This is a genomic window from Halorubrum aethiopicum (genome assembly GCF_001542905.1).
Lineage (GTDB): Archaea > Halobacteriota > Halobacteria > Halobacteriales > Haloferacaceae > Halorubrum > Halorubrum aethiopicum.
The window spans coordinates 2,302,542-2,413,899 of the sequence record NZ_LOAJ01000001.1 but is presented as its reverse complement, the minus strand read 5'-3'; the positions used below and the strand labels follow the sequence as shown (position 1 = coordinate 2,413,899).

112 protein-coding genes, 2 tRNA genes and 2 pseudogenes (2 of these 116 only partly in view) are annotated in these 111,358 nt (G+C 69.8%); 55 read left to right on the top strand and 61 right to left on the bottom strand.

The annotated features are described in order from the left end of the window. The 6 genes from AXA68_RS11510 to gcvH all read right to left on the bottom strand — a co-directional run. Positions 1–899: the 5' portion of a M42 family metallopeptidase gene (locus AXA68_RS11510; RefSeq protein ID WP_066416839.1), read on the bottom strand. Its footprint begins 181 nt before the window's first position; 899 of the gene's 1,080 nt are visible here — the first part of the coding sequence; the start codon lies at positions 897–899; the stop codon falls past the left edge of the window. Positions 900–1,001: 102 nt separating this feature from the next. Next, positions 1,002–1,511: a metallophosphoesterase gene (locus AXA68_RS11505; protein WP_066416837.1), complete on the bottom strand. Its 510-nt coding sequence runs from the start codon at positions 1,509–1,511 to the stop codon at positions 1,002–1,004. Between the two features lie 192 nt (positions 1,512–1,703). Next, complete coding sequence (locus tag AXA68_RS11500) at positions 1,704–2,153, bottom strand: hypothetical protein (protein WP_066416835.1); 450 nt, start codon at positions 2,151–2,153, stop codon at positions 1,704–1,706. A gap of 120 nt (positions 2,154–2,273) precedes the next feature. Further along, positions 2,274–3,704: an aminomethyl-transferring glycine dehydrogenase subunit GcvPB gene (gene gcvPB / locus AXA68_RS11495; RefSeq protein ID WP_066416832.1), complete on the bottom strand. Its 1,431-nt coding sequence runs from the start codon at positions 3,702–3,704 to the stop codon at positions 2,274–2,276. A 1-nt stretch (position 3,705) separates the two neighbouring features. Next, complete coding sequence (gcvPA, locus tag AXA68_RS11490; RefSeq protein WP_066416829.1) at positions 3,706–5,025, bottom strand: aminomethyl-transferring glycine dehydrogenase subunit GcvPA; 1,320 nt, start codon at positions 5,023–5,025, stop codon at positions 3,706–3,708. A 178-nt stretch (positions 5,026–5,203) separates the two neighbouring features. Continuing rightward, positions 5,204–5,587 (bottom strand): glycine cleavage system protein GcvH, encoded by a 384-nt coding sequence (gcvH, locus tag AXA68_RS11485; protein ID WP_066416826.1) that lies wholly within the window; start codon positions 5,585–5,587, stop codon positions 5,204–5,206. A 174-nt stretch (positions 5,588–5,761) separates the two neighbouring features. Here gcvH and tmk point away from each other — a divergent pair, with 174 nt between their 5' ends. Then, the gene (gene tmk / locus AXA68_RS11480) at positions 5,762–6,361 is read left to right on the top strand and encodes a dTMP kinase (RefSeq protein ID WP_066416824.1); all 600 of its coding nucleotides are present in this window, start codon (positions 5,762–5,764) and stop codon (positions 6,359–6,361) included. A 56-nt stretch (positions 6,362–6,417) separates the two neighbouring features. On the opposite strand, the gene AXA68_RS11475 is transcribed toward tmk, so the two are convergent. Further along, the gene (locus tag AXA68_RS11475; RefSeq protein WP_066416820.1) at positions 6,418–6,738 is read right to left on the bottom strand and encodes a hypothetical protein; all 321 of its coding nucleotides are present in this window, start codon (positions 6,736–6,738) and stop codon (positions 6,418–6,420) included. A gap of 94 nt (positions 6,739–6,832) precedes the next feature. Beyond that, positions 6,833–7,366, bottom strand: a complete 534-nt coding sequence (locus tag AXA68_RS11470; RefSeq protein WP_066416818.1) for a DUF5813 family protein — start codon at positions 7,364–7,366, stop codon at positions 6,833–6,835. A gap of 157 nt (positions 7,367–7,523) precedes the next feature. Here AXA68_RS11470 and AXA68_RS11465 point away from each other — a divergent pair, with 157 nt between their 5' ends. Then, a complete protein-coding gene (locus AXA68_RS11465) occupies positions 7,524–8,849 on the top strand; it encodes a carboxylate--amine ligase (protein WP_066416816.1) in 1,326 nt (441 codons plus the stop codon). A gap of 31 nt (positions 8,850–8,880) precedes the next feature. On the opposite strand, the gene AXA68_RS11460 is transcribed toward AXA68_RS11465, so the two are convergent. Together AXA68_RS11460 and AXA68_RS11455 are read right to left on the bottom strand one after the other, a co-directional pair. Further along, entirely contained in the window at positions 8,881–9,870 is a 990-nt protein-coding gene (locus tag AXA68_RS11460; protein ID WP_066416813.1) for an LLM class flavin-dependent oxidoreductase, read from the bottom strand. 2 nt (positions 9,871–9,872) lie between these two features. Further along, positions 9,873–11,006: an acyl-CoA dehydrogenase family protein gene (locus tag AXA68_RS11455; protein ID WP_066416810.1), complete on the bottom strand. Its 1,134-nt coding sequence runs from the start codon at positions 11,004–11,006 to the stop codon at positions 9,873–9,875. A gap of 196 nt (positions 11,007–11,202) precedes the next feature. Here AXA68_RS11455 and AXA68_RS11450 point away from each other — a divergent pair, with 196 nt between their 5' ends. From AXA68_RS11450 to AXA68_RS11430, 5 genes are all read left to right on the top strand, one after another. Then, the gene (locus AXA68_RS11450; RefSeq protein ID WP_066416809.1) at positions 11,203–12,732 is read left to right on the top strand and encodes a class I adenylate-forming enzyme family protein; all 1,530 of its coding nucleotides are present in this window, start codon (positions 11,203–11,205) and stop codon (positions 12,730–12,732) included. Between the two features lie 141 nt (positions 12,733–12,873). Further along, positions 12,874–13,134: a type II toxin-antitoxin system HicB family antitoxin gene (locus AXA68_RS11445; RefSeq protein ID WP_066416808.1), complete on the top strand. Its 261-nt coding sequence runs from the start codon at positions 12,874–12,876 to the stop codon at positions 13,132–13,134. Beyond that, positions 13,135–13,386 (top strand): type II toxin-antitoxin system HicA family toxin, encoded by a 252-nt coding sequence (locus AXA68_RS11440; protein WP_066416807.1) that lies wholly within the window; start codon positions 13,135–13,137, stop codon positions 13,384–13,386. Between the two features lie 64 nt (positions 13,387–13,450). Further along, entirely contained in the window at positions 13,451–13,708 is a 258-nt protein-coding gene (locus AXA68_RS11435) for a type II toxin-antitoxin system HicB family antitoxin (RefSeq protein WP_066416806.1), read from the top strand. Positions 13,709–13,714: 6 nt separating this feature from the next. Then, the gene (locus tag AXA68_RS11430; RefSeq protein WP_066416801.1) at positions 13,715–13,966 is read left to right on the top strand and encodes a type II toxin-antitoxin system HicA family toxin; all 252 of its coding nucleotides are present in this window, start codon (positions 13,715–13,717) and stop codon (positions 13,964–13,966) included. A 235-nt stretch (positions 13,967–14,201) separates the two neighbouring features. Here the strand turns inward: AXA68_RS11430 and AXA68_RS11425 are convergent, their stop codons facing one another. From AXA68_RS11425 to AXA68_RS11405, 6 genes are all read right to left on the bottom strand, one after another. Beyond that, on the bottom strand, positions 14,202–14,636 hold the full coding sequence (locus AXA68_RS11425) for a PIN domain-containing protein (RefSeq protein WP_066416800.1): 435 nt from the start codon (positions 14,634–14,636) through the stop codon (positions 14,202–14,204). Further along, positions 14,637–14,888: an AbrB/MazE/SpoVT family DNA-binding domain-containing protein gene (locus AXA68_RS11420; RefSeq protein ID WP_066416798.1), complete on the bottom strand. Its 252-nt coding sequence runs from the start codon at positions 14,886–14,888 to the stop codon at positions 14,637–14,639. It abuts the gene before it with no gap. A 113-nt stretch (positions 14,889–15,001) separates the two neighbouring features. Next, complete coding sequence (locus AXA68_RS16515) at positions 15,002–15,142, bottom strand: hypothetical protein (protein WP_232745110.1); 141 nt, start codon at positions 15,140–15,142, stop codon at positions 15,002–15,004. A 40-nt stretch (positions 15,143–15,182) separates the two neighbouring features. Further along, entirely contained in the window at positions 15,183–15,887 is a 705-nt protein-coding gene (locus tag AXA68_RS11415; RefSeq protein WP_080505300.1) for a class I SAM-dependent methyltransferase, read from the bottom strand. Then, complete coding sequence (locus tag AXA68_RS11410) at positions 15,848–16,600, bottom strand: hypothetical protein (protein ID WP_066416796.1); 753 nt, start codon at positions 16,598–16,600, stop codon at positions 15,848–15,850. The genes AXA68_RS11415 and AXA68_RS11410 overlap by 40 nt, the downstream gene beginning before the upstream one ends. A 56-nt stretch (positions 16,601–16,656) precedes the next feature. After that, positions 16,657–17,433, bottom strand: coding sequence for a hypothetical protein (locus AXA68_RS11405; RefSeq protein ID WP_066416794.1), 777 nt, complete (start codon positions 17,431–17,433; stop codon positions 16,657–16,659). Positions 17,434–17,605: 172 nt separating this feature from the next. Between AXA68_RS11405 and AXA68_RS11400 the strand changes: the two genes are divergently transcribed. Next, positions 17,606–18,073, top strand: a complete 468-nt coding sequence (locus AXA68_RS11400) for a type IV pilin (protein ID WP_080505241.1) — start codon at positions 17,606–17,608, stop codon at positions 18,071–18,073. A 15-nt stretch (positions 18,074–18,088) separates the two neighbouring features. Here the strand turns inward: AXA68_RS11400 and AXA68_RS11395 are convergent, their stop codons facing one another. The 4 genes from AXA68_RS11395 to AXA68_RS11385 form a co-directional block, all read right to left on the bottom strand. Next, positions 18,089–18,349, bottom strand: a complete 261-nt coding sequence (locus tag AXA68_RS11395; protein ID WP_066416791.1) for a DUF7386 family protein — start codon at positions 18,347–18,349, stop codon at positions 18,089–18,091. 494 nt (positions 18,350–18,843) lie between these two features. Beyond that, entirely contained in the window at positions 18,844–19,086 is a 243-nt protein-coding gene (locus AXA68_RS17635) for a DUF7563 family protein (protein ID WP_449272151.1), read from the bottom strand. 172 nt (positions 19,087–19,258) lie between these two features. Beyond that, a tRNA-Ile gene (locus tag AXA68_RS11390) sits at positions 19,259–19,332 on the bottom strand. A gap of 116 nt (positions 19,333–19,448) precedes the next feature. Further along, the gene (locus tag AXA68_RS11385; RefSeq protein WP_066416789.1) at positions 19,449–20,105 is read right to left on the bottom strand and encodes an FxsA family protein; all 657 of its coding nucleotides are present in this window, start codon (positions 20,103–20,105) and stop codon (positions 19,449–19,451) included. A 126-nt stretch (positions 20,106–20,231) separates the two neighbouring features. Here AXA68_RS11385 and AXA68_RS11380 point away from each other — a divergent pair, with 126 nt between their 5' ends. Both AXA68_RS11380 and AXA68_RS11375 read left to right on the top strand, forming a co-directional pair. After that, complete coding sequence (locus AXA68_RS11380; RefSeq protein ID WP_066416786.1) at positions 20,232–20,939, top strand: DUF1405 domain-containing protein; 708 nt, start codon at positions 20,232–20,234, stop codon at positions 20,937–20,939. Positions 20,940–21,006: 67 nt separating this feature from the next. Next, positions 21,007–22,053, top strand: a complete 1,047-nt coding sequence (locus tag AXA68_RS11375; RefSeq protein WP_066416784.1) for an enolase — start codon at positions 21,007–21,009, stop codon at positions 22,051–22,053. A gap of 381 nt (positions 22,054–22,434) precedes the next feature. Here the strand turns inward: AXA68_RS11375 and engB are convergent, their stop codons facing one another. Continuing rightward, a complete protein-coding gene (engB, locus tag AXA68_RS11370; RefSeq protein ID WP_066416781.1) occupies positions 22,435–23,055 on the bottom strand; it encodes a GTP-binding protein EngB in 621 nt (206 codons plus the stop codon). Between the two features lie 50 nt (positions 23,056–23,105). After that, the gene (locus AXA68_RS11365; RefSeq protein WP_066416778.1) at positions 23,106–23,825 is read right to left on the bottom strand and encodes a DUF4013 domain-containing protein; all 720 of its coding nucleotides are present in this window, start codon (positions 23,823–23,825) and stop codon (positions 23,106–23,108) included. Between the two features lie 294 nt (positions 23,826–24,119). Between AXA68_RS11365 and AXA68_RS11360 the strand changes: the two genes are divergently transcribed. The 3 genes from AXA68_RS11360 to AXA68_RS11350 all read left to right on the top strand — a co-directional run bounded on the left by AXA68_RS11360 (position 24,120) and on the right by AXA68_RS11350 (position 26,675). Next, positions 24,120–24,935: a halocyanin domain-containing protein gene (locus AXA68_RS11360; RefSeq protein ID WP_232745109.1), complete on the top strand. Its 816-nt coding sequence runs from the start codon at positions 24,120–24,122 to the stop codon at positions 24,933–24,935. Between the two features lie 79 nt (positions 24,936–25,014). Continuing rightward, entirely contained in the window at positions 25,015–25,767 is a 753-nt protein-coding gene (locus tag AXA68_RS11355) for a 5-formyltetrahydrofolate cyclo-ligase (protein WP_066418569.1), read from the top strand. 110 nt (positions 25,768–25,877) lie between these two features. Further along, positions 25,878–26,675 (top strand): ZIP family metal transporter, encoded by a 798-nt coding sequence (locus AXA68_RS11350; RefSeq protein WP_066416776.1) that lies wholly within the window; start codon positions 25,878–25,880, stop codon positions 26,673–26,675. On the opposite strand, the gene AXA68_RS11345 is transcribed toward AXA68_RS11350, so the two are convergent. Next, a complete protein-coding gene (locus tag AXA68_RS11345) occupies positions 26,672–28,138 on the bottom strand; it encodes a cytochrome P450 (protein WP_066416774.1) in 1,467 nt (488 codons plus the stop codon). The genes AXA68_RS11350 and AXA68_RS11345 overlap by 4 nt on opposite strands. Before the next feature lie 135 nt (positions 28,139–28,273). Here AXA68_RS11345 and AXA68_RS11340 point away from each other — a divergent pair, with 135 nt between their 5' ends. After that, positions 28,274–29,002 (top strand): helix-turn-helix domain-containing protein, encoded by a 729-nt coding sequence (locus AXA68_RS11340; protein WP_066416771.1) that lies wholly within the window; start codon positions 28,274–28,276, stop codon positions 29,000–29,002. Positions 29,003–29,521: 519 nt separating this feature from the next. Here AXA68_RS11340 and gatE read toward each other — a convergent pair. Further along, on the bottom strand, positions 29,522–31,390 hold the full coding sequence (gatE, locus tag AXA68_RS11335) for a Glu-tRNA(Gln) amidotransferase subunit GatE (RefSeq protein ID WP_066416768.1): 1,869 nt from the start codon (positions 31,388–31,390) through the stop codon (positions 29,522–29,524). Between the two features lie 580 nt (positions 31,391–31,970). Next, a tRNA-Leu gene (locus AXA68_RS11330) sits at positions 31,971–32,055 on the bottom strand. Between the two features lie 165 nt (positions 32,056–32,220). Here AXA68_RS11330 and AXA68_RS11325 point away from each other — a divergent pair. Then, positions 32,221–32,781, top strand: a complete 561-nt coding sequence (locus AXA68_RS11325; RefSeq protein WP_066416765.1) for a DUF420 domain-containing protein — start codon at positions 32,221–32,223, stop codon at positions 32,779–32,781. Here the strand turns inward: AXA68_RS11325 and AXA68_RS11320 are convergent. The 4 genes from AXA68_RS11320 to rqcH all read right to left on the bottom strand — a co-directional run bounded on the left by AXA68_RS11320 (position 32,769) and on the right by rqcH (position 38,007). After that, entirely contained in the window at positions 32,769–33,563 is a 795-nt protein-coding gene (locus AXA68_RS11320; RefSeq protein ID WP_449272150.1) for a halocyanin domain-containing protein, read from the bottom strand. The genes AXA68_RS11325 and AXA68_RS11320 overlap by 13 nt on opposite strands. A 169-nt stretch (positions 33,564–33,732) precedes the next feature. Further along, the gene (gene purF / locus AXA68_RS11315; RefSeq protein ID WP_066416763.1) at positions 33,733–35,229 is read right to left on the bottom strand and encodes an amidophosphoribosyltransferase; all 1,497 of its coding nucleotides are present in this window, start codon (positions 35,227–35,229) and stop codon (positions 33,733–33,735) included. Positions 35,230–35,369: 140 nt separating this feature from the next. Further along, on the bottom strand, positions 35,370–35,753 hold the full coding sequence (locus AXA68_RS11310) for a DUF5820 family protein (RefSeq protein ID WP_066416758.1): 384 nt from the start codon (positions 35,751–35,753) through the stop codon (positions 35,370–35,372). Between the two features lie 64 nt (positions 35,754–35,817). After that, complete coding sequence (gene rqcH, locus AXA68_RS11305) at positions 35,818–38,007, bottom strand: ribosome rescue protein RqcH (protein WP_066416755.1); 2,190 nt, start codon at positions 38,005–38,007, stop codon at positions 35,818–35,820. Positions 38,008–38,134: 127 nt separating this feature from the next. Between rqcH and AXA68_RS11300 the strand changes: the two genes are divergently transcribed. Then, on the top strand, positions 38,135–38,497 hold the full coding sequence (locus AXA68_RS11300) for a hypothetical protein (RefSeq protein ID WP_066416753.1): 363 nt from the start codon (positions 38,135–38,137) through the stop codon (positions 38,495–38,497). A gap of 45 nt (positions 38,498–38,542) precedes the next feature. Here AXA68_RS11300 and AXA68_RS11295 read toward each other — a convergent pair whose 3' ends face one another. Next, the gene (locus AXA68_RS11295; protein WP_066416750.1) at positions 38,543–40,279 is read right to left on the bottom strand and encodes a tRNA uridine(34) 5-carboxymethylaminomethyl modification radical SAM/GNAT enzyme Elp3; all 1,737 of its coding nucleotides are present in this window, start codon (positions 40,277–40,279) and stop codon (positions 38,543–38,545) included. A 68-nt stretch (positions 40,280–40,347) separates the two neighbouring features. Then, entirely contained in the window at positions 40,348–41,538 is a 1,191-nt protein-coding gene (gene gcvT, locus AXA68_RS11290; protein ID WP_066416748.1) for a glycine cleavage system aminomethyltransferase GcvT, read from the bottom strand. A 152-nt stretch (positions 41,539–41,690) separates the two neighbouring features. Between gcvT and AXA68_RS11285 the strand changes: the two genes are divergently transcribed. Continuing rightward, positions 41,691–42,383: a S26 family signal peptidase gene (locus tag AXA68_RS11285; RefSeq protein WP_066416745.1), complete on the top strand. Its 693-nt coding sequence runs from the start codon at positions 41,691–41,693 to the stop codon at positions 42,381–42,383. 73 nt (positions 42,384–42,456) lie between these two features. Here the strand turns inward: AXA68_RS11285 and AXA68_RS11280 are convergent, their stop codons facing one another. From AXA68_RS11280 to AXA68_RS11270, 3 genes are all read right to left on the bottom strand, one after another. Further along, positions 42,457–43,032: an NYN domain-containing protein gene (locus AXA68_RS11280; protein WP_066416743.1), complete on the bottom strand. Its 576-nt coding sequence runs from the start codon at positions 43,030–43,032 to the stop codon at positions 42,457–42,459. A 96-nt stretch (positions 43,033–43,128) separates the two neighbouring features. Next, positions 43,129–43,755, bottom strand: coding sequence for a ferritin family protein (locus tag AXA68_RS11275; protein ID WP_066416741.1), 627 nt, complete (start codon positions 43,753–43,755; stop codon positions 43,129–43,131). A gap of 241 nt (positions 43,756–43,996) precedes the next feature. Further along, positions 43,997–44,866 (bottom strand): sulfurtransferase, encoded by an 870-nt coding sequence (locus AXA68_RS11270; RefSeq protein WP_066416740.1) that lies wholly within the window; start codon positions 44,864–44,866, stop codon positions 43,997–43,999. A 236-nt stretch (positions 44,867–45,102) separates the two neighbouring features. Between AXA68_RS11270 and AXA68_RS11265 the strand changes: the two genes are divergently transcribed. Both AXA68_RS11265 and AXA68_RS11260 read left to right on the top strand, forming a co-directional pair. Continuing rightward, complete coding sequence (locus AXA68_RS11265; RefSeq protein ID WP_066416739.1) at positions 45,103–45,924, top strand: sulfurtransferase; 822 nt, start codon at positions 45,103–45,105, stop codon at positions 45,922–45,924. A gap of 123 nt (positions 45,925–46,047) precedes the next feature. After that, positions 46,048–46,500 (top strand): hypothetical protein, encoded by a 453-nt coding sequence (locus tag AXA68_RS11260; protein WP_066416737.1) that lies wholly within the window; start codon positions 46,048–46,050, stop codon positions 46,498–46,500. Positions 46,501–46,567: 67 nt separating this feature from the next. Here AXA68_RS11260 and AXA68_RS11255 read toward each other — a convergent pair whose 3' ends face one another. Both AXA68_RS11255 and AXA68_RS17355 read right to left on the bottom strand, forming a co-directional pair. Further along, the gene (locus AXA68_RS11255) at positions 46,568–46,852 is read right to left on the bottom strand and encodes a hypothetical protein (protein WP_066416735.1); all 285 of its coding nucleotides are present in this window, start codon (positions 46,850–46,852) and stop codon (positions 46,568–46,570) included. Positions 46,853–46,934: 82 nt separating this feature from the next. Further along, the gene (locus AXA68_RS17355; RefSeq protein WP_080505240.1) at positions 46,935–47,147 is read right to left on the bottom strand and encodes a hypothetical protein; all 213 of its coding nucleotides are present in this window, start codon (positions 47,145–47,147) and stop codon (positions 46,935–46,937) included. Between the two features lie 221 nt (positions 47,148–47,368). Here AXA68_RS17355 and ilvD point away from each other — a divergent pair, with 221 nt between their 5' ends. After that, positions 47,369–49,162 (top strand): dihydroxy-acid dehydratase, encoded by a 1,794-nt coding sequence (gene ilvD, locus AXA68_RS11250; RefSeq protein ID WP_066416733.1) that lies wholly within the window; start codon positions 47,369–47,371, stop codon positions 49,160–49,162. Positions 49,163–49,233: 71 nt separating this feature from the next. On the opposite strand, the gene AXA68_RS11245 is transcribed toward ilvD, so the two are convergent. Both AXA68_RS11245 and AXA68_RS11240 read right to left on the bottom strand, forming a co-directional pair. Further along, positions 49,234–49,491: a hypothetical protein gene (locus tag AXA68_RS11245; RefSeq protein WP_066416732.1), complete on the bottom strand. Its 258-nt coding sequence runs from the start codon at positions 49,489–49,491 to the stop codon at positions 49,234–49,236. A gap of 165 nt (positions 49,492–49,656) precedes the next feature. Beyond that, positions 49,657–50,088, bottom strand: coding sequence for a winged helix-turn-helix transcriptional regulator (locus AXA68_RS11240; RefSeq protein ID WP_066416730.1), 432 nt, complete (start codon positions 50,086–50,088; stop codon positions 49,657–49,659). A 69-nt stretch (positions 50,089–50,157) separates the two neighbouring features. Between AXA68_RS11240 and AXA68_RS11235 the strand changes: the two genes are divergently transcribed. Both AXA68_RS11235 and AXA68_RS11230 read left to right on the top strand, forming a co-directional pair. Next, on the top strand, positions 50,158–50,607 hold the full coding sequence (locus AXA68_RS11235; protein WP_066416726.1) for a DoxX family membrane protein: 450 nt from the start codon (positions 50,158–50,160) through the stop codon (positions 50,605–50,607). Positions 50,608–50,703: 96 nt separating this feature from the next. Further along, positions 50,704–51,186: a VOC family protein gene (locus tag AXA68_RS11230; RefSeq protein ID WP_066416723.1), complete on the top strand. Its 483-nt coding sequence runs from the start codon at positions 50,704–50,706 to the stop codon at positions 51,184–51,186. Between the two features lie 203 nt (positions 51,187–51,389). On the opposite strand, the gene AXA68_RS11225 is transcribed toward AXA68_RS11230, so the two are convergent. Continuing rightward, a complete protein-coding gene (locus tag AXA68_RS11225) occupies positions 51,390–52,313 on the bottom strand; it encodes a hypothetical protein (protein WP_232745108.1) in 924 nt (307 codons plus the stop codon). Between the two features lie 89 nt (positions 52,314–52,402). Here AXA68_RS11225 and AXA68_RS11220 point away from each other — a divergent pair, with 89 nt between their 5' ends. From AXA68_RS11220 to AXA68_RS11205, 4 genes are all read left to right on the top strand, one after another. Further along, positions 52,403–53,467, top strand: a complete 1,065-nt coding sequence (locus AXA68_RS11220) for a succinylglutamate desuccinylase/aspartoacylase family protein (RefSeq protein ID WP_066416720.1) — start codon at positions 52,403–52,405, stop codon at positions 53,465–53,467. A 90-nt stretch (positions 53,468–53,557) separates the two neighbouring features. Then, positions 53,558–54,610, top strand: a complete 1,053-nt coding sequence (locus AXA68_RS11215) for an ABC transporter ATP-binding protein (RefSeq protein WP_066416718.1) — start codon at positions 53,558–53,560, stop codon at positions 54,608–54,610. After that, complete coding sequence (locus AXA68_RS11210) at positions 54,607–56,652, top strand: ABC transporter permease subunit (protein WP_066416715.1); 2,046 nt, start codon at positions 54,607–54,609, stop codon at positions 56,650–56,652. Before AXA68_RS11215 ends, AXA68_RS11210 begins: the two co-directional genes overlap by 4 nt. Further along, positions 56,645–57,691: an ABC transporter permease gene (locus AXA68_RS11205; protein WP_066416712.1), complete on the top strand. Its 1,047-nt coding sequence runs from the start codon at positions 56,645–56,647 to the stop codon at positions 57,689–57,691. Before AXA68_RS11210 ends, AXA68_RS11205 begins: the two co-directional genes overlap by 8 nt. 369 nt (positions 57,692–58,060) lie before the next feature. Here AXA68_RS11205 and AXA68_RS11200 read toward each other — a convergent pair whose 3' ends face one another. The 3 genes from AXA68_RS11200 to AXA68_RS11190 form a co-directional block, all read right to left on the bottom strand. Beyond that, positions 58,061–58,405: a hypothetical protein gene (locus AXA68_RS11200; protein ID WP_198530083.1), complete on the bottom strand. Its 345-nt coding sequence runs from the start codon at positions 58,403–58,405 to the stop codon at positions 58,061–58,063. Between the two features lie 89 nt (positions 58,406–58,494). Then, positions 58,495–59,013, bottom strand: coding sequence for a DUF7342 family protein (locus AXA68_RS11195; protein ID WP_066416706.1), 519 nt, complete (start codon positions 59,011–59,013; stop codon positions 58,495–58,497). A gap of 97 nt (positions 59,014–59,110) precedes the next feature. Continuing rightward, a complete protein-coding gene (locus AXA68_RS11190) occupies positions 59,111–59,905 on the bottom strand; it encodes a DUF2797 domain-containing protein (protein WP_080505239.1) in 795 nt (264 codons plus the stop codon). Between the two features lie 116 nt (positions 59,906–60,021). Between AXA68_RS11190 and AXA68_RS11185 the strand changes: the two genes are divergently transcribed. Both AXA68_RS11185 and AXA68_RS17595 read left to right on the top strand, forming a co-directional pair. After that, on the top strand, positions 60,022–60,381 hold the full coding sequence (locus AXA68_RS11185) for a MarR family transcriptional regulator (RefSeq protein ID WP_066416703.1): 360 nt from the start codon (positions 60,022–60,024) through the stop codon (positions 60,379–60,381). Between the two features lie 41 nt (positions 60,382–60,422). Further along, positions 60,423–60,719, top strand: a complete 297-nt coding sequence (locus AXA68_RS17595; RefSeq protein WP_394326472.1) for a hypothetical protein — start codon at positions 60,423–60,425, stop codon at positions 60,717–60,719. 72 nt (positions 60,720–60,791) lie between these two features. On the opposite strand, the gene menD is transcribed toward AXA68_RS17595, so the two are convergent. Next, positions 60,792–62,636, bottom strand: coding sequence for a 2-succinyl-5-enolpyruvyl-6-hydroxy-3-cyclohexene-1-carboxylic-acid synthase (gene menD / locus AXA68_RS11175; protein ID WP_066416700.1), 1,845 nt, complete (start codon positions 62,634–62,636; stop codon positions 60,792–60,794). 137 nt (positions 62,637–62,773) lie between these two features. On the opposite strand from menD, the gene AXA68_RS11170 reads away from it, so the two are divergent. Continuing rightward, complete coding sequence (locus AXA68_RS11170; protein ID WP_066416698.1) at positions 62,774–63,460, top strand: nucleotide exchange factor GrpE; 687 nt, start codon at positions 62,774–62,776, stop codon at positions 63,458–63,460. 12 nt (positions 63,461–63,472) lie between these two features. On the opposite strand, the gene surE is transcribed toward AXA68_RS11170, so the two are convergent. Further along, complete coding sequence (surE, locus tag AXA68_RS11165; protein WP_066416696.1) at positions 63,473–64,270, bottom strand: 5'/3'-nucleotidase SurE; 798 nt, start codon at positions 64,268–64,270, stop codon at positions 63,473–63,475. Positions 64,271–64,394: 124 nt separating this feature from the next. Between surE and AXA68_RS11160 the strand changes: the two genes are divergently transcribed. After that, positions 64,395–64,739 carry a DUF5798 family protein gene (locus tag AXA68_RS11160; RefSeq protein WP_066416693.1) on the top strand — a complete coding sequence of 115 codons (345 nt, stop codon included), beginning with the start codon at positions 64,395–64,397 and terminating at the stop codon, positions 64,737–64,739. Here AXA68_RS11160 and AXA68_RS11155 read toward each other — a convergent pair. Together AXA68_RS11155 and purD are read right to left on the bottom strand one after the other, a co-directional pair. Then, entirely contained in the window at positions 64,736–65,284 is a 549-nt protein-coding gene (locus AXA68_RS11155) for an acyltransferase (protein WP_066418561.1), read from the bottom strand. The genes AXA68_RS11160 and AXA68_RS11155 overlap by 4 nt on opposite strands. 319 nt (positions 65,285–65,603) lie before the next feature. Continuing rightward, positions 65,604–66,887, bottom strand: a complete 1,284-nt coding sequence (gene purD, locus AXA68_RS11150; protein ID WP_066416691.1) for a phosphoribosylamine--glycine ligase — start codon at positions 66,885–66,887, stop codon at positions 65,604–65,606. A gap of 154 nt (positions 66,888–67,041) precedes the next feature. Between purD and AXA68_RS11145 the strand changes: the two genes are divergently transcribed. Together AXA68_RS11145 and AXA68_RS11140 are read left to right on the top strand one after the other, a co-directional pair. Then, positions 67,042–69,237 (top strand): thioredoxin domain-containing protein, encoded by a 2,196-nt coding sequence (locus AXA68_RS11145; RefSeq protein WP_066416689.1) that lies wholly within the window; start codon positions 67,042–67,044, stop codon positions 69,235–69,237. An 84-nt stretch (positions 69,238–69,321) separates the two neighbouring features. After that, positions 69,322–70,404, top strand: a complete 1,083-nt coding sequence (locus AXA68_RS11140) for a geranylgeranyl reductase family protein (RefSeq protein WP_066416679.1) — start codon at positions 69,322–69,324, stop codon at positions 70,402–70,404. A 27-nt stretch (positions 70,405–70,431) separates the two neighbouring features. On the opposite strand, the gene AXA68_RS11135 is transcribed toward AXA68_RS11140, so the two are convergent. Next, entirely contained in the window at positions 70,432–70,887 is a 456-nt protein-coding gene (locus AXA68_RS11135; protein WP_066416672.1) for a TRAM domain-containing protein, read from the bottom strand. Between the two features lie 186 nt (positions 70,888–71,073). Between AXA68_RS11135 and AXA68_RS11130 the strand changes: the two genes are divergently transcribed. Further along, positions 71,074–72,312 (top strand): mandelate racemase/muconate lactonizing enzyme family protein, encoded by a 1,239-nt coding sequence (locus tag AXA68_RS11130; protein WP_066416670.1) that lies wholly within the window; start codon positions 71,074–71,076, stop codon positions 72,310–72,312. Between the two features lie 177 nt (positions 72,313–72,489). On the opposite strand, the gene AXA68_RS11125 is transcribed toward AXA68_RS11130, so the two are convergent. Beyond that, complete coding sequence (locus tag AXA68_RS11125; protein ID WP_066416668.1) at positions 72,490–73,263, bottom strand: PHP domain-containing protein; 774 nt, start codon at positions 73,261–73,263, stop codon at positions 72,490–72,492. 129 nt (positions 73,264–73,392) lie between these two features. On the opposite strand from AXA68_RS11125, the gene AXA68_RS11120 reads away from it, so the two are divergent. Then, positions 73,393–74,385, top strand: a complete 993-nt coding sequence (locus AXA68_RS11120; protein WP_066416665.1) for an acetamidase/formamidase family protein — start codon at positions 73,393–73,395, stop codon at positions 74,383–74,385. A 61-nt stretch (positions 74,386–74,446) separates the two neighbouring features. On the opposite strand, the gene AXA68_RS11115 is transcribed toward AXA68_RS11120, so the two are convergent. The 3 genes from AXA68_RS11115 to AXA68_RS11105 form a co-directional block, all read right to left on the bottom strand. Further along, complete coding sequence (locus AXA68_RS11115) at positions 74,447–75,619, bottom strand: MFS transporter (protein WP_066418559.1); 1,173 nt, start codon at positions 75,617–75,619, stop codon at positions 74,447–74,449. A 136-nt stretch (positions 75,620–75,755) separates the two neighbouring features. Next, positions 75,756–76,427: a hypothetical protein gene (locus AXA68_RS11110; RefSeq protein WP_066416658.1), complete on the bottom strand. Its 672-nt coding sequence runs from the start codon at positions 76,425–76,427 to the stop codon at positions 75,756–75,758. After that, positions 76,417–77,598: a DUF3179 domain-containing protein gene (locus AXA68_RS11105; protein WP_066416656.1), complete on the bottom strand. Its 1,182-nt coding sequence runs from the start codon at positions 77,596–77,598 to the stop codon at positions 76,417–76,419. The genes AXA68_RS11110 and AXA68_RS11105 overlap by 11 nt, the downstream gene beginning before the upstream one ends. 107 nt (positions 77,599–77,705) lie before the next feature. Here AXA68_RS11105 and AXA68_RS11100 point away from each other — a divergent pair, with 107 nt between their 5' ends. Next, a complete protein-coding gene (locus tag AXA68_RS11100) occupies positions 77,706–78,416 on the top strand; it encodes a hypothetical protein (RefSeq protein ID WP_232745105.1) in 711 nt (236 codons plus the stop codon). A 15-nt stretch (positions 78,417–78,431) separates the two neighbouring features. On the opposite strand, the gene AXA68_RS11095 is transcribed toward AXA68_RS11100, so the two are convergent. Together AXA68_RS11095 and AXA68_RS11090 are read right to left on the bottom strand one after the other, a co-directional pair. After that, on the bottom strand, positions 78,432–79,346 hold the full coding sequence (locus tag AXA68_RS11095) for a PLP-dependent cysteine synthase family protein (protein WP_066416654.1): 915 nt from the start codon (positions 79,344–79,346) through the stop codon (positions 78,432–78,434). Between the two features lie 95 nt (positions 79,347–79,441). Further along, positions 79,442–81,729 (bottom strand): annotated as a pseudogene (locus AXA68_RS11090) (nitric-oxide reductase large subunit). Between the two features lie 152 nt (positions 81,730–81,881). Between AXA68_RS11090 and AXA68_RS17140 the strand changes: the two are divergent. Next, positions 81,882–82,265: a TlpA family protein disulfide reductase gene (locus AXA68_RS17140; RefSeq protein WP_066416652.1), complete on the top strand. Its 384-nt coding sequence runs from the start codon at positions 81,882–81,884 to the stop codon at positions 82,263–82,265. Between the two features lie 522 nt (positions 82,266–82,787). Here AXA68_RS17140 and AXA68_RS11080 read toward each other — a convergent pair. After that, positions 82,788–82,991, bottom strand: a complete 204-nt coding sequence (locus AXA68_RS11080) for a methytransferase partner Trm112 (RefSeq protein WP_066416643.1) — start codon at positions 82,989–82,991, stop codon at positions 82,788–82,790. A gap of 180 nt (positions 82,992–83,171) precedes the next feature. Here AXA68_RS11080 and AXA68_RS11075 point away from each other — a divergent pair, with 180 nt between their 5' ends. Beyond that, positions 83,172–83,450, top strand: coding sequence for a ribonuclease P protein component 4 (locus AXA68_RS11075; RefSeq protein ID WP_066418556.1), 279 nt, complete (start codon positions 83,172–83,174; stop codon positions 83,448–83,450). A gap of 7 nt (positions 83,451–83,457) precedes the next feature. On the opposite strand, the gene AXA68_RS11070 is transcribed toward AXA68_RS11075, so the two are convergent. The 3 genes from AXA68_RS11070 to AXA68_RS11060 form a co-directional block, all read right to left on the bottom strand. After that, entirely contained in the window at positions 83,458–84,141 is a 684-nt protein-coding gene (locus AXA68_RS11070) for an HAD-IIB family hydrolase (RefSeq protein ID WP_066416639.1), read from the bottom strand. Positions 84,142–84,215: 74 nt separating this feature from the next. After that, positions 84,216–85,385: a Cdc6/Cdc18 family protein gene (locus tag AXA68_RS11065; protein WP_066416636.1), complete on the bottom strand. Its 1,170-nt coding sequence runs from the start codon at positions 85,383–85,385 to the stop codon at positions 84,216–84,218. A gap of 73 nt (positions 85,386–85,458) precedes the next feature. Further along, a complete protein-coding gene (locus tag AXA68_RS11060; RefSeq protein ID WP_066416632.1) occupies positions 85,459–85,659 on the bottom strand; it encodes a hypothetical protein in 201 nt (66 codons plus the stop codon). Between the two features lie 163 nt (positions 85,660–85,822). Here AXA68_RS11060 and AXA68_RS11055 point away from each other — a divergent pair, with 163 nt between their 5' ends. Next, entirely contained in the window at positions 85,823–86,224 is a 402-nt protein-coding gene (locus AXA68_RS11055; RefSeq protein WP_066416630.1) for a hypothetical protein, read from the top strand. A 16-nt stretch (positions 86,225–86,240) separates the two neighbouring features. Here AXA68_RS11055 and AXA68_RS11050 read toward each other — a convergent pair whose 3' ends face one another. Together AXA68_RS11050 and glpK are read right to left on the bottom strand one after the other, a co-directional pair. Then, positions 86,241–87,326: a hypothetical protein gene (locus AXA68_RS11050; protein ID WP_198530052.1), complete on the bottom strand. Its 1,086-nt coding sequence runs from the start codon at positions 87,324–87,326 to the stop codon at positions 86,241–86,243. 1 nt (position 87,327) lies between these two features. Further along, positions 87,328–88,869, bottom strand: coding sequence for a glycerol kinase GlpK (glpK, locus tag AXA68_RS11045; RefSeq protein ID WP_066416627.1), 1,542 nt, complete (start codon positions 88,867–88,869; stop codon positions 87,328–87,330). 384 nt (positions 88,870–89,253) lie between these two features. Here glpK and glpA point away from each other — a divergent pair, with 384 nt between their 5' ends. The 6 genes from glpA to AXA68_RS17135 all read left to right on the top strand — a co-directional run bounded on the left by glpA (position 89,254) and on the right by AXA68_RS17135 (position 96,774). Further along, complete coding sequence (gene glpA / locus AXA68_RS11040) at positions 89,254–91,002, top strand: anaerobic glycerol-3-phosphate dehydrogenase subunit GlpA (RefSeq protein WP_066416624.1); 1,749 nt, start codon at positions 89,254–89,256, stop codon at positions 91,000–91,002. After that, on the top strand, positions 90,989–92,398 hold the full coding sequence (gene glpB / locus AXA68_RS11035) for a glycerol-3-phosphate dehydrogenase subunit GlpB (protein WP_066416621.1): 1,410 nt from the start codon (positions 90,989–90,991) through the stop codon (positions 92,396–92,398). The genes glpA and glpB overlap by 14 nt, the downstream gene beginning before the upstream one ends. Next, a complete protein-coding gene (locus AXA68_RS11030) occupies positions 92,395–93,969 on the top strand; it encodes an anaerobic glycerol-3-phosphate dehydrogenase subunit C (protein WP_066416612.1) in 1,575 nt (524 codons plus the stop codon). The genes glpB and AXA68_RS11030 overlap by 4 nt, the downstream gene beginning before the upstream one ends. Before the next feature lie 78 nt (positions 93,970–94,047). Continuing rightward, complete coding sequence (locus AXA68_RS11025) at positions 94,048–94,986, top strand: hypothetical protein (protein ID WP_066416604.1); 939 nt, start codon at positions 94,048–94,050, stop codon at positions 94,984–94,986. A gap of 88 nt (positions 94,987–95,074) precedes the next feature. Then, entirely contained in the window at positions 95,075–96,523 is a 1,449-nt protein-coding gene (locus tag AXA68_RS11020; RefSeq protein WP_066416600.1) for a CRTAC1 family protein, read from the top strand. 77 nt (positions 96,524–96,600) lie between these two features. After that, complete coding sequence (locus AXA68_RS17135; RefSeq protein WP_198530051.1) at positions 96,601–96,774, top strand: DUF7576 family protein; 174 nt, start codon at positions 96,601–96,603, stop codon at positions 96,772–96,774. 69 nt (positions 96,775–96,843) lie between these two features. Here AXA68_RS17135 and AXA68_RS11015 read toward each other — a convergent pair whose 3' ends face one another. Together AXA68_RS11015 and AXA68_RS11010 are read right to left on the bottom strand one after the other, a co-directional pair. Further along, positions 96,844–99,507, bottom strand: coding sequence for a hypothetical protein (locus tag AXA68_RS11015; protein ID WP_066416598.1), 2,664 nt, complete (start codon positions 99,505–99,507; stop codon positions 96,844–96,846). A 3-nt stretch (positions 99,508–99,510) separates the two neighbouring features. After that, on the bottom strand, positions 99,511–100,398 hold the full coding sequence (locus AXA68_RS11010; protein WP_232745104.1) for a helix-hairpin-helix domain-containing protein: 888 nt from the start codon (positions 100,396–100,398) through the stop codon (positions 99,511–99,513). Positions 100,399–100,595: 197 nt separating this feature from the next. Here AXA68_RS11010 and AXA68_RS11005 point away from each other — a divergent pair, with 197 nt between their 5' ends. From AXA68_RS11005 to AXA68_RS10955, 11 genes and pseudogenes are all read left to right on the top strand, one after another. Beyond that, on the top strand, positions 100,596–101,321 hold the full coding sequence (locus AXA68_RS11005; RefSeq protein ID WP_066416588.1) for a ribosome assembly factor SBDS: 726 nt from the start codon (positions 100,596–100,598) through the stop codon (positions 101,319–101,321). A 103-nt stretch (positions 101,322–101,424) separates the two neighbouring features. Further along, positions 101,425–101,910, top strand: coding sequence for a YbaK/EbsC family protein (locus AXA68_RS11000; RefSeq protein ID WP_066416585.1), 486 nt, complete (start codon positions 101,425–101,427; stop codon positions 101,908–101,910). A gap of 102 nt (positions 101,911–102,012) precedes the next feature. Continuing rightward, positions 102,013–102,990, top strand: coding sequence for an alpha/beta hydrolase (locus AXA68_RS10995; protein ID WP_066416583.1), 978 nt, complete (start codon positions 102,013–102,015; stop codon positions 102,988–102,990). 112 nt (positions 102,991–103,102) lie between these two features. Continuing rightward, positions 103,103–104,178, top strand: a pseudogene (locus tag AXA68_RS17535) (metal ABC transporter solute-binding protein, Zn/Mn family). An 89-nt stretch (positions 104,179–104,267) separates the two neighbouring features. Continuing rightward, positions 104,268–105,011 carry a metal ABC transporter ATP-binding protein gene (locus AXA68_RS10985; protein WP_066416579.1) on the top strand — a complete coding sequence of 248 codons (744 nt, stop codon included), beginning with the start codon at positions 104,268–104,270 and terminating at the stop codon, positions 105,009–105,011. Then, positions 105,008–106,084, top strand: coding sequence for a metal ABC transporter permease (locus tag AXA68_RS10980; RefSeq protein WP_066416577.1), 1,077 nt, complete (start codon positions 105,008–105,010; stop codon positions 106,082–106,084). Before AXA68_RS10985 ends, AXA68_RS10980 begins: the two co-directional genes overlap by 4 nt. A 107-nt stretch (positions 106,085–106,191) precedes the next feature. Next, positions 106,192–106,476: a DUF7545 family protein gene (locus AXA68_RS10975; protein WP_066416573.1), complete on the top strand. Its 285-nt coding sequence runs from the start codon at positions 106,192–106,194 to the stop codon at positions 106,474–106,476. Positions 106,477–106,855: 379 nt separating this feature from the next. After that, the gene (locus AXA68_RS10970; RefSeq protein ID WP_066416570.1) at positions 106,856–108,280 is read left to right on the top strand and encodes an extracellular solute-binding protein; all 1,425 of its coding nucleotides are present in this window, start codon (positions 106,856–106,858) and stop codon (positions 108,278–108,280) included. Positions 108,281–108,434: 154 nt separating this feature from the next. Further along, the gene (locus AXA68_RS10965) at positions 108,435–109,439 is read left to right on the top strand and encodes a carbohydrate ABC transporter permease (protein WP_066418547.1); all 1,005 of its coding nucleotides are present in this window, start codon (positions 108,435–108,437) and stop codon (positions 109,437–109,439) included. 1 nt (position 109,440) lies between these two features. Continuing rightward, positions 109,441–110,424 (top strand): carbohydrate ABC transporter permease, encoded by a 984-nt coding sequence (locus AXA68_RS10960; protein ID WP_066416560.1) that lies wholly within the window; start codon positions 109,441–109,443, stop codon positions 110,422–110,424. Between the two features lie 2 nt (positions 110,425–110,426). Continuing rightward, positions 110,427–111,358: the 5' portion of an ABC transporter ATP-binding protein gene (locus tag AXA68_RS10955; RefSeq protein WP_066416557.1), read on the top strand. 259 nt of this gene lie beyond the right edge of the window; only the first 932 of its 1,191 coding nucleotides appear in the window; it begins with the start codon at positions 110,427–110,429; the stop codon falls past the right edge of the window.

Genomic DNA, 111,358 nt, shown 5'->3' with positions numbered 1-111,358 from the left:
TCGGTCGTTCCCCGCAGCATCACCGCCTCCTGAACCGACACGTCGACCGCCCTCGCGGATCCCGTGAGCCAGGAGCGCGTCCGCCGGTCAACGAGGAGGCCGCCGAACAGGTACTCGGAGGTACCGTCGCCGAACTCGACGACCGGGCCGCCGTCGACCTCGACGGCCGGCCGTCCGTCGACGCCCGAAGGGTAGTCGTTCGCGGGAAATATCTCGAGCGCGACGGCCACGTCCGGATCCACCGAATGTCCGGCGGCCCGCGCCCCGCGCAGCCCGACCTCCTCCTGAGTCGTGGCCACGTAGTGGACCGTCGCGTCGGCGTCCTCCTCGCGGGCGACCGCGAGCAGGACCGCGAGCGGCACGCGGTCGTCGAGCGCCCGTCCCGCGATCCGGTCGTTCGCCAGTCGCGTCACCGTCCGGTCCCACGTCGCGTGATCCCCCGGCTCCACGTCGAGGGCCGCGACCTCCGACCGGCTCGTCGCCCCCACGTCGATGACGAGGTCCTCGGCCAGCGACTCCCGCTCCTCGTCGGTCATCCGGTGGCGGGACTTCGGACCGATCACACCGGGGACCGCCTCCGGACCGATCCGGACCTCCTGGCCCGGGAGGTTCCCCTTGTAGTGGCCACCGAGCATCACGAACTCCAGGAACCCGTCGTCGGTGACCTCCTCGACGAGCAGCGCGAGCTCGTCGGTGTGGGCCGCGAACATCAGCTCAGGGGCGTCGGGGTCCCCCTCGCTCGTCGCGATGAGGTTCCCCATCGGGTCGTAGAAGACGGCGTCCACGTGCGGTTCGACGAGCTCCTCGAAGACCGCCGCGACCGGATACTCGTCGCCCGGCGGGCCGCGCGCGGCGACCAGTCGTTCGACGTCCTCGAACTCGACCGTCGGTTCGGACATGTCGCGACGCTCCCGGCGGAGCGGCATAACGCCTCGGGAAGGGGTCACGCGGTGCCGGCTCCCGACCGTCGCTCGGCTCCCCGCGGCTCCCGTTCCGGCGTCTCACCGATCCAGGCGGTGGTGCGTCACGGCCGCGACGCCCGACTCCGTCGTGTCGAGCGTCGCGACGCGGAAGTCGTCGTCCGCGCCCGCGACCGGGATCGGGAGGCCGCCGGGGTTCACCCGCACGGTGCCGTCCCGCTCCTCGACCTCGTGTGCGTGCGTGTGGCCGTGGAGGACGTAGTCGTAGTCGCCGCAGTCGACGAGCGCGTCGACGACGACCTCGCTCGTCCCGTGCGTGACGGCCACGTCGACGCCGTCGAACGAGAGCGTCCCGGCCTCGCCGTGGTAGGTCCCGAACGCGTTCACCGTGGACTCCACCGCCCACTCGCCGTCGTTGTTGCCGCGGACGGCGTGGAAGTCGAACCCGGCGTCGAAGGGGGTCACGGAGAAGGGGGCGACGAAGTCGCCGCAGTGGACGACCGCGTCGACGCCCGCCGATTCGAACAGATCGATCGCCGCCTCCACGGCGGCGAGGTCGTCGTGGGTGTCGGAGACGATGCCGACGAGCATGCCCGCCGGTACGCACGTGACATCCAAAAGCCACGGGGGTGGCGCGTCGAAAGCCGGCGGGATCGCGCGCGGTCGCCCCCGATTCCCGCCGATCACGCCCACTCCCCGACGATCACGCCACCTCTCCACCGATCACGCCCACTCCCCGACGATCACACCCGCTATCTGCTGATCACGCCCGCTACCTGTCGATCACGCGTCGACGGTCTCCACCGGGTCGTCGCCGCGCTCGTCGCCCGTCGCGTCGCCCCCGCGTCGCCGGCGACGCCGCCGGAACTCGCGGAGGGCCGCGAGGACGTACGCCGCCCCGACGGCTCTGAGAAGCGGCGTCGAGCGGTCCGCCCACCGGACCTCGTCCGGCTCCTCGTACAGGAGTCGGGCGGCGAAGGCCCGGTACGCCCTCGGGACCGCGAACACGACGAGGCCGAAGACGCCGGTGACGTTCGCGAGCCACGCGTAGGCGCGGCCGCCGAGCAGGCCGGCGGCGACCGCGAGGACGCCCTCGGCGCGGACCGCGGAGCCGACCCACGGCTTCGTCTCCGCGTCGGTCCCCTCGAGCGCGACCGCCTCGAAGGCGTCGACCGCTCGGTCCGGAAACAGCGCGGCGAGGGCTCCGGCGAGCCCGAGGATAGCTCGTATCATGCGCGTTCGTACGGCCCGTCGGGAGAAAGGGTCGTCGACGGTTCTCACGCTCCGAGAGCGGTCGGGACCGGTCGGGAGCAGTCTGACGGCTCGCCGGGGGCGGACGGTCCGCCCTCTCGACTACTCCCCGTCGAGCGCCTGCCAGGAGAGCCGCGGGTTCCGGGCGGCCCCGACCTGGTCGATCCGGGCGGCCGCAGTCCGGTTCGGCGCGGTCTCGAGCGCCTCGTCGGCGTCGGCGTACGCGAGGTCGAACGCCTCCGCGAGGTCATCGAGCGAGGAGCGGTTCTCGATCTCCGTCGGCTCCGTCAACATCGCCTCGGGCACCATCTCGGGCCACTTCGTCGTCGGCGGGTGGACGCCGAAGTCCAGCATGCGTTTGGCCACGTCGGCGGCGCCGCGGTCGCCCGCGGTCGCCGCGAACTCGTGGTGGAAGGGGCCGTAGGGGACCTCGAGGTCGATCCGCTCGGCGAGGTAGTTCGCGTTGAGCACGGCCTTCGCCGCGGCGTCGGAGAGCCCCTCGTCGCCGAGGCGGGCGATGTACGCGTACGCCTTGATCAACACGAGCCAGTTGCCCTCGAAGCCGTGGACCTTTCCGATCGACTCGGCGGGCTCGAACCGCTCGTACCCCCTCTCGCCGTTCGTCTCGCGGACCCGCGGGCTCGGGAGGAAGTCGGCCAGCTCCGCCGTGACCCCGACGGGGCCCGCGCCGGGGCCGCCGCCGCCGTGGGGCGTCGCGAACGTCTTGTGGACGTTGTAGTGCATCACGTCGAACCCCATGTCGCCGGGGCGGCCGCGGCCGAGCAGCGCGTTGAGGTTCGCGCCGTCGTAGTAGAGCAGGCCGCCCGCGTCGTGGACGATCTCGGCTATCTCCGTGATGTCGCGCTCGAAGAGTCCCACCGTGTTCGGGTTCGTCAACATCAGGGCGGCGGTGTCGTCGCCGACGGCGGCCTCGAGCGCCTCCAGGTCGACGCGCCCGTCCTCGCCGGAGGGCAACTCGACCACGTCGTAGCCGGCGGTCGCGGCGGTCGCGAAGTTGGTCCCGTGGGCGGACGCCGGGATCACCACCTCCGAGCGGTCGTTGCCGTGGTGCTCGTGGTACGCCTTCGCGATCAGGATCCCCGTGAGTTCGCCGGCAGCGCCCGCGGGCGGCTGGAGGGTGACGGCGTCCATCCCGCCGATGTCCGCGAGGAACCTCTGGAGCCGGTACTGTAACTCGAGGTTCCCCTGAACCGACCGGTCCGGGCGGTCGGGGTGGACCGCGGCGTTCGGGTCCGCGGCCACGTCCTCCGTGAACTTCGGGTTGTACTTCATCGTACAGCTCCCGAGCGGGTACGGGCCGGAGTCGATCGCCCAGTTCATCTGCGAGAGCCGGGTGTAGTGGCGGGCGATCTCCGGCTCCGAGGGCGCGGGAAGCGTGAGCTCCTCGCGGGTCAGATCGTCGGGGAGCGGCGACTCCTCGCGCACGTCGACCGTCTCCTCGCCCTTCTCGGAGAGCAGCGGCTCGTGAACCGCCTCCTCCTCGCGCGTGTAGTCGGCCTGGTCGTGGATCATCTCAGATCACCTCCTCGAACGCCGCGACGAGGCCGTCGGACTTCCCGGCGGTGAGGTCGGTCACGCACACCTGGAGCAGATGCTCGCCGACGACGTGGACGAGGAATCCCTCGTCGGCGAGGTCCTCGGCCACGGGAGCCGCCGGCTGGTCGGTCCGTACCGCGAACTCCCGGACGTGGTGGCGGTCGTGGACCGGCGCGGCCGCCCCGGAGACCTCGTCGATGCGATCGGCGAGGTCGGCGGCCTCGCGCACGCAGTCGTTCGCGAGGTCGACGAGGCCGTCCGGCCCGAGCCACGCGGCGTGGATCGCCGCGCGCAGCGCGACCCACGCCTGGTTCGTACAGATGTTCGATGTCGCCCGCTCCTTGCGGATGTGCTGTTCGCGCGTCTGGAGCGTGAGCGTGAACGCCCGGTCGCCGGCGGCGTCCTCGCTCGCGCCCACGAGCCGGCCGGGGACTTGCCGGAGGTGCTCCTCGCGGCAGGCGAAGATCCCCAGTCCCATCCCGTAGGCGGTCGGGAGCCCGAGCGCACCGGCCTCGCCGACGACGACGTCGGCGCCGACGCTCGCGGGCTCCTCGAGCACCGACAGCGCGACGACGTCCGACCCCAGCGTGAACAGCGCGTCGCCGTCGTCGGCGATCTCGCCGATCGCGGCGAGGTTCTCCTCGATACAGCCGCGGAGCGTGGGGTTCTCCGCGTACACCATGACGACGTCGTCGCCGACGCGGTCGGCGAGGGCGTCGAGGTCGGCGATCCCGTCGTCCATCGGGTACGACTCGACGGTCAGGTCCGCGCCGGCACAGTAGTTGTCGAGGACCGCCCGCTTCCCCTCCCGGAGGTGGCCGGGGACGAGGACCACGTCGCCGGACGTCGAGCGCGTGCGGTCCGCGAGCGTCGCGGCCTCCGCCAGCGCGGTGGCGGCGTCGTACATCGAGCAGTTCGCGACCGGGAGGCCGGTGAGCTCCACGAGCATCGACTGGTACTCGAAGAGCGCCTGGAGGAACCCCTGGGAGATCTCCGGCTGGTACTGCGTGTAGCTCGTGAGGAACTCCGCGCGGTCCGAGAGGTGGTCGACGACGCTCGGCACGTAGTGGGCGTAGTGGCCGCGGCCGAGGAACTCCGTCGCGTCGGCGTTCCGGCCGAAGATGCGGGCGCACTCGTCGCGGATCCCGCGTTCGGTCCGGGCGTCGATCCCGAACTCGCCGTCGAAGGCGACCGCCTCGGGAATGTCGAAGAGCGCCTCCTCGTCGTCGACGCCGACCGCCTCCAGCATCGCCGCGGTCTCGGCGTCGGTGTGGGGCGCGTACGGGCTCCCGCTCATCTGCGCCCCGCGTCGGTTCCGGTCGCGGCGGCCGCGGCGTTCGTGGCGGACGATCCGGTTCGTCGGTTCGGTCCGGATCGTCGGTTCGGTTCGGTCGGTCCGATCCGTCGGGTCGGTCTCGATGGGGTCTGGTGGCTCGGCATGTGGTGTCGGTTCGATGTGTCGGGACGCTCCACGTTCAGGCGATCTGCGCGTCGTACTCGTCGGCGTCGAGCAGGTCGTCGCCTCCGACGCCGTCGCTCGGGGCGACCTCGATCAGCCAGCCGTCGCCGTAGGGGTCCTCGTTGACGAGTTCGGGGCGGTCGAAGAGCTCCTCGTTGACCGCGAGGACCTCCCCGGAAACGGGTGAGTACACGTCCGAGACCGCCTTGATGGACTCGACCACGCCGAACGCCTCGCCCGCCACGACCTCGTCGCCGGCGTCGGGAAGCTCGACGAAGACCACGTCGCCGAGCTCGTCCTGTGCGAAGTCGGAGATCCCGACCCGGACTGTCTCGTCGTCGACGGTGGTCCACTCGTGCGATTCCAGGTATCGTAACTCGTCGGGAACTTCGAAGCTCATTGTGGGATCGATCGCGGCACACGCCGACCGGCGGTTCGGTCCGAGCGCCCCCGCGACACGCGTGCGTATGCCTACCGAGGACGGGGAAATAAAAGGTGTGTTCCCGGCGGTCGCTCCCGGCCCCTACCGACCGGATCCCGACGGTTTATTCTCCCGGCGGGTCGGAGCGCGAGCATGCTGATCACGCTGGAGGGGCTGGACGGGAGCGGGAAGACGACCGTGTGGGAGGCGTTACGGGACGTCCACCCGGACGCCGTCTTCACCCGCGAGCCGACCGACAGCTGGTACGGCGACGCGGTGTACCGCTCGATGGGCGACGCGGACGCCGACCCGCTCGCGGAGCTCTTCTTGTACACCGCCGACCACGCCGACCACCTCTCGGGGACGATCCGGCCCGCGCTCGCCGAGGGGAACCTCGTCGTCTCGGACCGGTACTCCGACTCCCGGTTCGCCTACCAGGGCGCGACGCTCGCTCGGAGCGACGTCGACATCGCCCGGCCGATGGAGTACGTCCGGGGGATCCACGCCGCCTTCTCGCGCCCGCCGGACGCGACGATCTACCTCGATCTGGACGCGTCGACCGCGGCCGAGCGCGCCGGCCGCACGGACAAGTTCGAGGAGGACGGCTACCTCGCCGCGGTCCGGGAGAACTACGAGCGGCTGATCGACGCCGAGCCCGGCCGGTTCGTCCGCGTCGACGCCACGCGGGCCCCCGAGGACGTGATCGCCCGCGTCGAGGACGTCGTCGCCGACCTCCTCGCGGACGCGGAGTAGGGCGAGAGCCGCGGGAGGTCCAGCCGCGGCTCCTGAACGTCGCGGTTCCTGCCCTCTCACCGCGTGTCCGGAAGCTCGTACTCCTCCGGCGGCGGCACGTAGAGGTAGTCGATCGCGACGCCGAGCACGATCGGGAGTCCGACGAGCGCCGAGACGACGATCGTCGGGCTCACGAGGTCGACGCCCGCGCCGACCCCGATGCCGGTGAAAAAGAGCGTCGAGATCAACAGGAGCATCGGCGTCAACACGACCGTGTACAGCACCCACCCCCACGACGTGGACAGTCGAAGCCTGAAAAAGCGTGTCGTCACGCCGGCGACCAGCGTGTGGAGGGCGACGAGCGCGACCAGGCTCGCGAACCCGAAGAGCGCGATCATACCCCCGCTACGGGCCCCCCGCTTTTGCCCCTATCGCCCCGCCCGGTCCGAGGACGGCGTCGCGGGATCGCTCCGGTCGATCGCCGGTCACGGGTCAGAGCCCCGCGGAGCCGCCGCCCTGTCGTCTGGCCGAGGAGATGAGCCCCTCGACGGGCTCCGTGTACTCGTAGCCGGGGATCACGCCCTGGACGTAGGTCCCCTCGACGAAGTCGACCAGCGCGCCCGCGTCGTCGACGCCGCGCCGCTCGTTGACGTCGGTAAGCGAGAACGACACGGCGACCGTCTCTCCGTCGCGGTCGACTCGCGGCTCGAAGGAGTGGTCCCCGCGGGTGACGCCGCCCACGTCGACGACGCGGCGCTCGAACGTCTCACACCAGCCCGTCTCGACGACGTCGGCCACGTCGTCGACGGTCACCGCCGACAGCGTCGGGACGCGGACGGTGACCGAAAAGCGGATCCGGCCGTCGTCCTCGGGGGTCGGCTCGGCCTCGATCGCGGCGTCGAAGGCGGTCGTCGTCGCGGTCCAGACGCCCTCCCCGGCGGGTTCGAACGAGCCGTGGTCGCGGAAGGCCCGCCGGACGCGTCCCGGCACCTCGTCGACGTCGTCCTCGCGTTCGCTCTCGCTCATACCTCGAGAAGGGCCCGCGTCCTCAAAAGGACCGCGTCGGCGGCGGGACCGGTCGTCGTCGAGGGCGTCGCCGGGGCGACGACTGCCGGCCGTCACCGATGGGGGCACGTCGGACCGGTACTGGTGTACCTTTGTACCCGGACGCGCGAGAACCCCCATGGCAGACCGCTTCCGCTCGACCGAGGGGTTGATCGACGCGCTCGCGGACGCGTCGTTCGACCGGCCGCCCGCGCTCGTCAGCAACGCCCACGTCACCGGCCTCGGCGTCGCCCGCGCGCTCGACGCCCACGGCGTGCCCGTGATCGCGCTCGACCGCGCGGCCGGCGACGGGACGGAGCCCGTCACCCACGACGGGCTCGCGCCGCCCTCGGACGCCGTCGACTTCGCGGGCGCGGTCACCTATCCGCTCGAGGACCTCGACGGCTTCCGCGAGGACGTGGAGGCGATCGTCGACGCCGCCGGGACCGAGGCGGTCGCGTTCGGCTGTATGGACGAGTGGGCGCTCGCGTACGCGGAGGCCGACCCCGACGGGGTCCGGCTCCCCTACTCGGGGATCGACACGATCGACGACGTGTTGAACAAGTCGCGGCTGTACGCGACCTGCGAGGAGCTGGGAATCCCCTACCCGGAGACCCATCGTCTCGGCGGCGGATCCGACGGAACGGGGGAAGACGCCGACGATACCGGGGAGATCGACGAGGACGCCCTCGACGCGGCAGCCGACGCGCTCGGCTTCCCGCTCGTGGTGAAGCCCGCCCGAAAACGCGAGTTCGAGGAGGCGTTCGGCACGAACGTGCTGACCGTCGCCGACCGCGAGGAGTTCGAGGAGGTCGTCGCGAGCGCGGCCGCCGAGGGCGTCGAGGTGATGGCCCAGAAGCGCGTCGATGTCGCGACCGGGAGGGACCACTCGCTGGCGTCATACGTCCCGCCCTCGGGCGTCGACGACGCGCTCGCGGTCGTGGGCAACGCCGCGGTCCGGTACCCGCTCCAGTTCGGGACCTCCTGTCTCGTCGAGACGGCGGACGAGCCCGAGATCGAGGAGCGCGCGCTCGCCGTGCTCGACGACGCCGGCTACCACGGGATCAGCGAGGCGGAGTTCGTCTACGACGACGAGCGCGAGGAGTTCCTGCTGCTCGACGTCAACACCCGCCCGTGGAAGTGGATCTCGCTGCCGGTCGCCGCGGGCGCGAACCTCCCAATGGCGGCGTACGCCTCCGTCACCGACGCGGAGTACGAGCCGGAGGTCGCGGAATCGAGCGAGCCGACGCGGTGGGTGTACCTCCGCGACTACCTCTCGCTTCTCGCCGGCGACGACGCCTTCTGGGACCAGCTGTCGGGCGACGACTGGCGGCGGCTCGTCGCCGGCTCCTTCGAGCGCGAGGGCGACCTGACCACCGGCGTCTACCGCCCGTCCGATCCGGCCCCGGCCGCGAAGCTGTTCGAGACGGAGTTCGTCGACCGCGAGTACTACTGCTCCTGTTGAGGGGTACGCCCGCGGCGTCGGCCGGTCCGGCTCACTCCGTGAGCGATCCGAGGTGGTCGACCGTCTCGCGCATGAGGTCCGCGTCCGCACGCCGCGGGAAGTACAGCGAGAGCCCGTCGACGCCGAGGTCCTCGTAGGCCGCCAGACGCTCGGCCGCCCGTTCGGGCGTGCCGGCGACGGCCGCCGCGTCGACGACCGCGTCGGGGACTCGCTCGGTCGCGGCCTCCGAGCCCTCGTCTCGCCAGGCGTCTCGGATCGCGTCGGCCTCGTCCCCGTACCCCGCTTCCGAGAGCATCCGGTGGTAGAACGACCCCATCGTGCCGACGTAGAACGCGATGTGGTGTCGGACCATGTCGCGAGCGGTTTGTCCGTCCTCCGCCACCGCCGCGACGGTGTTCGGGACGACGGCCAGCTCGTCCGGATCGCGTCCCCGTCCCTCGGCGCTGTCGCGGAACTCCTCGTGGAGCTCCTCGAACCGCCCCTCGGGCATGAACACGGGCATCCACCCGTCGGCCTCGGCGCCGGCCATCCGGACGTTCGTCTCCCCGAGCGCGCCGACGTAGACGGGAACGTCGCCCGGCGGGTCCACCCTGAGCCGGAAGCCCGAGAGGTCGAAGTCCGTTCCGTCGTGGTCCACGACCTCGCCGGAGAGGACCCGTTTTACGATCCGAACGGTCTCCGCCGTCCGGCCGACGGGACGGTCGAACTCGACGCCGTGCCAGTTCTCGATGACGGCGGGACCGCTGACGCCGATCCCGAGGCGGAACCGGCCGTCCGTGGCACGAGCGGCCGTCGCGGCGGCCTGCCCCAGCAACGCGGGTGATCGCGAGTAGACCGGGACGATGCCCGTTCCGAGCGTGACGGTCTCGGTTACCCGTGCGAGCTCCCCGAGCAACGTGAACGCCTCCCAGCCCCAGGTCTCGCCGAGCAGGACGCTCTCGAGTTCGGCTCGTTCGGCGCGACGGGCGAGATCGAGCGTCAGGTCGTGATCGATGTCGCTGACGTTGATTCCGACGTTCATCGTCACAGGGCCTCCTCCGCGATCACTTCTCGCAGTATCTCGTTGGTCCCCTCGTATATCTGTGGGATCTTCGAGAAGCGGAAGAACGTCTCGACGCGGTACTCGTCGAAGACGCCGTACCCGCCGTGTAGCTGGACGGCCTCGCTCGCGACGTCCTCCAGAAGCGTGGTCGCCAGCAGCTTCGCCTTCGCCGACCGGGCGGAGTCGACCTCCCCTTCGCGCTCGAGGTCACGCCCGACCTCGTAGACGAGCGCCCGACCGGCGTCGAGTCGGGTCTCCAGGTCCGCCACCCGGTGGCGAACGGCCTGCTTCTCGGCGACGGCGTCGCCGAACGCCTCCCGCTCCGTGGTGTACTCGCGGAGCAGGTCCATCGCGCCGCGGGCGGCCCCGATCGACGCCGCCGCCACCTCCAGGCGGGCCTCGTCGAGGAAGGCCATCGCCTGATAGAAGCCGTCGCCCTCCTCCCCGAGGCGGTCCTCGACGGGCACGCGTACGTCGTTCAGGAAGACTTGCGCGACGTCGGTCGGGGCCGGTCCGAGATACCCGTCCATCGACGTCCGGTCGACGCCCTCCCGGTCCGTCGGGACGACGAAGGCCGAGATACCGCGATGGGGTTCCTCCGGCTCGCTCGTGCGCGCGTACACGACGAGCGCGTCGGCGACGCTGCCGTTGCTGATGAACACTTTGTCGCCGTTCAGCAGGTACTCGTCGCCGTCGCGCTCGGCCGTCGTCCGGATGGCGGCGAAGTCGGAGCCCGCTTCGGGTTCGGTCATCGCGACCCCCGTGACCGCCTCGCCTCGGGTGGCGGGTCGGACCCACTCCTCGACGTGTTCGTCGCGGCCGTACTCGACGAGCGGTTCACACCCGAACGTCGTCGACGTAACCGACTCGGCGATACCCGGGTCGGCCCGGTGGAGTTCCTCGTTGACCAGCAACGAGGCCACGACGTCGAGCTCCGCACCGCCGACCGACTCGTCGAGTCGGGGGGCGAGCAGGTCCGCCTCGGCGGCGGTCTCGATCACGTCCCAGGGGTAGCGGCCCTCGCGTTCGTGCTCGACCGCGACCGGTTCGATCTCCTCTCGGCCGAACTCGCGCACCTGTCGTCTGATGAAGCGCTCCTCGTCGGTCAGCTCCATGCGAACTACTATCGACGTTTTCTGGATATAACTACCGGCGGCGTCGATGCGGCGATCCGCGGCGATCCGCGGTGATGCGGCGGTTCGCGGCCGTCCGAGGCCGTCCGCGGCCGAGTCCTCGATCGACCACCGTAATCCTTTTGTATCGATGTGACAGCGGTCCGCCTGTCATCGGATCCCGTGGGCGACGTCGCCAATGAACTACCTCGACTATCTGGCATCGAACGAACGCGTGTTTCCCGATCGGGTCGCCGTCCGGGAGGGTGACGTAACGTGGACCTACGCGGAACTGTTCGAGGACGCCCGCTCGGCGGCCACCGTCCTCCGCGACGCCGGGGTCGACGCCGGGGACGCCGTCGTGGTGATGCTCCCGAACACCTACCACTTCGTCACGTCCACGCTCGGGTCGCTCGCCCGGCGGGCGGTCGTCGTCCCGGTGAACACCCGTTTCCGGCGCCGGGAGGTCGCGTCGCTGATGGATCAGGTCGAGCCGAGCGCCGCGATCGCGAGTGGGGAAACGCTACCGGCGGTCAACGACGCGCTCGAGGAGAGCGACGCCACCGACGCCACCGACGTCACCGTCTTCGGCGTTCGCACCGACGACGCCTCGGACGACGCCCCCGACGACGTCAGACGGTGGGACGCCGCGGTTCGCACGACACGCCCCGCCGTCGCCGTCCCCGAGACGATGGGCGAGCGCGAGGCGTTCGTCCTCCACACGAGCGGAACGACCGGTCGTCCGAAGGGCGTGGTCCACACGCATGCCAACCTGATCGCCGTCAGCGACGCCTCCGTGATCTCCTACGAGATGGGGCCGGGGAGCGTCTTTCTCGCGGTCATGCCGCTGTATCACTGTACGGGCATCGGAACGATCCTGGGCCCGACGCTGAAGGCGGGCGGCGAGCTGCTCCTGCGCGAGGAGTGGGACCCGGTGGCGGCGCTCGACGACGTCGAGGCCCACGGCGTGAACGTCTTCTCCGGCGTCCCGGCCATGTTCAAAGACTGGCTGGCCGTGGCGTCGGACCGCTCGGTCGACACCGACTCGGTGCGCACCGGCGTCATCGGCGGGGCGGGCGTGTCCGCCGACCTGATCCGGCGGTCGGAGGCGTTCCTCGACGCGCCGGTCCTCAACGGCTGGGGCATGACCGAGACCTTCGCCGCCGGCCTCTGGGAGGACAGACGCGGGTCGCGACGGCTCCCGAGCGTCGGACGGACCTCCGGCCGGCTCATCGAGGCGAAGGTCGTCGACAGATCGACCGGCGCGGAGGTCCCGACGAACGAGCCCGGCGAACTGCTGGTTCGCGGCGAAGCGTTGTTGACGGGCTATCTCGACCACGAGGCGGAGTGGACCGCCGAGTGGTTCCACACCGGCGACTACGCCCGCGTGGACGAGGACGGCTACGTCCACGTGCTCGATAGGGTCGACTACACGATCATCACCGGCGGCGAGAACGTCTACCCTCAAGAGGTCGAGGGCGTCATCGAGGAACTCGACGGCGTCCGCGAGGCCGCCGTCGTCGGGAAACCCGACGAGTGGAAGGGAAGAAAGCCGGTGGCGTTCGTCGACCGTCACCCTCGAGCCGATCTCACCGCCGAGGAGGTGAGAGACCACGTTCTCGCGGAGCTCGCGGCGTTCAAACATCCGCGGGAAGTGACCTTCGTCGACGCGCTCCCGCGGAACGCCACCGGAAAGCTCGACCGGCAGACGCTGGAGGAACGGCTCTAACCGATTCACGTCGTGTGGAACGGTGACCGATGGGCTCGGCCACGACGAGAATCGATTTCGCCTGACCCGCAGGGTTCCGATCGGTTCCGGATGGTCCGACACCGACAGAACGCTTATTCGAGCGGTCCGCGAAAGGAGAGTATGGCGAGTGCGACACGCGACGCATCCAACAGGGAGGGCGTCGAGTTCATTCACGAGGATGACGGCTCGATTACCGCGAAAGACATCGAGACCGGTGTCGCGTCCTTCGGCGATACGAAGGCAGAAGCCCTCCGGATGCTCGCGGAGGCGATCGAGCTTCACGAGGGAGGCGGCGAACCCGTGACCGACGAGGACCTCGAGGAGTGGGGCCTCGAAGACGCGGAACCCGGCGACAAGGAACTTCCTGACTTCATGAAGTGAATGGTCCGGACGAACTTCTCCGGACAAGAGATCGCATCAGTGCTCAACGACTTCGGATACAGGCGAGTCGGTCGGGTTGGAAGCCACTTGAAGATGCGATACGAGTCACCCGATACCGACGAGGTGCGGATCGTCACGGTCCCAATGAAGTCCGAGGACGAGATCCCGACCGGGACGCTTCACTCGATCGCTGACCAGTGCGGAGCGGACGACTTCCACTCGTGGTGTGAGTGGATAGACGAGCATCGGTGACGTGCCGACTTCTTACACACCGCGCCAGAACACTTTTCACCGGTTCCACGCCTCGTTACTGGTAATGGCGACCACTTCGGAGAACGACCGCGCCGACGGGGTGGAGTTCACCTACGAGGGCGATCTCGTGACGGCGCGCGACGTCGAGTCGGGCGTCGCCGCGTCGGGCGAGTCGAAGCCGGTCGCGCTCTCCCGGCTCGCGGACGCGTTGACCCTCCACGCCGGCGGCGGCGAGCCGATCGACGACGAGGAGGCGTTCCTCGAGGAGATCGGCGTCGACCCCGACGATATCGAGGACGCCGGCGAGCCGCCGTGGGAGTAGTCCCGAATGGTCTATGCGAGTTTTGACGGTCGAGAGATCGTGAAGGCGCTCCGGTCGATGCGGTACCGACCGGTCGGCCGCGAGGGAAGTCACGTGAAGCTCCGGTACGAGCACCCGGAGACCGACGAGATCCGTGTGGTGAGCGTTCCGCTCACCGACAGCGACCAGATCTCACAGGAGACGTACCGGTCGATCGCCGACCAGTGCGGTGCCGACGACTTCGAGGCGTGGTGTCGGTGGATCGACGCGCATCGATGACTGCCGAGTCGTGATACGTGCGAAACCATCGAGTGGATACAACTGCCAACTGACGACCCCATCCTCGAAGTCCTCGAAAACGAATCTCGGTTCGCACCGGGAGGTCCTCGTACAAGGGGATCCGGTCGCCCCCCAACGCCGCGAGCCCGTCGACGAGCGCCTCGTCGACCGTGTTCACGAGGTAGACCCGTGTGAGAGTTCCGGTGTGCCTCGTCGAACGCCGACCGCGTCTCGGTCACTCCGGCTGATACGGATCGGTCGCGACGTCGAGGCGGTAGACGTCCTCGGCGGCGTCGAAGTCGTCGTCGAACGCGTAGAGGTAGCCGAGTCCCTCCAGTCGCATGTACGCGACGACACAGGCGTCGACGAACGAGAACCGTTCGTGTTGCCGAAAGAGGCCCTTCGCCGTCGCGAACGCGTCCGCCGTCAGGGAGTCGACGTGGAGTCGCGTGTTCTCCTCCACCCGGTCGAGAAAGTCGACGGCAGCGTCGTGGCCCGCGTGCGTCGTCAGCCCGTTGAGCGTCTCCGCGAGCACGTAATCCAGGATCACCGCCTCCGGCAGGTCGGCGGTATCGATCCCCCTGAGGATCGGGAGGGCGTCATCGTGTGCGCCGTCGCGGCGGTACGCCGCCGCGAAGAGAACGGTCGTGTCGACGAGCGCGCGCGGCATCTACTCGGGGTCGACGCCCCACGCGTCGTGGTCGCTCTCGACGTTCGTCTCCTGATCGCCGTCGTACCCGTCGAAGTCGCTGAACGTCCCGCTGCGCTGTTGAACGACCCGCACGCGGAGCGTTCCGTCGTCCTCGATCCGCCAGCGGAGCTTGTCGCCGTCGTCGATCTCCAGCTCTCGGCGGATGTGTGCCGGAATATTCGCTTGATTCCCCGAGACCTTGCTCTCGGAGTCGACGCTCTCGCTGCTCATACGCGGCGGTATGGGACCACCGCCAATAAACCTAGTGTGCCATCACACTACGGTTCGGAACGTGGATCTCCATTTCTCGTTCAGCCGGCCGTCCGTACCCGATGATTGCCGAATCAGCGCCGTTCGAGGGAAGATTTCGGCCCGTCAACGCCGACGAAGGAGTACCGCTTCGTCCCTCTATCGCCCTCGACCTCGATCAGGTCGTACTGCTCCGGCTTCGGCAGGTAGTTCTCCCGGAGATACCGTAGCGTCACGGGGTCGTCGTGCCGCTCCTCGTACCGGACGTAGAGTTCCTCAACGAACGGCCGTCTCTCGGTACCCGGCGCTCACCACGATCGTCCCGAACACGAACGTCCCGCCCTCCACCCTGTCCATCCGCGCGTCCAACTCGTGCCGGGCGGCCGCAGTCCGTCGGTCCAGTTGCCCCAGCGGGTCCTCACCGGTCGCGTCGAACAGCGACGTGCTCAGTCGCGTGAACGCCCACAGCGCCGCGTTCGCGGCGCGGTTCCCGCGCGGTGCGAAGCCGGCGACGACGACGCGGTCGGCCAGCTCGCACCACTCGCCCACCACCGCCGCCGGATCGGGGAACAGCGAGGTGACGAACGTCGACAGCACCGCGTCCGCGTCGGCGACGGGCGGGGTGGCCGCATCGCCCCGTACGAGCGAGACGTTCCGCCAGCCGCGACGGGCGATCTGCACCTGCGCGCGGTCGAGCATCCGCCCGGTGAGGTCGACGCCGACGACGTGACCCGACGGGCCGACCGCCTCCCGGAGCGCGGGGAGGTTCGGACCGGGGCCGCAGCCGAACTCGACCACCGTGTCGCCCTCGTCCACGTCCAGCGCGTCGACGCAGGCGTCCCGGACGCCGCCGACGCCGGCGGTCGCCCGCGCGAACAAGTCGTAGACCCGCGCCCAGCGGTCGTAGCTCTCCCGTACGCGGTCGACGTGCTCGGGACCCGTCACGACTCGCTCACTGCCGCGGGCGGCGTCTTCGGCCACCAGCGCTCGGGGCTCTCCCGCGCGACCGCGGAGTGGCACTGCTCGGATCCGGCACAGGCTCGCGGCCGCCGGTAGTCGATCCCGCGTTCCGCGAGGTAGGTGACGTAGCCGTCGTCGACGCGGTCGAGTTTCTCGTGACAGATCCAGCGCGTTCCGCACCGACCGGCGCCGAGGTTCCGGTACGGGCAGGTGAACGTCGTCCGCTCTGCGCCGTCGGTCTCGGTCTCGTCGATCCGGACGCCGACGAGCCGGTAGGCGAGCCTGAGCCGGCGAACCACGGTTTCGGGCGCGTTGGCGCCGAGGAACAGCCCGTGTGCCAGGACGTAGCCGAAATCGTGTAGCGCGCGCTCGACCGGGGTGAGGTCGTCGCGGTCGTCCTCGAGCAGGTCTCGGAGGTCGGCGTACCACGCGGCCGCTTCGGCGACCTCCGGGAGTTCGTCGGCGGCTTCCGTCAGTCGTCTCCGGCGCTCGGGCAGCGGCGCGGCCCCGTCGCTCAGGCGGAACGCGGGAACGGCCTCGGCGTGGACGAGCAGTTCCTCGCGGAGCGCGTCGCCGTCGGCGTAGGCGTCCGCGAGGCCGCGGAGGCGGTCGTACCACTCGCCGGCCATCCGGCCGTAGGCGCCGTCGAGCAGGTCGTCAGCGCGGTCGTCGTCCGGCGGCCGGGGGAAGCGGTCGATCAGGTGACGTAGCTGCTCGGGGTCGGGCCCCGCCATACGTGGGAATGGATGTCAGGCTACTTGAACGTGGGTGCGCCGACGACCGCGAGCGATCACGCCGCACCGAGTTCGCGGACCGCGGCGGCCGAGATCGTGACCTGACGACCTCCGGCGGTCACCGGTTGGCCGGTCACGTCCGCCAGCAACCCGCGAAGCCCCTCCAGGTACTCCGCCGATCGCTCCTCCTGGATCGCCATCGTTTGCTTCTCCGAGTAGCCGGTACCGCGGTGGTCGACGTAGATCCGTGCAAACGACTCGCGGACCGCTCTCGGGACTTCCCACACGATCGACGGGAAGCTGTCGAGAGCGATCTTCTCGCCCGCGGGGGCACCCATCGTGACGAGGCACCGGCCGAGGACCGAGCCGTCGGCGGTGGGGATCACCTCGGTCGCGCGGTTCTCGTCGTCGGCACGCCGAACGACGGTCTCGACGCCGACGCGCTCGAAGGCGTCCCGAACCTCCTCGAGCCCGACGCGCCGGCCGGTCGTCACCGCGGGGACGAACGTCCGGCTCGTGATGCTCCCGCCCGCGAGGACATGCGCGAGCAGCTCGACGAGCGCGGCCGCCACGTCGCCGTCCGGGTCGGGATCGATCCACCCGTGATCGATCGCGGTCTGGACGCCGCGGACTGGATCGGGCATCCCGCCGTTGAGCCATCCGCGGACGCGACTCGGGGGAAGATCGAGGGCGTTCCCGACGCGGGTACGGCCGTGCTTGGGATGATCGGCGGCGTACTCCCGAACGCGCCGGTAGTCGAGGACTTTCTCCCACGGGTCGGAGTACTCACGATCGCTGTAGGTGCGGGCGAGTGACGGTGCCGTGGGGGACATACTCGTGATTTCGCGCAAACAGGATTTGAAGATGCCGATTAGATTCTCAACTTTGATACGTACGCCATCAAGTACATATACTCGATCCGCTTCCTTTCAGATAGCCAGCAACCGACGAACGCGGATCGGGGGATTCTCGTAACCGCGTTCTCGGCCCCAGCTGGGTTCAATCATGAAACCAAGCAACCTGTTCAAAACGGACGACCGCGCTGTGAGTCCCGTTATCGGGGTCATCCTGATGGTCGCAATCACCGTCATTCTGGCCGCCGTCATCGGAACGTTCGTCCTCGGACTCGGCGACTCGCTCGGAGACAGTCAGCCGACGGCACAGCTGGATGTGAGTATCGATGAAGCAAATAATCAGACAATAATTGAACACGCCGGCGGCGATTCTATCGATTCAGATTCGCTCCGTGTGATCGTAACCTCTGACGGCAACGCTGAAGGAAACGATACCATTACTCAGAGGCTCTCTGTGGGAGATCGGATCTCCTCAGCTACTGGGACTGGGCAGACAGTCAGCAGCGGTGAGGAGGTCCGTGTACGTATAATCCACCAGCCGAGTGATTCAATCCTCGCCGACCGGACGTTCGAAGTTACCGACGAATTCGTCTACGACGCTGATCTCAACTTCAGCTAGATCGGATCGACTCAATTACCGCCACCGACTTTTTATTCCCGTTCGGTATTGAAGCCCGAGAACTGACGTATTACAGAGCGCCTGAACCGTCACGGGATCGTACTCGCTACGTCCCTCCCGAATGTTCTCCTCGCTCTCGATGAGATGCGCAAGTGCGGCGTCGATGACGACGCTCATCGGCGGATCGTCTTCGAGACCGCTCGCCACGATCTCGCTCGCCTTTTCGATCCGACGCTCTCGTTCGTCGGAGAGTTTCAGGCTGGTTCGACGGCTCATTTAGATCTCACCGTATGTACGGTCGCGATCCCGTCGTTCTCGGCTGACTGAACCGGTCCGCGTTGAAGTGGTCGGGACGGATCGATCGCGATCACGACGACGGCCACCCGCAACACGATCGATTTCTATGTATTTCGGCCGTCCTCGAGGACCACCGAAGTACATAGATCGCGGTTCGGCGATACATCCGCGTCGGACCCCACGGGGTCGTATCGAGAATTCCGTGGGTGATGAAGATCGCGGCCGCCTCTCCTGTGTGATTTCGGTGCCCAACCGGGACGGTGATTTGTCTCTCCGCTTCGTCCTCCATACTACCGGAGCATCCGAACCCTTCTGTCAGAGGCACACGCCCGCGCTCGGTTTGCTGGCTCCGGTCGATCACGCGGACCGCCCCCGTTCGGCGTCGCGTTTCCACCGGAGCCGCACGGCGTCACGGACGTGCTGGTGCGGACCGTGAGCCGAGTCGTACAGCCGGCTCGCGCGGACGAACGGCGTCATCCCGAGAGCCCTCCGTCCCACGGCTCGCCGGCGTTGCGGGCGGGGCTCGTCTCGGGATCAGGCGTCGGCACGTCCTTGCCGGCTGCGCTCCCGTCGAAGATCCGAGACCACGAGTCACACTCGGGACACCGGTGCGTCCGATCCTCGTCGTTACCGTGGACTCGCCGGAAGTCGCTCGGGACGTGCGCCTCACGATGGAGGCAGTTGCTCCGGCTACCGTGAGATCGGAGCAACGTCACGCCGAGACCACCTCGGCTAACGCCGATCGAGGGACGGCGGCGACTACCGGATTGATTTCAGCCCGGACAAGACACGCTAGCGGTGTCTCTAGGGGAGTAGGATACGGAAATTAGGTGGCTGGGGAGTTGTACGGCCCCAACCGCGGTGGCATAACGCCGACCGCTTTCGAGGTGGGCCAACACGGATTTGAACCGTGGACCTCCCGGTTATCAGCCGAGCGCTCAACCTGACTGAGCTATTGGCCCAGGTGAGCGCATCAGATGATTTCGTGGGTAGGATTTTAAGGGTTTCCTTTCAGCAGTGCGCCGCCGTCAGGCGGTTCCTGACCGGATCGCGCGACCCGACGGGCGCGGTCGGACGCTCACCCGGAGCGGCTCTCGCCTTCCCGGTCGTCCTCGACCGTGTACTCCACGTCGACGACGTCCTCGGAGTCGTTCTCCTCGTCGCCCCCGCGTCCCCCCGCTTCGGGACCGCCGACCCCGCCCGGGAAGCCGTCGTCCCCGTCGTCACCGTCGTCTCCGGACGCGCCCGGAAATCCGCCGGGGAAGTCCTCCGGGTCGCCGGAGAAGTCGCCCTGGCCGCCGAACCCCTCCCCGCCGGGGAAACCCCCGATGTACACGTTCCCGGTGGCGAAGCCGCCGGTCTCGCTGTCGATGTAGGGCACGACGACGTACCGCTTGACCGCCATGCGGATCGGGACCCGCGTGATCGGCAACGCGAGGAGGAACCCGAGCGCGTCGGTGACGAGCCCCGGCGTGAGCAGGAACGCGCCGGCGGCGATGAGGAGCCCGCCGTCGAGCAGCTCGTCCGTCGGCGGCTCCCCGCGGGCGAGCTTCCGTTGGACTCGCGCGAGCGTCGCCCGACCCTCCGCGCGTAAGAGCAGCATCCCGAGGATCGCCGTCAACACGACGAGTCCGACCGTCATCACCCAGCCGAGCCGCGTCGCGACGAAGACGAGGAACAGGGCGTCGGCGAAGGGGATGACGAGAAGCAACGCGAGCAGCGTTCGCGGGCGCATGCCCCTGGGTTCCGTCCCGGCCCCCATAGCCCTTTTCGTCGCGGGCGGCGGACCGCCGACGGCGCGATCCTCCCGTCTCCCGCCTGCGACCGCCACGGCTTTGAACCGGCGGGCCGAGCCACGGTCATGGACATCGTCGGCGCGCTCGGCCGCGACCCGCCGGAGCGCGGACCCGCGGAATCCGGCCGGCTCCCCCGGTGGGCCGCGCCGCTGCCGGCGGCGCTGGAGAACGTCGCCTACCGGTTCGTCTGGGTCATCGTCGCGATCAACCTCCTCGGGACGGCCTTCGGCTTCTGGTACTACCGCTTCCAGTTCGCCCGGGTGCCCGTCGAGATGTGGGCGTTCGTTCCGGACAGCCCGGGCGCGACGCTGCTCATCGCGCTCGCGCTCGCCTCGTGGGCGGTCGGCCGCTCCAGCGACACCCTCGCGGCGCTCGCCTTCTTCGGGAACGTCAAACTCGGGCTGTGGACGCCGTACGTGCTCGTCGTCTTCTACCCCGAGTTCCTCGCGACCTCGGGGCCCGCGCTGTACGCGTTCCTCCTCGTGAGCCACCTCGGGATGGTGGTCCAGGCGTTCGTGCTCCACCGGATGACCGACTTCCCGGTGCGGGCGGTCGCGGTCGCGACGGCGTGGTACACCGTCGACCTGCTGATGGACTACTTCGTCCCGGTGATCGACGGGGTCACCCACACGTCGCTGCCGTATCCGGACGCCCAACCCTGGTTCACGACGACGGTCCTCCAGGTCGCCGCCGCCGGCGCGGTCGTGCTCACGGTCGTGCCGCTGTTCCTCGCGCTCGCGACCCGCGTCGAGACGCTGCGGATTCGCGAGTGAGTTCCGCTGGCTCGGCCCGCTCCCTCCACGACGCCCGTTTAAGTCCCTAGGCGGCGTCGGACGATCCATGAGCGCGTACGAGCGGATCGCGGACCTCTCCGTCACGATCGAGTCGGTCGACAGGCGGCGCTACGCCGCGGACACGACGAGCGGGTTCGAGCGGACGACCACGGAGTTCCGGCTCGCCGGCGACGGGCTCGTCGGCCGCGGCGAGGACGTGACCTACGAGACCGCCGACCACGACGCGCTCGCCGGGACGGACCCGGTCGATCTCGAGGGGGAGTGGACGATCGACGAGCTCTCCGCCGCCCTCGACGACGTGGACCTCTTCGACACGAAGCCGCCCGAACGGGAGTCGTTCCGGAACTACCGCCGGTGGGCCGTCGAGAGCGCGGCGCTCGACCTCGGCCTTCGTCAGGCCGACGCGAGCCTCGGCGAGTTCCTCGGGATCGAGCCCGACCCCGTGAGGTTCGTCGTCTCGACGCGGCTCGGCGATCCGCCCTCCGCCGACCGCGTCGAGGACCTGCTCGCGCTCGACGACGACCTCGAGTTCAAGCTCGACCCGACGCCCGACTGGCCCGAATCGGCGTTCGAGCGCCTGCGCGAGACGGGCGCGGTCCGCGTCCTCGACTTGAAGGGGTGGTACGAGGGGACGGACGTGGACGTCCCCGCCGACCCCGAACTCTACCGCGACACGCTCGCCGCCTTCCCGTCGGCCGTGATCGAGGACGCGGCGTTCACGCCCGAGACCCGGCCGCTGCTCGAGCCCCAGGCCGACCGCCTCGCCTTCGACTACCCGATCGACGGGGTCGACGCCATCGAGTCGCTGCCCGTCGAGCCGGGATGGTGTAACGTCAAACCCTCGCGGTTCGGGACGCTCGAGTCGCTGTTCGAGACGATCGCCTACTGCCGCGAGGAGGGGATCGAGATGTACGGCGGCGGGCAGTTCGAACTGGCGAGCGGCCGGACCGCGATCCAGACGCTCGCGGCGCTGTTCTACCCGAACGGCCCCAACGACGTCGCGCCCGGCGCGTTCAACGATCCGGACGCGTCCCCGCCGTACCCGAGGAGTCCGCTCGAACCCGACGACGACGCCGTCGGCTTCGAGTTCTAATCACGCCGTGCGGTCGGCGCGCCGGTGAGCGCCCGGCGGGCGCGAACCCGACCGCGAGGGACGCGATGAGCGCTCGAAGAGCGCGAATCGCGAGGTTGGGGAGGCGTGAGGAGCGGTTGCGGTGCCGTGCGGGGCGGGGCTCAAAGGGGCAGTCGCGATTCCCGCGAGCGTAAGCGAGCGGGAAGTCGAGAGACGAAGTCTCTCGGAAGGACGAAGCTCGGCGACGTAAGCACCACAGGGAGCGAGTGAAACGAGCGACTGAGGAGCGAAACGAGCCGCGCGAGTCCTCACGACTGGGGCTTTGGCGGTGTTCTCCGCGATCGTGATTCCCGCTTCGTATCGCCGATCGGCTGAGGTCGTTGATGCTACCCCGTTTTTGATCTAGGAGACGAACTTCAGCAGGTCGTCGCGGTTGTGGTCGTGAAAGCGGTCGCGCAGACACTCCTCGAGCGCGTCGATGTCGCCGCGCTTCGCGCAGATCGGCGCGACCGTGTCGGACCACTGCTGCCACGGGGGATACAGCCCGAGCCGGTCACAGATCTCGTTCAGCCGCTCGTCGAGGTCGTCGATCTTGTCGGTCTTGTTCACGGCGACGATCGGGTCGACCCCTATCTCCTCGAGGAACGCGAACATCTCCACGTCGTGCGGGACGTTCCCGCGCTCGCGGTGGCGGTCGATGATGTCGACCGCGCTCTTGCCGTCGACGACGACGATGCCCGCGAGGATCCGCTCCGCGTTCTCCTCGACGTACCGCACCACGTCGGTCTTGATCTGCTCGCGACGGTCCTCCTCGACGCCGGACATGAAGCCGAAGCCGGGGAGGTCCGTAAACATGAACGACTCGCTCGCCCAGTCGAAGTGGTTCGGCTGGCGGGTCACGCCGGGTTTCCCCCCGACGGAGACGTCGTGGCCCGTCAGCTCGCGCATGATCGTCGACTTCCCGACGTTCGACCGTCCGACGAGGACGACCTCCGCGTCGCGGTCCGGCCGGTCTTCGAACATACCGGCATTCGACCGCCGAACGGGTTAAAGGGCGCGTCGTGGGGGCGCGTTCAGTTCGCCGCTGGCTCGGTCGGGTCCACAGGTCCGGCGTCGTCCGACCCGGCGGAGCCGGCGTCGAGCTCGTCGCTCTGGTCCGAGAACGCGGCGCCGAACATCCGGAACACCGCCACCTGCCCGTAGAACTGGAGGAAGGGAACGAGGAGCAGACCGACGACCGTGATCGCTAGGATCCCGGTCGCGATCCAGAGGACGAAGGTGACGACGAGCGGCATGAGGATCGCCACGAGGTAGTCGGTGCTCAACAGGGTGGGTTTCAACAGATCGACGTCGAAGGCCGCGCCGATCTCGCCGCGAGCCGCGTAGGCGGTCAACGCGGCGGGAACCGCATAGTAGACCAACAGCAACACCGGCAGGAACGCGAGCGCGAGCAGCACGCCGAGTATCCCCACGATCGCGCCCGCGTCGCCGCCGATCGCACCGCCCGTCCCGATGACCAGAAAGACCAGGATCGCGTACGCGAGCACCGGAACGAACGTGTACGCGACGGTGATGACCGTTCCGATGATCCCCTTCACGAGGAGGTCGCCCCAGTCTTCGAACTCCGGCGGGTCCTCCGCGCCCTCCACCGTGGTCTCGAGCACCCGGACGAGGTAGCCGAGTATGACGAACGCCGGGAGCAGAAGCACCGAGAGGAACCCCAACACCCCGCCGATGAGGATGCGGCCTATCCAGTCGCCACGAACCGGGTACGAGAGTCCGTCTTCGAGCATGAGCGAGAGATCTCACAGGAAGTATATAAAAGTAGGTCGACAATCGGCGTCGATCGCGTCGCGGGAACCTCGCTCGAGACCTCGACACGACTCGAGACCTCGACACGATCCGGCGACGCGAGACGAACGACGCGCTACCGGAAACGATCGTCCGTGGATCGTCCGTGAGAGCGCTCGAACGCGACGATTCCAAGAAATCTGGAATCGCCATGACGTTTTGTACCCGGTCCGGCAAATATTGACGCGCACATGCCCTCCAGTGATCGACGAACGTTCCTCGGAGCGAGTACAGTCATGGGCCTCGGGGCTCTGGTCGGTTTCGACGCCGTCCGAAGCGTGAACGCGGGCGCGGAGACGACGGGAGATCACCACGACGCCGATCCGTCCGCCGACGGCGACCCGCTCGACGACTGGCTCGCGACCGCCAACGACCCGCGGACGCCGCAGGTCCGTGACTTCCGGTTCGACGACCCGCCGACGGTGTACCTCGACGTCGCCGACTCGAAGTCGTTCTCGCCGCCGGCGGTCAAGGTCGAGCCGGGAACGACGGTGACGTGGGAGTGGACCGACGCCGACGACGAACACAACGTCGTCGCGGTCGACGGCGAGTTCGACAGCGGCCCCGCCGAGTCCGAGGCGGGAACGACGTTCGAGCACACCTTCGAGGACGCGGGCACGTATCGCTACGTGAGCGAGCCGCAGGCCGACGCGGGGATGAAGGGCGTCGTCGTCGCCGAGCCCGCTCCCTCCAGCGAGTACCCGGCGGTCGACGAGTGGCTGGTCGACACGAACGGGTACGACGGGACCATCACCGAACGGACGGGCGAGGACCTCGTCGAGGTCGTCACCGGAGCCGACGGCAACGGCGGCCACTTCGCGTTCGAGCCGCACGCGGTGAAGGTCTCCGCCGGAACGACCGTCCGCTGGGCGTGGACCGGCGAGGGAGGCGGCCACGACGTCGTCTTCGAGGACGCGGACGTCCGGACCGAATCGATCGCCGTCGAACCCGGCGTCCACTTCGAGCACACCTTCAACGAACCCGGCGTGTTCCGGTACGCCTGTCGACCCCACCGCGCCCTCGGCCACCGCGGCGCGATCGTCGTCGAGTGAGGTGGTCGGTCGCGGTCGATCTCCGGTGCCGCCCCGGATCGCTTAATCGGTCGCCGACCCCACGGTCGACATGGAACGTCTGACCAAACGCCAGGTCCGGCAGACGGTGTGGGACGCCCTCGAGGACCGCGGGATCGCTCGGTTCCCCTTCCCGCCGCACGACCGGATCCCGAACTTCGCGGGCGCGGACGACGCCCGCGACCGACTCGCGGAGACGCACGAGTGGGAGTCCGCGGAGACGGTGAAGGCCAACCCCGACGCTCCGCAACTCCCGGTCCGCCGGGCCGCGCTCCGCGCCGGCAAGACCGTCTACGTGGCCCAGCCACGACTGCGCGATCCGGATCCCTTCCTCCGGCTCGACCCCGCCGCGATCGACGACGTCGACGCGGCCACGACGGTTTCGGGGATCTCCGATCACGGGATCCCGACCGCCCCCGAGGACGTGCCCCGCGTCGACCTCGTCGTCTCCGGGTCGGTCGCGGTGCGGACGGACGGGGCCCGGATCGGGAAGGGGGAGGGGTACAGCGACCTCGAGTGGGCCGTCCTCCGCGAACTCGACGCCGTCGACGACGACACGGTAGTGGTGACGACGGTCCACGAGCTCCAGGTCGTCGACGAGCCGCCCTCGCCGGTCGACGACGCGGCGCGACTCCCCGACCCCGACCGCCACGACGTTCCCCTCGATCTCGTCGTGACGCCCGAGCGAGTCGTCCGAACGGGAAGCGACGCCGAGCGGCCCGCGGGCGTCGACTGGGACGCGCTCGACGCGGAGCGCCTGGCCGAGATCCCGGTGCTGGCCGAGCGCGCGCCCGAACCGAGCGACGGGTCCTGACCGTCCGGCAGGTCCTGACCGTCCGGCGGGCCCTGACTGCCCGGCGCGATCCGGATCGGGTGGCCTCGTCCGTCACGGATTTGTCGTCGCGGGGAGAAGTTCGCGCACGGATGGCCCTTCTCCAGAACCTCGCGTTCGTCTTCCTCGCGGGACTCCTCACGGCGCTCGCGACCGGGCTCGGCGCGCTTCCCTTCCTCTTCTTCGAGTCCATCAGCGACCGCGGAAACGTGGTTCTCTGGGGACTCTCCTCCGGGATCATGGTGACCGCGTCGCTGTTCGGGCTGATCGACGAGGGACTCGCCGAGGGGACGATCGGGGAGGTCGCGGTCGGGATGGCCGCCGGCGTCGTCCTCGTGATCCTGGCCCACGAGGTGCTCCTCGACGCCGACATCGACCCCCACCAGTACGAGGAGGCGGACTTCCGCAAGCTCGTGTTGATCCTCGGCGTCCTCACGGTCCACAGCTTCCCCGAGGGCGTCGCCGTCGGCGTCTCCTTCGCCGACCTCGGGCTGGAGGGCGGCGTCTCCGTTCTGGGGTTCACCGTGCCCGCCCTCGCGGTGTTCATGACGCTCGCGATCTCGATCCACAACGTCCCCGAGGGGACGGCGATCTCGATCCCGCTGCGGGCGATGGATGTCCCCGAGTGGAAGATGGTGTGGTGGGCGGTGTTCTCGAGTCTCCCGCAGCCGATCGGCGCGGTGATCGCGTTCGCGTTCGTCCGGATCGCCCGGGAGTTCCTCCCGTACGGCTTCGGCTTCGCCGCCGGCGCGATGATCTACCTCGTGCTCACGGAGTTCCTCCCGGAGGCGCTCGACGCCGGCGAGGGGCTCCCCTACGGCGGCAAGCGCGAACTCGTCGGCGGGATCCTCCTCGGCGCGGCGGTGATGGTCCCGCTGGCGTACGTCTAGGCGTCGCCGGTTGCTACCCGGTCGTCGCCGGTTGCCGTCTCCCCGTCCAGTTCGTGGATCCTGACCCGAACCGGTCCCGCCGGCCGCGTGTTCGCGCTGGCGCGGAGCGTCAGGTCCTCGTCGACCGCCTCCAACCGGACCCGGCGGAGCAGCGTCGCGGTCGCGAGCCGCAGCTCCTGGCGAGCGAACCGCATCCCGATACAGTGGCGCGGCCCGCCGCCGAACGGGAAGTAGGCGTACTCCGGCCGCTCGCCGACGGCCGGTCCCGACGTGTCGTCGCCCACGGAAACCTCCCCCGACGACGACTCGTGAAGCCAGCGCTCCGGCCGGTAGGTCTCCGGTTCGTCCCACCACCGGTCGTCGCGGTGGACCACCCACGGCGAGAGCGACACCACCACGCCGGCGGGGATCCGGTACCCGCCGAGCGTCACCGGCTCGGTCGGCTCCCGGAAGAAGGTGTGAACCGGCGGATACAGCCTGAGCGCCTCGTCGACCGCGGCGGTCAGCGCCGGACAGTCGCGGACCTCGGCGGGCGTCGGGTCGTCGTCGAACGCCGCGACCTCTTCGCGGACTCGATCCTGAACGTCGGGGCGCGTCGCGAGCGCGTGGAGGGTGTAACTCAGCCCGAGCGCGCTCGTCTCGTGGCCGGCGAAGAGGAACGTCACGGCGTTGTCGACGAGCTCGTCGTCGTCGAGCGCGCCGAGCTCCGCGGCCGCGACGAGCGTCCCGAGCAGGTCGTCGGCCGATCCGGGATCGGCGGGCGGCCCCGCCGCGCGTCGCTCGGCGACGAGGTCCTCGATCGCTCCCCGTAGCGCGTCGAGCCGCCGGCGATACCGCCGGTTCGCCGGCGTCGGGATCCACTCGGGCAGAAAGGAAGTCAGCCGTCGCATGTCGAACCGCTCGGTGATGCTCGCCGCGGCCGCACGCACCGTCTCGCGTTCGCGCTCGATGTCGTCGCCGAGGAGGCTCTCCGCGAGGACCGCGAACGCGTACTCCGTGGCCGCCTCGTGGACGTCGACGACGTCGCCGTCGTCCCAGTCGGCGGCCGCGCCCTGGGCGTGCTCGACCATGGCGTCGCCGTACTCGTCGACGCGCTCGCGGAAGAACGCCGACCGCATCGCGGTCCGCTGCTCGCGCCACCGCGTTCCCTCCGCGAGGAAGAGCCCGTCGCCGAGGAGGTTGCCGAGTTGCTCGCGGGGCATCTCGCCTTTCACGTAGCATGCGTGCTCGTCGACGAGGACCCGCCGGATCGCGTCGGGGTCGGTGAGGAGGTAGCTCTCCGTGTCGAACACGTCGTACCGAGCGACGCCGCCGCGCTCGGCCGCCCGGCGTTCGTAGAACTCGAGCGCGTCGGCGGCGAGTGCGTGGACGTTGCCGAGGACGGGAAGCCCGTCCGGGTCGGGCGGGCACGCCGCGCCGGGAGAGTTCTCGCCGTCGTCGGATCGTGAACTCGTGTCGCTCATGTCTCCCGATAGACCCGACGGCGTGCTGAGGGTTCGGTCGGACACGTCCGTGCGTTCTTGTACCCCTCCGCGCCGGAGTAAGTCCCACCCGAGCCGGATCGCACCTTCAAGTCGCCGGCGATCGACGACTCCCGCATGCGGTACGTCCACGTGAAGTTTCGATTCCCGCCGTCGATCCGGCACCCGATGCACGACTTCCTCGACGGTGGCGGGGAGTGGCGCTCGGAGCTTCTGACCTGGCGTCGGCTCGACGACGGGACGCTCGCGACGCTGTTCCGGGTCACCGCCGCGCGGGAGCCGTACCTCGAACGGCTGCGGACCGTCGACTCGATCGAGCGATTCGAGGTCAGTCCGGCGACCGAATCGGCCTCCGACGACGGAGACGGCGGGGGCAACGAGAACGACGGGGGTGACGGGAACGACGGGGACGACGACCCCGAGACGTTCTACCTGAAGGCACACGAGACGCTCGACGGTCCCCTCGACGCGTTCCTCGGCGCGTTCCTCGAGACCGAGTTTCTCTCGGTCCCGCCGGTCGTGTACCGCCCGGACGGGCGGCTCTCCATCGGCGTCGTCGGTCCTGCGGACCAGCTACGGGGGGCGTTCTCGGCGCTCCCGGATGCGATCGACGTCGATGTCGACCGGATCGGATCGTACGACGGCGGCCGCCGGCTCGCGGGCGTCGAGGTGACCGACCGACAGGCGGAGGCGCTCCGCGCGGCGCGGCGGATCGGCTACTACGACGTGCCGCGGACCGGGTCGGTCGCGGACGTAGCCGACGCGCTCGACTGCTCGTCGTCGACCGCGGGCGCACACCTCCGGAAGGCGGAGGCCGCGCTCGTCGACGCGTATCTCGACGGGTGAGCGGAACTCCGTTGAATACGTCTCTTGAATGTGGTTTCATCCGAAACGGCCGTTATATTTCGAGTGCTTATACGACGGGTGTTTCGTGAGTGATCGGGCTGATGAGAACGGGATCGTTGCTGGCGCGGTGACCACCACCAAAGCCCCAGCCGGCTCCGGTTGAGGGCCTCGCTGTGCTCCTCGTCGCTCGCATTGCTCGCTCCTGCGGTGCTTGCTTCGGCCGTCTTCCCGGAGCCGGCTGCCCCTTTGAGTCCCACCCGACCACTGGAAGACGGTCCTGCTCGCTCACTCCGTTCGCTGCGCGGGCTGCGACTTCCATGCTCCCGCTCGCTTCGCTCGCGGGAACGCAACCGCCCCGCACCTCACACCTCCCCAGCCTCGCGACTCCCTTCGGTCGTCGCGTCCCTCGCGGGCGGTTCGCGGGCCTTCGGCCCGCTCACCGGCGCGCCACCGCTCCGGCGATCGCTCACTCCTTCGGCTGTAATGAGCGGAGAGAGATCCCGGATCGAGTTGGGAACTCTACGAGCGCTTTCCGATCTCCTCGCGGAGCGCGTCGGAGACGACCTCGCCGTCCGCCTTCCCGCGGAGCGCGCCCATCGCCTCGCCCATCAGCCCGGAGAACGCGCCCATCCCCTCGGCTTCGACCTGGTCGGCGTTGCGCTCGACGACCTCGCGGACCGCCTCGCGGACCGCCTCGTCGCTCACGCCCGAGAGACCCGCCTCCTCGACGGCCTCGGCCGCGGTCAGGTCGGGCTCCTCGGCGAGCGTCGCCAGCACCTCCGGGACGCCCTCCTTCGCGAGGTCGCCCTCCTCGACCAGCTCGAAGACCGCGAGGAAGTGGTCGTCCGTCAGGTTCTCGACCGGCGCGCCGTCCCGGCGGATCTCCGTCGTCGTCGACTCCAGCGTCGAGGCGGCGAAGGTGGGGTCGATCCCGCGGTCGACGGCGGTCTCGAACAGCGGGAACCGGCGGCCGAAGGCGACCTGCTCCGCGAGCCCGCGGTCGAGCCCGAACGCCTCCACGTACCGGTCGGTCTTCTCGTCGAGCAGCTCAGGTCGATCGACGTCCGAGGGGTCGGGCTCGACCGGCGGCACGTCCGTCTCGGGGTACATTCGCGCCGCGCCGGGAAGCGGCCGGAGGTAGCGCGTGGTGCCGTCGTCGTTCGCGCCGCGGGTCTCCTCGGGGACGCCCTCGATCGCGGCGGCCGCGCGCTCCGCGGCGGCCTCGATCGCGAGGTCCGCGGTCTCCGGATCGGCGGCGACGATCGCCACCGCGTCGTCCTCGCCCGCGCCGACCGCCTCGCGGAGCGCGTCGACCTCGGCCTCGGTCACGCCGTAGGCGGGCAGCTCGTCGGTGTGGAAGATCCCGCCCGCGCCGTGACGTTTCGCGTGGTCAGAAAGCTCCGTGCCGAGCCGCCGGTCCGGCTGGATCTCTCGGCCCACGAGCCCGTCGAAGCCGAACAGCGGGACCGCCGTCACCTTCCCGCCCGAGTCGAGCGCGCCTCGGATCACCCCGGAATCGGTGTCGGCGAGGACGTCGGTGACGTCCGAAACGTCGCCGACGCTCGCGCCGCGGTCCTCGAGCTCGTCGCGGATCGCGAGCAGTTCGGCCTGCCGGCCGACCTCGCCGCGGACGATGTCCTCGATCCCCGCCAGATCCTGGACGCCCTTCACCTCGACGCGCGCCCCTTCGACGATCGAGACGTTGACGTCCTGACGGATCGTGCCGAGTCCGCGTTTCACCGCCCCCGTCGATCGCAACAGCATGCCGATCCGCTCGGCCGCCTCCTTCGCCTGTTCGGGGCTGGTGATGTCCGGACCGGTGCCGATCTCGACGAGCGGGACGCCGAGGCGGTCGAGCGAGTAGACGACGCCGTCGTCGGTCTCCTCGACCCGTTTGGCCGACTCCTCCTCGAGCATGAGGTCCTCGATGGAGACGCTCCCGTCGTCCGTCTCGATCTCGCCGTCCTGTCCGAGCAGGATCGACCGCTGGAAGCCGGAGGTGTTCGAGCCGTCGATCACGAGCTTTCGCATCACGTGCGCCTGGTCGACGACGCTCACGTCGAGGAGGTCGGCGATCTGGAGCGCGACCGACAGCGCCTCCTCGTCGATCCGCCTCGGCGGCTCGTCGTCCTCCTCGACCAGGCAGGTCGTGTCGTACGCGAGATAGGTGAACTCGCGGTCGACGCGGCTCTCCTCTAGGGCGGCTTGGTCGAGCTCGCCCAGTTCGCTCTTGGTCGGGTGGAGCCGCCGGGTTATCTCCCGGTCGGCCTCGGCGGGGTCGCGCTCGACGGTCGGGGAGTCACAGAACAGCTTCGTCGCCGTGTCGAGCTGCTGGTGGATCTCCAGCCCGGCGACGAGGCCCAACTCCTCGTGGTCGTACTCGCTCATTACGGCTCACTCCGGCACGGCGGGACTAAAAGGGTGGCAGTTCGCGGGTGACGGCGAGCGACCGTGGGAGCGAGGGTCACGGACCTCTGCCGGCGACGTGGTATATAGGTCAACAAGGCGGTGGCGCGCCTCCGAGCGCCCGATAGGGCGCGAGGGGCCCGCGAGGGACGCCGCGAGCGCTTGGAAAGCGTGAGCGGCGAGGCTGGGGAGGCGTGAGGTGTGGGGGCGGGTGGGTGGGACTCAAAGGGGCAGTCGCGAGGCGGGCGCAGACGACGTAAGCACCGCAGTGAGCAACGCGAACGAGGAGCGCAACGAGTGTGCGCCCGCCTCGCGACTGGGGCTTTGGAGGTGATTACCGGTTACCACGTCAGAAACGACACATGAACGCCCGAGGACTGATGATTGGCTTCCGCGCTAGCAACGAAAAGCCGGTCGTCGTCAACGCCGCTCGTCCGTTTATAAGACCTCGAAGAGACACAACGGCGTCGCCACTACTCGCGTGGCGTCCGTAGGAATTGTGCGTGGGTGCTGTCGTAGAGACAACACCGTGCATCGGTGTGGCGGGTGTGCCGCCGTGCGATGCGTGGGACCGGATTTGAACCGGCGGACCTCTACAGGACAGCGCCCTCAACGCTGCGCCGTTGGCCTGGCTTGGCTACCCACGCTCGCTGCGTTCTGTCGCGTCTCGTCGTACCCCGTCCCAGATTAAAAGCCCTTCCATTCGATACCGGGGTGACGACCGATGACACCGGCGGACGCGGGCCGCATCGGCGGCGGCCCTCCACGCCGGGACCGGCACCGGTTTGCCCCTCCGGACCGATCCACGATCCATGCGAGAGTGGGCCCGCGAGAACGTCCCGGCACTGACCGCCGTCGCCTCCGTCGTCTCGCTCGCGCTCGTCTTCGGCGCCGTCGGCGGGGCCATCCCGAGCGGTCTCCTCCCCCGAGCGAGCGACGCGGCGCTCGCCGCGATCCCGCACCTGAACGCCGCGATCTCCGCGACCGCGATCGCCACGATCCTCCTCGGCTGGCGCGCGATCTCCCGCGGAAACGTCCGGCGACACCGGGCGTTCATGCTGGCGTCGTTCGCGCTCTTCTCGGCGTTCCTCGCCGGCTACCTCTACCGGCTGATACTCGTCGGAACCGCGGAGTTCCCCGGCCCGGAGGTCGCTTACACCTACCTCTACCTCCCGTTTCTCGCGATCCACATCCTGTTCGCGATCGTCTGTATCCCCTTCGTCTTCCACGCGCTGTTCCTCGCGGCCACCCGTCCCTATGAGGAGCTGTATCACACCCGCCACGCGCAGGTCGGCTTCGTCGCCGCGCTCCTCTGGCTCGTCTCCTTCGCGATGGGGATCGGCGTCTACGTCATGCTGTATCACGCGTTCTGACGGCGTGACGGGGAACCGGGCGACAGTAGGGAAAAACGGCGCGTTCGACCGGGGTCCCGTCGACGGTCCGGGAGGCCCGGATCCGCCGCGCTACCGGTTCTTCTCCGCCTTGCGGTGGGCCGCGTAGAACAGCGGCACGAGGAGTGAGCCGGCGACGCCGAGACCGAGCGCGAGCGCGCCGAGGTCGCCCGCGGAGAGCCCCTCGCCTCCGTCGCCTCCACCACCGTCGCCCTCGCCGCCACCGCCTCCACCACCGCTGCTGCCCCCCCGCCGCCTCCACCGCTGCCGCCACCGCCCGTGCTCACGAGGTCGTCGTCGACGCTGCCGATCGCGACCGACCCCTTCATCCCGACCGCCTCGTGGGGCACACAGAGGTAGTTGAAGACGTCCCCCTCGCTCGCGTCCTCGAAGGTGTACTCGAAGGTGTACCCCTCCTCGTTGACCGTCTCGCCGCTGTCGAACGTCTCGTCGTTCGCGACGACGTTGTGCGCGCCGCCTCGACCGGTCCACTCCCACACCACGGTCGTGCCGGGATCGATCAGGATCGCCGCCGGCGCGAAGAGCAACCCGGTATCGCCCGCGCCGACCTCGACCGTGACCTCGTCTTGGCCCCGGTAGTCGTGGGTGCCGTCGTAGTTGCTCACGTCGTCCAGCCAGCCGTCGTACTGGGCGGCTGCGGTTCCGGTCCCCGCGGCGATCCCCGCCGCCGCCGCGGCGCTCGCACCGCCCGCTCGGAGGAGTCGGCGGCGACTCATCGACGCCTCGTCGGCGTTCGCTGTCATACGCGCATGTCGAACGGTCGCCGTATTTAAGCTCCCGATACGTTCCGCCGGAGCGGGAACGCGGGGCGTCCTCCGGCGGAGGATCCGGACGACCGCTTCGGAGGTTCGGTCGTCGGCCGATATGGTCGTCGGCTGATTCAGTCGTCGGCCGGTTCAGCCGTCGATCGGTTCAGTCGTCCGCGGCCGTCACGTCCGCGGGCGGCGCGTCGACCGGCCGGTCGGTCGCCTCGCCCTCGACGTCGAAGGGGTACTCGCCGGTCACGCAGCCGAGACAGAGGTCGGCCCGGCTCGCGTCGAGCGCCTCCGCGACCGCGTCGATCGAGAGGTACGACAGCGAGTCGGCCTCGATCCGGTCGCGGATCTCCTCCGTCGACTTGTCGGACGCGATGAGCTCGTCGCGGGTCGCCATGTCGATCCCGAAGTAACACGGCGCGACGATCGGCGGTGCACCGATCCGGAGGTGGACCTCCTCCGCGCCCGCCTCGCGAACCAGCTCGACGAGCTGCGTCGAGGTCGTCCCGCGGACGATGGAGTCGTCGATGATGGTGACCGACTTCCCCTCGACGGTCGATCTGATCGGGTTGAGCTTCAGCCGGACCGCGCGCTCGCGCTCGTCCTGCGTCGGCATGATGAACGTCCGGCCGACGTACCGGTTCTTCATCAGCCCCTCGGCGAACTCGATGCCGCCCTCGTCCTCGCGGACCGCCCCGTCGGCCGTCGTCTCCGCGGCGGCGTCGGCGTAGCCGGTGGCGAACGCCCGCCCGGAGTCGGGGACGGGCATCACCACGTCCGACTCGACGCCGGACTCCTCCCACAGCTTCCGGCCCAGTTCGCGGCGGACCTCGTAGACGAGCTCCCCGTCGATCACGGAGTCGGGACGCGCGAAGTAGACGTGCTCGAAGAAGCAGTGGGCCGTCGAGTCGCGCTCGACGAGCTGGTAGGTGTCGTAGCCGGAGCCGTCGGGCTCGAGGACGACGAGCTCGCCGGGGCGGACGTCGCGGATCAGCTCCCCGTCGAGGGTGTCGATGGCGGCGGACTCGCTGGCGAGCACGTAGCCGTCCTCGAGTTCGCCGATACACAGCGGGCGGTTCCCCATCGGGTCGCGCACGCCGAGGACGGTGTCGTCGTGGGTGATCGCGAGCGAGTAGGAGCCGTGGATCCGGTTCATCGTGTGTTTGACCGCGCGGACGAGGTCCTCCTCGAGCAGGTTCCGTGCGAGGTCGTGGGCGATCACCTCCGTGTCGCCGTCGGAGGTGAACGCGTGGCCCGCCGCGGCCAGTTCCTCGCGCACCTCGTCGGCGTTCACGAGGTTCCCGTTGTGCGAGAGCCCCAGCGACCCCGACTTGAACGACACCGAGAACGGCTGCGCACAGCTCTTGTCGAGGCTGCCGGCCGTCGGATACCGGACGTGGCCGATCCCGGTCGAGCCGGCGAGCGACTCCAGGTCGCCCGGCTCGAAGGCGTCGCCGACGAGCCCGCGCTCGACGTGGCTGTGCTGCTGGAAGCCGTCGTGCGTGACGATCCCCGCCGACTCCTGGCCGCGGTGCTGGAGCGCGTACAGCGCGTAGTACAACGGCCGCGCGGCGTCCCTCCCCGCGAGCGAGACGCCGACGACGCCGCACTTCTCTCGCGGCTCGTCGTCGGCGTGGTCCCCACCGGCGTTCATGTACGCGACCCTGGGACGGGAATCGATAAAAACCCTCGTGTTCGTGGTTTTCGAGCCCTCACATACTGCCGAGATTATCCACAAGTATGGATCATCATGCGTGAAACGAGAGACCGCGGGAACGCTCGGTCCCGGCCGGATCAGTCCCCGCCGACGAGGTCGTCGAGCCGCTCGAAGTACGTCTCGCGGGGGACCTGATAGGCCGCCCGGTAGTCCACGTCGCCGGCGGCGAACCGCGCCGCGACGTCGACGGCCGCGTCCGCGCCCGCCTCGCGCGACCCGTGCGTCTCCGCGACCGCCTCGATCTCGGGCTCCAAGAAGAGCACGACGTGCCACTCGTCGGTCGCGTACTGGCCCGACCCCGGCCGGGCGTTCCGCGCGCCGTTGGTCAGGTAGATCGTCGGCAGACACTCGGCGGGTACGTCGTCGCCGTCGAAGACGTCCGGCCGGTAGACGAGGATGGCCCGCCCGCTCGGCTCCTCGTTCCACACCCGCCACCCCTCGGGAAGGGACTCGAAGCTCATGGTCGCCTTCGGTCGCGGAGGCTTGAAAGGGTCGCGCTCGGGCGGCGGGTGGCGACCGGGCGGCTCAGTCGACGAGGTCGGAGCCGCCCGGCGGCAGGAACTCCTGGAGCCGGTCCGCGCTCGCGACCTTCCGCACGAACGACTGGTCGGCGAACCGCTCTTTCAGGGTCCGGTAGACCATCATCGCGGCGTCGTTCTGCGCGTACATCCCCGGCTCCAGCGTGACGCTCGTCGCCGCCCGCTCCGTGATCGCCGACGGCGGCCCGCCGATGGCGCGGGTGACCGGCTCGCACTGGACGCCGACGGCGACCCGGCAGGGAACGTCCTCGAAGTAGGTGCGGTCGCCGCGGATCACGAAGCTCCCCTTCTCGATGTACTCGCCGCTCTCGGGCGTCTTCGACACCTGGTCGGGCTCGACCATGTAGGCGTCGCCCGCGCCGCGGCCGTCCTTCCAGTCCGAGGAGTACGACACCGCGAACTGCGCGGCCTCCCGCAGCGTCTCCTCCGAGAAGTCGACCGGGTCCGCCGACTCCGAGGGACCGGCCGCCTTCAGGAGGGTCACCGGGCCGCCGTGCGCCTGCGTGTGAAAGAAGCGGTCGTGGTTCCCCATGTACTTCTTCACCAACTCCTCGTTCTGGTCGGCGTTGCGCCCGCCGATGACGAGGTAACCCGTCGAGGTGTGGAACCAGCGGAACCGCTCGTACCAGTCGTCGGGACTGCGGATCGGGATCGACGACCGGGAGAGCCAGTCGGTTTCGTACGGTTCGTCGTCCCCGTCGCCCTCTCCGTCCTCGCCGTCTTCCGGCGAGCCGCCGCCGTCGTCCTCGTCGGCCGCCTCCCACTCCGCTTTCCGCTCCTTGACCGCCTCCAGCTCCCGCCGGGTCGACTCGATCGCCTCCTCGGCTCCCGCCTTCTTCTCCTCGATCCGCTTCGCCTCCCGGTAGAGCCGGTCGGCGTTCACCTCGACGCCGTCGTCGGCCTCGAGTTCGACCGCGAGGTCGTCCTCGCCGAGTTCGACCGTGACCGTCCCCGCGCTCCCGTCGACGTCGACCACGGCCTCCGCGGCCGCGATCCCGCGTTCCGCGCCCGTCTCGAGAGTCTCCTCGATCTCGTCCCACGAGACGTCGTTTTCGCGGGCCTCCCGGACCGTCGAGAGCACCTCGTCGACGAGGTCGTAGTGGGCGTACACGAGCTCCGCGCGCTCGCGTTCCGTCTCCGCCTGCTCCTCGAACCCCTCGATCGCGCCCTTCTGTTGTTCGATGATCCGCTCCTGTTTGGCGATCTCCTCCTCGAAGTCCGGACGGGACGCCGAGGCGTCCGCGGGGGCGTCGGCCTCCGCCGCGTCGTCGCGCGCGAGCCGGTAGAAGTACTCGTCGACGGCGGCGTTGAACGAGTCGAAGCCGACGCTCGGGAGTCCCTCTCGCTCCGACAGCGGGAAGGGAGTGACGTCGACGACGGGGCGGTCCCCGTCCGCGTCCGGGTCGTCGAGCTCCGAGTCCTCGAGCGGCTCCTCGTAGACGCGCGGGTCGATGTCGCCGGAGCGGAGCTGCTCGGCGATGCGCCCGAGCGCGTCGTGGAGCGCGCGGTAGACCTCCTCGTCCGCCTCGTCGATCGGGGTCTCCTTCTCGACGCCCGCGCGGGAACACACCTCCTCGGCGTAGAGCCCGCCGAGGTTGAGCTGGGTGGCGAGCGTCCGGACCACGTCGGTGTCGGACTCGTTCATGTGGCGGACGAACGCGTCGAGGCTCACGTCCAGGGGGTTGAGCCGGGAGGCGGGGTACTCGTACTGCGCGCCGGGCGCGACGGTGCGAGACTTGAGGCGGACGGTCGAGAGCGACCCGACGACCTCGCCGGTCTCGTCGAGCGCGGCCACGTTCCCCTGACCGAACAGCTCCGCGACGAGCGTCGTGTTCTCGTCCTCGCGCTCGAACTCGAAGGTGAGGATCCGGTCGAACTCGTACTGGGTGACGCCGGCGAAGTCCGCGCCGGACAGCCGGTTCCGCAGCATCTTCGCGAAGTTGGGCGGTCGGCCGGGCGCGTCGGCGACGTGCTCTGGATCCGCGGCGTGCGCGCGCTTCACGTCGCCGACCTCGATCATGAGCTCGACGCGGCCGTGATCGAAGTCCCGCAGCTTCAGCCGGAGCAGGTCGTCGTCGTAGAGGTACGCCTTGTCGACCTTCGCGCCCTCGTACCGGCCGAGTTCGGTGACGAGCGCGCCCAGGTCGATGCTCGATAGCTCCCGCTTCGGGTCCATACGGGCCCCACACGCGGGCCGGGAAAAGGCGTGTCGGGTTCGACCCGTCGTCACGGGGAACGGGAACGCGTTTTCCGTCGATGCGTTCCGACCCGATTTATTACGCCGGGCGAGAACTGATCGTAACATGTCGACGATCGCCGAAGCGATCCTGACTTTCGAGGGCCCCACGCCCCGCGTCGTCGCCGATCTACGGAACATCAACTTCGAGATCGAGTACATGCGTGACGACGTGGAGGACCTCTACTCGGAGACGGACCTGGAGGAGGCGTACCAACTGATCATGTCGAACCAGGTCACGGGGGACGACTTCAAGCGACTCGTCGGGAGGACTCGATACAACGCACAGACGCTGTTCTTCGACGACATCGTCGTGTTCCTCTTCTCGTCGGACCGGTACGAGGCGGTCTTCGCGTCCTTCGATTACGACGACGACTTCCCGGTGAACGAGTTGGTGGCTCGGGTCGCCGAAACGCAGAGGGACTCGTGACGACCGATCGGGCGACCCGAGTCGCCGAAGTCCCTCGATCGCCTCCTACAGCCGCTTCGAGACGTACGGCCCGTCCTGGTGGTACCCCAGCTTGGTCCGGTAGTACTCGCGCGCGCCGATCCCGGAGATGACCGCCGCCTTCCGGTAGCCCGCCTCGCGGGCGAGCTCCTCGGCGCGCTCGATGAGCTTCCGGCCGTACCCCTGATGCTGCCAGTCGCCGTCGCCGCCGAGCGCGACCTCGCTGCCGTACACGTGAAGCTCGCGGACCAGGGCCGCGTCCTCGAGCTCGCGGCGGATCGCGTCGCTCTCGGTGCCGGGCGCGCCGGGCTGGTCGGGCGAGAAGGAGGGGAACCGCAGCCGACAGAACCCGACGAGCAGGTCGCGGACGGGGTCCTCGAAGGAGATGAAGTGCTCCGTCCCGCCGCCCGCCTCGTAGGTGAGCACGTCGAGCTCCACGTCGTCGGGATCGGGGTCGGCGTCGTTGTGGCCGACTTCGCGGGCGCGGATGTCCCGCTGGACGATCCCCTTCTCCGCCGCGCGCTGGCTGGCAAGCTGTCGGAGGTTCGACTTCCAGACGCCGCCCTCGATGAAGTCGGCCGGGATGTCCCGTTGAACGCGCTGGAGCCGGGTGTACTTCGGGATGACGTCCATGACCTCGGCGACGAGGTCCGCGGCCTCTTCGTTCGAGAGCGGCTCGAAGTCGTCGCGTCGCCAGCGGTCGTAGACCCGGGTGCCGCCGACGACGAGCGTCGGGTAGATCTTGAGGTAGTCGGGCCGCCACGCGGGATTCTCGAAGAGCTGCCGGAAGTCCTCGAGACACATCTCACGGGTCATCCCCGGCTGCCCCGGCATCATGTGGAAGCCGACCTTGAACGCGGCGTCGCGGAGGCGACGGTTGGCGTTGCGGGAGGCCTCGTTGCCGTGCCCGCGGTGCATCTCGCGGTTGATCCGCTCGTAGGTGGTCTGGACGCCCACCTCCACCTTCGTTCCCCCGAGATCGAGCATCCGATCGATCTGCTCGGGGTCACACCAGTCGGGCTTCGTCTCGAAGGTCGTCCCGATGTTGCGGATCGCGTTCGTCTCGTTCTCCGCGATCACGTCCTCGAGGTACTCGAACTCGGTCTCCTCGGGATCGGTCGCGAACGACTCGCCCTCCGCGGGCTCCGGTTCCTTCTCGAGGTCGTAGTCGTTCATCGCCTGGAGCGCGCGCTTGACGAACCACTCCTGGTAGTCGTGTGAGCGCGCCGTCATCGTTCCGCCCATCAAGATCAGCTCCACCTTGTCGACCGGGTGGCCGATCTTCCGGAGCTGTTCGAGCCGGAGCGTGACCTGGCCGTACGGGTCGTAGTCGTTCTGCTCGCCGCGGGCCGCGGCGGGCTCGTGGCCCGTGTACGACTGCGCGGAGGAGAACTCCGAGGCCGGCCCGCCGGGACAGTAGAGACACTTCCCGTGCGGGCAGAGCTTCGGCGAGGTCATGATCGCCACGGGCGAGACGCCGGAGGCGGTCCGCACCGGCTTGCGGCGGACCACCTCGATCACGTCGTCGCGGGCCTCCGCGGGGGCGTGATCGAGTATCTCCGTGTTCTTCGGCACCTTCGGCGAGGAGAACTCCGAGCAGGCGTCGAGCTTCGCGGACTCGAGGTTCTCCCGGTCGACCTCGCCCGCGAGGATCCGGTCGACGAGGTGCTCGCAGGCCTCGACGAACGCCTCGGGCTCGGCGTCGGCGTCGGAGCCGGTCGCATCCGATCCGGACTCCGCGTCGCTCGGCGCGTCGGTACTCATTACTCCCAGTTCGGCGGGTTCGAGGGTTAAGCGTGTCGGGCTCCGGCGACCCCCGGCCGGCTCCGTCCCTACCGGTCGAGGAAGGGCGGCGTGACGACCTCCGCGCGCTTCTCGTCGCCGCGAACGACGACGCTCACCTCGGTCCCCGGCTCCGTGTACTCCTCGTGAATGTAACCCAAGCCGATCGGCTCGCCGAGCGTCGGACTCATCGTGCCCGAGGTGAGATGACCGATCCGGGTCAGGTCGCCGTCGGTGACCGCGTAGCCGTTGCGGGGCACGCCGCGCTCGAGGAGCCTGACGCCGGTGAACTCCTCGTCGGGACCGCCGGCGTCGCGCTCCGCGGCCAGCGCGTCGCGGCCGACGAACTCCGTGTCGAGGTCCACGACGAACCCGATCCCCGCCTCGTAGGGGGTCCGCGGCTCCTCGTCGGGGTCGAAGTCCTGGCCCGACAGCAGATAGCCCATCTCCGTCCGGAGGGTGTCGCGCGCGCCGAGCCCGCACGGCTGGACGTCGAACGCCGACCAGACCGCCTCGGCGTCGGCCGCCGGACACATCACCTCGAAGCCGTCCTCGCCGGTGTAGCCGGTGCGGGCGACCCAGCTCGCGACGCCGCCGACGGTCGCAAGCGTTGCCTGGAACTTCGACAGCTCCGTGACCGCCTGGGCAGAGGCGGACGCGTCGTCACCGAGCGCCTCCTCCATCGCGTCGACCGCCTCCGGCCCCTGGATCGCGAACATCGCCCACTCGTCGGTCGCGTTCGCGACGGCGGCGTCGAGGCCGTGGTCGTCGCGGTAGTCGACCCACCGCTCCGTCATCTCGCCGTCGTGGCCCGCGTTGGGGACGAAGAGGTACGCGGGCTCGCCGCTCGTCGCGTCCAGGTCGCCGTCGGTCTCGCCGGCGAGATCCGACAGCGACGCGGTTGCGGACCCGGCCTCGACCCCGTCGGGAAGCCGATACACGACCGTGTCGTCGAGCATGACGCCCTCCTCGTTCGTGACCGCGGCGTACTGGGAGTCGCCCGGGTCCAGGGCCGCCACGTCGTTCGTGGTCAGCCGGTTCAAGAGCGCCGTCGCGTCCGGGCCCGACACCTCGATCTCGCCCATGTGCGAGACGTCGAACGCGCCGACGGCCTCGCGGACGGCCGCGTGCTCCTCGCGGATCGAGTCGAACTCGACGGGCATCCCCCACCCGCCGAAGTCGGTGAACGTCGCGCCGCGCGCCTCGTGAACGCCGTGAAGCGGAGGAGTCCGTTCGCTCATACCGGCCCCTCTCCGGGGCGGACCTAATGTCTTGTCATCGGGGGGATCACCCGCCGTCGGCGTCGCCGAGGGTCTCGGGATCGACGTCGTGCCGGCGGTCGCGCCGGTCGACCGGCGACAGCCTCAAGTTCGATCCTACCCCCCTACGACACGTGATACGCCGTCCGTCCGACCGGTTCGGGCCCGCCGCCGCCGTCCTCGCCGTCGCCCTCCTCGTCGTGGCCGTCGGCGGCGTGTGGCCCCCGCTCGTCGCCGTCGAGAGCGGGAGCATGGAGCCTGCCGTCGAGCGCGGCGACCTCGTCGTCGTGACCGCGGTCGACCGCTTCCCGTGGGACGCTCCCGTCGGAAGCGACGCGGCGAACCCGCCGACGCGACTGGACGGGGCCGGCGACGTCGTCGTCTTCACCTCGCCGGTCGACCCCCGTCGGCCGATCCTCCACCGGGTCGCGTTCCGCGTGACCGCCGGGGAGGACTGGACCGACCGGGCCGATCCCGACCTGCTCGACGGGGCCGACTGCGCCGACATCGCGACGTGTCCGGCCCCATACGACGGGTACGTGACGTACGGCGACGCCAACGGCGAGTACGACCAGAGCGCCGGGATCGCCCCGGTCGTTCACGAGCGGCTCGTTCACGCGAAGGCGCTGTTCTCGATCCCGAACCTCGGCCACGTCCAGCTCGCCGTCGACGCGGCGGTCGCCCGGTTCGGCGTCGTTCCGGCCGGAGTCGGGATCCTCACGGCCGTCTCGCTCGTGAGCGGGACCGGCGCGCTCCTCGTCGGCCGCGTCCGGGACGGGTGGCGGATCCGCGGCGATCGGGACCGCGACCGCGGACGGTCGAAGTAGCGACGCCGACCCGTTCCCGCCGACTGACGCCGACGCGGTCCTGCCCACCGACGCCGACCGCGCCGCGGCCGTCTCACTCACCGCCACCAGCGCCGCCGCTCCCGTTTCCCTCGCTTCCCCCGTTTCCCTCGGGACCCTCGCCCCCGTCCGAACCGTTCGATCCTCCGGCGTCTGCTCCCGTCTCCGTCAGATCCCCGTCGAGCGTCACCGAGTCGCTGGCGGCGTTGCGGAGGGCGTCCGACCGGCCGAACTCGCCGGGCGCGATCGCCAGCGTCCGGATGCCGTACCCGTTGGCGGTCTCGAGAACCGGCTTGAAGTCGGTGTCGCGCGAGGCGATGGCGAGCGTCGCCATCCGCTCCTCGGCGGCGAAGCGCGCGGCGTCGACCGCGAGCTTCACGTCCACGTCGCCGCTGGTCACGACGACCTCGAACCCGCGCGCCTCCGCCGCCTGGATCAGTCCGGGCGTGGCGTGCTCGTCGAGGTAGAGCCGGGTCGTCACGAGCTGTCCCTCGGCTTCCGCCGCCTCGCGGACGTCGTCGAGGTCGACGTCGAACTCCTCGCGCAACACGTTCGGCCCGTCGACGAACAGCGCGACGCCGACGCGCTCCGAGCCGTCACGTTCCGCGTCGCCCCGACTGCTGGTCTCCATGGTCGCCCTCGGCGGCCGTCGGAAAAAGGCGTGCTGATCCGCGGTCGCGCCGGTTGTCCCGCTCGACGCGGTCGTCCTGGTCGTCTCGCCCGGTGGCTAACAGACTGGCTTCGGGTTGACGCCCATCGACTCGAGCCGCCCGGTGTACTCCTCGTAGGCCGCCTCGATCGCGCCGCCCGCCGCCTCGCGGGCGCGCTCCCACCCCGCCTCGTCGTCGCCGCACTCGGCCGCGAGCAGGTCGCTCGCCCGCTCCAGTTGCGCGTCGAGGTCGTCGCCCATCGCTCGGAACAGCCCCGCCGTCTGCGGGTCCGCGTTGCCGACGAAGAAGCCCGTCACCTGCGTCTTCGACTTCTCGGCCGCGAGCGTCCGCCCGACGAACCCGCCGAGCCGCTCGACCGTGTCGTCCAGCCCGCGGAGGTACGACTGGATCGCCGGGACCTCGCCCGGCTCGTGGCCGTCGAGCTCGCCGGCGACCGTGTCGTAGTGGGATCGCTCCTCCCGGGCCGTCTCCGCGAACGCCTCGGCGACGTCGCCGTCCTCGCTCTCCGCCCACGCCTCGTACGTCTCGGCCGCGTGGTGTTCGGCGGTCGCCGCGGCGGAAAGGACGGCTTCGGGCTCCATCTCGCCGGCCGTGTCCGCGAACAGCGACTTCGACGAGCCGAGCCGCGAGAGGGCGGTCTCGTTGTCGCCGCGAACGGCCTCGATGAGCTCCTCGGGAGTCATGCGATTCGCTATCACCTCCGAGTAGTTGTATGCGACGGTCGGCGTCGAAAAACGGGGTCGTGTTCGGCTCGCTACGAGACCGACTCCTTCGCTTCGCTCAGTCGTCGCTCTCGCCCCGCTCCGCGGTTCCTCTCGTCACCGCTCCGCTACGAGGCCTCGTTCCTCCGTCACTCGGCCTCGCCCTTCTCACGGGTCGTTTCACTCCCCGTTCGATGTTCCGAAGTCAACTCCTTCGCTACGCTCAGTCGTCGACTTCGCCCGTCTCTATCGGCGCGCCGACCAGATTCCCCCACTCGGTCCAGGAGCCGTCGTAGTTGACCGTGTCCTCGTACCCGAGCAGCTCGTGGAGCGCGAACCACGCGACCGACGAGCGCTCGCCGATCCGGCAGTACGCGACCGTCGTCTCGTCGCCGTCGATGTCGTACTCGGCGTAGATGTCCTTCAGCTCCTCGGCGGTCTTGAACGTCCCGTCGTCGTTCGTGACGACCGACCAGGAGACGTTCTGCGCGCCGGGGATGTGGCCGCCGCGCTGGGCCGTCTCGTTGAGTCCGGGCGGGGCGAGGACCTCGCCGCTGAACTCCTCGGGCGAGCGGACGTCGACGAGCGGGAGCCCGCGGTCGATGGCGTTCTCCACGTCCTCGCGGTACGCGCGGATGGACTCGCGCGGGCCGGAGGCCTCGTACTCGACCGCGGAGTACTCGGGGACCTCGTCGGTCGTCGGGTAGTCGTTCTCGAGCCAGTACTCGCGGCCGCCGTCGAGCAGCTTCACGTCGTCGTGGCCGTAGTACTTGAACTGCCAGTAGGTGTACGCCGCGAACCAGTTGGCGTTGTCGCCGTACAGCACGACCGTGGAGTCCTCGGTGATCCCGTGGTCGCCGAGCAGCGCCTCGAAGTCGTCCTTCTCGAGGATGTCGCGGGTGGTCTGGTCCTGGAGGTCCGTCTCCCAGTTGAAGCCGATCGCCCCGGGAGCGTGGCTCTCGTCGTACGCCTCGGTGTCGACGTCGACCTCCACCAGCCGGAGGTCGGAGTCGTCGCTCTCGAACTCGTCGAGTCGCTCCTCGACCCAGTCGGCCGAGACCAGCACGTCGTTCGCGTAATCGGAATCGCTCATTACGCCCGTCCGTACGGGTCGCCCCCGTATATCCCCCACCCTCACGGCACGCTCGGCCGCTCCTCGCCGATTCCGGCAACATCTGTTGGTTGCCTCTCCCGCCCCTGCCTCCGCTCCCGCCCGCCCCTCACCTCTCACCTGTGTCCGCCCCCGACCGGGCACCTGTACCCGTCCCCGACCGGGGAGAGGTTCGCCACGAAGGGAGGCGTTAAGCCGGCGGCTCCGAACGACGAGACATGAACGACCGGATCGTCGACGTGGAGTGGGTCGCCGAGCGACTCGACGCCCCGAACGTCGTCGTGGTCGACGTCCGCGACGCCTGGGAGTACGAGGGGATCGGCCACCTCCCCGGCGCGGTCTCCGTCCCGTTCGACACGTTCCGCGCGGAGGAGCACGGCGCGGCCGAGGCCGGCATGCTCCCCGGCGCGGACGCCTTCGCCGCGATCGCCGAGGCCGCCGGGATCGATCCCGACGACGAGATCGTCGCCTACGACGACACCCACGGCGTCTTCGCGGCGCGCTTCCTCGTCACCGCCGAACTGTACGGCCACGACCCGGCGCGGCTCCACCTGCTCGACGGCGACTACTCCGTCTGGAACCGCTCGCAGCCGACGACGACCGACGAGCCGGACGTGACCGCATCGACGTATCCGGCCGCCTTCCGGACCGATGGCCCCCTCATCGACCGCGAGGCGATGGCGGCCGCGGTCGACGACCCCGACGCGACGATCGTCGACACCCGCGAGGAGTGGGAGTACGAGGAGGGCCACATCCCCGGCGCGGTCCGGCTGGACTGGCGCGAACTCGTCGACACCGACGCCCGAACGATCCGGCCCGAGGCGGAGCTGCGGGAGCTGTTGGCGGAGCGCGGGATCGACCCCGACGGCCGGGTCGTCCTCTACTGTAACACCGCGCGCCGCATCAGCCACACCTACACCGTCCTCCGCGCGCTCGATTACTCGGAGATCGCGTTCTACGAGGGAAGCCTGACCGAGTGGGAGCGGGAGGACGGCCGGCTGGAGACGGGCGATTCGGAGTCACCTGAGAACGACTCGTGATACCGTCCCTCCGTCCGTGGCAGTTCCAATCGCTCAGTACGGATCGGGTCCAGTTCGACGATGAGGTAAAACGGCGGTTTAATCCATCGAACGTACTTAGTACGCCCCACGCGACTCTCTGCCGTGTCCGATCAGGTCCCCGGAGACGTTTTCGCTCTCTCGATAGTCGCCGGCATTTGTTGGAGCCTTCGGCTACTACGCCGTCAGATCTGGGAGATAATCGAATCGATGGGCGGTATTGAACGCCTCATCGTTGGGCTGTTCATGGTCGTCGGAATCGATCACTCCGGTGAGGTTCTCGTAGCCGTTCTCGCTTTTCGTCTGCTCTGGATGGCTCTTCGGGACGATCGTTCGTTTGACCGGTTGGAACGAGGGGTTCGGATCGGTGTCCTCGCCGGGTTGGCGTTCCTGCTATTGACGCCTTTTAGCTCCGGTCTGTTCTACTTCGTCGTCCCGCAACCGGATTCCAGAACGGTGGCTATCGTCCTACACGTCGTTCGAAACGTTTCCGTTGCTCTGCTTATCGGAAGCAGCATCCTCCCACGGATCTCCTCCGGATTCTCGTCATCCTCGTGAGTTCCGAACGATACGCCGATCCGGCTCCGTCGAGGATGTAACGCGGACGCGGGTCCGTTGGCGTCGTCTACGCCAGCGCGATCCCGGCACCGACGGCGAGACTCGTCAGTGCGAGGCCGACGAGCGCGACCGTCGTCCGGTCGTGGCGTCCGTCGAGGTCGTCGTCGTCGGAGTCGAACCCGCCAAGACCGGTCAGAACGCCCAGACCGACAGCGACCGCGGAGAGGCCACCGGCGAGTGCCAGCGTCGTCCAGAGCTCCAGTCCGTGCTGTGCGACTTCTCGTGTAGCCGTCCCGGCGAGAAGGACGCCGGTTGCTATCGGGGCCGCGGCCGTCGCTTCGTTGGAGGGCATCGATTGAAATTCCAACGTAAGTCTCAAAACGGTGGCGATGCCGTTCCGCAGACGGTAGTCAGTACGGAGAGGGCGGTTCGTATCAGGTCTCGTTGTTCGGGTTAAAGACGTAGTAGACCACGGCCATCGTGACGCCCATCGCTACTGGTCCAAAGCTTCCACCGCCCGGAAGCAGGAGTCGAACGGCAAACACGCTCACAGCGGAGACGAACCCGACGAGAAGAGCGTAGGAAACGCGGGACAGTCCACGCACTCGATCATCTAATTGCCGGTACACATCTCGAAGAGTGTCCATACGCGCAGTTACCGTAGACGGTGGAATGTGTCTTTTCGTTAGGAGTACGGTCCTACGTAGCGAGGGATTCACTGGTTTCAGCGTTAAACGATCGAGACTTCGGGACTGAACCCGTACTCCGTATCCGGCAAGCGTTCCTATCAGCTCTCAATGAGTTCGACAGAGCCGGACGGACTTGTTCGGGTGGGTTCGTTTAAGACCCCCGAGCGACAGGTACGACCATGAGCGAACAGCAGCCGCGACCCGACGGGGAGGAACGCTCCCGACGGCGTGCGGACGACGCGGACCGATTCGCGGGCGAGAAGGACGACGACCTCCGGAGCCGGGACGTGACCGAGGGTGCCGACCGGGCCCCACACCGGTCGATGTTCCGCGCGATGGGGTTCGACGACGAGGACCTCTCCTCGCCGATCGTCGGGGTTCCGAACCCCGCGGCGGACATCACGCCCTGTAACGTCCACCTCGACGACGTGGCCGACGCCGCGCTCGACGGGATCGACGCCGCCGGCGGGATGCCGATCGAGTTCGGCACCGTCACCATCTCCGACGCCATCTCGATGGGGACGGAGGGGATGAAGGCGAGCCTGATCTCGCGGGAGGTGATCGCCGACTCGGTCGAGCTCGTCTCCTTCGGCGAGCGGATGGACGCCCTCGTCACCGTCGCGGGCTGTGACAAGAACCTGCCCGGGATGATGATGGCGGCGATCCGGACGGACCTGCCGAGCGTCTTCCTCTACGGCGGCTCGATCATGCCCGGCGAACACGAGGGGCGCGACGTGACGATCGTCCAGGTGTTCGAGGGCGTCGGCGCGTACGCCGAGGGCGACATGAGCGGCGAGGAGCTCGACGAGCTGGAGCGACACGCCTGCCCCGGCGCGGGCTCCTGTGGCGGGATGTTCACCGCCAACACGATGGCGTCGATCTCGGAGGCGCTCGGGCTCGCGCCGCTCGGCTCCGCCTCCGCGCCCGCGGAGGACGAGGAGCGCTACGAGGTGGCCGAGCGCGCCGGCGAACTCGTCATGGACTGTATCGAGAACGACCGCCGACCCTCCGACGTCCTCACGCGGGAGTCCTTCGAGAACGCGATCGCCTTACAGACCGCGATCGGCGGCTCGACGAACGGGGTGTTACACCTGCTCGCGCTCGCCGGGGAGGCCGACGTCGACCTCTCGATCGAGGACTTCGACGAGATATCGCGGCGGACGCCGAAGATCGCGGACCTCCAGCCCGGCGGCTCGCGCGTGATGAACGACCTCCACGAGATCGGCGGCGTTCCGGTCGTGATCCGCCGGCTGCTGGAGGCGGACCTGTTCCACGGCGACCAGCTGACCGTGACCGGCAACACGATCGAAGAGGAGATCGCCGAGCTCGAGGCGAACGGCGACCTCCCCGACGACGACGCGATCGACGCCGACTTCCTCTACTCCGTCGACGACCCCAAGGAGGAGGAGGGCGCGATCAAGATCCTGAAGGGGAACCTCGCGCCGGACGGCTCCGTGCTCAAGGTGACCGGCGACGACGAGTTCTACCACGAGGGCCCGGCGCGGATCTTCGAGAACGAGGAGGACGCGATGGAGTACGTCCAGTCCGGCGCGATCGACTCCGGCGACGTGATCGTGATCCGCAACGAGGGGCCGACGGGCGGTCCGGGGATGCGCGAGATGCTCGGCGTCACCGCCGCCGTCGTCGGCGCGGGCCACGAGGACGACGTCGCGCTGCTCACCGACGGGCGCTTCTCGGGCGCGACCCGCGGCCCGATGATCGGCCACGTCGCCCCCGAGGCGGCCGTCGGCGGCCCGATCGGCTTCCTCGAGGACGGCGACCACGTCACGGTCGACATCCCGAACCGGGAGCTCTCGGTCGACCTCTCGGAGGCGGAACTCGACGAGCGCGCCGAGGGATGGGAAGCGCCCGAGCCCCCGTACGAGGGCGGCGTGCTGGCGAAGTACGGCCGCGACTTCTCCTCGGCGTCGATCGGCGCGGTGACGAACCCGCGGCTCACGCCCGACGAGTAGGCGGCCGACCGGCGAGGAAGGGGAAAAGGAAACGGACGAAAGAGCGGAGCGCGGCCGGCCGCTCGGCTCTTCTATCCTTCGAGTTCGACGCCGCCGTCGGTCTCCGCGACCCGGACCGACTCGGCGCGCCAGACGTTGCTCCGGCGACCCGCACGGGAGAGCTCCATCTGGACGACGGAGCCGGCCGGGAGGTCGGCGACGCGGTCGCGGGCGGTCCCGTCGGCGTAGTCGACGATGTGGTACGTCTCGTTGCGCGGATGCGCACGTACTGCGGCGTGATCGTGATCGTTCTGTTCGGAAACGACGGTGAACTTGTTTGACTTCGCCATCTTGCTCCTACATAATTGGAAACCCTACTTCAAGACTTCGTATAGTCACCCGGGTGACGCTGGAGGAGTTAATAGGAATATAAGGAGCGGCGGCCCGACGAGATCGTCCGGAGATCGACCGATACGGGACGTACGGAGGATCTCGCGGGCGACTCGTTCGGCGGGCTAGGCGTTACACTCGGCGAGCCACTCGTGGGCCCACTCGTCGATCTCCGCGAAGACGGGTGCGAGCGACTCGCCCTTCTCGGTGAGGCTGTAGTAGGTCGCGACGGGGGCGTCCTCCTCCATCCGGCGGTCGACGAACCCGGACTCCTGGAGGTCGTCGAGCACGCGCGAGAGGGTGCGGGCGTTCGCGTCGGTTTCGCGTTTGAGCTCGTTGAACCGCCGCTCGCCGTTCTGGAGCTCGTAGAGGACGACGAGCCGCCACTGCGAGCCGATCTGCTCGATCGAGTCGACGATCGGACAGGGCGTGTCGACCGTCGTCGCCGCCGCCTCGTCGGTCGTGTCCTCGCCGGGCGCGGACTCGCCGGTCGCCGCGCTCTCCGTCGTCGTGCTCTCCGCCGTCGAGTCCGCGCCCGTGAGATCCTGTGATGACATGGGTGTTACCTACTAACCCTTTTGTCCGGGAAGCGATATATAGGTTGCGTTCGTACACGTAGTTACACGATGATAGCTGAAATCACGACGCTACCGCTCCAGCTCGACACGCCGTTCGCCGGCGAACTGTTCCTGCTCGGTCGCCTGCTGTTCGGTGCGACCCTCGCGTTCATGGGTCTCAACCACTTCATGGACGTCGACACGATGGCCGGCTACGCGGAGTTCAAGGGCCTGCCGGCCCCGCGCTTCTCGGTGATCGCCTCCGGGACGCTGTTGGTGCTCGGCGGGCTCGGGGTCGCGGCCGGGGCGTATCCCGTCGTCGCGGCCGGCGGACTCGCCGTCTTCCTGCTCGTCTCCGCCGTGACGATGCACGACTTCTGGTCCGTGGACGACCCCGAGGAGAAGCAGAGCGAGATGACGAGTTTCCTCAAGAACCTCTACGGCGCCGGCGCGGCGCTCGCGCTGCTCGCGGTCGGCGGCTCCGCGTGGCCGTACGCGGTCGGGATCGGTCTCTTCTAGGTCCGCTCGACGCGCTTTCGGTCGCTCGCCCGGACCATCGTTCGCGAACCGACTCCTCCAGCCAACGCCTTTCACGGTGGACGTTCACGTGTGGGTATGGGTGACGCGCCACCGACCACCGGGTTGCATCACGTGACGAACATCTGTACGGACATGGACGAGACCGCCGCGTTCTACGAGGACGTCCTCGGCTGGCACACGGTCAAGCGAACCCAGAACTACGACGACCCCGGAACGCCCCACTACTACTTCTCGCCGACGCCGGAGGGCGAACCCGGAACCAACGTCACGTACTTCGAGTATCCCGATTCGCGCGGGAACCCCGGGCCCGGCGCGAGCCACCACTTCGCGTTCGGCGTCGACGACGAGGAGACGCTCCGCGAGTGGCAGTCGCACCTGCGCGAGCAGGGCGTCAACGTCTCGGAGGTGAAGGACCGCACCTACTTCAAGAGCATCTACTTCAGCGACCCCGACGGGCTCGTCTTCGAACTGGCGACCGGCGGCCCCGGTTTCACCCGCGACGAGGACGAACCCGGTTCCGAAGTGATCGACCCGTTCGATCGAGGCTACTCCGGATAGACCTCCAGACCTTATACAATATAAGGACTCGTTATCTCTTTCCACGAAGCGTTAATACTCGGATCCGCGCTACTGCCGCCACCATGACCGACGCCGACCGCGACACGATGAAGGACGTCTCACACACCGCTCCGAACGACACCTCGGCCGGAGCCGTCTGGGAGCGAGGGCGAGTCCCGGTCGAAGAGGAAGAAGAGGAGTAGTCACTCGTCGCCGCGATCCGGGCCGCCGTCTCCCTCCGCGTCCCCCGTCTTCTCGCTCGGCTCGAACGGCTCCTCCAGCGACGCTTCGGGCGGTTCCCTCCCGAGCATCGCCAGAAGCGAGGACCACGCCTCGGTTCTGTCGGCCCCCTTCGAGAGTTGGACGCCGTCGAACGACGCCGCCGCGTGTCTCGTCTCCGGGCCGAGGTGGTCCATGTGCGCGGCGATCCAGGTGAAGCCGCCGCCCAAGACCGTCAACACGGCGAACGAGAGCCACGACTCCGCCGGGGAGAGCCCGGCCGCGCCGACCGCGACGCCGGCGACGACGTAGACGAACGCGAGGAAGACGAGAAGCACCGTCACCGTCGCGAGCAGGTCGTTGACCGCGGTGACGCGGGCGTTGTAGTCGATCCACTCGGCGTAGCTGCGGAGCAGTCGCTCGTCGAACCCGGGCGGTCGGTCCCTCACCCCGTCGCCGCCCGACTCCTCGGATCGCGTCCGTCGGTGCTCGGCCGCGATCACCGCGTCGACGTCGGCGATGCTCAACCCGCCGCGGAGGTCGGAGGCCGTGTAGGTGACCGCGGCCAGTCCTGTGGAAACGAGAAGCAGCACGCCGCCGGCCAGCGTGAAGGGGTTGAGGAACCCGCCGAGGTCGAACTCGGTCTGGACCACGATCGACCCGCCGGTGACGACGATCCCGATGAGCACGAGGTTGGCCTTGAGGATCTCGATGGCCTTGGTGTCGATCTCCCGGAGGCGTTCGACCTGGTAGGTGAACGTCGTCCGCAGCTCCTCGCGAGCCGTCGCGGCGACCGCGGGGTCGATCTCCGGACCGGATCCGCGGTCGGGACTCGATTCGACCCCGGACTCCGCCACGGGGTCCGCCGCCGACTCGGTCCCCTCGTCCCTCTCCGACCCCTCGTTCATACGGACCCCGTTATCGAAGTGACGCCGTAAGGCTACCGCCGCGCCGGCCTCGACCCAGCAGTTTTCCCCCCTCCCCGCGACTCGCTCCCATGAACGACTCGCGTGCCGATCCGGAACCGTTCCGCTACGACGCCGAGGTCGATCCGGGCGAGAAGCGACACGTCCGCTACGAGGTCGGCGAGACCTACCTGGGCGATCCGATCCGGATCCCCGTCACCGTGATCAACGGGGAGGGCGGCGGTCCGACCGTCTTCTTCAGCGCCGGGATCCACGGCGACGAACTCAACGGCGTCAAGGTCGTCCAGGAGATAGCCGACCGATACGAGCCGCGCGAGATCCACGGAACGCTCGTCTGTCTCCACGCGTGTAACGTCCCCGCCTTCGAGGCCCAACAGCGGTACACGCCGATCTACGACCAGGACATGAACCGGTCGTTTCCCGGTCGGGAGGGCGCGAACACGACCGAGCGGATGGCCCACGAGATCTACCGCCGGTTCGTCTCGCCGTGCGACCTCGGGCTCGACTTCCACACGTCGACGCGAAACCGAACGACGATCTACCACGCCCGCGCCGACCTCGAGGACCCGGGCGTGGCGCGGCTCGCCCGCGCGTTCGCCACCAACGTGGTCCTCTACGGCGAGGGCGACGCGGGATCGCTGCGGTCCGTGGCGACCGCAGACGGGATCCCGACGGTCACCGTCGAGATGGGGCGGGCACACCGCTTCCAGCGCACCCTGATCGAGAAGGCCCTGGAGGGCGTCGAGAGCGTGCTCGCCGAGTACGGTCTCCTCCCCGACGAACCGGTCCACTGGCCGGGGTGGTACCAGTCGACCGCCGCCGACGCCACCAAGCGCTGGCTCCGCGCGGACGCCGGCGGACTCGTCGAGATGGAGTGGGGGCCGTACCCGCTCGTCCACGAGGACGACCCGATCTGTACGGTGACGAACCACTTCAAGACCGAGGAGCGCGTCGTCCGCGCGCCCTTCGACGGGCTGATCCTCGGGGCTCTAGAGAACCCGGTCGCCGCCCCCGGCCACCCGCTCTGTCACCTCCTCCGGTTGGACCGGGAGACGAAACGCGAGATCGAACGGGAGATCGACCGTGGCGAGTTCGACGGCTACCGCGCGCACGGCGACGCCTGGGCGGACGACTGAGAACGGGAACCGGCGGAGAGCGGTCGGGACGTTCTCGCGGCTGATACCCGCGGGCGTGGGTTTAACCCGGTCCCCGTCGGATCCGCGCCCATGATCGCGGTCGACGCCCTCGAGAAGACGTACGGCGGGTTCGCGGCGGTCGTCGACAGCACCTTCTCCGTCGAGGAGGGCGAGGTCTTCGGGATCGTCGGCCCGAACGGGGCGGGCAAGACGACGACGCTGAAGGTCCTCGCCGGGCTGATCGAGCCCACCTCGGGCGAGGCCCGCGTCGCCGGCTACGACTCCACCGACCCGGCGATGCGGCACCACCTCGGCTTCCTCCCCGAGGAGTCGCCGCTGTACGAGGAGATGACGGCGACGTCGTACCTCCGCTTCTTCGCCGACCTCTACGAGGTTCCCCGGTCCGTCGCCGACGAGCGGATCGACCGCGCGCTCGACCGGCTGGACCTTGACCACCGCGACCGCCGGCTCGGCGACGTCTCGAAGGGGATGAAACGGAAGGTCGCCATCGCGCGGTCGCTGGTGAACGACCCCGACGTGCTGGTGTACGACGAGCCCGCCTCCGGGCTCGATCCGGTGACGACGAACTCGGTGCTGGAGTTCACCCGCGAGCTCCGGTCCGCGGGCAAGACCGTCGTCTTCTCCGCGCACAACCTGTATCACGTCGAGTCCGTCTGCGACCGCGTCGTCATCATGAACGAGGGGCGGATCGTCGCCCGCGGCACGGTGGAGGAGATCCGCGAGCGACACGGCGAGACGACCTACCACGTCTACACCGACGTGCCGCCGGGGCTGGAGTCCGGGGAGACCGAAGGCGACGCGGACGGGATCGGAGACGTCGAGGAAGTCGGCGACCGGTACCGCACGGTCGTGCCGTCGATGGACGCGGTCGAGCGGGTGCGCGAGGCCGTCTCGGCGGCCGGCGGGGCCGTCGTGGACATCCGCACCAGAGAGCCGAGCCTCGAGGACGTGTTCCTCGACCTCGTGGGGCGACCGATGCCGGGCCGTCGGGGTGGCGTCGAGGACGGCGAGGACGGGGGCGTCGAGGTCGGCGAGGACGGAGGCGGCGACCGCAACCGCGCCGGTGACCGCAACCGCGCCGGCGACGACCGGGCGAAGGCGACGAGCGAGGGGGGCGAGTGATCCGACGGGCGGCCCGGCGGATCCGGCGGCTCGCGCGCCGATCCCGGCGCGTCGCTCGGGTCGCGAGGTGGGAGGCGTCGCGGGCGACCGGCGGGGTCGACCGCCGAACCCTGCTGGCCGCGCTCGCGCTCCTCGTCGTCGCCGGCGGCGTCGTCGGCGCGGGGCTCGCCACCGACACGGTGGGCCTCGACGTGGACCGGGACGTGTATCGGGTGGGCGTCGACCCGGCGTCGCCGTACGCGGACGCAGTCGAGGCCGAACCCGCCCTGACCGCCGTGCCGCTCGAGCGGGCGACGCTCGGATCGACGGTCGACCTGACCGTTCGGGAGGTACGGGGCGGCGGGACCGACCCGTCCGGCGATCCCGCTGGCGTGTTCGTCCGCGCGGTCGACACGCCGAAGGGCGAGGCGGCCGCCGCGTCGTTCCGGGAGGCGGTCGACGCCCACAACGAGCGGCTGATGGCCGCGGAGGAAAACGAGACCGCCGCGTTCCCGGTCGTCGTCACGCTCCGGTACGCGAACCGCGGCTCGGCGCTCGAGGACGGGGCAACGGTCGGCGGGGGTTCGGGGGGCGACGGGAGCGCCGGGGGAACGTCGGACGGCGTCGGGGGCGGAAGCGACGACGCCGAACCCGCGGACGGTGGAGGCGGAGACGATGACGCCGGCGGAAGCGGAGACGGCGGCGGAGAGGGGAGCGGTGGCGGCGGAGTCGACGCCGGCGACGAATCCGGCGGCCGGTGGCCATTCGGCGACGATGGCGGCTCCGGCGGCCTCGCCGTCCCCTCGATCGGCGGCGGGGCGTTCGGCGCGGCCACCGCCGGATCGCCCGGATCGATCACGCCGCCGTTCCCGTTCGCGTCGCTCGTGTTGGCGTTCGCGTTCCTCGTGCCGATGAACTTCCTCGCGCAGGCGTACGGCTCGTCGGTGCTCGAGGAGCGGACCAACCGCCGGGGCGAGCCGCTGCTCGTCACGCCGCTGTCGCCGGCCGAGATCGTCGCGGGCAAGACGCTGCCGTACGTCGCGGTCGCGGTCGCCGCGACGGCGCTGATCGCGCTCGTCGTCGGCGGCGGCGCGGTCTCCGTGCTCGCGGTGCTCCCGATCGCGGCGACGTTCCTCGCCGCCACCTTCGTCGGCGCGGTGTTCGCGCGGTCGTTCAAGGAGCTCACCTTCGTCACGGTCGCGGTGAGCGTCCTCCTCACCTCCTACGCGTTCGTGCCCGCGATCTTCACGAACGTCACGCCGGTCGCGCTGATCTCGCCGCTCACGCTCGTCGTCTTCGACCTCCAGGGGGAGGCGATCTCGGTCGGCGAGTTCCTGTTCGCGACCGGGCCGACCGCGGTCGCCGCCGCCCTGCTCTTCGGGCTCGGGCTCGGCGTCTACCGCGAGGAGGACCTGTTCACCCAGAAGCCGGTGACCCGCAAGTTCCTCGACGCGCTCGCGGTCCGGCTCTCGGCGGTCGGCGAGGGCGTCCGCGAGTCGCCGGCGACGGGGGTCGCGGCCCGGATCCCGAGACGGGCCCGCGGGCCCGCCGCGGTCGCGTTCCTCACCGCGTGTACGATCCCGTTCGTCTTCGTCGCGGAGCTGCTCGCGGTCGCGGTGCTGTTCGCGCTGCCGATCACCGTCTCGATCCCCGTTCTGCTCGTCGTCATCGCGTTCGTCGAGGAGGTCGCGAAGAGCGTCCACCTCTACGCCGGGTTCGAACGCGGCGTCTTCGCCCGGACCGACCGGGTCGCGCTCGCGGTCGGGCTCGCCTCCGGGCTCGGCTTCTTCCTCGCGGAGAAGGCGACCGCGGTGGTCCAGGCGGTCGGGCTCACGGAGCTGTACGTCGGCCGCGCCGCCTTCGGCTCCGTCGCGGGCGTGGCGGGGCTCTCGCCGCTCCTCCTCGCCGGGCTCTTCCTCGCGCCGCTCGCGCTCCACGGCGTCACCGCGTCGCTGTCGGCGGTCGGCGCGCGACGGGACCGGACGAGGTACGTCCTCGCGCTCGCGGCCGCAACGCTGGTCCACGCCGCGTACAACTTCGGGGTGGTGAGCCTCCATGGGTAGCCGACTCACGGTCGCGAGACGCGAGATCGCCGGGCTCCGCGCGGAGAAGACGATCCTGCTCGCGATCGCGATCCAGCTGTTCATCGCCGCGTTCTCGTCGTTCCTCGTCGTCGGGCTCGTCTCGATGTACGACCCCGGCGCGCTCGACGGCGCGGAGGTCGAGGTCGCGGCCGCCGGCGACGCGATCGCGGACCTCGAACGCGCCGCCGCGGAGGTGCCCGGCGCGTCGGTGACGCCCTACGAGGACGCCGCCGCCGCCCGGAACGCCTTCGACGGAAACGCCGTCGACGCGGTGGCGATAGCGACGCGGGAGGACTCGGGGCGGATATCGGTCGCGGTGACCGCGCCCGACGCCACCGTCGAGACCACGGTGATCGTCGTCCAGCTGCGGGACCTGTTGCGCACCTACGAGCGGATCGAGCGCGTCGAGCGGGCGGAGTCGCTGACCCGGCCGCCGCTCCCCGTCCCCGAATCGACCGGCTCCAGCCCGTACTTCACGTTCACCTACACCGTGTTGATCCCGGTGTTGGTGTTCCTTCCCGTGTTCATCTCGGGGTCGCTCGTCGTCGACTCGATCACGGAGGAGTTGGATCGCGGGACGCTCGAGCTGCTGCGGGTCGCGCCCGTGACGATCGGCGAGATCGTCGACGGGAAGGCGCTCGCGGCGGTCGCGATCGCGCCCGGACAGGCCCTGCTGTGGCTCCTGCTCCTCGAACTCAACGGGACGTCGGTCGCCAACGTCCCGACGATCCTCCTCCTCATGACCGCGCTGACGACGCTGGTCGTCGGGGTCGCCGCGGGGATCGCCGCGGCCGCGCCCGACCGCCGGGCCGCCCAGTTCCTCTACTCGGTCGCCGTGCTCGTCCTCTTCGGCGGCGCGACCGCGATGGCGGGCGGCCCGACGAACGCGGTCGCGCGACTCGCCATCGACAGCGCCGACCCGGCGACGACGCTGACCGTCGCCGTCTACGCCACGCTCGCGGCCGTGGCGTATCTCGGCGTCCGGCGGATCATCTCCGCGAACGGGATCGGGCAGTGAGCGTCTCGGAGCGAGGCGACGACGACGATCGTTCATAAAGCGAACCCGGTGGCGTCGCCGGCGCTTTGCGCCGGCTTCAAGCGAGAGCTTCGCTCTCGCCCTGCGCCTGAGAGCGCCCGGCAGGGCGCGAGCAACCCACGAGGTCGCCGGCGGCGGAGCCGCCGGCTGCCAGAGAATCTTCGATTCTCGCTGGACGCGGCGAGCGTGGCGAGGTACGAACGAGGTGAGTACCTCGATAAGCGAGCGGCGAAGCCGCGAGCCGCGAGCAGCGAGGCTGGGGAGGTGTGAGGTGCGGGGCGGAGTCGTGCGGGACAGAAGTCCGAGGGGACCGCTCCGGCCGCCCTGCCGGGTGTAGGGAGCCCGTGTCCATTATCGTCGTTCCCACAGCGTCTCGATACGTTCCTCGAGGCGATCCGCGACGAGACGACACACGTCTCGATGGTCGTCCGGCCACTGCGCGTCCCGCGCCTCGGGCGTCGCCGCGTCCGGGGGCGGATGGTAGTGGCTCCGCGTGTTGTGTACGTTCGGGTGGCGGTCCCACCGACACTCCCACGTCCCGTCTCGTCGGTCCTCCCGGTAGTGAACGGAGAAGTCGTCGTTGCGATACCAGCGGATCTCGATGCGAGCCGAGGCGTCGCTCGGGTAGTACTCGTCGGAGAGGTCGATCCGGAGATGGCTGTTTCCGTCCTCCACGATCTCCGCGGATTCGGTCAGCCGACTCCCGGAAAACCGGGATCGGATCCGTGCCAAGACGGATCGGTCTATCGGTGCGGGGCTCGCCCCGTCGTCGGCCGGCACCATCGTTAGCCGTGTGACGGAGCCGTCGAGCCGGCGACCTTTCGCCGGGCGCGTTCGTGGAGGCGACGCTCCTCGATGGCGGTGGCCCACTCGCCGAGGTCCGCGTACACGTCGTCGATCCGTCCCGCGTCGAACGCGAGGACGTCGACGGCGGCGGGCGAATCAGCGTCGTATTCGTCGCGAAACGCCTCGATCCGGTCCGTCAACTCCGAGACGCCGGACTGTAGCTCGTCGAGGGTGCGTTCCCGCGCCAGCGTGTTCACCCGTCGCCACTCGAAGTAGTCGTCGTTGCGTTCGTACCGGACCGGCCGACCCTCGTGGCGGACGACGATGCCGAGGTCGGCATAAAAGGAGAGATGCGTCCGCGCCGACTCCGCCGAACAGTCCGCCCGGTCGGCGATCTCGGCGGCCGTCATCGGCTCGCGCGCGTGAAGTACCGCTCCGTACACGCGCTGTTTCGTGTCCTCGCCCTCGAACGGTTTATCGAACGGAGGCGGACCGTCGCGACGAGGGTCGTCCATCACGTCCGTCCAAACGACGTTCGAGCAAATATGTCTTTCTATGACTGAAATATATTGTCTATCTCCGGCAATGAGCGCGTCCGAACTCGCCGGCCTCGAGTCATCCGCCGAACGCGCCCAGACTCGACTGGAGGTCGCGATCGGGTACCTCCTCGGTCAACTCGTATCCCACCAGCGACCGGGCGTCGACCGCGTACGTCGACCCGTTTCGGTCGAGCACCAGCACCCGCCCCTTCCAGCCGCGGACCGTCCCCGCCGCCATCGTCTCCGCGACCGGTCGGTCCGCGAGGTCGAGCCCGTACTCGAAGTCGAACCGATCGATCGGGTCGAACCGCTCGACCAAGGCCTCCCACGCCGCGGCGTCGACGTCCCGGCCGAAGCCGTCGAGCTTCGTCGGCACCCGGACGCGATCGACCAGGTCCGGTCCGCTTGCGAGCTCGGCCTCGACCTCGCGGGCGACCCGGCCGTCGGGGAACGTCCGGACGTGGGCCGCCCGGTCGGCCCCCTGCTCGCGGAGGCGCGTCTCGAGCCGCCACAGCCGGGTGACGCCCACCTTGAACGTGTCGGGCGCGAACGCCGCGAGGTACATGGCGTGCTCCTCGTGGCAGTCCATCTCGTCCTTGAGACACGTCCCGGTACACCGCGCGCACACCCAGACGCTCGAGTGTGCGTCACAGTAGGGGGCCGCGTCGGCGTCGCAGGGGACGTGACCCCCGTCGTGGACCGTCCCGGCACACCGACGGTCGCCGAGTCCGAAGGAGAGGTCCGTGCCGGGGGCCGCCTCGACGAACTCCACGTCGTCGCCGTCGGCGACGTAGAGCCCGCCGCCGGCCGCGCCGCTTCCGGACTTCCCCTCGTCACCGACTTCGTCCGCCTCGTACCCGACGACTTGCACGGTCGAGATAGGGGAGTCGGCGACTAATAACGTTCGCACCGATGGGACGAAACTCGCTCTCGACCAACTAACAAACGTCCCAAACAACTATTCTTCAACGGTACCAACACCCGTTCATGTCGAGCGGTACCATCGACATCGACGAGTTCGAGGACGCGGACGACGACGAGTTCGAGGAGCGGAACGACACCGAGCGGATCGTGTCGTTCCTCGACGAGAACGACGACCGCGCGTGGAAGGCGGCGACGATAGCCGAACGGCTTGGATTGGACACCGACGCGGTCAGCGCGATCCTCTCGCGGCTGAAGGAACGGGAGCTGGTGCGACACAAGCGTCCGTATTGGGCGATCACGGACGACGAGGATCGGCTTCGAGCCGCGTACCGGCTTCATCGCCACCACGAGACTGCGGACGAACAATACAGTGAGGAACGTCTCGAGGAGCTTCGGACCGACGACATGGAGAAGGTGCGGTGACCACGTTTGACCAACTGGAACGCGGCGACATCGTCTGAGGGATCGATCCGCTTTCCGATAAGGGTCGCCCGATGCTCGTTTTGGGAGCGCCTCGACTCCCTAGCCACGGTCTACAGCTCGTCACGGTCCTGATATCGACGAAGTCCTACCACGACGAGTCACTCACGCTTCGAGACGACGACTACGAGGGCGATCCGCTCGGGAGGCGAAGTCACGTCCTTCCGTGGTCGCTCGCGACCCTCAACAGCGCTACCGAGGTGGAATTCCGCATGACTTCTCTCACCGATGAACGCATCGAGGACGTAGCGACACGTACGATCGGGTATATATCCGTCTGAGCGGGTTCTGCCGTCGTCAGCGGTCCAGAGAACCCACACTCGCTGGATCTCCTCGGATCATTCGCATCCAGTTCACTCGCCGTGAACCGCGCGCTCGACGGCCGCCGCCAGCCGCTCGCGCGTCCGGTGGCTCGACTCGGCGTCGGTCCGCACCTCGATCAGGTGGGAGCCGTCCGCGTCGCGCGCGCGGCGGTACGCTTTGGCGAGTGCGCCGGTCGGGTCAGTCGTCGCCGATTCGGACCCGTCGCCCGATCCCTCACCCGATCCGGGCCAGGCGTCGATCCGGGCGTACTCGAGCCCGTGGAGGTCGGCCATCGGCTCGAACTCGATCCCGTGTGGCGTCTTGAACTCGGACGTGAAGGGCGGGTCGAACGACTCGATCGGGAGCGCGTGGAAGATCCCGCCGCCGTCGTTGTTGACGAGCACGACCGTGACCTCGACGTCGCACCGGTCGATCGCGAGCAGGCCGTTCGTGTCGTGATACAGCGCGAGGTCGCCGACGACGAGCGTGAGGTCGTCGGTCGTCGCGGAGCCCGCGCCGAGCGCGCTCGAGACGATCCCGTCGATCCCGGAGACGCCGCGGTTGCCGAGGACCGTGAGGTTCGTCGTCGACGGCGGGACGAACCGGTCGAGGTCGCGGACCGGCATCGAGTTGGAGACGAACAGCGTCGACGGATCCGGGACCTCCTCGGCGACGACGCGGAGCACGTCGCCCTCGTGGAACCCGCCAGGGGCCTCCGGGTCGTCGCCGTCGGCGTCGAAATTCCCCCGGTGGAACTCGCGGGCGACCCGGTCCGCCGCCTCCCACCGCTCGCGCCAGTCCGGATCCCCGCCGCCGGCGACGAGCCGCGAGAGGCGGGCACAGAGGCGGTTCGGCTCGGCGACGACGAGGTCGGTCGCCGCGAACTCGGCCTCGCGCCACCGTCCCGCGGGGTCGACCGCGTACTGGTCCGCGCCGGTGTCGGCGAGGTACTTCCGGAGCCGCTTCGACGTAGGGGACGCGCCGAGCCGGACCACGACCTCAGGGTCGGTCCAGTCGTCGTCGCCCGCGACCGCCGCCGAGAGGTACGCGTCGTAGGCCCCGATCACCGGCGCGACCCGCGTGTGTCCGCCGAACCGGAGTCCCGAGAGCGGGTCGGCGAGGATCGGGTACCCCGTGGCGTGGGACAGCGCCGTGACCGCCTCCGGATCGAGCCCCGGCGGGTCGGCGGGTCCGGCCACGATCAGCCCGCGGTGCGTGGAACACGCCTCGGCGAGCGCCCGGAGCGCCGTCTCCTCCGGCTCCGGCGACCCCGGGGTCACGTCGACGTACGGCCCCTCGCGACCCGCCTCCGCGACCGGGTCGAGGTCGTCGGGGACATCGCCCTCGACCGGCGTGGGTTCGAGCGGCTTCGCGAACGGGACGTTCAGGTGGACGGGGCCGGCGTCCGCGCCCTCCGCGGCCGCCACCGCGCGGGCGACCGTGGTCCGGAGCGAGCGGAGCGCGCGGGCGTTCGCCGCCGGCTCGGGGAGGTCCTTGTAGAGGCGGACCGCGTCGCCGTACAGCTTCTCCTGGTCGGCGGTCTGGTTGGCCCCGGAGTCGCGGAGTTCCGGCGGCCGGTCGGCGGTGAGCGCTAAAAGCGGCACCCGGGCGTTGTCCGCCTCCATCACCGCGGGGTGGTAGTTGGCGGCGGCGGTGCCGGAGGTACAGACGAGCGGTGTCACGCGGCCCGTCCGGCGCGCGCGGCCCAGAGCAAAGTAGGCGGCGGAGCGCTCGTCGAGCTGTGAGAACAGGTGGAGATCCTCGTGGCGCGCGGCGGCGACCGTCAGCGGCGTCGAGCGGCTGCCGGGCGAGACGACGACGGCGTCCACGCCCGCGGCGACGAGTTCGTCGATCATCGCCCGCGCCCACAGCGTGTTCCGGTTCGGTGCGGTCATCACCGACCGTAGGCCACGCCGGAATAAGTAACCCGGCAGGTCGCGGTCGGTCGAACCGAAGAACTCGCGTGCCGGCCGAACCCCTCGATCGACCGCGTTCTACAACGCTTATACACGCCCACGGCCTCCGATCGGACATGAGCGACGACGACGCCGTCGAGGTCGGATCACAGAGGGAACCCGACGCGACAGCCGAGGACGCCGGCGACGCGGCCGATGCGGCCGATGCGGCCGACACGGCCGAGACCGCCGATGCGGCCGAGACCGCCGACGCGACGGCCGCCGACGCCACGGACGGGAGCGACGCGGACGAGCCAACCCTCGCCGACCGCGTCGCCGAACACGACGAGGCGCTCGCCGAGGAGGTGGCCGATCTGGAGTCCGAACTCGACGAGAAACGCGAGGAGATCGACGAGCTGACGAGCAAGCTCGCGCGCGTCCGCGCCGACTTCAGCAACTACAAACAGCGGGCCAAACGCAAGCGCGAGGAGATCCGCGAGCGGGCCTCCGAGTCGCTCGTCGAGCGGATCGCGCCGGTCAGAAACGACCTCGTCCGGGCGCTCGACCAAGAGGACGGCAGCGACATCCGCCCGGGCGTTGAGTCGACCCTCGAGAAGTTCGACGAGGTGCTCGCCGACGAGGGCGTCGAACCGATCGAGCCGGAGCCCGGCGAGGAGGTCGACCCGGCGCGTCACCAGGTCATGCTCCGCGTCGACAGCGACCAACCCGACGGCACCGTCCACGAGGTGTACGAGCCCGGCTACGAGATGGGCGACCGCGTCATTAGCGAGGCGCAGGTGACGGTCAGCGACGGCGGCGAGTGACGAGCGCCCCGATCAGTCCCTCGAGTCGCGACCGCCGTACCGCTCGGCGAGCCCGTCGAGCGCGCCGTTCGCCGCGACGCCGTGCGGAACGGTGAGCGGCGAGACCGACACCTCCCCGTCGACCACGGCCCGGCGGTCGGTGCCGACGGAGTCCGGCACGTCCGTCTCGGTCATCCGTCCCCAGATCGGGTCGTCGAAGGTGACCTCGCCGTTTCCGTCGTGTTCGGCGGTCATACCGTACCAGTCGGACGGACGCGTGATCCGCATCGGTGCCGGATCGCCCTCCGCGATCGGCGCGTTCACGTTCAGGTAGTCGACCTCCTCGAACACGCCGGCGTCGAACGCGTTGTCGAGGAGGTACCGCGTGGCGCGGGCGGCGTGATCGAACTCTCCCGCCTCCAGCTCGCGCCGCCACCAGTCCTCGTCGCCCGGAACGTACATCGACGTCGCCACCGCCGGGACGCCGAAGAACGCGGCCTCCACCGCGGCCGAGACGGTGCCCGAGCGACCGAGGACGTACGACCCGAGGTTCGCGCCCTCGTTACAGCCGGCGACGACGCAGTCCGCGTCGGGGACGAGTTCGTCCAGCCCCGCGACGACGCAGTCGACGGGCGTCCCGTCGACCGCGTAGCCGAGCTCGTGTTCCGAGACCGTCACGCCGTCCGAGAGCGCCCGACCGACCGACGAGCGGTCGCCGGTCGGAGCCACCGTCACCACGTCGTACTCGTCGTCGAGCGCGTCGTGGACGGCTCTCAGACCGACGGCGTCGATGCCGTCGTCGTTCGTCAACAGGATCCGGTCGGCGCTCACATCGATCCCTGGCCGGGTTCGGAGAAAAGTCCATCGTCGATCCGGGAGATCAGCGGGGTCCTCCGGCCCGATCCACTCCGCGACGAACGGAAAAACACAGGTAGCGCCGGGACGACGCACCGGTATGGGATTCGGCGACACGGCGAAGAAGATCCAGACGCTCGCCGACAGGGCGGAGCGAACGTACCAGAAGATCAACGAACTCCGGACGGAGGTCGAAGAGACGCAGACGACGGTGCTCGACACCTCGGAGCGCGTCCAGGCGCTCGAAAACGAGATGGCCGAACAGCGGGCGGTCCTGGACGCCGTCGCGGAGGAGGTTGGCGTCGATCTCGACGCGGTGAGCACCGAGGCGCACATCGTCGAGGCGGAGGACGGGGCCGGAGAGACGGGGGAGAAAACGGACGGAAACGAACCGGCCGACGGCGGGGCCGACGACGCGGACGGCGTCGGGAGCGGGGACGCCTAGGAGGCCGTCGACCCGCCCGGTTTCGCGTTCGCGTCGTCCTCGCCGCCCGCGCTGGAAACGACTTCGGCGGGCACGCCCGCCACCGTCGTCCGCGGCGGGACGTCCTCGGCCACGAGCGAGTTGGCGGCGACGCGCGCGCCCTCCCCGACCGTGACGCCCGGAAGGACGATCGCGCCCGCGCCGATCATCGCGCCGTCTCCGATCACCACGTCTCCGAGACGGTACTCGTCCCGGAGGAACTCGTGACACAACAGCGTGGCGTCGTAGCCGACGATCGCGTCGTTGCCGACGGTGATCCGCTCGGGCCAGAACACGTCGGGCGTCGACTCGAGTCCCCAGGAGACGCCCGCCCCGACCGTCACGCCGATCCACGAGAGCAGCCGGTTCTTGAGCCGAAGGCTCGGACAGACCCGCGCGAGGACGATCACGAGGTAGTTGCGCACGACGACGAGCGGCGACTTGGCGTCGGGCCACGACCACAGCGAGTTCCGAACCCCGCCGGTCCGGTGACGCTCCAGCCGGTCGGCGCGCGTCCCGCTCCCCAGCTTCCGGCCGTCGTCGTCACCCTCGGCCGAGTCGGCCCCGTCCGTCGTGTCCTCGTCGCTCACGCCCGTCCGTTCGCGGCGTGGGAGTAAAAGGCTCGCTTCCGGGGAGCGCCCGTCCGGATCGGCCGACCGCCGCGACCATGTCACCCCACCCCGAGACGCCGAGGGTTCAAACCGGATACCGCCACAGACCGCTCACGCCGAACCGACGGCTCACGGCAGGCCTGGACGGGTGCGCGGTCGACCGCCGTGAGGAGCGGAGACCGCCTGCTCGCCACTTCCGTTCCCGCCGGACGCGGATCCGTCCGCTCCGCACCGACTACTCCCGGAGCTCGGCCATGTGTTCGGTCCGTTTCTCGAGCAGTTCCGGCTTCCCGATGTCGTGACGGATCCGGACGCGGTCTCCCGCCGCCGACAGCGCCGCGTCCGCCTCGGCCTCCGCGGCCGCGATGGAGTCGCCGCGGCCGACGACCGCGAACGACCGCGACGTGGTCGTGTAGATCCCGTCCTCGCGCTCGTCGACGCTCGCGTAGTAGAGCAGCGCGTCGCCGACGCTCTCCTCGTCGACCGCGATCCGCGCGCCGCCGTCGGGGTCCGTCGGGTACCCGTCCGGAACGGCGTACTTACACACGGTCGCCTCCCCGGAGAACTCGAGTTCCGGCAGCGCGTCGCCGTCGCGGGCGGCGGTCAACACGTCGATGAACGGCGTCTCGAGGACCGGCAGCGTGTTCATCGCCTCCGGGTCGCCGAACCGCGCGTTGAACTCGACCACCTTCGGTCCCGTCGCGGTCAGCATGAACTGACCGTAGAGGACGCCCTTGTAGTCGGGGAGCGCGTCGACGACGGCGTCGAGCACGTCGAGCGCCGCCTCGTAGTCGCCGTCTTCCATGAACGGCAGCGAGGGTCCGGTGTCCGAGTACGAGCCCATTCCGCCAGTGTTCGGCCCCTCGTCGCCCTCGTAGGCGCGCTTGTGGTCCTGGACCGCCGGCGTCGCGCGGAACTCGCCGTCGGCGACGAACGCCTGGACGGTGAACTCCTCGCCGACCAGCCGCTCCTCGAGGACGACCCGGTCGTAGCCGGACTCCCGGAGGTACGTCTTCGCCTCCTCGGCGGTGACCTGGTCGCCGATCACCTTCACGCCCTTGCCGCCGGTGAGGCCGGCGGGCTTCACCGCGAGGTCGCCGTCGTACTCGTCGATGTACGCGCAGGCGGCGTCCATGTCGTCGAAGACCTCGAAGTCCGGACAGCCGGGCACGTCCGCCTCGCGCATGAACCGGCGCTGGTACGCCTTGTCCGTCTCCAGCCGCGCCTCCGCCTCCCGCGGGCCGAACGCGTACACGCCGGCGTCGTCCAGTGCGTCCGCAACGCCGGCCTCGAGCGCGGACTCCGGACCGATGACCGCGAGGTCCGCGTCCACCTCGGTCGCGAAGGCGGCGATCCCGTCCGCGTCGGTCTCCTCGACCGTCTCGAGGCCGTCCGCGAGCCGCCGGATGCCGGGGTTTCGGTTGCTCGCGCAGGCGTACAGCGAACAGTCGTCGGCGAGCGCTCGGGCGATGGCGTGTTCGCGCCCGCCGCCGCCGACTAAGAGCACGGTCTCCGTCATGCGCGACGGATACCCGCATCGTAGTGTAACTCTTTCCCTCTCGGTCGACCTATCGATCCACGTCCGTGGATCTTCCTGGCTCGCTCTCGGAGTCACGACGCCGGACCGCGCTCCGTGTAGCGGGGTTTTTCCGACGCGCGGGCCAATCCGGCCCATGTCACAGCCGACCGAACGGAACCGGCTCGACGGGGAGCCGAGCCCGTACCTCCAGCAGCACGCCGACAACCCGGTGAACTGGCAGCCGTGGGGCGAGGAGGCGTTCGAGCGCGCTCGCGAGCACGACGTGCCGGTGTTCGTCTCCATCGGCTACTCCGCGTGTCACTGGTGTCACGTCATGGAGGAGGAGAGCTTCGCCGACGAGGAGACGGCGGCGCTGCTCAACGAGTCGTTCGTCCCGATCAAGGTCGACCGCGAGGAGCGTCCCGACGTCGACAGCACCTTCATGACGGTCTCACAGCTCGTCACGGGCGGCGGCGGGTGGCCGCTGTCGGCGTGGTGTACCCCCGACGGCAAGCCGTTCTACGTCGGGACCTACTTCCCGCCGGAACCGCGGGGGAACCACCCCTCGTTCCCGGAGTTGTGTCGCCGGATCGCCGACTCGTGGAGCGACCCCGAGCAGCGCGAGGAGATGGAGCGCCGCGCCGAGCAGTGGACCGCGAGCGCGCGCGACGAACTCGAGTCCGTCCCCGACCCCTCGGGCGCGAGCGACCCGCCCGGTTCGGGACTCCTCGACGAGGCGGCCGCGACGGCGATGCGGAGCGTCGACGACGAGTACGGCGGCTTCGGCGCGAGCGGTCCGAAGTTCCCGATGCCGGGTCGCGTGGACCTCCTGATGCGGGCGGCCGCGCGGAGCGGCCGCGAGGAGCTCCTGCGCGCGGCGACGCGAACGCTCGACGGGATGGCCGCCGGCGGGATGTACGACCAGATCGGCGGGGGGTTCCACCGCTACGCGGTCGACCGCGAGTGGACGATCCCCCACTTCGAGAAGATGCTGTACGACAACGCGGAGCTACCCATGGTCTACCTCGACGGCTACCGGCTGACCGGCGATGTCGGCTACGCCCGGGTGGCCGCCGAGTCGCTGGCGTTCCTCGAGCGGGAGCTCCGCCATCCGGACGGGGGATTCTTCAGCACGCTCGACGCGCGCAGCCGGCAACCCCCGAGCCGCGCCGGCGACGACCCGGACGAGCGGGTCGAGGGCGCGTTCTACGCGTGGACGCCCGAGGAGGTCGACGCCGTCCTCGAGGAGCCGGCGGCGTCGATCGCGCGGGCCCGGTACGGGATCGAACCCGGCGGGAACTTCGAGCGCGGGACGACGGTGCCGACGCTCGCGGCCTCGATCGCGGAGCTGGCGGCGGAGTACGACCGATCCGAGGCCGAGATCGGGGAGATCCTCCTCGAATCCCGGACCGCCCTCTTCGAGGCTCGCGAGGAGCGTCCCCGACCCGCCCGCGACGAGAAGGTATTGGCGTCGTGGAACGGGCGAGCGATCTCGGCGTTCGCGGCCGCGGGGGACGTGTTGGGCGAGTCGTACGCCGACCTGGCCGCGGAGGCGCTCGCGTTCTGTCGGGACAGACTGTACGACGCCGAGGCGGGTCGGCTCGACCGCAGATGGCTCGACGGCGACGTGGCCGGACCGGGCTACCTCGACGACTACGCGTTCCTCGCGCGCGGCGCGTTCGACGTGTACTCCGCCACGGGCGACGTCGACGCGGTCGCGTTCGCGCTGGAGTTGGCCGAGGCGCTCGTCGACGACTTCTACGACCCGGACTCGGGGACGATCTACTTCACGCGCGATCCCGAGGGCGTTACATCGGCGGGGACGAGCGGAACGAACCCGGAGGGCGACGGGACGCTCTTCGCCCGGCCACAGGAGTTCGCGGACCGCTCGACCCCCTCGAGTCTCGGTGTCGCGGCGGAGACGCTCGCGGTCCTCGACGGGTTCCGGACCGACGACCGGTTCCGCGAGATCGCCGAGCGAGTGGTGGCCGTCCACGCCGACCGGATCCGTGCGAGTCCGCTCGAGCACGTCTCGCTGGTCCGCGCGGCCGAGCGCGTCGAGACCGGCGGGATCGAGGTGACGGTCGCGGCCGAGGAGATGCCGGCCGAGTGGCGGGAGACGCTCGCGGAGCGCTATCTCCCCGGTGCCGTCGTCGCGCGTCGCCCGCCGACCGACTCCGGACTCGACGAGTGGCTCGATCGGCTCGGCCTCGACGACGCGCCGCCGGTCTGGAGGGGCCGCGACGCCGACGGCGACGAGCCGACCGTCTACGTCTGTGAGGGGTTCACGTGTTCGCCGCCCGAGACCGACCTCGACGCGGCGCTCGAGTGGCTCGCGGACCGCGAGTGACTGACGACCTCCCGGGACGCGGCGGTCGACCGACCGGCGCTCGACGACGGCCCAATTAAATACGCGGGCGGCCTCGTCACGAGCATGTACGACTTCGTCGTCGTCGGTGCGGGACCGCCCGGTTCGCGGTTCGCCCGCCAGGCGGCCGAGGAGGGATACGACGTGGTCGCCTTCGAGAAGGGCGAGGTCGGCGAGCCGCTGGCCTGCTCCGGACACGTCTCGACCGACGTCTGGGAGTACGTCCCCGAGGCCGCGAGAGAGGAGCTGTTCCAGAACCGGATATTCGGCGCGCGCTTTCACGTCGGCGGGCCGGGATCGACGCCGTACCGGTTCTACAAGCGCGAGGAGGTCTCGAACGTCATCGATCGCGTCGGGCTCGACCGCGCGCTCGCCGACTGCGCCCGCGACGCGGGAGCGGAGGTCCGGGAGGGCCACACCGTCACCGGGATCGACGAGCGCGCGGACCGCGTCGTCGTCGAGGTCAGCGTCGCCGGCGGCGGCACCGAGACCGTCGAGGCGCGGATGGTCGCCGGCTGCGACGGGCCGACCTCCCGCGTGCGCCGCGAGGTCGGGATCGACGAGCCGGAGGAGCTCCTCCACGGCGTGCTCGCGTTCGACCCGGAACCGGACGACCGCGACTACGTCGACGTCCACCTCACCGCGCCGCGCTTCTTCGCGTGGCGGATCCCCCGCGGCGACGCCGGCGTCGAGTACGGGCTCGCCGCGCCCCCCGGCGAGGACGTGTCGGCCCGGTTCGACCGGCTGACCGAGGCGTACGGGGCCGACACCGAGCGCTTCTGTTCGGGGGCGATCCCGATCGGTCCGCCGGACTCGGTGACGACCGATCGCGTCCTCCTGATCGGCGACGCCGCCGCCCAGACGAAGCCGTTCACGGGCGGCGGGATCCTCTACGGGATGACCGCCGCGGATGTCGCCGCGGCGACCGTCGATCCCGCGGATCCGGGAACCCTCGCCGCCTACGAGGCGGGCTGGCGCGACGAGCTGGCGACCGAGATCCGGCTCGGGAAGCTGATCCGGGCGTGCTACTCGCTTCCCGAACCGATCCAGCATCTCGGGCTGCGGGCGCTCTCGGGCGAGATCGGCGTCCACATGGACCGCCCCTCGTCGTTCCTCTCGCGTGAACACCTCCGGCGGCTGTTCTCCTGATCCGCCGTCGCCGACGCCGGGAGAGCGCTACTCCCCGAGAACCGACGCGAACGAGACGTTCTCGCGGACGCTCGTGATCTCCACGGTGACCTCGTCGCCGAGTTCGGCGTCGGGAACGATGACGACGTAGCCTCGCTCGATCTTCGCGATGCCGTCGCCCTTGTCGCCGAGCGTCTCGATCGTCACGTCGCGGACCTCGCCCTCCTTGACCGGCGGCCCGGAGTCGGCCCGGCCGGCACCGCCTCCGCCGGCTCCGCCGCCCGACCGGGCGGCCCCGTTCGAACCCCGCGAGGTCCGGGTTCGATCCCCGTCGCCCGTGGCCCGTCCGTCGGGATCGATCATCGCGACTCGATACGTCTCTCCGGCGACCACGGCCCCGTGTTCGATCTCGCGTTTCGGCACCGACAGGACGTATCCCCCCTCGCCGTCCGCTTCGATCTCCGCGGTAAACAGGCAGGTGAGCGACTCGGTTACCTCGACCATACGACCCGTTCGAGGGGGAGTAAGGAAAACGCTCCCCCTTTCTCTCCGCGTTTTTCGCGTCGATCCGGTTCCCTTGCGCCGCCTTCGCCCTCCCGATTCGCTCGTTCTCTTCCCCTCCCCGCGGCCGAGCGCTCGTGTCGAGGACGGAGCATAAACGCTTACTGTGATCCGAATTAACGGCCCGACATGAGCAGGAACTACGAGTCGCTTCACGACCCGAACGCGGAGTACACGATGCGGGAGCTCTCCGCCGAGACGATGGACGCAACCCGCTCGCGCGGTGGCGACCGGGACCTCGAGATCACGGACGTCCAGACGACGATGGTCGACGGGAACTTCCCGTGGACGCTCGTGCGCGTCTACACCGACGCCGGCGTGGTCGGCACCGGCGAGGCGTACTGGGGCGCGGGCGTGCCCGAACTGATAGAGCGGATGAAGCCGTTCGTCGTCGGCGAGAACCCGCTCGACATCGACCGCCTCTACGAGCACCTCATCCAGAAGATGTCCGGCGAGGGCTCCGTCGAGGGCGTCACCGTCACGGCCATCTCCGGGATCGAGGTGGCGCTTCACGACGTCGCGGGCAAGGTCCTCGACGTGCCCGCCTACCAGCTGCTCGGCGGGAAGTACCGCGACCGGATGCGCGTCTACTGCGACTGTCACACGGAGGAGGAGGCGGACCCCGAGGCGTGTGCCGACGAGGCCGAACGCGTCGTCCACGAGCTCGGCTACGACGCGCTCAAGTTCGACCTCGACGTCCCGTCGGGACTCGAGAAGGACCGCGCAAACCGACACCTCCGTCCCGGCGAGATCCGTCACAAGGCGGAGATCGTCGAGAAGGTCACCGAACGCGTGAAAGACGAGGCCGACGTCGCCTTCGACTGTCACTGGACGTTCTCGGGCGGCTCCGCGAAGCGGCTGGCGGAGGCCATCAACGGGAACGACGTCTGGTGGCTCGAGGACCCCGTGCCGCCGGAGAACCTGGAGGTTCAAGAGGAGGTCACGAAGAGCACGTCGACCCCGATCGCGGTCGGCGAGAACCGCTACCGCGTCACCGAACTCCGCCGGCTCATCGAGAACCAGGCGGTCGACATCGTCGCGCCGGACCTGCCGAAGGTCGGCGGGATGCGCGAGACGCGGAAGATCGCGGACGTGGCGAACCAGTACTACGTGCCGGTCGCGATGCACAACGTCGCCTCACCGGTCGCGACGATGGCGGCGGCCCACGTCGGCGCGTCGATCCCGAACTCGCTCGCCGTCGAGTACCACTCCTACGAGCTCGGCTGGTGGGAGGACCTCGTCGAGGAGGACGTCATCGAGGACGGCTACATCGAGGTGCCGGAGGGGCCCGGTCTCGGTCTCACCCTGAACCTGGACGCCGTCGAGGAGCACATGGTCGAGGGCGAGGAGCTGTTCGACGAGGCGTAAGCCGAAGTCGAGCTCGGAAATCTTTGATTTCCGGTGTTCGACGAAGCATAGCTTCGTCGAGCCAGCAGCGCGAAGCGATGCGTCGTTCGACGAGGCGTAAGCCGAAGTCGAGCTCGATGGACGAGCGGAGCGAGTCTATCGGCGTTCGATCCGGCGTAGCTTCGCTCGGAGACGACCTCACCGAACGTCGATCTCGACCGGTTCGAGGCCGCGATCGTCCAGTTCCTCGCGGATCCCGGTCGCCCGCGGCTCGATCTCTTCCGGCTCGTGGCTGTCCGTTCCGACGGTCACCTCCACCCCGCGTTCGACGAGCGCGTCGAGGAACGCGGGTGCGGGGTGGAACTCCCCGTACTCGTCGAGCAGCCGGCCGGCGTTGATCTCCGGCACCGTCGGCGAGCGCTCGAAGGCGGCCGCGACCCGCTCGTAGTGGTCGGTCGTCGCGAACCCGCGGAGGTGCGGGTTCCGCTCGACTAGGTCGGGATGGGCGGCGATCGCGAACAGTTCGGAATCGATCAGCGCGACCAGCTTCTCGAAGTAGCGGTCGACGAGGTCGCGACGCTCCGCCTCCGACCGCTCCGCGAAGTACGAGCGGGTATGGACGTTGACGCCCTCGAGGTCGTGGACGCTCCCGACCGCATAGTCGAACCCCGTCTCCGCGAGGAACGTCCGGATGGCGTCCTCGTGGTCGGGGTGATAATCCATCTCGACCGCGTCGAAGACGGCGATTCCGGCGCGCTCGCGGGCGTCGTCGATCGCCTCCCGTCGGCGCTCGTAGGTCGCGTCGAGATTGAATCCGAGGAGTCGCTTCCGTCGTTCCGCGTTCTCGTCGGGGATCACGGAGCAGTGGTCGGCGATCCCGATCCCCTCCAGCCCGGCCGCCTCCGCCGACGAGACCATCCATTCGAGGAACGACCCGTCCGAGTACGTCGAGTGGACGTGGTAGTCGTACACGTCGGAGGTGAGGCGGCTGGGAACACGTACCTTGCGGTGGCGTCGGCGTCCCGCGAGAATCGACCCGTGCGGAGCGGAACCGGCCGGTCCGGTCGATTTTAAGTCGGCCGCCGATCATTTCGATAGTGTATGACACGCACGGACGGCGACGGCGGGAGCGAGAAGCGCGACTACACGATCGACTATCACCTCTCGGACGCCGAACGCAACGTCCACCGGTCCTGGGACAACTCGCTGGACCCGGTTCTGACCGTCTCCGACGGCGACGTGGTCCGGTTCGAGTGCCGCGACGCGGTCGACCGACAGCTCGACACGGAGTCGACCGCCGAGGACTTCGCGAACGTGAGCTTCGACCCGGTCCACCCGCTCACGGGCCCCGTCGCGGTCGAGGGCGCGGAACCCGGCGACGCCATCCAGGTCGACCTCCTCGACTTCCAACACAAGGGGTGGGGGTACACCGGGTTCATGCCGGGAGAGATGGGCCTCGGACTGTTACCCGAGGACTTCCCCGACGCCGACGTCCACGTCTGGGACCTCCAGGGCGACGTGGGCCACTTCGTGAACGGGATCGAGGTACCGCTCGACCCCTTCCCCGGCGTGATCGGGCTCGCGCCCGGCGAGGACGGCGAACACGACACGCTCCCGCCGCGCTCGGTGGGCGGGAACATGGACGTGAAACACATGACCGCGGGGTCGACCGTGTACCTCCCCGTCGAGGTCGCCGGCGGGCTCTTCTCGACGGCCGACTGTCACGCCGCGCAGGGCGACGGCGAGGTGTGCGTCACCGGCATCGAGGCCCCGATGTTCGTCACGGCGCGCTTCACGCTCAGGGAGGACCTGTCGATCGAGCAGCCGCAGTTCGAGACGACCGGCCCGTTCACGCCGACCGGACGCGACGAGCCCATGTACGGCACGACCGGGATCGCGGACGACCTGATGGAGGCGACGAAGAAGGCGACCCGCCACATGATCGACCACCTCGCCGAGCACCGCGGGCTCACGCGCGGGGAGGCGTACATCCTCTGTTCGGCCGCGATGGACCTGAAGGTGAGCGAGGTCGTTGACGCGCCCAACTGGACCGTCTCTGCGTACATCCCCGAGAGCATCTTCCCGGACGAGTAGGGAGGTCGAAGGCGACGGAGGTCGGAGGCGACGGAGGTCGGAGGCGGGTCTCCGGGCGGTCTCAGTAGCCGGTTCCGAGGAGCGCGTTCGCGGCGATCACGAGGAACGCGACGCCGAAGAGGCCGGCGAGGACGCCGAAGGAGACCGCCCAGCCGAACAGGTCAGCGGTGAGGCCGACGCCGACCGACCCCGCCGATCCGATGACGGTGTAGACGGTTCGGACGAGTCCGAAGCCGGCTCCCCGCTCGGTCTCGCTCATCGCGTCCATGAACCGCGGATCGATGGCGGAGAAGAAGCTCGATCCGAACCCCGCGAGCAGGACGGCGACCGCGAGGCCGACGTACCCGGGCAGCGCCACGAAGCCGGCCGCGCCGAGAGCACCCGAGAGCATCGCCATGCCGATCGCGCCGTCCCGGCCGGCCCGGTCCGAGAGCCGCCCGATGGCGACCTGCGCGCCAGCGCGGACGACGAAGAACGCGGAGAAGACGCCGCCCGCGAACGACGGCGAGTACCCCCGGAAGTCGACGAGGAACGTCGGGAGAAACGAGATGACGCCCTGCGTGACGTAGGTGCCGATCGTCGCGATCGCGAGCGGCAGGAGGACGCTCGGCCGCGAGAGGAGTTCGACGAGCGGCCCGAGCCGCAACCGGTCGCGCATCGGCTGGTCGGGGCGGCGCGGCTCGGTCGGCCGGATCCGCCAGGCGAAGACCGCGAAGATGGGGACGCCGACGAGCGCGGCGAGCGCCACGCCCGGCCGCCAGCCGTAGCGGACGCCGACCCACGCGGCGGCGACCGGCGCGACGAGCCCCGCCAGCGGGCCGCCGATCGAGTGGAGCCCCACCGCGGTGCCGAGGTCGTCGAACGTCCGCGACAAGAGCGTCGTCGCCACCGCGTAGTGGAGCCCGGCGACGAGCCCGAGGAGGAACGCGATCAGGACGAACGCGGGGAACACCGGCGCGAGCGCGAGCAGCAGGCTCGCGGCGGTCGTCCCGCCGACCGCGACGAGGATCACCCGGCGCTCGCCGAACCGGTCGGCGAGGATGCCGCTCGGGAACTGCGAGAGGCCGTACGCGAGCCACATCCCCGAGAGCGCCACGCCGACCGCGGTGTTCGAGACGTCGAAGTCGGCGGTGATGAACGGGACGACCGGGCTGATCGCCAGCCGGGCAAAGTACGTCACGAAGAAGGCGAGCATACACAGCGTCAGGACGGTGTGGCGGTACCGCCAGTTCACGCCGACCACCGTCGTCGAGTCCGTCGCTCCGACCGCTCGAGTGTGCGGTTCACGCTTCACCTTGGTGGTACCGAGACCCGATAATAAACCGTCGTCTACCGGCCGATTGAACCGTCGCCTGTCGCGTGAATCGCCGTCACTTGGTCGGATCGCCCGTCTGTCGGACCGCCTCGGGATCGACCCGGCTCCCGACCCAGAGCAGGGTGACGAGCAGGCTCGCCACCGCCAGCGGGAGGAACCACTGAAGGGCCGCGAGCAGCCCCGCCGACGCCTGAACGCCGATCACGAGCAGTATCGTCGGACCGCAACAGACGAAGCCGGAGACGAGTCCGGGCACCCCCGCGACCGCGCCGGCGCCGGCCCCGATCCGACACGCCGAGGGACCGCGCCAGGCGACGACCGAGACCGCGAGCGTGACGCCCACGAGCAGCGCGAGTCCGACCCCGATCGCGGCGTTGACCGGCGCGAACAGGTACTCCACGGGGCCCGCGGAAGCCAGCGCGATCGGCTCGTACTGAAACGGCGCGACCCGGCGGGTCGCGGTCGCGAGCGGGTCGCTCGCCACGAACAGATCGACGAGCGGGGTCGACCCGCCGCCGGCGCGCCGCCGGACCGCACTGCCGCTGCGCCGGCCGAGGTGTCCGAGGCCGACGCTGTAGAGGACGAAGTAGACGCCCCCGACGATCCCGAGCGTCGCCCGCCCGTCCCGGCGCGAGAGCGAGGCGCGGACCGCGAACGCGGTCCGGCGGACGAGCCCGGAGAGCCACGCGACCGGCGCTCGCGTCGGCGAGGCGGTCTCAGCGGCCATACCCGGCCCCGGTGTGCTCGCCGGCGAAGCCCGTGTCGGGATGAAAGCCCGCCCACGCGAACCACATCGCGTCGAACGCGAGGACCCGTTCGAGCGAGAGGTCGTCGGCGTCGACACCGCCCTCGCTCCCCACCGCGCCCCCGGCGTCGTTCCCCTCGACGCGGTAGCCGTCCCCGTCGGGCTCCACGGCCGCGCCCTCCGGGTTCAGGTACACGTACGCCGTCGACAGCGCCGGGTCCGCGACGGCGACCGCGGCCTCGCCGCTCGGCCGGAGCGTCCCCGAGAGAACCCGCTCCGCGAGCAGCGTCTCCTTGTCGAACGCGACCGCGCCGCCGGCGGTTCGCGCGCCGATCACGACCGACTTGGGGTGCCCCTCCTCGGGGTCCGAGAGCGCGGGGAACAGCGTCCCCTCGCTGGCGTAGTACCCGCCGAGAGGCGCGTAGAGCCCGTACGGATCGTTCTCGTACCGTCGGACGTATCCCGTGTCGTCGGTCAAGATCCGCGAGTCCGGGTGCGCCGCGCGCCACTCGCCGACGGTCGTCCAGACGACCCGGAACTCGCGGAGGGTCTCGCCGCGCATCGGGCCGTCGATCGCCGTGGCGAGCATCTGGGGCCACCAGCTCTCCGTCGCCCGGTCGTACATGATCAGGTTCGAGTTGACCAGCCGTCCGGAGACGCCGAAGGTGGTCTCGCCGCGCTCGAACCCCTGTGCGGTGCCGGTCAGCGGACAGTACGTCACGGCGACGCGGTCGCCGCCGACGGTGTCGTTGACGATCTCGTGGTGGACGAGCACGTGTTGGGGGTACGCCTTCGCCTCGCCGCCGCGGACGACGCCGAAGACGGGCGCGTCGGCGACGAGGCTCGTCTCCCCGATCGGGGCGAACGCGGGGTCGTCGATCGACGGGATCCCGTCCTGACCGACGCCCCCGCTCAGCGACTCCTCGAGCAGGGCGTCGAGGTCGTACGCCAGGTGACGGGAGCCGTCCGCGGTCGGCGGCCCGCGCCCTTCGCCCGGAGCGTCCCCCTCGGCGGAGCCGTCCCCCTCGGCGGCGTCGCCCTCGCCGTCCCGTTCCCCGACGGAGCCGACGATCCCCTCGTCCAGACAGCCCGCGAGTCCGGCGGCTCCGAGGGCGGCGAGGGACCCGATCGTCGAGCGACGCGTGCGTTCCATGACTCCCTCTCCGTTCCCGACCGAGTAAAGATCGAAGCGGCTATGCGAGCAATTCACACACCCGATCCGCCGACAGGGATATCTCCCGGCCGCGCCATACCGACGGTATGACTCGGCGTATGTCGGGGCTCGAAACCCCGACGAGGCGACGCTACCTTCGCGGCGTCGGCGGACTCGGGGGGCTCGGCTGCGTCGCGCTGGGCGGACTCGCCGGCTGCGTCGGTCGGCCGAGCGACGGTGGTGACGGGAGCAACGGTGGTGACGGGAGCGACGGCGACGGATCGGACGACCTTCCGGGCTCCGACGACGGCGACGACTCCGGCGGGACGCGGCCCTCGGGGACGGGCGGTCCGGGCGTCACGCTCGTCTCCGTCGACGACGACGTCGACCTCCCGATCGAGCCGTCCGTCGAGGTCGTCCGCGAGGCGGCCACGGAGGACCACCCGCCCCGCCTCCGGACGACGCTGTCGAACGCGGGCGAGGAGCCCGTCAGGGTCGGCGAGGGCCGAGCCGTTCACTTCGAGTACGTCGCCGACGACGACGGGTTCCTCGTGCTGCTCCCGGCGGACGGCGACTACCCCGCGGAGCCCGACTGCTGGCGGCTCGAGGAGGGGATCGCCACGACCGAGGAGTACCGGACGTTCGAGATCGGTGCCGGCGAGTCGAGCGAGCGCCCGGTCGACCTCTACGCCACGCCCGAGGCGGACGGCTGTCTCCCGGTCGGCGAGTACCGGTTCGAGACCACCCTCTCGGTCGTCGGGAGCGACGCGGAGCCGGAGTCGTCGGCGCGGTGGGGCTTTTCGATCCTGTTGGAGTGAGACTCGGACGGACCGTCAATCGAACGTCCCGGCGGTGAGGTAGCGCTCGCCGCTGTCCCAGAAGACGGTGACCACGAGCGGCTCCTCGCCCGCGTAGGCCCCGGACTCGCGGAGCTCCTCGGCGACGTCCTTCGCGGCGAGGTTCGACGCGCCGGAGGACTGCCCGACGAGGATCCCCTCCTCGCGCGCCAGTCGGCGACACTCGGCTTCGGCCGCCTCGAGGTCGACGACGTGGACGTCGTCGATCAGCTCGCGGTCGAGGTTCTCCGCGACGAAGCCGGGACCCATCCCCTGGAAGTCGTCGCCGGTCACCGCCTCGCCGGAGAGCACGGCGCTGCCGGCCGGCTCGACCGCGTCGATCCGCACCTCGGGGAACGCCTCGCGCAGGCGCCGGCCGATCCCCGAGAGCGTCCCGCCGGTGCCGACGCCGGCGACGAACGCGTCGACGGTGCGGTCGCCGACCTGCTCGAGCACCTCCGGACCGGTCGTCTCGTAGTGGGCCCGCGGGTTCGCGGGGTTCTCGAACTGGCGGAGCTGGACCATCCCCTCCTCGCGTTCGAGCTCGTCGGCGCGGGCCTTCGCCGCGGAGATGTCGCCGTCGACGACCTCGACGGTCGCGCCGTACGCCCGCATCAGTCGACGGCGCTCGACCGACTTCCCCTCGGGGATCACGAGCCTCACGTCGTACCCCTTCACCGCGCCGACCATCGCCATGCCGATGCCCGTGTTGCCCGAGGTGGGCTCGACGATGCCGTCTCCCGATTCGAGTTCGCCGTCCCGCTCCGCGGCCTCGATCATGTACAGCGCCGGGCGGTCCTTCGCGGAACCGCCCGGATTGCGCGACTCGACCTTCGCGGCGACCGTCGTTCCCGGCGGCGAATCCACTCGGACCAGCGGCGATCCGAGCCCCTCCAGGATGTCCTCGTCCATCGGATCGACGGAGACGCCGGCGACTCAAATGCCCGACGGACTGCGGCAAGCGACGGGGTCGGACCGGCCCGCCGACGGGAGCCGGCCGGGAGGCGTCAGTCGTCGTCGCCGACGATACCCTCCGCGACCGCCATGTCGTCGACCGCGGGGTCGTCCTCGGAGCGCCGGAGGACGAACCGCTTTCGGACCAGGTCGGCGGCGTAGATCGCGGTCCCCGCGATGATCAGCGTGTCGCCCGGCAGTCTGGCCCAGAACAGCGTCTGGACCAGCGGGCGCTCGTAGAACGCGAGGCTCCGGGCGGCCGCGTACCCCTCCGTGAACGCGACGTCGAGCTGGAGGAAGCCGACGGGGAGCACGGAGACGAACACCATGAGCGCGAGCCCGACGTTCCAACACCAGAACGACGCGCGGAGCCACGAGGGGTCCCAGCGGTCGGGGTCGATTGAGAGCTGGAGCATGTACGCGACCATCCCGAGCGCGAGGAAGCCGAACGCGCCGAACATCGCGGCGTGCGCGTGGCCCACGGTGAGGTAGGTCCCGTGCTCGTAGTAGTTGACGAGCGGGAGGTTGATGAAGAAGCCGAGCACGCCCGCGCCGACGAAGTTCCAGACCCCGCTGGCGACGATGAACATGAAGGGGATCGTATACGGGAAGCCCGCCTCGCCCATCGCCCGGTACTGGCCGATGGCCTCGTAGAGAATGAAGATCAGGGGAAGCAGCTCGAGCGTGGAGAAGACGCTGCCGATCGGCACCCAGTAGTCGGGCATCCCGATCCACCAGTAGTGGTGTGAGACGCCGATGACGCCGGTTCCCATCACCAGGAGCGCCTGGAGCATGACGGCCTTCTCGGCGCTGCGGCGCGTGAGGAGGTTCATCGACACCAGGGTGAGCCCGATGATCGCGACGATGAAGAACTCGAAGGCCCCTCGACCCACATGTGGACGACCCACCACCGCCAGAACTCCGTGACGGCGATGTTCGTCGTCGGCGTGAACATGAACCCGGCGACGAAGAGCAGGGTGATCGAGCCGCCGGCGTAGAGGATCATGTGCGCGAGCCCGTAGACCGGCTCGCGGTCGAGCAGCGGTTTCAGCCCGCGGACCGCGAGGACGGCCCACAGGAGGAAGCCGACGAGCAGGCCGCCCTGCCACACCTTCCCGACCTCGAGGTACTCGAGCCCCTCGTTGCCGAGCAGCCACCAGAGCTCGCCGGGGAGGTAGCCGTTCGCGCCGAGCCAGATCCCGCCCATGCCGCCGACCACGACGACGACGAGCGCGCCGAGCAGGACGTTCACGTACGTCCCCTGACGCTTCGGCTCGTGGCCGGTGAGAAGCGGCGGGAGGAAGAGCCCGGCGCCGAGCCACGTGGAGGCGATCCAGAGGATCCCCAGATCGATGTGCCACGTCTTCGCGATGGAGAAGGGGAGGAGCTGGAGGACGTGGACGCCGAGGATCCGCTCGATCCCGAAGAAGCCGGCTCGCTCGATGTAGAAGTGCGCCAGCAGACCGCCGAGGAGGACCTGCGCGAGGAACAGCCCGGCGGCCACGGGCACGAACCGGAGCGCGGCGCGCTGGCTCGGGAAGACGCTCACGTCGCCGGGTTCGGGAACCGCGATCCCCTCCGCGCTCGGTTCCGGGAGCTTCACCGACTTGTACAGCAGGATCGCCGCGCCGGCCGCGCCGACGAGAAGCACCATCGCGACGACGCTCCAGATCATCGCCGCGCCGGTGGCGTCGTTGCCGGCGGCGGGCGAGTAGGGCCACTCGTTGGTGTAGGAGTTGTCGCTTCCGGGGCGGTCGGTGTGGGAGAACCAGGCGGTCCAGAGCGCGAAGTCCGCGAACGACTCCGCCTCCGCCGAGGACTCGATCATCCCCTCCGGCACGCCGCGGGCGTGGTCGCCGTCGTGGTACCGGGCCACGTACGTCTCCCGCACCTGCTCGTGGGCGTACGCCTCCGCCGCGGAGTACTCGACGACCTCGCCGCCGTCGTGGGCTGCGTCGAGCTCCTCGCGGACGAGCGCGTCGACGCGCGCCCGGTCGCCCGAATCGAGTTCGTCGTACGCCGCGCCGTACTCGGCGTCGGCGTAGTACTCGCGCATGTGTTGGGCCTTCAGCTCCAGGGTCTCGGCGGTGTAGTCCTCGCCGTAGTAGGCCCCGTTGCCGAGGATCGACCCGTGGTTCATCAGTCCGTACTGCTGGAACGCCGCTTTGCCGTCCTGTATCCCCTCGTCGGTGACGACCGTCTCGCCGTCGGGACCGACCACCTCCTCGGGGATCGGCGGGGCCTCCTGGTAGGCGAACCACGCGCCGGCACCCATGACGACGAGGTTCAACAGGAACGCCGCGACGATGACTTTCGCGATGGTCTCGCGTGTGAGTCGCATACGGCCGGGGATCGTCTCCGCTCCGACAATCACCTTGGCGGCAACATGTTCGACCGGGTTCCCGCTCGGTGGGAGACGGGAGGTCGCTGACGGGGATGCGACCGGTTGCCACCGACGCGCCGTTTACAAGCCTCGGCGACGTACGGCGGGACATGACGCTCGAAACGCTCTCGCCCGGCGACGCGGACGCGGAGGGGCTCGACGAGGCGGTACTGGACGCGCTCGCGGCCGACGGCTACCGGTTCAAGGTGTGGGGCGGCGACTGGTGTGGCGACTGTCAACGGCAGCTTCCGGCGTTCGGAGCCGCGCTCGCGGCCGCCGGCGTGCCCGACGACCGGATCGAGGCGTTCCCGGTGACGAAGGGACCGAACGGCAAGGAGGGTCCCGGCGTCGAGGAGTACGGGATCGAACTGATCCCGACCGTCGTCGTCGAGGACGCCGACGGCGAGGAACTCGCGCGATTCGTCGAGGACGCGGACGTCTCCATCGCCGAGGCGCTCGCCCGCGACCTCGCGGACGTCGAGGCGACGGCGTAGTCGATCGATCGGTCACTACGGGCGAAGGAGTGAGCGATCGCCGGTGCGGTGGCGCGCCTCCGAGCGAGCCATCGGCTCGCGAGGAGCCCGCGAGGGACGCCACGAGCGCTTGAAAAGCGCGAGTGGCGAGGCTGGGGAGGCGTGAGGTGCGGGGCTGTGCTGTGCGGGTGGGACTCAAAGGGGCAGTCGCGAGGAGGCCGTAGGCGACGAAAGCACCGCAGCGAAGGAACGAAGTGACTGAGCGAGGAGCACAACGAGCGTACGGCCTCCTCGCGACTGGGGCTTTGTGAGTGTTCACCGCGTCAGCAACGATCCGCCTCTATCCATCTGATTCTCTCACGAAACACCCGTACAACTAGCAAGCGGATTCTACTCGACCGTTCACCTCCCCGATGCCGAAGTGAACTCCCGTCGTGTTCCACGGGATCCCCCCGTCCGAGGGAACGAGAGGACGGTCTTGGATCCACCGATACCCGCGAGTATCCCGGCTCAGGCCGCCGCCTGCTTCAGGCCGCCGCTTCTTCAGGCCGCCGCTTCTTCCTCCTCCTCGCGCATGTCCGGCGGGAGGAGGTTCGGGATCCCGTCCTCGATCGGGTAGACCTCGTCGCACTCGGTACACGTGAGCGTCCCCTCCAGGATCTCCTCGTCGTCCCGCTCGTCGACGTCGAGTTCGAGGTCGGCCTTGTCGAGCGGACAGCAGATCACGTCCATCAGGGATTCCTTCATGGAGGCGGGTTGGCGTGGACCGTTCAAAAAGGATGCGGGTCGGTGGAGCGGATCGACCGAAAGGCCCCGATCCGGCGGATCCGGTTCCGGACGGCTCTAGACGGCTTTGGACGGCTCCGGACGACTCCGGCTTCGGTCGCGGACGACAACGCCTTTGCGATGCGGGGACACCGGAAGCGCATGGGGATCCCCGAGGAACGGATCGAGCGGCTGTTCGGGCTCGCCCGCGAGGCGGTCGTCGACGACGAGTACGACCGCGCCCGGGAGTACGTCCGTCTGGCGAGGCGGATCGCCGAGCGGAACCGCTGTGGCGTCCCCCGCGAGTTCGAGCGGAAGACCTGCGACGACTGCGACGTGTACCTCCGACCGGGGAAGACGAGCCGGGTCCGGCTCGGTCCCGGACGGGTCGTCGTCCGCTGTCGCGAGTGCGGCGCGACCGGGCGGTACCCCTACCACTGACCGGCGATCACGGCTCTCGACCCGCCCGCAGGGCCTCCAGAACTGCCGCGGTACCGTCCATGTATCCCGCCTCGAGGACGACGTCGGCGGCCGCGGTCGCCGCCTCGTCCGCGTTGGCGACGGCGTAGGAGTCGCCGGCGACCTCGAACGTCGAGACGTCGTTCTCGCTGTCGCCGACCGCGACGAACTCGCCCGGGTCGAGATCGAGCGCCTCGGCGACCCGCACGAGCCCCTCGCCCTTGCTCACGTCCGGCGATTTGACGTGGAACGCGTAGCCGGTGTCGACGACCTCCACGCCGCCCGCGGCCGCGGCGACCTCGCGCAACAGCGCCTCGTCGGCGTCGACGGAGACCGCCACCTCCGTCTCGCGCCACCGGTTCACCGTCTCGTCCCCGCCCCAGCCCAGGTCGCCGCCGCGCTCGAGGAACGTCTCGACCACGGCGCGCGCGGTCGCCGGGTCCCCGAGGATCGTCGTCTCGTCGTCGACGTGGACGACCCCGCCGTTCTCCGCGATCACGGTCGCGTCGCGGCCGAGGAACCCCGCGAGCGCCACCGGGTACGGGAACGCCTTGCCGGTCGCGAGCGCCACGGGGGCCTCCCAGTCGGGCAACAGCTCGAAGACCCGAGCGTCGAGGCGGCCGTCCGGCGTCGTCAGCGTCCCGTCGATGTCGAGCGCGAGGGGCGGAACCATGTGGACACGCCGGGTCGCCGGCGGCAACTGTCTTCCGTTCGGCGAGGGAGAAGGAGAGCAACCGGGGAGCCGGCTCAGGCGCGCGCCGACCGGTCGAACAGCTCGCGGTAGACGTGTGTCGGGAACCGCGGGACGAGCCGGCTCGGCGGCCGTCCCTTACCGTCGCTCCGCCGGACGGTCACGCGATCGAGCAGCCCGGCGTCGGCGAGCTCGTAGAGCACGCGCCGCACCGTCGAGGCCGACAGGTCGACGCGCCGACGGGAGGCGATCGTCTCCGTCGCGGTGCTCACCGAGGACCGGTCCGACTCGGACAGCGTCACGAGCTCGTAGAGGAGGCGGCGGCGGCTCTCCGAGAGCGAGAGGACGCGCCCCAGCGTGACGCAGGGCTTCGGGACCTCCTCGATACCCGCGTCGACGTCCGCGGGCCGGATCGTCGAGACCCCGTCGCGCTCGGCGTGGATGGCGGCCCCGGCGATCGCGGCGAGCGCGTCGTGGGCGTCGCCGGAGGCCCACTCGCCGATCTCGCGGACCTGGTCGTGGCTGAGCGCGTCGCGGCCGAGCCCCGTCGAACACCGGCTCGTCAGCAGCTCGACGAGCACGTGCCGGCGGTACCGCGAGAACGCCACTGACTCGTCGGGGTCCCACTCGATCTCCTCGGGCGGCTCCCGGCCGAGACACACCGGCACGATGTGGCCGCTCACGTCGGTGAGCCACTCGACGACCGTCGACGCGCTCGGCGTCTCCGGCTCGTTGGTGTGGTCGACCGCGACCACGACGTCGGGGCCCGTGCGGACCGCGTCCCGGAGCGACTCCGCGAGGTCGTCGGTGCCGATGCCGTGGTCGGGCACCGTCTCGTCGCCGACGGCCGCCAGCGCGTCGTGATAGAGCCGGAACCGGGTCGAGGCCCGCCTGGCGTCCACGTAGACGAACCCCGGAAGCGTCGGCTCGACCGCCCGCGTCGACGTCTGGATCGCCTGCGGCGGCCCGCTGTGGGTCGCGAGCCGGTCGAACAGCGCGGAGACGACCGCGGACTTGCCGCTCCCCTTCGGGCCGTGGACGTAGGTGCTCGGCGGCAACGCGCCGGAGAAGGCCGGGCTGAACGCGTCGAGCAGACGCTCGAGCGCCGGGCCGCGGCCGATCGGCGACTCGAGGTGGAACACCGGGGAGACGGCGTCGAAGTCGACGAAGACGCCCGCTCCCGTGTCGTATCCGAGTCGCCGCTCGATCCGGTCGTCGATGTTCACGCTCCCACCTCTCCGGTACGGGGATAAAACCGATACGAATCCGAGACCGGCCACCGGTTCCGACGCCGGGTCGCTACCAGTGGTCCGGCTTGTACCGGTTGATGAGGAGCGTCGAGATCACGAAGACGACGCCGCTGATGAGGCCGCCGATCCCGCCGGCGACGAGGCGAACCCAGGTCGGGCCCTCGGCGGTCGCCGCCATGACGACCGCGACGACGGCCGCGACCAGCAGCAGGTTTCGTCCGTCGCGTCTCTCGAGTCCCAGCGTGTTCATGTCCGACGATGTTCCCGGACGTGGTTAAATACACCCGGGCCGGATCGCGTCTCCGACTCGCGTCCTCCGAGCCCGCGTCCCCCCCGCCTCGGACGGTCCGGCCGATCCGGGGGAGCGACGCTTCGACCATAGGCTTAACCCACCCGACCGCTTTTCGGGGCGTATGTCGGAACAGCCGTTCCACGAGTCGGTGGTCGCCGCCGACAAGCGGAGCAAGGCGATCGCGCTGTTCGTGGCGATCGGCCTCTTTCTCGCCGTCAACCGGCTCGTCGGTGACGTACAGTTCGCTTCGATCGTCGCGGCGACGGCCGGTATCGGCACCCGGCTGTACGTCCCGTACCACGCGAGCATGCGGGTCCCGGCGGCGGAGCGGACCCCGCTGAGCGCACACCCCGCCACGGGCGAGTACCATCACGGTGCCGCCGGGCTCGCTCTGGTGACCGCCTCGCTCGCCGCTATCGTCGTCTTCGGTCTCGGTCACCGGCTCATCACCGCGGTTGGTGTCGGAGTCATATCCGGGAGTATCGCGTATCTAACACTTGCGTCGGCGCTGCCCTCGGATTGAGGATCGGGAGCCGGGATCAGGTCCCGGGCACCCAGATCGATCCGAGCACGCCGAGGATCGCCAGCACCGCGAGGATCGACGAGGTGATGAAGATCGCCGCCGCGGGCGGGTCCACGTGCGTGTCCCCGTGCGCGTAGAAGACGCGCTGGAAGGCCTCGCCGATGACCGCGCCGAGCAGTCCGAACACGGCACCGGCCACCAGCCCGATGGCCGGGCTGAATCCCGCGCCGGTGAACGCGGCCCACGCGGTCGCGCCCGGCAGCGTCATGTGGTGGGTGACCGGGATCCGCTCGACGCCCAGGTTCAAGAACAGAAGCGTCGCCGCGCTGATGCCGAACCCGAGGAACACGTTCCCGGTCTGGATCGCGGCGTACGACGCCGCCAACCCGGCGGCCGCCCCGATGGCCGCGACGTGTGACCACTTGTACATGTTCGGCAGCCACGGCTCGACGGCGAGCCGGTCGCTCCCGTCCTTGTCGCCGTCGCCGGGCACCTCGCCGTCCTCTCGCATCTCCTCGCGCTCGAACGGCCCCATGTCGAAGTAGCCGCTCGCCTTGCTGCTGACGTTGCCGATCACCGAGTAGCCGAACACCAGCCGGTGGACCAGCGCGCTGGCCACGACGGTGAAGGCGATCGGGTCCGTCGGGATCGCCAGGTTGCGGAGCGTCTGTTCGAGGAGGATCCCGAACACGCCGAACCCGGCACCGACCGCGAGGATGTCCGGACGGCTCCCGAGCGCGAAGCCGATGTCCTTCGCGTTGTGGTAGTCGAAGCCGGACTCCATCGCGCCGTTCTTCGCCGCGTACGCCGCCGCGGCCGCACCGCCGGCGAAGGAGATGTGCGGGCCGAACACCGGACCGAAGCCGACGCCGACGCCGGCTCCGGAGGCGGCGTCGCCGCCGAAGACGCCGGCGATGACGAGGAACCCGGTGAAGATGAACGCCGGGAGCGCCCCGAGGGCGGCACCGAACGCCCCGCCCGCGGCCGCGCCGAGCCAGATGCCCGGGCTGAGCAGCACGTCGAGTACCGCACTGAGCGAGCCGGCGTTCCACTGTGCGAGCACCTCGCCCGACGCGAGCAATGCCGACACTTCAGCGCTCATTCTACTCGTCCTCCTCGTCGTCTCTCGCCCAGCCGAGCGACTTCTCGACGGCGTCGTCCCAGCGGCTGTACAGCTTGTCGACCTCCGCGGCCTCCTTCTCGGGAGTGAACTCGCGGTCGACCTGCCAGTTGTCGCGCAGCTCGTCGACCGTGTCCCAGTAGCCGACCGCCAGCCCGGCGGCGTACGCCGAGCCCAGCGCGGTCGTCTCGTCGACCTCCGGCCGGGCGATCTCCGTCTGGATGATGTCCGACTGGAGCTGACAGAGGAAGTTGTTCTTCACCGCGCCGCCGTCGACCCGGAGGCTCGTCGTCTCCACGCCGGAGTCGGCCTCCATCGCCTCCGCCACGTCGCGGGTCTGGTAGGCGATCGACTCCAGGGTCGCGCGGACGATGTGCTCCTTGCTCGTGCCGCGGGTCATCCCGACGATGGTGCCGCGGGCGCGGCCGTCCCAGTGGGGCGCGCCGAGCCCCGTGAACGCCGGGACCATGTAGACGCCGTCGGTCGAGTCGACCGATCGGGCGAGCTCGGCGGTCTGGGCCGCGTTGTTGATGAGGTCGACGTCCTCGAGCCACTCGATGGCGGCACCGGTGATGAAGATCGACCCTTCCAGCGCGTACTGGACGGGCTCGCCGGACATCTGGAAGCCGATGGTCGTCAGGAGTCCGTGGTCGGACTCGACGGCGTCGGTGCCGGTGTTCATCAGGTAGAAGGAGCCGGTGCCGTAGGTGTTCTTCGCGTCGCCCTCGTCGAAGCAGGTCTGGCCGAACAGCGCGGCCTGCTGGTCGCCGAGCGCGCCCGCGACCGGGATCTCCTCGCCGAGGAAGCCGTCCGCGTCCGTGTGGCCGTAGTAGTCCTCGTCGGAGGAGGGGCGTACCTCCGGTACCATCTCCTTCGGCACGTCGAACTCCGCGAGGAGCTCGTCGTCCCACTCCAGGTCCCGGATGTTGTACAGCATCGTCCGGGACGCGTTCGTCACGTCCGTGATGTGGTTGCCCGTGAGGTTGTAGATGAGCCACGCGTCGATCGTGCCCATGAGCAGCTCGCCGTCCTCGGCGCGGTCGCGGAGGTCACGGCCCCGGGAGCTCGACATCTTGAGCGGCTCGGCGTTGTCGAGGATCCACTCGGTCTTGGTCGCGGAGAAGTACGCGTCGGCCTCGAGGCCGGTCTTCTCGCGGATCTCCTCGACCATTCCCGCGTCCTGGAGCTCCTCGACCCGATCGGTCGTCCGGCGGTCCTGCCAGACTAAGGCGTTGTGGACCGGCTTGCCGGTCTCGCGGTCCCACACGATCGTGGTCTCGCGCTGGTTCGTGATCCCGATCGCGTCCAGTTGGTTCGCCTCCAACCCGGCGTCCGCGAGCCCGTCGAGGACGACCTCCTGGGTGTTCTCCCAGATCTCTATCGGGTCGTGTTCGACCCAGCCCGGGTTGGGGTAGATCTGTTCGTGTTGTTCGTAGGCGTTCGCGACGACCTGCCCGCCGTGGTCGAACACCATGAAGCGGGTTCCGGTCGTCCCCTGGTCTATCGCACCGACGTACTGTGTCATGTTCTGGATCCCTCCTGCGGCGCTGGTCCGGCCGAAACGACGACGCCACCGTCCGTGCCCCGGATCCGTCCGGGACCGAACCCGTCACCCTCCCCGCCCCGAAACGTCGCGTCCGGGCCTCACGCCGGCCCGCAGACCGGGGACGCGGGGTCGCTGTCGTCGCCGCCACGGCATATCTTCACGGAAGCTACCACGCCATTCGTGAACATAATGTACTACCATAATAATCTTCCTGTTAAAATCCGTATGCCACGCCGCATAAAAAAGGTGAATATATAAATCTGTGGGTTATCCCGCCGACAGGAGATGATGACTATCCCTGATAGTTATGATCGGGCACCTCCAGGAGATAAAGTAAAGTGATCCCGGTCCAAGCGCTATGACATGGACGATCAAGTGGACGTCGTCGTCGTCGGTGGGGGGTCGACCGGCTGCGGCGTGATACGGGACCTCGCGAGGCGGGGGCTCGACGCGGTCCTCGTCGAGAAGGGGAACCTCACGCACGGGACGACCGGGCGCATGCACGGGCTCCTCCACAGCGGCGGGAGGTACGCCGTCTCCGACCAGAAGAGCGCGCGCGAGTGTATCGAGGAGAACCGAGTCCTGCGGGACATCGCCGCCCACTGCGTCGAGGAGACGGGCGGGATGTTCGTCAAGCGGCCCGAGGACGACGAGGAGTACTTCCAGGAGAAGCTCGAGGGGTGTCGCGCGTGCGACATCCCCGCGGAGGTGATCGACGGCGAGGAGGCGCGCCGGCGGGAGCCGTACCTCGCGCGCGACGTGGAGAAGGCGATCGTCGTCCCCGACGGGGCCGTCGACCCGTTCCGGCTCTGCGTCGCGAACGCCGCCGACGCCCGCGAGCACGGCGCGCGCGTCGAGACCCACGCCGAGGTGACGGACGTGCTCGTCGAGGACGGCGCGGTCGTCGGCGTCGAGATCGAACACGACACGGGCCCGGGCAAGCGCGTCCACCGCGAGCCGGGGACGACCGAGGAGATCCGCGCGCGCTACGTCGTCAACGCCACCGGCGCGTGGGCCGGACAGCTCGGCGAGATGGCCGGCGTCGACGTGGAGGTCCGCCCGTCGAAGGGCGTGATGACCGTGATGAACACCCGGCAGGTCGACACCGTGATCAACCGCTGTCGACCGAAGGGCGACGCCGACATCGTCGTCCCCCACGAGACCGCCTGTATCCTGGGAACGACCGACGAGGAGGTCGACGACCCCGAGGACTACCCCGAGGAGGAGTGGGAGGTCGACCTGATGATCGAGACGCTCTCGGAGCTGGTGCCCGCGCTGAAGGACGCCCGCACGCTCCGATCGTTCTGGGGCGTCAGACCCCTCTACGAGCCGCCCGGAACCGGCACCGACGACCCCACCGACATCACGCGCGACTACTTCCTCCTCGACCACGCCGAGCGCGACGACCTCCCCGGCATGACGAGCATCGTCGGCGGGAAGCTCACCACCTACCGGATGATGGCGGAGTCGATCACCGACCACGTCTGCGAGAAGCTCGACTACGACGCCGACTGCGACACCGCCGACGCGCCGCTTCCCGGCTCCGAGGACTTCAGCGTCCTCCGCGACTACATGGAGGAGTTCGGCATCCGCTCGCCGATCGGCCGCCGCTCCGCCCAGCGGCTCGGATCGCGCACCGACGACGTCCTCTCCGGCACCGACCCCAACCCCGTCGTCTGCGAGTGCGAGGGGGTCACGCGCGCGGAGGTTCGAGACGGGATCGAACAGGCCGGCTCCGACCTGAACGCGGTCCGGCTGCGGACCCGCGCCTCCATGGGGAACTGCCAGGGCGGCTTCTGTACCCACCGCATCGCCTCGGAACTGGCCCAGGAGTATCCCGAGCCCGTCGCGCGCGACGCCGAGGACGAGCTCTACCAGGAGCGCTGGAAGGGCCAGCGACACGCGCTGTGGGGCCGACAGCTCTCGCAGGCGATGTTGAACCACCTGCTCCACGCCACCACGATGAACCGCGACGGCGACCCGGCGACGACGGACGCCGACGTCGACTTCGGCGCGTTCGACGCGGGGGCGGGAGCCGCCGGCGTCGACGGCTCGGACGACTCGGCCGCGGGCGTCGCGGCGACCGACGGGGGCGGGCATGGCGATCGATAGCGAGGTCCTCGTCGTCGGCGGGGGGATCGCCGGGATCACGGCCGCGATCGCGGCCGCCCGCGAGGGGGCCGACACGCGGCTCGTCTCGCACAAGGCGAGCACGCTGCGGCAGGCGTCCGGGCTGATCGACGCGCTCGGCTACCTCCCCGCGACCGAGCCGGCGAAGCCGCTGCGCGAGGGGCCGCCGACCGCGGGCCGGAACCTCGACCCCGACGAGTGGCCCGACCCGGAGGGGCCGCTCGCCGACCCCTTCGAGGCTATCGACCGGCTCCCCGAGGACCATCCGTACCGGCTCGTCGGCGCGGACGCGCTGCGTGAGGGGCTCGACCTGTTCGACGACCTCGTCGGCGACGCGTACCTCGGGGGCCACACCGACCGAAACGCCCTCGTCCCGACCTTCGGCGGCAGCGTGAAACCGACCGCCCGCTATCCCGCCTCGGCGGCGGCCGGGCTCGCGAGCGACGACCGCCCCGCCCTGATCGTGGGGTTCCGGTCGCTCACGGAGTACGACGCGCGGACGTTCGCCGACCGGCTCGCGGCGGCGGGCGTCCCCTTCGACGTCGCCGGCGCGGAGGTGGAGTTCGCGGAGGCGTTCCGCGCGGACGCGAAGATCACCCGCCTCGCGAAGGCGCTCGACCGCGACGAGCCGATCGACGGCACGCCGGCCCGCGAGGCGCTCGCGAAGGCGGTTGGGCCGCACCTCCACGACGTCGTCGACGGCGAGGGCGGCGTCGACCGCGTCGAGCGGGTCGGCTTCCCGGCGTTCCTCGGCGACGACCACGCGGCGGAGGTGCGCGCGGAGCTCGGCGACCGGCTCGGCGCGGACGTCTTCGAGATCCCGATGGGGCCGCCGAGCCTGCCCGGCCTCCGCCTCGAGGACCTGCTGTACGACGCGCTCGACGACGCCGGGGTCCGGTTCGAGACCGGGACGCCCGCGGTGGGGTACGAAGTAGACGGCGGCGGGGACGGCGGAGGCGGCGACGGGAGCGGCGACCGGATCGACCGCCTCGTGATGGACCGGAAGGGCAGCGAGGTGCCCTACGGCGCGGAGGCGATCGTGCTCGCGACGGGCGGGCTGGTCGGCAAGGGGCTCGACTCGGACCGCGACGGCGTCCGCGAGCCGGTCCTCGACTTACACGTCCCGCAGCCGGCGGACCGCTACGAGTGGTTCGTCGACGACGCGTTCGGCGAGCAGCCGTACGCGCGGTTCGGCGTGCGACCGGACGAGCGGCTGCGGCCGCTCGACGAGAGCGGCGAGGTGGCGTACGGGAACGTCCGGGTCGCCGGCGCGGTCGTCGGCGGCGCGGACGTGGCACGGGAGAAGTCCGCGAGCGGCGTCTCGCTCGCGACCGGCCTCGTGGCGGGCCGGGAGGCGGCACGGGAGGTTGGACAATGACACGACACACGGAGAACGACGACGACGAGGCGGAGGGGACCGACGAACCACACGGCGGGTGCGGCTGTGGGGGAACCGACGGGACGCCGCAGCCGAACGTCCCGGAGATCGGTCGCGACGAGCGCCCGGCGATATTCGTCCCCGACGACGGGGACGAGGCGAGAGCCGCCGGGAGCGACTCCGCGGGGTCGTCCGCGGCGAACGGGCCGGCCGAGCCGACCGAATCGGCCGCGACGGACGCGCCGCGAACCGCGACCGACGGGGGCGTCGAGAGCGCGACCGGCGGCAGCGACTCGACCGAGCTCGACCCCGACGCCTACGACCCGATCGACGTGTTCCCCGAGGGCGACCTCGACCTCCGCGACGGGGCCGACTCCTGTTACAAGTGTACTTCCTGTGACACGTCGTGTCCGGTCGCGGAGGTGGACGACGAGTTCCCCGGTCCGAAGTTCCAGGGACCCGAACAGTGGCGGCTCAAGCGGAAGGGGGACCACGACATCGACGAGTCGATCACCTCGTGTTCGAACTGTATGCGGTGTGACGACGCCTGCCCCTCCTCCGTGCCGCTCTCGCAGATGCACAACGAGGCGCGCGGCCAGTTCGTCGAGGAACAGATGGAGAAGCTCTCCGTCGAGTACGTCCGCAACCGCATCCTCGCGAACTACCGGACCTCGGCGCGGCTGGCGAGCGTGGTCCCGCGGCTCTCCTCGTTCGCGATGAACTTCGGCCCCGCCCGCTGGGCGATGGACAAGGTGCTCGGGATCCCCAAGGAGCGCGACTTCCCCGAGTTCGCGACGACGACGTTCCGCGAGTGGTGGCGCGACCGCGGCGGCGCGCAGGTCGAGAACCCGGACAAGCGCGTGGCGTACTTCCACGGCTGTTACTCCAACTACAACACGCCGGAGGTCGGCAAGGCGATGGTCCGCGTCTACGAGCACTTCGGCTACGAGGTGATGGTGCCGCCCCAGAAGTGCTCGGGCACGCCGATGTTCGCGAACGGGATGCTCAAGGACGCCCGCCGGCACGCCGAGACCAACGTCGAGAACCTGGTCGAGGCGATCGGCGACGGCGCGGACGTGATCGCGTCGTGTACCTCCTGTTCGATGTCGCTGCGCCAGGAGTACCCCGAGCTGTTCGACATCCACGGCATCGAGGACGTCTCCGATCACACCTTCGAGGCGCTCGAGTACCTCCGGATCCACGAGGACCTGGACGAGGCGCTGGCGGAGGCGCGCCCCGAGGACGACCGGTCGTTCGCGTATCACGCGCCGTGTCACGCCCGCAACCAGGGGCTCGCCCGGCAGGCGGTCGAGACGTTCCGCGACGTCGACGGGGTCGAACTGGAGGACGTGGGCGACTCCTGTTCGGGGATCTCGGGCACCTACGGCTGGAAGAGCGAGAAGTACGAGAAGTCGATGCAGATCGGCGAGGAGATGTTCGATCACATGGAGGCCGCCGAGGGCGAGGTCGGGATGACGGAGTGTCCGACCTGCGCGATGCAGATGGAACACGGCACCGGCTACGAGATCGAACACCCGCTCCAGCTGCTCGAGGAGACGGTCGTGGCGTAGGGAGCGTCGTCGCCTCGTTTTCAGATGCGATAACGAAGGACGAACGTTTATTTTCGGTAGCCGGCTGGTTCGGGTATCGTGACCCTGGGACAGCTCGTCGATCGCTTCGAGAGCGCGGAGCGGTCGATCGTCGTCGTCAATCGAACCGACCCGGACCCGGTCCAGGACATGCTCGTCGACACGTTCGGCGACGACGCCGTCCGCGTGACCGAGCGGAGCGCGAACGAGACGAACGGGTCCGTCGCGCCCGGCCTCGACGCCGCCGTCGACGCCGCCTCCGCCGGGATCGCCGACCATCCCCTCGACGCGGCCGTGCTCCGCGACCACGACGCGGTGCCGTTCGACGGGGACCGCCTCGCGGACGCCGAGAACCTCGTGTTGCTCCTCGAGGGCGACGAGGTCCTCGCGGGGTCGACGCTCGAGGAGCTCGGCGACGCGATCCTGTTCGTGAACTCCGACCTGTACATCACCGGGACGCGCGCGCCCGGCGACCTCGAGTTGCCGTCGGTGATAACCGGGCTCGACGACACGGTGTTCACCCTGCGCGGCTATCCCGAGTCGAACCGGCAGAAGCTGCTTTTGATCACCATCTCGCGGTTCATCGAGCGCACCGCCCTGGCGGCCGGCGGCGGGACGCTCCGGTCGTCGTTCCAGCGGCTCTCGCGGCTGGAGGACGAGCTGGGCACGCGGCGCGTGTACGACCGCCTCGCCGACGGCGGGGTCGACGCCCACCTCTACGGCGTGCCCGACGACCCGCCGACCGGGCTCGAGGCCACGATCCACGGCGGCCGCTCCAGCGACTTCACGGACAGCTGGTTCGTCGTGTTCGACCCGCCGGGCGGCCCGGCGGCCGTGGACGCGGAGACCGACCTCGACCGCGGGGTCAACGGCGGGGTCGCCCTGCTGGCGGTGGAGACGGAGCCGCGGGTCTGGCACGGGGTCTGGACGTTCGACCCGGACCGACTCCGCGCCATCACTCGGTACATCAGGCGAAACCTGTCGACTCCGGCTGGGTGACGCCGCGGCGGGACCGAGCGATCGACCGACCGCTTCGGCGGCGGCTCCAACCCGTGCGTTCATTACCCCTGGGCGGTGACGGGCGGTCATGTTCGCGGACCGTTCCGATCTGCTCGCCGACGCCGACCCGGTTCGCGGGTACGGCGTCGCCGTGACGCCCGGTCGGGACGGGCCGCTGGTCTTCGTCGCCGGATACGGGGAGCCGAACCGGCTGTACGCCCGCGAGGACGGCGGACCGGCGAGGTTTTCCGACACCGCCTGCGGCATCGTCGCCGACGGCGACAGACACGCGATGGGCGTGTGCGCGGCCGACGTCGACGCCGACGGCTGCGAGGAGATATACGTCCACAACTGCGCCAACAGCGTCGGCGTCGCCGGCGACTCCGACCTCCTCCTCGACCGGCTGGAGGCGGAGGCCTACCGGTGGACCGACACCTTCGCGCTGCCCGTCAACGCCGACCGGCTCAACTTCCGGGCCGGCCGCTCCGTCGCCGCGCTCGACCGCCTCGGGACCGGCCGCTACGGCGTCGCCGTCGCCAGCTACGGCGCGCCGCTCGCGTTCTACGAGCTCGGCGACGACGGCGAGGCCTCCGACATGGCCGACGCGGTCGGGCTGGCGGTCGAGGACGGCTGCCGGTCGCTGCTGCCCGGCCCGCTCTGTTCGGAGGGAACCGACCTGTTCGTCGGCGTCGAGGCCGGACCGAACCGGCTGTTCCGCAACGAGGGGGGCCACTACGAGGCGGTCGACGGCGGGCCCGACCTCGCCGACCCCGCGGGCGACGCGCGCGGCGTCGCGCTGGTCGACGAGGGCGGGTCGTTCGCGCTCGCGGTCGGCAACTGGGAGGGTCACAGCCGGCTGCTCAGGGCCGACGCCGAGGGACGGTACCGCGACGTCGCCCCGTCGGCGCTTCGCGCGGCGGAGGGCGTCCGGTCAGTGGTCGCCGCCGACTTCGACAACGACGGGAGACAGGAGCTGTTCTGTAACGGCTTCGGCGAGGCCAGCCGGCTGTTCGAGCGGGTCGACCCGGTCGCGGACGGTCGGGGGGGCCGAGCGGGGTCCGCCGGTGCCGACGACGGCGACGCGACCGAACCCCGCTGGGTCCCCGGCGACGTCGGCGCGGCGGCCGAGCCGACGGGGTTCGGCACGGGCGCGGTCGCCGCCGACCTCGACGGCGACGGCGTCCTCGAGCTCGTCGTCGTCCACGGGGAGGTCGCGGCCCAGCCGATCTCGGTGTACGCCGCGCCCGGCGCGGCCGACAACGGCTGGCTCCGCGTCCGTCCGACGACGCCGCAGGGCGCGCCGGCACGCGGGGCGACCGTGCGGCTCCGCGTCGCGGGCGGCGGAACCCAGCGGCGCGTGATCGACGCCGGCGGCGGCTACCTCTGCCAGACGGAGCCGATCGCGCACTTCGGACTCGGGGACGCGAAGCCGGAACGCGTCGTCGTGCGCTGGCCCGACGGCCGCGAACGGGCGATCGACGACCCGGACGCGAACGTCGAACTCGACGTGGCGCACCCGACCGTCGGCGCGGAGTGAGCACGGAGCGACGACCGCCGCCCGGCCAGAACTGCCGCGCTTCGCGGGTTCAAGTGGCCGCGAGCCCACGGGCGGGTATGGTGGATCCGACATCCGATCTCGGCGAGGAGGACGAGGAGTCCGCGCCCCGGTGTGCGTCCTGCGGGGAGCCCGCGCTCGGCGTCGAGAGGCGGACGGTGACGTGGGTCGAGGACGATGTGGTCGAGCGACGACACTTCTGTAGCGAGGCGTGTCGCGAGGAGTGGGAGTAGCGTCCCGTCCCGGTCACGTCGACGCCGGGCCCGCACCCGTGAGACGCGGGGTCCGTCCCGGCGGACCGGTCACATCCGGTCCGGATCGGTCACCGAGAGCCCGCCGCGCTCGAGCGCGGCCCGGAGCGACCGCTCGTCGAGCGCGAGTTCGTCGAGGCGGCCGCGGTCGAGGCGGACGGCGGGTCGGGCGGGATCGATCGCCGGCTCTCCGGGGCCGACGCGGTCGTGACCCCCCGTCCGCGGGGTCGTCCGTCCGTCCGTCGTCGCGAGTTCCCCGAGGAGACGGTCGAGCACCTCGGGGTCCGTCCCGACCTCCCCGGCGAGCCGGCCGGGCTGGGTGAGTTCGTCCAGCGCCCACGGGGGGATCGGGTCCGGGTCCGCGCCCGGGCCGCCGAACCCGCCCGGGCCGTCCGGCGGGAACCGTCGCGGCGGACCGGCACAGCGCGCTATCTCGTCGCTCGCCTCCCGGACGGCCCCCGGCGGGATCCCGCCGGTCTTTCGCGTCGCGGGGTACGCGAGCCACTCGCGGTCGGCGACCGTGAGCCCGCGGTCGTCGGCGACCGTCACCGAGAGGTGCCCCGAGAGCCCCGCACCCCGTTCGGTCTCGAGGACGCAGGTCGCGCCCGCCACGTCGTACGTGACGGTCGCGCCCTCGTGGGCGAACGAACCCCGGCCGTCGAGCGGTCGCCCCGCGAACGTCCACTCGTGGCCCGCGAGCGGCGAGGCGAGAAGCCGCGTGCGAGCCGTGGCGGTGATCCGATAGGCCACCTCGTCGATCGTGTACTCCTCCGATCGGTCCTCCACTTCGAGGCCGCCGCCGACGCGCTCCCCGCCGAACTCGAAGGAGGGGAAACAGCTCACGACGGGCCACGACTCCGTGCCGCGCTCGATCTCGCGGGAGTCGGTGACGCGCGACAGCTCCTCGATCGTGACCTCCGGGGTCGGCCGCCCGTAGGTGACGTACTCGAGCCGGAGCCGACCGTCGCGCCGCGAACAGCGGACCTTCGCGTAGCGGTTCTCGCTCGTCTGGACCGCGATCACGACCGTGCCGCCGAACTCGACGCCGAACAGCCGCGTCCGCCGTGGCACCCGCGAGGCGGGGAGATGGCGCCGAAAGGCCGCGGACTCGTACTCCGCCTGCTCGAGGTCGACCACGGTGAGGCCGTCGAAGGCGGAGCCGGCGAGCGGAGCCATCACGGCGGCGGAGCGGGCGTACAGGCCGGGACCGTTCGGGCCGGTCCCCCACGAGAGGTCCGCGCCCTCGAAGACGCCCGCCCGGACCGTCCCCGTGTCGAGGTCGATCGCGGCTCCGGGCGCGAGCGGCTGCCGCGCCGACCGCGCGACGACCGGGAGCGCCGCGTCCGTCACCGGCCGCCCCCCGATCGCGAGCGCGTCGGGCGTCAGGTCGAGCTCGGTGAGCTCGAACCCGTCCGCGGCCGGCCCGATCGGGATCGAGAGGTCATCGACGTCGGCGAGTCGCTCCGCGAACACGTCCTTCCCGATGCTCTTCGCGACGCCGTCCGCGATCGCGTCGGCGACGACGAGGGCGACGGTCGCGAGGATCACGCCGGCGATACCGCCCGTGATCGCGCCGAGGGCGAGCGCCGCGAGCGTGACGTACCACGGGAAGTCGACGTTGACGTTCGGGTCGTCCATCTCGACGCGGAGGTCGACCGCCCCGTCGTCGATCTCCAGGTACACCCGGATCCGGAAGTCCCCGTCCACGTCGAACGGGAACCCCTCCGCCGAGCCGTCGCCCTCGAACGCCCCGGTAACCGCGATGTGTCCGTCCGCGATCCGGGCCTCGAGGTCGGTCACGGCGAGCCGGTCGATCTCCTCCTCGTTCGAGACGTCGAGCGGCACGGGGCGCGTGAGCCGACACGGCCGGGCGAAGGCCCCGTCGGGGGCGTCGAGCGACTCGGAGAGCGAGGGACAGACGACGTCCCCGAGCAGCGTCTCGCCGTCGACGAGCACGACCACCGGCGTCTCCGGGGTCGTGCTCGCCGCCGCCACGGCGGCCGCGTCCCCCTCGGTCGCGGCCCGAGTCGGGAGGAGGAACGCGATCGCGTCCTCGCCCGTCCGGAGAAGGGTTGTCTCCACGTCGATCGGCTCCGTCGGGTCGTCGTCGTCGCCGAGCGGGATCGGCTGCGGGGAGAGCGGGACCCACCGCACGTCGGTCGTCAACAGCTCCGTCACCTCGTCCTGGATGACCGCCCTGAGCACCGCCTCGAGGAACGGGCTGGCGTCGTTCAGCCGTCCGACCGTCTCGGGCGTGAACCCGACCTCGATGCGGTCGACGCCGCCGTCGAAGGCCAGCCCCACCTCGCGGGCGTCGTCGTCGGCCGGCGGCGTCCGGACGGCGACCGACTCCTGGACGAGGATCGTCCCGTCGAGGTCGCGCACCGTCGCTCCGTCGTCGATCGCGACGAAGGACTCGCTGAACGGCAGACACATCGTGATCCGGTCGCCCGTCGTGGCGAGTTGCGCGTCCGTGACCCCCCAATCGTACCGCGCGACCTCCCGGCGCGTCTGGGGGTCCCGTTCGAAGGCCATCCACGGGGTGTCGAAGAGGAAGTTGGCCTCGCCGGCGACGGGCGCGTCGAACGTGCGGCGGAGCTGCGGCGGAAACACGTCGGATCCCGCGGCGTACAGCGCCGCGAGCTGGTCGTTGTACTCCCGCTCGGACACCTGAACGACCAGGTCGTAGCCGCCGGTTTCGTACGGCGTTCGCATCGGTCACTCACCCCCCGGGCCGTCGGCGGTCCCGACGCGCAGCGAGGCGAGGCCGACCGGCGCGAGTCCGACGTCACGGCGTCGCCGCGGAGAGCCGGCGGACGACGCGAACAGGTCCGAGAGCGGGTCGCCGTCATCGAGCGCCTCGCTCACGAGGTCGGGCGACGCCACGACGTCGGCGGCGAACGACGGGTCCTCCTCGAGCCGTTCGAGAACGCGGTCCTCGAACTTCGGGAGCGCCTTCAGCGCCGCCGCCGGAACGCCCGCTTCCGCGAGCGTCGCCGCGGCGTCGACGTCGAACCGGGACGCGGGCGCGAACCTGACGGTGACGTTCACGTCGACCGCCGAGGGATCGATCGGGGTATGCCCGACGCGCCCCCGTCGGTCAGCCTCCCGACCCAGCAGGTGGCCCGCGAGCTCGAGCGTGGTCCCGGCGTCGCCGACCGCCGCCTCGCTGCCGGCCCGCCGTCGTCTCTCGCCGCGTCGGCGCTCGTCGTCCGGCGGTCGCGAAATGATGTCGTCCGGCGGCCGTGAGGCGTCGTAGTCGGCAGGTTTCCGGTCCGATCCGGACTCGACGGTCGGCGGAGTTCGGGTCGGCCGCGCGAACGGAATCCGCGGTTTCGGGAACGTCGTCACCGGCTCGAAACGGGGGAACGTGGTCCCGACGCGCGAGACGCGCGGCGTCTCCGCCGTGGGCTCGCTCGTGTCCAGCAGCCGCACCGCGGACGCGAGGAGGTCGGTCGCCGTCGCCGGTCCGATGCCGTCGATCTCGACGAGGTCGTCGAGGGTGGCGTCCACCACCGACTCGACGGTCGCGTACCCGCGGCGACGCAGGAGTTCGGCCCGCTTCTCGCCGACGCCGTCGAGGTCCGTGAGGTCCGGATCGCTCACGGTCGCCACCCGCGTTCGTTCTCGTCGTTCGGTTCGAGTCCTCGATGCGCCGTCTTCGGTGCCATCCGGCAGAATACGCTTCAAATATAATAAATATATGTGATAACTAGTGTGAAGCCACCGGGCGGACCCTCGTGGACCGGCGCCGCCGGCTGCGCCGCGGGAGGCTTTTTACCGCGGGGGTAGTAGCGTCACGTATGATATCACTCGACGAGGCGGTGACCGCCAGGCTGGAGTCACACGGGGAGCGGTTCGAGGTCCTCATCGACCCGGACGCCGCGCTGGCGATGAAACGCGGCGAGTTCGAGGGCGACCTGGAGGAGGTGATCGCCGCCGAGGACGTCTTCGAGAACGCCTCGCGGGGCGACAGGCCCGCGGAGGAGGACTTAGAGACCGTCTTCGGGACGACGGACTCGCTGGAGATCATCCCGCAGGTGGTCGAGCGCGGCGAGATCCAGATCACGGCCGAGCAGCGAGAGGAGATGCAGGAGCGAAAGCACAGACAGCTCGTGAACACGATCACGCGAAACGCCGTGAACCCGCAGATGGACGACTCGCCGCACCCGCCGGAGCGGATCGAGCGCGCGCTGGAGGAGGCGGGCTTCCAGATCGACCCGATGGAGCCGGTCGAGAACCAGGTCGACGACGCGCTCGAGGCGCTCCGCCCCGTCATCCCCATCCGGTTCGAGGAGGTGACGATGGCGGTCCAACTCCCCGCGGACTACGCGGGCTCCGGACAGGCACAGATACGGGAGTTCGGCGACCTCGAGCGCGAGGAGTGGCAGAACGACGGCTCGTGGGTCGGCGTGCTCACCTTCCCCGCCGGGCTCCAGAACGACCTCTACGACCTCGTCAACGAGGTCACCTCCGGGGAGGGCGACGCCCGCGTCATCAAGGACAAGAACGAGTTGCGGACGCGGTGAGGTCGCGGACGCGGTGAGGTGACGCTCGCGGTGACGCCTTCGGGATCGTCCGACGTTCACCGCATCCCGAGGGTTGATACCGCGCGACCGCGCGGGATCCGGCATGCATCAGCGAGCCTCGGAGTTCGCGGAGCGGGCGAACGACCGGTACGGCGTGGACCTCGAGGTCCTGGAGTTCGACGCCGGCACGAAGACGGCGGCGGCCGCGGCGGACGCGGTGGGCTGTGAGACCGCGGCGATCGCCTCGACCATCGTCGTCTCGCTTTCGGGCGGCGATCACGCCGACCTCGTCGCCGCGGTCACGAGCGGCGCGAACCGCCTCGATCTGGACGCCGTCGCCGAGCACTTCGGCGCGTCGTCCGCCTCGATGGGCGACCCCGAGCGGATCCGCGAGGTCGTCGGCTGGAGCATCGGCGGCGTCCCGCCGATCTGCCACGACGAGTCGGTCCCGACCGTGATGGACCCGACGCTCGGGACGTTCGAGACGGTGTACGCGGCGGCGGGAACCCCGAGCGCGGTGTTTCCGATCGACCCCGACCGACTCGCCGACCTGGCGGACGCGACGGTGGTGGACCTGACGGAGTCGTAGGCCGGGGAGTCGTTTCCGATCGAGCCGTGACCCGACCGATCCGTAGCGGCAACCTACCCGATCGATCCCGACGTTTATCGCGTCAGCGAGCCGATCGGTACCATGGCACGAGACCTACCGCCGATGGATCCGGAGCTGGCGGCCGCCCTCGAGGAGATCCCGGACGAGTTCCTGCTCGCGAACGTCGTCGACTTCGACGACCTGCCCGCCACGCGCGAGCGCATGACGCAGTTGCTGGAGACGATGCTGGCCGAGATGCCGGAACGGCCGGGTGTCGAATCCGAGGACCTGACCGTCCCCGGACCGGGAGATGAGGACCTCCCGCTCCGCGTCTATCGCCCCGTCGACGCGGAGGGACCGCTGCCGTGTGTCTACTGGATCCACGGCGGCGGCATGGTGTTGGGCGATCTGGACCAGGACGACCCCACCTGTGAACGGCTCGTCGACGAGGTCGGCTGCGTCGTGGTCTCGGTCGACTACCGGCTCGCGCCCGAACACCCGTATCCGGCCCCCGTCGACGACTGCTACGCCGGGCTCGAGTGGGTCGCGGGAAACGCCGCGGACTTCGACGTGGACGACTCCCGGATCGCGATCGGCGGACAGAGCGCGGGCGGCGGACTCTCGGCCGCGGTGGCGCTCCGCGCGCGCGACGAGGACGGGCCGGACCTGTGTCACCAACACCTGATCTACCCGATGCTCGACGACCGGAACGCCACCGAGTCGAGCGAGCAGGTGACCGACATCGGCATCTGGGACCGGGAGATGAACGTTCGGGCCTGGGAGGCGTACCTCGGTGACCTGAGCGGTGCGGACGACCTCCCGCCGTACGCCGCGCCGGGGAGGGTCGAGAACCTCTCGGGGCTGCCGCCGACGTACCTCGACATCGGGACCCACGACGTCTTCCGCGACGAGACGCGGGCCTACGCGGAGCGGCTGCTCGCCGGCGGGGTCGAAACGGAGTTCCACCTCTGGCCGGGCGCGTACCACGCCTACGAGACGTTCGCGCCCGAGGCGCGTCTCTCGCGGGAGACGTGGGAAGCCCGCGTGAACGCCCTCCGTCGGGCGTTCGACGAGGCGTGACGGGCGCGACCGCTCCGGCGTTGTTAACTCGACGGTCCCCAGCCGATCCGAGTTATTAATTCTAACTTATGAAATAACAACTCTTTTGTGTTAATCGGCCGTTTCGATCGGTATGGACGACACGCGAAGATCGGTGGTGCGGCGGAGCGCGGGGCTCCTCGGGGCGGCCGTCGCCGGGTCGCTCGCCGGCTGTGCCGGTGCGGGCGGCGGATCCGGGTCGGGAGACGGAACCGGCGGGGGGGTCGGCGGGCTCGACTCCGGCTACGCGATGTTCTTTCCCCTCTACGACTGGTCGAACCGGGTCGCGGGCGACCACGCGACGTTCACCAACCCGGTCGACGTGGGACAGCTCGGACACGGGTGGGAGCCGAGCGGGACCCTGGCGACCGACGTGGCCGCGAGCGACGCGTTCGTCTACTTCGACACTCCGGAGTTCACCTGGGCGCAGGACATCGCGTCGACGCTCGAGTCCGACTACGAGGGGGTGGCGGTCATCGACGGCCTGGACGGTCTCGACGACCAGCTGCTCGCGTGGGACCACGGCCGGGAGTCACACGAGGGGAACACGAAGACGAGCACGCGGGCGAGGGGGAAGGCGATTCACACGACGGGGAAGAGGGCGAGGGCGAGGACGGACACGGCCACGAGGGCGAGATCGACCCGCACGTCTGGGTCGACCCGGTCCTCGCAGGGGAGGTCGTCGACACGATCGCGGCCGGACTGGGCGAGGCGGACCCGGACAACGCGGACGACTACGCCGCCAACGCCGAGGCGTACAACGCCGAACTCGACGAGGTCGACGAGGCGTTCGCCTCCACCGTCGAGGCCGCCGAGCGCGACGTGGTCGTCCTCGCGGGCCACGACTCCTTCCAGTACCTCGCCGAGCGGTACGGCTTCGAGATCCACTCGCCGGTCGGCGTGTCGCCACAGAACGAGCCGAGCGGCAGCGACATCGCGGACACCATCGCGGTCGTCGACGACAACGACATCGACGTGGTGTTGTACGACCGGTTCGCGTCGACGAACCTCGCGGAGACGATCGTCGAGAACAGCGGCGCGACGGAGACGATGGCGGTGACGCCGGCGGGCGGGTCGACGCGGGAGTGGAACGAGGCGGGGTACGGCTACCGCGAGCAGATGCTCGAGGTCAACGTCCCCGCCTTCGGGCGCGCGCTCGGCGCGGAGTGATGGAGACGGATCAGGTCGTCGGGGCCGATCGGGTCCTCGCCCCGAATGGAAGAGCTAAACCTTCGGCGGACGCAACGTCGGGGCACACAGTGGACCCGGTCATCGAACTCGAGGACGTGACGTTCGCGTACGGCGACACCGTCGCCGTGAGAGACGTCTCGCTGACGGTCGAGGCCGGCGACTTCCTGGGGCTCGTCGGGCCGAACGGCTCCGGAAAGACCACGCTCCTCCACCTCATGCTGGGCCTCCATACTCCCGACGAGGGGACGGTCCGGCTGTTCGACCGGCCGATAGACGAGGTCGACGACGGGAGCCGGATCGGCTACGTCTCCCAGCAGGCGACGAACCGCGGCGGCGCGATGCCGGTCACCGTCCGCGAGTGCGTCACGATGGGGCGGTTCGCCCACGTCGGCCACGGCCGGCTCGGCGAGGCGGACCGGGAGGCGGTCGCGGCCGCGATGGAGACGGTCGGCATCGTCGACCTCGCGGACCGACTGATGAACGAGCTCTCCGGCGGCCAGCGCCAGCGCGCGTACATCGCTCGCGCCCTCGCGAGCGAGGCGGACCTGCTCGCGCTCGACGAGCCGACCGTCGGCGTCGACGCCGAGTCCCGGGACGCCTTCTACGCGCTCCTCGACCGGCTCAACGACGACGGCATCACGATCGTGTTGATCGAACACGACATCGGCGTCGTCACCGACCGCGCCGACCGCGTGGCGTGTATCAACACCGAACTGTACCACCACGGCGACACCGAGTCGTTCGTCGAGAGCGACGCCCTCGAGGACGCCTACGGCGCGACCGGGCAGGTCGTCCATCACCACCACCCATGACCGGCGAGGGCTCGGAGGCGACGACCGACGCGGCGGCGACGGACGACGCGACCGCCCCGACGCGCGGTCGCCGCCGTCTGGTCGAACTCGCGGGCGTGGCCGCCACGGCCCTCCTCGCGGCCGCCATGATCGGGTTCGTGCTGCTGTACTGGGCGCAGGACCTCCCCGTCGCGGGCGAGCTGTACGCCGGCTTCCGCGCGATCGGGCGCGGGATGGACGCCGCGTTCGGGACCAACGTGTTCAGACACCCGTTCATGTGGCAGTCGATGGCGACCGGCGTGCTCGTCGGCGTGGTCGCCCCGCTCGTCGGGACGTTCCTCGTCCACCGGGAGATGGCGCTCATCGGCGAGACGCTCGCGCACACGGCCTTCGCCGGCGTCGCGCTCGGCTTCCTCGTGAACGCGGTCACCGGGTGGGAGGGTCCGCTGCTGCTCGTCGCGCTCGTCGTCGGGATCGTCGGCGCGCTCGGCGTCCAGTGGCTCACGGAGCGCACGGACGCCTACGGCGACGTGCCCATCGCGATCATGCTCTCGGGGAGCTTCGCGGTCGGGACGCTGATCGTCAGCTACGGCCGCGGACTCACCGGGATCGCCATCGAGGGGTACCTCTTCGGCAACCTCGGTGTGGTGACCGTCGAGGGCGCGCGGCTGATGGCCGCCCTCTCCGTCGTCGTCGTCGTCGCGGTCGCGGCCACGTACAAACAGCTGCTCTTCATCACCTTCGACGAGCAGGCGGCCCGCGTCGCGCGGCTGAACGTGACCGGCTACAACACGCTGCTCGTGGTGTTGACCGCCGTGGTCGTCGTCGGCGCGATGCAGGTGCTTGGCGTGATCTTAGTCGCCGCGATGCTCGTTGTTCCCGTCGCCGCGGCCTCCCAGATCGCCCGGAGCTTCCGGGAGACGACGTACCTCTCCGTGATCTTCGGCCAGCTGTCGGTGATCGGCGGGTTCGCGGTCGCGATCGGCGGCGAGCTCCCCTCCGGCGGGTCGATCGTGGTCGTCGCGATCGCGATCTACCTCCTCGCGGTCGCCGCCTCCGGCTTCTCCGTCCGGGCGATCTCCGCCCACGGGTGAGCCCGGCTCGCCGTCACGGTCCGACGACCCACGCGTCGTCCGATCGGCCGTGCGCGCCCCGAACACGGTTTCCACAGACCCTTATGTCCCGACCGCGAGTGGCGGGTATGGGAGACACGGAAACCTACACCGTCACCGGACCCGACGGCGAGGAGGAGTCGTTCGAACTGCCCGCCGGCCTCGTCGACGTGCTCAGCGAGCAGGGCGAGCCGTCGACCCGCGTCGTCACCGACGTGATCGTCCAGGCGATGGCACAGCAGGCGCACGTCATCGCGCACCACAGCGAGGGCGGCGTCCCCGACGACATCGCCGAGATGAACGAGACCGCGGAGGAGCTCTTCGAGGAGCGGTTCGGCCAGTCGCTCGAGGACGCGCTCGGCCACTCGCACTGATCGGAGCCGGAATCCAACCGATTCCGACTTCCGACGACACGCTTTTTTCGAACGGGCGCGGCAGAAGGACCGATTCGTTCTCTCGCGAGCGGCGACGACGGCGGTGCCTGACTGGACGACGGTGACCGACTCGACGACGGTGACCGGCGTGACTGCGCGCGCCGTCCACGGTCCCGCACGCCCGAACGCGCGGGTCCCGCACGCCCGGAACGCGTGCGTCGGCGGTCGTCTCCTCTCATCTCGAAGAGAATCCGCGTTTTCGACCGTATCACGGGATCTGCGTTCCGAACTCGCGTCCGACGGCCACGGATATACTCGTTTACACCACCCGTTGTAAATACCCACACTTATATTAATGATCGTTCCTTACTGTCGCGGTATGTCAGACGACAGCACTGGAAGTGGTGTCTCGAGACGACGCTATCTCACGACCGCCGGCGCGGTGGGGGCCGCCGGCCTGGCGGGCTGTGCCGGGGGTGGCGGCGGTGGCTCCGACGGCTCGACGACGGGGTCGTCGGGCGACGAGATCGGCGGGACGGTCACGGTCTTCTCCGGATCCGCGTTCGTCGACTCCGGGATAGTGGAGGCGCTCCACGAGGCGGGCGTGCCCGACTCGATCACGATCGAGATGACCGTGCCGCCACAGGACACCGGCAGCAAGCAACAGCAGCTCCGGACCGCGATCAACGCCGAGGAGTCGGACCCGGACCTGGTGTTGACTGACAACGGGTGGACGATCCCGTTCATCGTCCGCGGCGACCTGGTCAACCTCGAGGAGGAGATGGACGAGGAGTTCATCGCCCGCGTCAGGGAGGAGGGCGTCCAGTCGATGATCGACACGGGGACCCACCCCGAGACGGGCGACCTGTACTCGGTTCCGGTCTTCCCGGACTACCCGGTCATCACCTACCGGAAGGACCTGTTGCGGGACGCGGGCTACGGCGACTCGGACTTCGAGACGTGGCGGAGCGACCCGCCGACGTGGGCGGAGTTCTCGTCGATCGTCTCCGAGGCGCAGACCTCGGACGTGGAGTACGGCCACCTCTGGCAGGGGAACAACTACGCCGGCCTGTCGTGTTGTACGTTCAACGAGTTCCTCACGAGCATGGGCGGCGCGTTCTTCGGCGGCCAGGAGAACCTCTTCGGGCCGGTCGGCGACCGTCCCGTCACCCTCGACACGGAGGAGTCGATCGACGGGATCGAGGCCGCGGTGGACATCATCCACGGCACGGGCAGCGCCCCGATGGACATCCAGGGCGTCTCGCCGCAGGAAGTGGCCGGCTGGATCGAACCCGACACGAAGTCCACCTTCGAGAGCGGGAGCGCGGTCACGCAGCGCAACTGGACCTACTCCATCGGCGGGGCGGTGACCGCCTTCGAGGACACGGACATGGAGCTCGGCGTGATGCCGCTGCCCGCGGGCCCGAACGGCTCCTGGCACGCGCAGGGCGGCTGGATCATGTCGATGAACCCCTACACCGACAACATGGCGTCCGCGAAGGAAGTGATCAAGGCGTGGTGGGAGGACTCGGTGCTCCAACACCAGTTCGACACGGCGAACTACATGCCGCCCAAGCCGGAGCTGTTCAGCTACGTCGAGGAGAGCGACACGTACGGGCCGTACTTCGAGGCGCTCCAGTACTCGGCGGAGAACCTGATCCCGCGGCCGACGACGTCGGTGTGGCCGAACCAGCGGAGCATCGTCGCCAGCGAGGTCAACGCGGCGCTCCGGCAGGAACAGACGCCACAGGAGGCGGCGACGGCCATGCAAGAGCAGATCTCGGCCATCGAAGAACAGTCGTGACGGGGACGGCCGGCTGACCGGCCCCTCCGGCCTCTCGGGGTCGCGAACGCCGGAGAACATGTGAAATATACAATAATGATAAATATTCGCACGAGAAACGAGCGGGCGATGCTCGTACCACAACGGCGGGCAGTCACCGGAGGTGTCGAGCGCCGTGGCAGTTGAACAGGGCAGAACGGAGACGGCGGCCGGGGGAGACGGCGTCCTGTCGGGGCTCGCGACGTGGACGGAGAACCTGAGCGAACAGGCGTACGCGTACCTGTTGTTGGCTCCGGGGTTCCTCGTGTTGCTGCTGTTCGCGTTCTGGCCGCTGGCCTCGGCGATCAGGATGTCGTTTTTCGCCGACGTGATCGCCAGCGGCAGCCTGGGGGAGTTCGTCGGGCTTCAAAACTACGTCCGGCTGCTCACGAACACCAACGCGCTGGCTCCGGCGGCGTTCGTCGACCCCTCCTTCGAGACGCCGATCCTGGAACAGGCGCTGTTCATGACGATCGGGTTCGCCGTGTTGAGCGTCACCGGCGAGACGCTCCTCGGCTTCCTCTACGCCATGCTGATGAAAGCCGAGTACAAGGGACGGCGGCTCGTCCGCCTGCTCATCATCCTCCCGTGGGCGATCCCCATCGTCATCCAGGGGATGATCTTCTTCCTGCTTTTCCGGCCCGGCTACGGCCTGTTGACCGAGCCGCTCCAGCAGCTCGGGATCTTCTCGAGTCTCCCCCTCAACACGACCTTCGACGGCTTCGTCATCGTGACGGTTGCGGACATCTGGAAGACCTCGGCGTTCATGGCCCTGCTGATCCTGGCGGGCTTAGAGAGCGTCAACCAGGACCTGTACGAGGTGGCGGACGTGATGGGTGCCTCGCGGTGGCAGCGGTTCCGCTACATCACGTTCCCGCTGGTGTTCCCGGTGTTGATGGTCGCGATGCTGTTCCGGACGATGGGCGCGCTCCGGGTGTACGGCATCATCGAGTCGACCACCGTCGGCTGTTCGACCGTCCCGTCGATGACGTGTCTCGTCACCCAAATGATGTTCGGCTCCGCGACGCAGTACGGCTCCGCGGCCGCCGTGAGCGTGCTGATAGCCATCGTCGTGGGACTGTTCATCATGGTGTACCTCGGATTCATCCGGCGGAGCAACCAGAGCCTGGGGTTAGCATAACATGAGCATCGACGCACGCAACCACGAGGACGCGGAAACGTTCGACGGATCGGGAGACGAATCGGGAGCGGAGTCGGACGACGACAACCGGTCGCCCATCCAGCGGTGGGCCGACGACTGGATTCGGAACCCCGAGAAGGCGTACGCCGTCATGTTGGTGTTCCTCGGCGGCGTCCTGTTGACGACCTCGCTTTTCCCGCTGTACTGGCTGTTCAACGTCGCGATGGCGCCGCCCGGCCAGACCGACATCCCGCTCCTCCCGGAGACGATCGACCTGTCGGCGTTCGTTCAGGTCTTCCAGCAGGTGCCGTTCGCGCGGTTCATGTTCAACAGCCTGTTCTACGCGTTCACGGTGACGGTGTTCGTGCTCCTCGTCGCGAGCCTCGCCGGGTACGCGTTCGGGCGGCTACAGTTCCGCGGGAAGACCCCGCTGCTTTTCGCCCTGTTGGTGCTCAGCTTCTTCCCGCCGGCGACGCTCTTCATTCCGCTGTTCCGGGCGTTCAACCAGCAGGTCCCGATGCTCGGCCTCTTCACCCTCCCGGTGGAGATATACGGGACGCCCGGCGCGGTCGTCGCGCCCCTCAGCGCGTTCACCATGCCGCTCGCGATCTTCATCCTGACGACGTTCTACGGCCAGATCCCGGACGGCCTCGAGGAGGCCGCCAGGGTCGAGGGAACGACGCGGATCGGCGCGCTGTTCCGCGTGATCATGCCGCTTTCGGCTCCCGGCGTCGCGACCGCCGGCATCCTCACCTTCATCACGGTGTACACGGAGTTCTTCTTCTCCTTCCTGATGACCGGCAACAGCGCCGCGGAGTGGGCGCCGGTCGTCGACGGCGTCATCGCGTTCCAGACGCAGTACACCGTCCGGTACGACCTTCAGGCGGCGGCGAGCCTGATCGCGATCGTCCCGGTCGCGATCCTCGTCGTCGTCGCACAGGACAAGATCATCAGCGGCCTCACGCAGGGGGCACTCAAGGAGTAACCATGGCACGAGTCAAACTCACGGACGTCACGAAACAGTACGACGACGTAACGGCGGTCGACAACATGAACCTCGACCTGAAGGACGGCGAGTTCATCTGTCTCGTCGGTCCCTCGGGCTGCGGGAAGTCCACGACCCTCGAGACGGTCGCGGGGCTCACGAAGCCCACGTCGGGGACGATCACGATCGGCGACCGCGAGGTGACGAACCTCCCGCCGAAGGACCGCGGGATCGCGATGGTGTTCCAGAACATCGCGCTGTTCCCGCACATGGACGTGTACGACAACATCTCCTTCGGCCTGCGGCTGCGGAACTTCCCGCAGGACGAGATGGACGAGCGCGTCGAGGAGGCGGCGCGGGTCGTCCGGCTCCAGGGAATGTTGGACCGCATGCCGAGCGAGATGTCCGGCGGGCAGCGCCAGCGCGTCGCGATCGCGCGGGCGATCGTCCGTGACCCGGACGTGTTCCTGATGGACGAGCCGCTGGCGAACCTCGACGCCAAGCTCCGCGTCAACATGCGGACCGAGCTCCAGCGGCTCCACAAGCAGCTGGACACGACGATCATCTACGTCACGCACAACCAGGCGGAGGCGATGACGATGTCCGACCGCATCGCCGTCCTCAACAAGGGGGAGCTCCAGCAGATCGCCCCGCCGCTGGTCTGTTACAACCAGCCGGCCAACCGGTTCGTCGCCGGCTTCATCGGGTCGCCGTCGATGAACTTCGTCGACGCGACCGTCGGCGACGGCACCCTCGACGCGAACGGCTACTCCGTCTCCTTCGACACCGCCGCGATCGACGGCGTGGCGTCCGGCGAGGCGGTGGAGTTCGGCATCCGTCCGGAGGACCTCTACCTCGCCGACAACAGCGCCGAGGCCGCGGACCCGAGCAGGACGTTCTCCGTCACGACCGACGTGCTCGAACCGATGGGCGA

Coding starts and splice junctions, on each gene's coding strand:
- AXA68_RS11300 (WP_066416753.1), top strand. CDS start 38,135: ATGTCGACGATCGCCGAAGCGATCCTGACTTTCGAGGGCCCCACGCCC.
- gcvH (WP_066416826.1), bottom strand. CDS start 5,587: ATGAGCTTCGAAGTTCCCGACGAGTTACGATACCTGGAATCGCACGAG.
- AXA68_RS11430 (WP_066416801.1), top strand. CDS start 13,715: ATGGTCTATGCGAGTTTTGACGGTCGAGAGATCGTGAAGGCGCTCCGG.
- AXA68_RS11145 (WP_066416689.1), top strand. CDS start 67,042: ATGTCACAGCCGACCGAACGGAACCGGCTCGACGGGGAGCCGAGCCCG.
- AXA68_RS11060 (WP_066416632.1), bottom strand. CDS start 85,659: ATGAACACGCTGGGACTCGAGAGACGCGACGGACGAAACCTGCTGCTG.
- AXA68_RS10975 (WP_066416573.1), top strand. CDS start 106,192: ATGGGAGACACGGAAACCTACACCGTCACCGGACCCGACGGCGAGGAG.
- AXA68_RS11235 (WP_066416726.1), top strand. CDS start 50,158: ATGATAGCTGAAATCACGACGCTACCGCTCCAGCTCGACACGCCGTTC.
- AXA68_RS11070 (WP_066416639.1), bottom strand. CDS start 84,141: ATGGTTCCGCCCCTCGCGCTCGACATCGACGGGACGCTGACGACGCCG.
- AXA68_RS11420 (WP_066416798.1), bottom strand. CDS start 14,888: ATGAGCAGCGAGAGCGTCGACTCCGAGAGCAAGGTCTCGGGGAATCAA.
- AXA68_RS11230 (WP_066416723.1), top strand. CDS start 50,704: ATGGGTGACGCGCCACCGACCACCGGGTTGCATCACGTGACGAACATC.
- AXA68_RS11455 (WP_066416810.1), bottom strand. CDS start 11,006: ATGGAGCTGACCGACGAGGAGCGCTTCATCAGACGACAGGTGCGCGAG.
- AXA68_RS11395 (WP_066416791.1), bottom strand. CDS start 18,349: ATGAGCCGTCGAACCAGCCTGAAACTCTCCGACGAACGAGAGCGTCGG.
- glpB (WP_066416621.1), top strand. CDS start 90,989: ATGGCGATCGATAGCGAGGTCCTCGTCGTCGGCGGGGGGATCGCCGGG.
- AXA68_RS11205 (WP_066416712.1), top strand. CDS start 56,645: ATGGGTAGCCGACTCACGGTCGCGAGACGCGAGATCGCCGGGCTCCGC.
- AXA68_RS11030 (WP_066416612.1), top strand. CDS start 92,395: ATGACACGACACACGGAGAACGACGACGACGAGGCGGAGGGGACCGAC.
- AXA68_RS11185 (WP_066416703.1), top strand. CDS start 60,022: ATGTCGAGCGGTACCATCGACATCGACGAGTTCGAGGACGCGGACGAC.
- AXA68_RS11095 (WP_066416654.1), bottom strand. CDS start 79,346: ATGGACGAGGACATCCTGGAGGGGCTCGGATCGCCGCTGGTCCGAGTG.
- AXA68_RS17140 (WP_066416652.1), top strand. CDS start 81,882: ATGACGCTCGAAACGCTCTCGCCCGGCGACGCGGACGCGGAGGGGCTC.
- AXA68_RS10995 (WP_066416583.1), top strand. CDS start 102,013: ATGGCACGAGACCTACCGCCGATGGATCCGGAGCTGGCGGCCGCCCTC.
- rqcH (WP_066416755.1), bottom strand. CDS start 38,007: ATGGACCCGAAGCGGGAGCTATCGAGCATCGACCTGGGCGCGCTCGTC.
- AXA68_RS11215 (WP_066416718.1), top strand. CDS start 53,558: ATGATCGCGGTCGACGCCCTCGAGAAGACGTACGGCGGGTTCGCGGCG.
- AXA68_RS11475 (WP_066416820.1), bottom strand. CDS start 6,738: ATGATCGCGCTCTTCGGGTTCGCGAGCCTGGTCGCGCTCGTCGCCCTC.
- AXA68_RS11325 (WP_066416765.1), top strand. CDS start 32,221: ATGCGAGAGTGGGCCCGCGAGAACGTCCCGGCACTGACCGCCGTCGCC.
- AXA68_RS11440 (WP_066416807.1), top strand. CDS start 13,135: ATGGTCCGGACGAACTTCTCCGGACAAGAGATCGCATCAGTGCTCAAC.
- menD (WP_066416700.1), bottom strand. CDS start 62,636: ATGACCGCACCGAACCGGAACACGCTGTGGGCGCGGGCGATGATCGAC.
- AXA68_RS17135 (WP_198530051.1), top strand. CDS start 96,601: ATGGTGGATCCGACATCCGATCTCGGCGAGGAGGACGAGGAGTCCGCG.
- glpK (WP_066416627.1), bottom strand. CDS start 88,869: ATGACACAGTACGTCGGTGCGATAGACCAGGGGACGACCGGAACCCGC.
- AXA68_RS11360 (WP_232745109.1), top strand. CDS start 24,120: ATGGGCCTCGGGGCTCTGGTCGGTTTCGACGCCGTCCGAAGCGTGAAC.
- AXA68_RS11375 (WP_066416784.1), top strand. CDS start 21,007: ATGAGCGCGTACGAGCGGATCGCGGACCTCTCCGTCACGATCGAGTCG.
- AXA68_RS11080 (WP_066416643.1), bottom strand. CDS start 82,991: ATGAAGGAATCCCTGATGGACGTGATCTGCTGTCCGCTCGACAAGGCC.
- AXA68_RS11170 (WP_066416698.1), top strand. CDS start 62,774: ATGAGCGACGACGACGCCGTCGAGGTCGGATCACAGAGGGAACCCGAC.
- gatE (WP_066416768.1), bottom strand. CDS start 31,390: ATGAGCGAGTACGACCACGAGGAGTTGGGCCTCGTCGCCGGGCTGGAG.
- AXA68_RS11160 (WP_066416693.1), top strand. CDS start 64,395: ATGGGATTCGGCGACACGGCGAAGAAGATCCAGACGCTCGCCGACAGG.
- AXA68_RS11365 (WP_066416778.1), bottom strand. CDS start 23,825: ATGCTCGAAGACGGACTCTCGTACCCGGTTCGTGGCGACTGGATAGGC.
- AXA68_RS11055 (WP_066416630.1), top strand. CDS start 85,823: ATGTCGGAACAGCCGTTCCACGAGTCGGTGGTCGCCGCCGACAAGCGG.
- AXA68_RS11075 (WP_066418556.1), top strand. CDS start 83,172: ATGGGGATCCCCGAGGAACGGATCGAGCGGCTGTTCGGGCTCGCCCGC.
- AXA68_RS11425 (WP_066416800.1), bottom strand. CDS start 14,636: ATGCCGCGCGCGCTCGTCGACACGACCGTTCTCTTCGCGGCGGCGTAC.
- AXA68_RS11275 (WP_066416741.1), bottom strand. CDS start 43,755: ATGACTCCCGAGGAGCTCATCGAGGCCGTTCGCGGCGACAACGAGACC.
- gcvPA (WP_066416829.1), bottom strand. CDS start 5,025: ATGAGCGGGAGCCCGTACGCGCCCCACACCGACGCCGAGACCGCGGCG.
- AXA68_RS11445 (WP_066416808.1), top strand. CDS start 12,874: ATGGCGAGTGCGACACGCGACGCATCCAACAGGGAGGGCGTCGAGTTC.
- engB (WP_066416781.1), bottom strand. CDS start 23,055: ATGTTCGAAGACCGGCCGGACCGCGACGCGGAGGTCGTCCTCGTCGGA.
- AXA68_RS11470 (WP_066416818.1), bottom strand. CDS start 7,366: ATGAGCGAGAGCGAACGCGAGGACGACGTCGACGAGGTGCCGGGACGC.
- glpA (WP_066416624.1), top strand. CDS start 89,254: ATGGACGATCAAGTGGACGTCGTCGTCGTCGGTGGGGGGTCGACCGGC.
- AXA68_RS11410 (WP_066416796.1), bottom strand. CDS start 16,600: ATGGCGGGGCCCGACCCCGAGCAGCTACGTCACCTGATCGACCGCTTC.
- AXA68_RS11130 (WP_066416670.1), top strand. CDS start 71,074: ATGAGCAGGAACTACGAGTCGCTTCACGACCCGAACGCGGAGTACACG.
- AXA68_RS11105 (WP_066416656.1), bottom strand. CDS start 77,598: ATGGAACGCACGCGTCGCTCGACGATCGGGTCCCTCGCCGCCCTCGGA.
- AXA68_RS10960 (WP_066416560.1), top strand. CDS start 109,441: ATGAGCATCGACGCACGCAACCACGAGGACGCGGAAACGTTCGACGGA.
- AXA68_RS11110 (WP_066416658.1), bottom strand. CDS start 76,427: ATGGCCGCTGAGACCGCCTCGCCGACGCGAGCGCCGGTCGCGTGGCTC.
- AXA68_RS11505 (WP_066416837.1), bottom strand. CDS start 1,511: ATGCTCGTCGGCATCGTCTCCGACACCCACGACGACCTCGCCGCCGTG.
- purF (WP_066416763.1), bottom strand. CDS start 35,229: ATGAACGCCGGTGGGGACCACGCCGACGACGAGCCGCGAGAGAAGTGC.
- AXA68_RS11120 (WP_066416665.1), top strand. CDS start 73,393: ATGACACGCACGGACGGCGACGGCGGGAGCGAGAAGCGCGACTACACG.
- AXA68_RS11220 (WP_066416720.1), top strand. CDS start 52,403: ATGAACGACTCGCGTGCCGATCCGGAACCGTTCCGCTACGACGCCGAG.
- AXA68_RS11405 (WP_066416794.1), bottom strand. CDS start 17,433: ATGTCCCCCACGGCACCGTCACTCGCCCGCACCTACAGCGATCGTGAG.
- AXA68_RS10980 (WP_066416577.1), top strand. CDS start 105,008: ATGACCGGCGAGGGCTCGGAGGCGACGACCGACGCGGCGGCGACGGAC.
- AXA68_RS10970 (WP_066416570.1), top strand. CDS start 106,856: ATGTCAGACGACAGCACTGGAAGTGGTGTCTCGAGACGACGCTATCTC.
- AXA68_RS17355 (WP_080505240.1), bottom strand. CDS start 47,147: ATGGACACTCTTCGAGATGTGTACCGGCAATTAGATGATCGAGTGCGT.
- purD (WP_066416691.1), bottom strand. CDS start 66,887: ATGACGGAGACCGTGCTCTTAGTCGGCGGCGGCGGGCGCGAACACGCC.
- AXA68_RS11245 (WP_066416732.1), bottom strand. CDS start 49,491: ATGGCGAAGTCAAACAAGTTCACCGTCGTTTCCGAACAGAACGATCAC.
- AXA68_RS11100 (WP_232745105.1), top strand. CDS start 77,706: ATGACTCGGCGTATGTCGGGGCTCGAAACCCCGACGAGGCGACGCTAC.
- AXA68_RS11350 (WP_066416776.1), top strand. CDS start 25,878: ATGGCCCTTCTCCAGAACCTCGCGTTCGTCTTCCTCGCGGGACTCCTC.
- AXA68_RS11020 (WP_066416600.1), top strand. CDS start 95,075: ATGTTCGCGGACCGTTCCGATCTGCTCGCCGACGCCGACCCGGTTCGC.
- ilvD (WP_066416733.1), top strand. CDS start 47,369: ATGAGCGAACAGCAGCCGCGACCCGACGGGGAGGAACGCTCCCGACGG.
- AXA68_RS11345 (WP_066416774.1), bottom strand. CDS start 28,138: ATGAGCGACACGAGTTCACGATCCGACGACGGCGAGAACTCTCCCGGC.
- AXA68_RS11240 (WP_066416730.1), bottom strand. CDS start 50,088: ATGTCATCACAGGATCTCACGGGCGCGGACTCGACGGCGGAGAGCACG.
- AXA68_RS11255 (WP_066416735.1), bottom strand. CDS start 46,852: ATGCCCTCCAACGAAGCGACGGCCGCGGCCCCGATAGCAACCGGCGTC.
- AXA68_RS11435 (WP_066416806.1), top strand. CDS start 13,451: ATGGCGACCACTTCGGAGAACGACCGCGCCGACGGGGTGGAGTTCACC.
- AXA68_RS11050 (WP_198530052.1), bottom strand. CDS start 87,326: ATGAGCGCTGAAGTGTCGGCATTGCTCGCGTCGGGCGAGGTGCTCGCA.
- AXA68_RS11140 (WP_066416679.1), top strand. CDS start 69,322: ATGTACGACTTCGTCGTCGTCGGTGCGGGACCGCCCGGTTCGCGGTTC.
- AXA68_RS11005 (WP_066416588.1), top strand. CDS start 100,596: ATGATATCACTCGACGAGGCGGTGACCGCCAGGCTGGAGTCACACGGG.
- AXA68_RS11465 (WP_066416816.1), top strand. CDS start 7,524: ATGGCAGACCGCTTCCGCTCGACCGAGGGGTTGATCGACGCGCTCGCG.
- AXA68_RS11295 (WP_066416750.1), bottom strand. CDS start 40,279: ATGAGTACCGACGCGCCGAGCGACGCGGAGTCCGGATCGGATGCGACC.
- AXA68_RS11320 (WP_449272150.1), bottom strand. CDS start 33,563: ATGACAGCGAACGCCGACGAGGCGTCGATGAGTCGCCGCCGACTCCTC.
- gcvPB (WP_066416832.1), bottom strand. CDS start 3,704: ATGATCCACGACCAGGCCGACTACACGCGCGAGGAGGAGGCGGTTCAC.
- AXA68_RS11270 (WP_066416740.1), bottom strand. CDS start 44,866: ATGAGCGATTCCGATTACGCGAACGACGTGCTGGTCTCGGCCGACTGG.
- AXA68_RS11340 (WP_066416771.1), top strand. CDS start 28,274: ATGCGGTACGTCCACGTGAAGTTTCGATTCCCGCCGTCGATCCGGCAC.
- tmk (WP_066416824.1), top strand. CDS start 5,762: ATGCTGATCACGCTGGAGGGGCTGGACGGGAGCGGGAAGACGACCGTG.
- AXA68_RS11400 (WP_080505241.1), top strand. CDS start 17,606: ATGAAACCAAGCAACCTGTTCAAAACGGACGACCGCGCTGTGAGTCCC.
- AXA68_RS11225 (WP_232745108.1), bottom strand. CDS start 52,313: ATGAACGAGGGGTCGGAGAGGGACGAGGGGACCGAGTCGGCGGCGGAC.
- AXA68_RS11265 (WP_066416739.1), top strand. CDS start 45,103: ATGAACGACCGGATCGTCGACGTGGAGTGGGTCGCCGAGCGACTCGAC.
- AXA68_RS11500 (WP_066416835.1), bottom strand. CDS start 2,153: ATGATACGAGCTATCCTCGGGCTCGCCGGAGCCCTCGCCGCGCTGTTT.
- AXA68_RS11385 (WP_066416789.1), bottom strand. CDS start 20,105: ATGCGCCCGCGAACGCTGCTCGCGTTGCTTCTCGTCATCCCCTTCGCC.
- AXA68_RS11380 (WP_066416786.1), top strand. CDS start 20,232: ATGGACATCGTCGGCGCGCTCGGCCGCGACCCGCCGGAGCGCGGACCC.
- AXA68_RS11460 (WP_066416813.1), bottom strand. CDS start 9,870: ATGAACGTCGGAATCAACGTCAGCGACATCGATCACGACCTGACGCTC.
- AXA68_RS11310 (WP_066416758.1), bottom strand. CDS start 35,753: ATGAGCTTCGAGTCCCTTCCCGAGGGGTGGCGGGTGTGGAACGAGGAG.
- AXA68_RS11450 (WP_066416809.1), top strand. CDS start 11,203: ATGAACTACCTCGACTATCTGGCATCGAACGAACGCGTGTTTCCCGAT.
- AXA68_RS11135 (WP_066416672.1), bottom strand. CDS start 70,887: ATGGTCGAGGTAACCGAGTCGCTCACCTGCCTGTTTACCGCGGAGATC.
- AXA68_RS11000 (WP_066416585.1), top strand. CDS start 101,425: ATGCATCAGCGAGCCTCGGAGTTCGCGGAGCGGGCGAACGACCGGTAC.
- gcvT (WP_066416748.1), bottom strand. CDS start 41,538: ATGAGCGAACGGACTCCTCCGCTTCACGGCGTTCACGAGGCGCGCGGC.
- AXA68_RS11280 (WP_066416743.1), bottom strand. CDS start 43,032: ATGGAGACCAGCAGTCGGGGCGACGCGGAACGTGACGGCTCGGAGCGC.
- AXA68_RS11015 (WP_066416598.1), bottom strand. CDS start 99,507: ATGCGAACGCCGTACGAAACCGGCGGCTACGACCTGGTCGTTCAGGTG.